Origin of the sequence: Nocardioides sp. cx-173 (assembly GCF_021117365.1) — a bacterium.
Lineage (GTDB): Bacteria > Actinomycetota > Actinomycetes > Propionibacteriales > Nocardioidaceae > Nocardioides.
In genome coordinates, this window is record NZ_CP088262.1 from 2,629,633 (window position 1) to 2,742,752 (window position 113,120).

Annotated in this window: 108 protein-coding genes and 1 other RNA gene (2 of these 109 only partly in view); 40 read left to right on the forward strand and 69 right to left on the reverse strand. The window is 70.8% G+C overall.

Annotated elements, in window-relative coordinates; genetic code table 11:
* From LQ940_RS12705 to LQ940_RS12715, 3 genes are all read left to right on the forward strand, one after another.
* A protein-coding gene (locus LQ940_RS12705; protein ID WP_231242559.1) for a transposase crosses the window boundary here: on the forward strand, positions 1–239 show its 3' portion. 49 nt of this gene lie to the left of the window's left edge; 239 of the gene's 288 nt are visible here — the last part of the coding sequence; the start codon falls outside the window, past its left edge; the stop codon is at positions 237–239.
* A 47-nt stretch (positions 240–286) separates the two neighbouring features.
* Entirely contained in the window at positions 287–1,138 is an 852-nt protein-coding gene (locus LQ940_RS12710; RefSeq protein ID WP_231242558.1) for an IS3 family transposase, read from the forward strand.
* Positions 1,139–1,265: 127 nt separating this feature from the next.
* The gene (locus LQ940_RS12715; protein WP_231242557.1) at positions 1,266–2,489 is read left to right on the forward strand and encodes a nitric oxide synthase oxygenase; all 1,224 of its coding nucleotides are present in this window, start codon (positions 1,266–1,268) and stop codon (positions 2,487–2,489) included.
* A gap of 36 nt (positions 2,490–2,525) precedes the next feature.
* On the opposite strand, the gene LQ940_RS12720 is transcribed toward LQ940_RS12715, so the two are convergent.
* The 16 genes from LQ940_RS12720 to LQ940_RS12795 form a co-directional block, all read right to left on the reverse strand.
* Complete coding sequence (locus tag LQ940_RS12720; RefSeq protein WP_231242556.1) at positions 2,526–2,879, reverse strand: hypothetical protein; 354 nt, start codon at positions 2,877–2,879, stop codon at positions 2,526–2,528.
* A gap of 47 nt (positions 2,880–2,926) precedes the next feature.
* Positions 2,927–4,066, reverse strand: a complete 1,140-nt coding sequence (locus LQ940_RS12725; RefSeq protein WP_231242555.1) for an insulinase family protein — start codon at positions 4,064–4,066, stop codon at positions 2,927–2,929.
* A 26-nt stretch (positions 4,067–4,092) separates the two neighbouring features.
* Positions 4,093–5,334, reverse strand: a complete 1,242-nt coding sequence (locus LQ940_RS12730; protein WP_231242554.1) for a M16 family metallopeptidase — start codon at positions 5,332–5,334, stop codon at positions 4,093–4,095.
* Positions 5,331–6,599 (reverse strand): MFS transporter, encoded by a 1,269-nt coding sequence (locus tag LQ940_RS12735; RefSeq protein ID WP_231242553.1) that lies wholly within the window; start codon positions 6,597–6,599, stop codon positions 5,331–5,333. The genes LQ940_RS12730 and LQ940_RS12735 overlap by 4 nt, the downstream gene beginning before the upstream one ends.
* On the reverse strand, positions 6,596–7,324 hold the full coding sequence (locus tag LQ940_RS12740; protein ID WP_231242552.1) for a putative 2OG-Fe(II) oxygenase: 729 nt from the start codon (positions 7,322–7,324) through the stop codon (positions 6,596–6,598). The genes LQ940_RS12735 and LQ940_RS12740 overlap by 4 nt, the downstream gene beginning before the upstream one ends.
* Positions 7,314–8,099: an SDR family oxidoreductase gene (locus LQ940_RS12745; RefSeq protein WP_231242551.1), complete on the reverse strand. Its 786-nt coding sequence runs from the start codon at positions 8,097–8,099 to the stop codon at positions 7,314–7,316. The genes LQ940_RS12740 and LQ940_RS12745 overlap by 11 nt, the downstream gene beginning before the upstream one ends.
* Positions 8,092–8,574, reverse strand: a complete 483-nt coding sequence (locus tag LQ940_RS12750) for an aromatase/cyclase (protein ID WP_231242550.1) — start codon at positions 8,572–8,574, stop codon at positions 8,092–8,094. The genes LQ940_RS12745 and LQ940_RS12750 overlap by 8 nt, the downstream gene beginning before the upstream one ends.
* Positions 8,561–9,385 carry a hypothetical protein gene (locus LQ940_RS12755; protein ID WP_231242549.1) on the reverse strand — a complete coding sequence of 275 codons (825 nt, stop codon included), beginning with the start codon at positions 9,383–9,385 and terminating at the stop codon, positions 8,561–8,563. The genes LQ940_RS12750 and LQ940_RS12755 overlap by 14 nt, the downstream gene beginning before the upstream one ends.
* Positions 9,382–10,554 (reverse strand): beta-ketoacyl-[acyl-carrier-protein] synthase family protein, encoded by a 1,173-nt coding sequence (locus LQ940_RS12760; RefSeq protein WP_231242548.1) that lies wholly within the window; start codon positions 10,552–10,554, stop codon positions 9,382–9,384. The genes LQ940_RS12755 and LQ940_RS12760 overlap by 4 nt, the downstream gene beginning before the upstream one ends.
* Positions 10,555–10,581: 27 nt before the next feature.
* Positions 10,582–11,067: a hypothetical protein gene (locus LQ940_RS12765; protein WP_231365026.1), complete on the reverse strand. Its 486-nt coding sequence runs from the start codon at positions 11,065–11,067 to the stop codon at positions 10,582–10,584.
* A gap of 14 nt (positions 11,068–11,081) precedes the next feature.
* Positions 11,082–11,504, reverse strand: a complete 423-nt coding sequence (locus tag LQ940_RS12770) for a hypothetical protein (protein ID WP_231242546.1) — start codon at positions 11,502–11,504, stop codon at positions 11,082–11,084.
* 27 nt (positions 11,505–11,531) lie between these two features.
* Entirely contained in the window at positions 11,532–13,556 is a 2,025-nt protein-coding gene (locus LQ940_RS12775) for a radical SAM protein (RefSeq protein ID WP_231242545.1), read from the reverse strand.
* Between the two features lie 650 nt (positions 13,557–14,206).
* Entirely contained in the window at positions 14,207–14,662 is a 456-nt protein-coding gene (locus LQ940_RS12780; protein WP_231242544.1) for a Rieske (2Fe-2S) protein, read from the reverse strand.
* 95 nt (positions 14,663–14,757) lie between these two features.
* The gene (locus LQ940_RS12785; RefSeq protein WP_231242543.1) at positions 14,758–16,206 is read right to left on the reverse strand and encodes a sensor histidine kinase; all 1,449 of its coding nucleotides are present in this window, start codon (positions 16,204–16,206) and stop codon (positions 14,758–14,760) included.
* A complete protein-coding gene (locus tag LQ940_RS12790) occupies positions 16,203–16,934 on the reverse strand; it encodes a response regulator transcription factor (protein ID WP_231242542.1) in 732 nt (243 codons plus the stop codon). The genes LQ940_RS12785 and LQ940_RS12790 overlap by 4 nt, the downstream gene beginning before the upstream one ends.
* Before the next feature lie 57 nt (positions 16,935–16,991).
* On the reverse strand, positions 16,992–18,221 hold the full coding sequence (locus LQ940_RS12795; RefSeq protein ID WP_231365027.1) for a monooxygenase: 1,230 nt from the start codon (positions 18,219–18,221) through the stop codon (positions 16,992–16,994).
* 199 nt (positions 18,222–18,420) lie between these two features.
* On the opposite strand from LQ940_RS12795, the gene LQ940_RS12800 reads away from it, so the two are divergent.
* Positions 18,421–18,843, forward strand: a complete 423-nt coding sequence (locus LQ940_RS12800; RefSeq protein WP_231365028.1) for a hypothetical protein — start codon at positions 18,421–18,423, stop codon at positions 18,841–18,843.
* Positions 18,844–18,924: 81 nt separating this feature from the next.
* The gene (locus LQ940_RS12805; RefSeq protein ID WP_231242539.1) at positions 18,925–19,314 is read left to right on the forward strand and encodes a hypothetical protein; all 390 of its coding nucleotides are present in this window, start codon (positions 18,925–18,927) and stop codon (positions 19,312–19,314) included.
* 25 nt (positions 19,315–19,339) lie between these two features.
* Here LQ940_RS12805 and LQ940_RS12810 read toward each other — a convergent pair whose 3' ends face one another.
* The 8 genes from LQ940_RS12810 to LQ940_RS12845 form a co-directional block, all read right to left on the reverse strand.
* Positions 19,340–20,272 carry a pirin family protein gene (locus tag LQ940_RS12810; RefSeq protein WP_231242538.1) on the reverse strand — a complete coding sequence of 311 codons (933 nt, stop codon included), beginning with the start codon at positions 20,270–20,272 and terminating at the stop codon, positions 19,340–19,342.
* 25 nt (positions 20,273–20,297) lie between these two features.
* Positions 20,298–21,656: a glutaminase gene (locus tag LQ940_RS12815; RefSeq protein ID WP_231242537.1), complete on the reverse strand. Its 1,359-nt coding sequence runs from the start codon at positions 21,654–21,656 to the stop codon at positions 20,298–20,300.
* A 12-nt stretch (positions 21,657–21,668) separates the two neighbouring features.
* Positions 21,669–22,061 carry a GNAT family N-acetyltransferase gene (locus tag LQ940_RS12820; RefSeq protein ID WP_231242536.1) on the reverse strand — a complete coding sequence of 131 codons (393 nt, stop codon included), beginning with the start codon at positions 22,059–22,061 and terminating at the stop codon, positions 21,669–21,671.
* An 88-nt stretch (positions 22,062–22,149) separates the two neighbouring features.
* Complete coding sequence (locus LQ940_RS12825) at positions 22,150–22,410, reverse strand: GNAT family N-acetyltransferase (RefSeq protein WP_231242535.1); 261 nt, start codon at positions 22,408–22,410, stop codon at positions 22,150–22,152.
* A 16-nt stretch (positions 22,411–22,426) separates the two neighbouring features.
* Positions 22,427–23,266, reverse strand: a complete 840-nt coding sequence (locus tag LQ940_RS12830) for an alpha/beta fold hydrolase (protein WP_231242534.1) — start codon at positions 23,264–23,266, stop codon at positions 22,427–22,429.
* A gap of 43 nt (positions 23,267–23,309) precedes the next feature.
* The gene (locus tag LQ940_RS12835; protein WP_231242533.1) at positions 23,310–24,209 is read right to left on the reverse strand and encodes a protein kinase domain-containing protein; all 900 of its coding nucleotides are present in this window, start codon (positions 24,207–24,209) and stop codon (positions 23,310–23,312) included.
* Positions 24,206–24,925, reverse strand: coding sequence for an ABC transporter permease (locus LQ940_RS12840; protein ID WP_231242532.1), 720 nt, complete (start codon positions 24,923–24,925; stop codon positions 24,206–24,208). The genes LQ940_RS12835 and LQ940_RS12840 overlap by 4 nt, the downstream gene beginning before the upstream one ends.
* A 53-nt stretch (positions 24,926–24,978) precedes the next feature.
* Positions 24,979–25,857 (reverse strand): ABC transporter ATP-binding protein, encoded by an 879-nt coding sequence (locus LQ940_RS12845; RefSeq protein WP_231242531.1) that lies wholly within the window; start codon positions 25,855–25,857, stop codon positions 24,979–24,981.
* A 254-nt stretch (positions 25,858–26,111) separates the two neighbouring features.
* Between LQ940_RS12845 and LQ940_RS12850 the strand changes: the two genes are divergently transcribed.
* The gene (locus LQ940_RS12850) at positions 26,112–28,868 is read left to right on the forward strand and encodes an AAA family ATPase (protein ID WP_269214618.1); all 2,757 of its coding nucleotides are present in this window, start codon (positions 26,112–26,114) and stop codon (positions 28,866–28,868) included.
* A gap of 113 nt (positions 28,869–28,981) precedes the next feature.
* Here the strand turns inward: LQ940_RS12850 and LQ940_RS12855 are convergent, their stop codons facing one another.
* The 3 genes from LQ940_RS12855 to LQ940_RS12865 form a co-directional block, all read right to left on the reverse strand.
* Positions 28,982–29,716: an alpha/beta fold hydrolase gene (locus LQ940_RS12855; protein ID WP_231242529.1), complete on the reverse strand. Its 735-nt coding sequence runs from the start codon at positions 29,714–29,716 to the stop codon at positions 28,982–28,984.
* An 11-nt stretch (positions 29,717–29,727) separates the two neighbouring features.
* Positions 29,728–30,024 (reverse strand): hypothetical protein, encoded by a 297-nt coding sequence (locus LQ940_RS12860; protein ID WP_231242528.1) that lies wholly within the window; start codon positions 30,022–30,024, stop codon positions 29,728–29,730.
* A 125-nt stretch (positions 30,025–30,149) separates the two neighbouring features.
* Complete coding sequence (locus LQ940_RS12865; protein ID WP_231242527.1) at positions 30,150–30,845, reverse strand: GntR family transcriptional regulator; 696 nt, start codon at positions 30,843–30,845, stop codon at positions 30,150–30,152.
* Between the two features lie 237 nt (positions 30,846–31,082).
* Here LQ940_RS12865 and LQ940_RS12870 point away from each other — a divergent pair, with 237 nt between their 5' ends.
* The 5 genes from LQ940_RS12870 (at position 31,083) to LQ940_RS12890 (ending at position 35,879) form a co-directional block, all read left to right on the forward strand.
* Positions 31,083–32,018: a VOC family protein gene (locus LQ940_RS12870; RefSeq protein WP_231242526.1), complete on the forward strand. Its 936-nt coding sequence runs from the start codon at positions 31,083–31,085 to the stop codon at positions 32,016–32,018.
* Positions 32,019–32,269: 251 nt separating this feature from the next.
* Positions 32,270–33,364 (forward strand): FecCD family ABC transporter permease, encoded by a 1,095-nt coding sequence (locus tag LQ940_RS12875; protein WP_231242525.1) that lies wholly within the window; start codon positions 32,270–32,272, stop codon positions 33,362–33,364.
* A gap of 141 nt (positions 33,365–33,505) precedes the next feature.
* Complete coding sequence (locus tag LQ940_RS12880) at positions 33,506–34,372, forward strand: ABC transporter substrate-binding protein (RefSeq protein ID WP_231242524.1); 867 nt, start codon at positions 33,506–33,508, stop codon at positions 34,370–34,372.
* Positions 34,369–35,169 carry an ABC transporter ATP-binding protein gene (locus LQ940_RS21755; protein WP_269214607.1) on the forward strand — a complete coding sequence of 267 codons (801 nt, stop codon included), beginning with the start codon at positions 34,369–34,371 and terminating at the stop codon, positions 35,167–35,169. The genes LQ940_RS12880 and LQ940_RS21755 overlap by 4 nt, the downstream gene beginning before the upstream one ends.
* The gene (locus LQ940_RS12890; RefSeq protein ID WP_231242523.1) at positions 35,166–35,879 is read left to right on the forward strand and encodes a class I SAM-dependent methyltransferase; all 714 of its coding nucleotides are present in this window, start codon (positions 35,166–35,168) and stop codon (positions 35,877–35,879) included. The genes LQ940_RS21755 and LQ940_RS12890 overlap by 4 nt, the downstream gene beginning before the upstream one ends.
* 69 nt (positions 35,880–35,948) lie before the next feature.
* Here the strand turns inward: LQ940_RS12890 and LQ940_RS12895 are convergent, their stop codons facing one another.
* Positions 35,949–36,701, reverse strand: coding sequence for a GAF and ANTAR domain-containing protein (locus LQ940_RS12895; protein WP_231242522.1), 753 nt, complete (start codon positions 36,699–36,701; stop codon positions 35,949–35,951).
* Positions 36,698–37,468, reverse strand: coding sequence for an ANTAR domain-containing protein (locus LQ940_RS12900; RefSeq protein WP_231242521.1), 771 nt, complete (start codon positions 37,466–37,468; stop codon positions 36,698–36,700). The genes LQ940_RS12895 and LQ940_RS12900 overlap by 4 nt, the downstream gene beginning before the upstream one ends.
* 358 nt (positions 37,469–37,826) lie before the next feature.
* Here LQ940_RS12900 and LQ940_RS12905 point away from each other — a divergent pair, with 358 nt between their 5' ends.
* Together LQ940_RS12905 and LQ940_RS12910 are read left to right on the forward strand one after the other, a co-directional pair.
* Positions 37,827–38,543 carry an ANTAR domain-containing protein gene (locus tag LQ940_RS12905; RefSeq protein WP_231242520.1) on the forward strand — a complete coding sequence of 239 codons (717 nt, stop codon included), beginning with the start codon at positions 37,827–37,829 and terminating at the stop codon, positions 38,541–38,543.
* Positions 38,544–38,774: 231 nt separating this feature from the next.
* Positions 38,775–39,506, forward strand: a complete 732-nt coding sequence (locus tag LQ940_RS12910; protein ID WP_231242519.1) for a helix-turn-helix transcriptional regulator — start codon at positions 38,775–38,777, stop codon at positions 39,504–39,506.
* A 119-nt stretch (positions 39,507–39,625) separates the two neighbouring features.
* Here the strand turns inward: LQ940_RS12910 and LQ940_RS12915 are convergent, their stop codons facing one another.
* Both LQ940_RS12915 and LQ940_RS12920 read right to left on the reverse strand, forming a co-directional pair.
* Positions 39,626–40,348 carry a GAF domain-containing protein gene (locus tag LQ940_RS12915; protein ID WP_231242518.1) on the reverse strand — a complete coding sequence of 241 codons (723 nt, stop codon included), beginning with the start codon at positions 40,346–40,348 and terminating at the stop codon, positions 39,626–39,628.
* A 161-nt stretch (positions 40,349–40,509) separates the two neighbouring features.
* A complete protein-coding gene (locus LQ940_RS12920; RefSeq protein ID WP_231242517.1) occupies positions 40,510–41,307 on the reverse strand; it encodes an AfsR/SARP family transcriptional regulator in 798 nt (265 codons plus the stop codon).
* 273 nt (positions 41,308–41,580) lie between these two features.
* Between LQ940_RS12920 and LQ940_RS12925 the strand changes: the two genes are divergently transcribed.
* Genes LQ940_RS12925 through LQ940_RS12935 form a run of 3 tightly spaced genes read left to right on the forward strand, consistent with a single transcriptional unit; the run spans position 41,581 to position 44,000 of the window.
* Positions 41,581–42,480 (forward strand): manganese catalase family protein, encoded by a 900-nt coding sequence (locus LQ940_RS12925; RefSeq protein ID WP_231242516.1) that lies wholly within the window; start codon positions 41,581–41,583, stop codon positions 42,478–42,480.
* A 43-nt stretch (positions 42,481–42,523) separates the two neighbouring features.
* The gene (locus LQ940_RS12930) at positions 42,524–43,609 is read left to right on the forward strand and encodes a putative manganese transporter (protein ID WP_231242515.1); all 1,086 of its coding nucleotides are present in this window, start codon (positions 42,524–42,526) and stop codon (positions 43,607–43,609) included.
* A 28-nt stretch (positions 43,610–43,637) separates the two neighbouring features.
* Complete coding sequence (locus LQ940_RS12935; RefSeq protein ID WP_231242514.1) at positions 43,638–44,000, forward strand: hypothetical protein; 363 nt, start codon at positions 43,638–43,640, stop codon at positions 43,998–44,000.
* Positions 44,001–44,329: 329 nt separating this feature from the next.
* On the opposite strand, the gene LQ940_RS12940 is transcribed toward LQ940_RS12935, so the two are convergent.
* Entirely contained in the window at positions 44,330–44,998 is a 669-nt protein-coding gene (locus LQ940_RS12940; protein WP_231242513.1) for a LuxR C-terminal-related transcriptional regulator, read from the reverse strand.
* Between the two features lie 304 nt (positions 44,999–45,302).
* Here LQ940_RS12940 and LQ940_RS12945 point away from each other — a divergent pair, with 304 nt between their 5' ends.
* Complete coding sequence (locus tag LQ940_RS12945) at positions 45,303–46,022, forward strand: hypothetical protein (protein ID WP_231242512.1); 720 nt, start codon at positions 45,303–45,305, stop codon at positions 46,020–46,022.
* A gap of 29 nt (positions 46,023–46,051) precedes the next feature.
* On the opposite strand, the gene LQ940_RS12950 is transcribed toward LQ940_RS12945, so the two are convergent.
* A complete protein-coding gene (locus LQ940_RS12950; RefSeq protein ID WP_231242511.1) occupies positions 46,052–46,321 on the reverse strand; it encodes a metal-sensitive transcriptional regulator in 270 nt (89 codons plus the stop codon).
* On the reverse strand, positions 46,321–46,443 hold the full coding sequence (locus tag LQ940_RS21760; RefSeq protein ID WP_269214605.1) for a hypothetical protein: 123 nt from the start codon (positions 46,441–46,443) through the stop codon (positions 46,321–46,323). The genes LQ940_RS12950 and LQ940_RS21760 overlap by 1 nt, the downstream gene beginning before the upstream one ends.
* Before the next feature lie 136 nt (positions 46,444–46,579).
* Here LQ940_RS21760 and LQ940_RS12955 point away from each other — a divergent pair, with 136 nt between their 5' ends.
* From LQ940_RS12955 to LQ940_RS12970, 4 genes are all read left to right on the forward strand, one after another.
* Positions 46,580–46,768: a hypothetical protein gene (locus LQ940_RS12955; RefSeq protein ID WP_231242510.1), complete on the forward strand. Its 189-nt coding sequence runs from the start codon at positions 46,580–46,582 to the stop codon at positions 46,766–46,768.
* The gene (locus LQ940_RS12960; protein WP_231242509.1) at positions 46,765–48,147 is read left to right on the forward strand and encodes an MBL fold metallo-hydrolase; all 1,383 of its coding nucleotides are present in this window, start codon (positions 46,765–46,767) and stop codon (positions 48,145–48,147) included. The genes LQ940_RS12955 and LQ940_RS12960 overlap by 4 nt, the downstream gene beginning before the upstream one ends.
* Positions 48,144–48,965, forward strand: a complete 822-nt coding sequence (locus tag LQ940_RS12965) for a sulfite exporter TauE/SafE family protein (RefSeq protein WP_231242508.1) — start codon at positions 48,144–48,146, stop codon at positions 48,963–48,965. Before LQ940_RS12960 ends, LQ940_RS12965 begins: the two co-directional genes overlap by 4 nt.
* A 75-nt stretch (positions 48,966–49,040) precedes the next feature.
* Complete coding sequence (locus tag LQ940_RS12970) at positions 49,041–49,205, forward strand: hypothetical protein (RefSeq protein WP_231242507.1); 165 nt, start codon at positions 49,041–49,043, stop codon at positions 49,203–49,205.
* Positions 49,206–49,238: 33 nt separating this feature from the next.
* Here the strand turns inward: LQ940_RS12970 and LQ940_RS12975 are convergent, their stop codons facing one another.
* The 7 genes from LQ940_RS12975 to LQ940_RS13005 all read right to left on the reverse strand — a co-directional run bounded on the left by LQ940_RS12975 (position 49,239) and on the right by LQ940_RS13005 (position 57,698).
* On the reverse strand, positions 49,239–50,258 hold the full coding sequence (locus tag LQ940_RS12975) for a LacI family DNA-binding transcriptional regulator (protein WP_231242506.1): 1,020 nt from the start codon (positions 50,256–50,258) through the stop codon (positions 49,239–49,241).
* 5 nt (positions 50,259–50,263) lie between these two features.
* Positions 50,264–51,703 (reverse strand): glycoside hydrolase family 1 protein, encoded by a 1,440-nt coding sequence (locus LQ940_RS12980; protein WP_231242505.1) that lies wholly within the window; start codon positions 51,701–51,703, stop codon positions 50,264–50,266.
* Positions 51,700–52,530 (reverse strand): carbohydrate ABC transporter permease, encoded by an 831-nt coding sequence (locus LQ940_RS12985; protein WP_231242504.1) that lies wholly within the window; start codon positions 52,528–52,530, stop codon positions 51,700–51,702. Before LQ940_RS12985 ends, LQ940_RS12980 begins: the two co-directional genes overlap by 4 nt.
* Positions 52,527–53,513, reverse strand: coding sequence for a carbohydrate ABC transporter permease (locus tag LQ940_RS12990; protein ID WP_231242503.1), 987 nt, complete (start codon positions 53,511–53,513; stop codon positions 52,527–52,529). The genes LQ940_RS12985 and LQ940_RS12990 overlap by 4 nt, the downstream gene beginning before the upstream one ends.
* Before the next feature lie 93 nt (positions 53,514–53,606).
* On the reverse strand, positions 53,607–54,890 hold the full coding sequence (locus LQ940_RS12995) for an ABC transporter substrate-binding protein (protein WP_231242502.1): 1,284 nt from the start codon (positions 54,888–54,890) through the stop codon (positions 53,607–53,609).
* Between the two features lie 249 nt (positions 54,891–55,139).
* Positions 55,140–56,105: a Gfo/Idh/MocA family oxidoreductase gene (locus tag LQ940_RS13000; RefSeq protein ID WP_231242501.1), complete on the reverse strand. Its 966-nt coding sequence runs from the start codon at positions 56,103–56,105 to the stop codon at positions 55,140–55,142.
* Between the two features lie 84 nt (positions 56,106–56,189).
* Positions 56,190–57,698, reverse strand: coding sequence for an aldehyde dehydrogenase family protein (locus tag LQ940_RS13005; RefSeq protein WP_231242500.1), 1,509 nt, complete (start codon positions 57,696–57,698; stop codon positions 56,190–56,192).
* Positions 57,699–57,830: 132 nt separating this feature from the next.
* Here LQ940_RS13005 and LQ940_RS13010 point away from each other — a divergent pair, with 132 nt between their 5' ends.
* On the forward strand, positions 57,831–58,520 hold the full coding sequence (locus LQ940_RS13010) for a DsbA family oxidoreductase (protein ID WP_231242499.1): 690 nt from the start codon (positions 57,831–57,833) through the stop codon (positions 58,518–58,520).
* A 21-nt stretch (positions 58,521–58,541) separates the two neighbouring features.
* Here the strand turns inward: LQ940_RS13010 and LQ940_RS13015 are convergent, their stop codons facing one another.
* Together LQ940_RS13015 and LQ940_RS13020 are read right to left on the reverse strand one after the other, a co-directional pair.
* The gene (locus LQ940_RS13015; protein WP_231242498.1) at positions 58,542–60,215 is read right to left on the reverse strand and encodes a long-chain-fatty-acid--CoA ligase; all 1,674 of its coding nucleotides are present in this window, start codon (positions 60,213–60,215) and stop codon (positions 58,542–58,544) included.
* A 95-nt stretch (positions 60,216–60,310) separates the two neighbouring features.
* A complete protein-coding gene (locus tag LQ940_RS13020; protein WP_231242497.1) occupies positions 60,311–61,213 on the reverse strand; it encodes a universal stress protein in 903 nt (300 codons plus the stop codon).
* Positions 61,214–61,339: 126 nt separating this feature from the next.
* On the opposite strand from LQ940_RS13020, the gene LQ940_RS13025 reads away from it, so the two are divergent.
* A complete protein-coding gene (locus tag LQ940_RS13025; protein ID WP_231242496.1) occupies positions 61,340–62,563 on the forward strand; it encodes an acetate/propionate family kinase in 1,224 nt (407 codons plus the stop codon).
* Here LQ940_RS13025 and LQ940_RS13030 read toward each other — a convergent pair.
* From LQ940_RS13030 to LQ940_RS13040, 3 genes are all read right to left on the reverse strand, one after another.
* The gene (locus LQ940_RS13030; protein ID WP_231242495.1) at positions 62,534–64,942 is read right to left on the reverse strand and encodes a phosphoketolase family protein; all 2,409 of its coding nucleotides are present in this window, start codon (positions 64,940–64,942) and stop codon (positions 62,534–62,536) included. The two genes, LQ940_RS13025 and LQ940_RS13030, sit on opposite strands and share 30 nt — an antisense overlap.
* Positions 64,939–67,470, reverse strand: a complete 2,532-nt coding sequence (locus tag LQ940_RS13035) for a cation-translocating P-type ATPase (protein ID WP_231242494.1) — start codon at positions 67,468–67,470, stop codon at positions 64,939–64,941. The genes LQ940_RS13030 and LQ940_RS13035 overlap by 4 nt, the downstream gene beginning before the upstream one ends.
* A gap of 129 nt (positions 67,471–67,599) precedes the next feature.
* The gene (locus tag LQ940_RS13040; protein WP_231242493.1) at positions 67,600–70,275 is read right to left on the reverse strand and encodes a bifunctional acetate--CoA ligase family protein/GNAT family N-acetyltransferase; all 2,676 of its coding nucleotides are present in this window, start codon (positions 70,273–70,275) and stop codon (positions 67,600–67,602) included.
* A gap of 186 nt (positions 70,276–70,461) precedes the next feature.
* Between LQ940_RS13040 and adhP the strand changes: the two genes are divergently transcribed.
* From adhP to LQ940_RS13055, 3 genes are all read left to right on the forward strand, one after another.
* Positions 70,462–71,478 (forward strand): alcohol dehydrogenase AdhP, encoded by a 1,017-nt coding sequence (gene adhP / locus LQ940_RS13045; protein WP_231242492.1) that lies wholly within the window; start codon positions 70,462–70,464, stop codon positions 71,476–71,478.
* Positions 71,479–71,629: 151 nt separating this feature from the next.
* The gene (locus LQ940_RS13050) at positions 71,630–72,229 is read left to right on the forward strand and encodes a CBS domain-containing protein (RefSeq protein ID WP_231242491.1); all 600 of its coding nucleotides are present in this window, start codon (positions 71,630–71,632) and stop codon (positions 72,227–72,229) included.
* A gap of 35 nt (positions 72,230–72,264) precedes the next feature.
* The gene (locus LQ940_RS13055) at positions 72,265–73,314 is read left to right on the forward strand and encodes a 5'-3' exonuclease (protein WP_231242490.1); all 1,050 of its coding nucleotides are present in this window, start codon (positions 72,265–72,267) and stop codon (positions 73,312–73,314) included.
* Here LQ940_RS13055 and LQ940_RS21765 read toward each other — a convergent pair whose 3' ends face one another.
* A complete protein-coding gene (locus LQ940_RS21765) occupies positions 73,315–74,229 on the reverse strand; it encodes a DUF2510 domain-containing protein (protein ID WP_269214603.1) in 915 nt (304 codons plus the stop codon).
* 105 nt (positions 74,230–74,334) lie between these two features.
* A complete protein-coding gene (locus LQ940_RS13065) occupies positions 74,335–74,799 on the reverse strand; it encodes a hypothetical protein (protein WP_231242489.1) in 465 nt (154 codons plus the stop codon).
* A 133-nt stretch (positions 74,800–74,932) separates the two neighbouring features.
* On the opposite strand from LQ940_RS13065, the gene LQ940_RS13070 reads away from it, so the two are divergent.
* Complete coding sequence (locus tag LQ940_RS13070; protein ID WP_231242488.1) at positions 74,933–75,661, forward strand: response regulator transcription factor; 729 nt, start codon at positions 74,933–74,935, stop codon at positions 75,659–75,661.
* Positions 75,662–76,017: 356 nt separating this feature from the next.
* Here the strand turns inward: LQ940_RS13070 and LQ940_RS13075 are convergent, their stop codons facing one another.
* From LQ940_RS13075 to LQ940_RS13110, 8 genes are all read right to left on the reverse strand, one after another.
* On the reverse strand, positions 76,018–76,722 hold the full coding sequence (locus tag LQ940_RS13075) for a signal peptidase I (protein ID WP_231242487.1): 705 nt from the start codon (positions 76,720–76,722) through the stop codon (positions 76,018–76,020).
* Positions 76,723–76,795: 73 nt separating this feature from the next.
* Positions 76,796–77,416, reverse strand: coding sequence for a TasA family protein (locus LQ940_RS13080; protein ID WP_231242486.1), 621 nt, complete (start codon positions 77,414–77,416; stop codon positions 76,796–76,798).
* Positions 77,417–77,700: 284 nt separating this feature from the next.
* Positions 77,701–80,700, reverse strand: coding sequence for a bifunctional [glutamine synthetase] adenylyltransferase/[glutamine synthetase]-adenylyl-L-tyrosine phosphorylase (locus LQ940_RS13085; RefSeq protein ID WP_308217425.1), 3,000 nt, complete (start codon positions 80,698–80,700; stop codon positions 77,701–77,703).
* On the reverse strand, positions 80,673–81,401 hold the full coding sequence (locus tag LQ940_RS13090; RefSeq protein ID WP_231242485.1) for a type 1 glutamine amidotransferase: 729 nt from the start codon (positions 81,399–81,401) through the stop codon (positions 80,673–80,675). Before LQ940_RS13090 ends, LQ940_RS13085 begins: the two co-directional genes overlap by 28 nt.
* A 9-nt stretch (positions 81,402–81,410) precedes the next feature.
* On the reverse strand, positions 81,411–82,751 hold the full coding sequence (locus tag LQ940_RS13095; protein ID WP_231242484.1) for a glutamine synthetase family protein: 1,341 nt from the start codon (positions 82,749–82,751) through the stop codon (positions 81,411–81,413).
* Between the two features lie 80 nt (positions 82,752–82,831).
* Positions 82,832–83,215: a hypothetical protein gene (locus LQ940_RS13100; protein WP_231242483.1), complete on the reverse strand. Its 384-nt coding sequence runs from the start codon at positions 83,213–83,215 to the stop codon at positions 82,832–82,834.
* 90 nt (positions 83,216–83,305) lie between these two features.
* Positions 83,306–83,956 carry a hypothetical protein gene (locus tag LQ940_RS13105; protein ID WP_231242482.1) on the reverse strand — a complete coding sequence of 217 codons (651 nt, stop codon included), beginning with the start codon at positions 83,954–83,956 and terminating at the stop codon, positions 83,306–83,308.
* A gap of 73 nt (positions 83,957–84,029) precedes the next feature.
* Positions 84,030–86,069 (reverse strand): NAD(+) synthase, encoded by a 2,040-nt coding sequence (locus LQ940_RS13110; RefSeq protein WP_231242481.1) that lies wholly within the window; start codon positions 86,067–86,069, stop codon positions 84,030–84,032.
* A gap of 2,261 nt (positions 86,070–88,330) precedes the next feature.
* Between LQ940_RS13110 and LQ940_RS13115 the strand changes: the two genes are divergently transcribed.
* From LQ940_RS13115 to LQ940_RS13130, 4 genes are all read left to right on the forward strand, one after another.
* Positions 88,331–89,623 carry an HNH endonuclease signature motif containing protein gene (locus tag LQ940_RS13115; protein WP_231365029.1) on the forward strand — a complete coding sequence of 431 codons (1,293 nt, stop codon included), beginning with the start codon at positions 88,331–88,333 and terminating at the stop codon, positions 89,621–89,623.
* A gap of 136 nt (positions 89,624–89,759) precedes the next feature.
* Positions 89,760–90,221, forward strand: a complete 462-nt coding sequence (locus LQ940_RS13120) for a VOC family protein (protein WP_231245199.1) — start codon at positions 89,760–89,762, stop codon at positions 90,219–90,221.
* Positions 90,222–90,320: 99 nt separating this feature from the next.
* A complete protein-coding gene (panB, locus tag LQ940_RS13125) occupies positions 90,321–91,193 on the forward strand; it encodes a 3-methyl-2-oxobutanoate hydroxymethyltransferase (protein ID WP_269215182.1) in 873 nt (290 codons plus the stop codon).
* Positions 91,194–91,241: 48 nt separating this feature from the next.
* On the forward strand, positions 91,242–92,402 hold the full coding sequence (locus tag LQ940_RS13130; RefSeq protein ID WP_231245200.1) for a PQQ-dependent sugar dehydrogenase: 1,161 nt from the start codon (positions 91,242–91,244) through the stop codon (positions 92,400–92,402).
* A 5-nt stretch (positions 92,403–92,407) separates the two neighbouring features.
* Here the strand turns inward: LQ940_RS13130 and LQ940_RS13135 are convergent, their stop codons facing one another.
* Together LQ940_RS13135 and LQ940_RS13140 are read right to left on the reverse strand one after the other, a co-directional pair.
* Positions 92,408–92,623 carry a hypothetical protein gene (locus LQ940_RS13135; protein ID WP_231245201.1) on the reverse strand — a complete coding sequence of 72 codons (216 nt, stop codon included), beginning with the start codon at positions 92,621–92,623 and terminating at the stop codon, positions 92,408–92,410.
* Between the two features lie 80 nt (positions 92,624–92,703).
* On the reverse strand, positions 92,704–92,889 hold the full coding sequence (locus LQ940_RS13140) for a hypothetical protein (RefSeq protein ID WP_231245202.1): 186 nt from the start codon (positions 92,887–92,889) through the stop codon (positions 92,704–92,706).
* On the opposite strand from LQ940_RS13140, the gene map reads away from it, so the two are divergent.
* From map to LQ940_RS13170, 6 genes are all read left to right on the forward strand, one after another.
* Positions 92,888–93,784 (forward strand): type I methionyl aminopeptidase, encoded by an 897-nt coding sequence (gene map / locus LQ940_RS13145; protein ID WP_231245203.1) that lies wholly within the window; start codon positions 92,888–92,890, stop codon positions 93,782–93,784. The genes LQ940_RS13140 and map overlap by 2 nt on opposite strands.
* Before the next feature lie 63 nt (positions 93,785–93,847).
* Positions 93,848–95,425 (forward strand): circularly permuted type 2 ATP-grasp protein, encoded by a 1,578-nt coding sequence (locus LQ940_RS13150; RefSeq protein ID WP_231245204.1) that lies wholly within the window; start codon positions 93,848–93,850, stop codon positions 95,423–95,425.
* A complete protein-coding gene (locus tag LQ940_RS13155) occupies positions 95,419–96,342 on the forward strand; it encodes an alpha-E domain-containing protein (RefSeq protein WP_231245205.1) in 924 nt (307 codons plus the stop codon). The genes LQ940_RS13150 and LQ940_RS13155 overlap by 7 nt, the downstream gene beginning before the upstream one ends.
* Entirely contained in the window at positions 96,342–97,181 is an 840-nt protein-coding gene (locus LQ940_RS13160) for a transglutaminase family protein (protein ID WP_231245206.1), read from the forward strand. The genes LQ940_RS13155 and LQ940_RS13160 overlap by 1 nt, the downstream gene beginning before the upstream one ends.
* Before the next feature lie 140 nt (positions 97,182–97,321).
* A complete protein-coding gene (locus tag LQ940_RS13165) occupies positions 97,322–97,990 on the forward strand; it encodes a hypothetical protein (protein WP_231245207.1) in 669 nt (222 codons plus the stop codon).
* A gap of 41 nt (positions 97,991–98,031) precedes the next feature.
* On the forward strand, positions 98,032–101,835 hold the full coding sequence (locus LQ940_RS13170; protein ID WP_231245208.1) for a PKD domain-containing protein: 3,804 nt from the start codon (positions 98,032–98,034) through the stop codon (positions 101,833–101,835).
* 21 nt (positions 101,836–101,856) lie between these two features.
* Here LQ940_RS13170 and LQ940_RS13175 read toward each other — a convergent pair whose 3' ends face one another.
* Positions 101,857–102,297 carry a tetratricopeptide repeat protein gene (locus tag LQ940_RS13175; RefSeq protein WP_231245209.1) on the reverse strand — a complete coding sequence of 147 codons (441 nt, stop codon included), beginning with the start codon at positions 102,295–102,297 and terminating at the stop codon, positions 101,857–101,859.
* A 93-nt stretch (positions 102,298–102,390) separates the two neighbouring features.
* Between LQ940_RS13175 and rnpB the strand changes: the two genes are divergently transcribed.
* Positions 102,391–102,760, forward strand: an RNA gene (rnpB, locus tag LQ940_RS13180) — RNase P RNA component class A.
* A gap of 210 nt (positions 102,761–102,970) precedes the next feature.
* Here rnpB and LQ940_RS13185 read toward each other — a convergent pair.
* Positions 102,971–104,209, reverse strand: coding sequence for an IS256 family transposase (locus LQ940_RS13185; protein ID WP_231245225.1), 1,239 nt, complete (start codon positions 104,207–104,209; stop codon positions 102,971–102,973).
* A 289-nt stretch (positions 104,210–104,498) separates the two neighbouring features.
* On the opposite strand from LQ940_RS13185, the gene LQ940_RS13190 reads away from it, so the two are divergent.
* Positions 104,499–105,305: an SCO6745 family protein gene (locus LQ940_RS13190; protein ID WP_231245012.1), complete on the forward strand. Its 807-nt coding sequence runs from the start codon at positions 104,499–104,501 to the stop codon at positions 105,303–105,305.
* Positions 105,306–105,513: 208 nt separating this feature from the next.
* Here the strand turns inward: LQ940_RS13190 and LQ940_RS13195 are convergent, their stop codons facing one another.
* The 9 genes from LQ940_RS13195 to LQ940_RS13235 all read right to left on the reverse strand — a co-directional run bounded on the left by LQ940_RS13195 (position 105,514) and on the right by LQ940_RS13235 (position 112,494).
* Positions 105,514–105,867: a DUF1801 domain-containing protein gene (locus tag LQ940_RS13195; protein WP_231245011.1), complete on the reverse strand. Its 354-nt coding sequence runs from the start codon at positions 105,865–105,867 to the stop codon at positions 105,514–105,516.
* Positions 105,868–106,278: 411 nt separating this feature from the next.
* A complete protein-coding gene (locus LQ940_RS13200; protein WP_231245010.1) occupies positions 106,279–107,010 on the reverse strand; it encodes a hypothetical protein in 732 nt (243 codons plus the stop codon).
* Entirely contained in the window at positions 107,007–107,213 is a 207-nt protein-coding gene (locus tag LQ940_RS13205; protein WP_231245009.1) for a sigma factor-like helix-turn-helix DNA-binding protein, read from the reverse strand. The genes LQ940_RS13200 and LQ940_RS13205 overlap by 4 nt, the downstream gene beginning before the upstream one ends.
* Positions 107,214–107,221: 8 nt before the next feature.
* Positions 107,222–107,542, reverse strand: coding sequence for a sigma-70 family RNA polymerase sigma factor (locus LQ940_RS13210; protein ID WP_231245008.1), 321 nt, complete (start codon positions 107,540–107,542; stop codon positions 107,222–107,224).
* Positions 107,543–107,773: 231 nt separating this feature from the next.
* On the reverse strand, positions 107,774–108,997 hold the full coding sequence (locus LQ940_RS13215) for a hypothetical protein (RefSeq protein WP_231245007.1): 1,224 nt from the start codon (positions 108,995–108,997) through the stop codon (positions 107,774–107,776).
* Positions 108,990–109,487 (reverse strand): SigE family RNA polymerase sigma factor, encoded by a 498-nt coding sequence (locus LQ940_RS13220; protein ID WP_231245006.1) that lies wholly within the window; start codon positions 109,485–109,487, stop codon positions 108,990–108,992. The genes LQ940_RS13215 and LQ940_RS13220 overlap by 8 nt, the downstream gene beginning before the upstream one ends.
* Positions 109,488–109,585: 98 nt before the next feature.
* Positions 109,586–110,755 carry a PP2C family protein-serine/threonine phosphatase gene (locus LQ940_RS13225; protein WP_231245005.1) on the reverse strand — a complete coding sequence of 390 codons (1,170 nt, stop codon included), beginning with the start codon at positions 110,753–110,755 and terminating at the stop codon, positions 109,586–109,588.
* Between the two features lie 69 nt (positions 110,756–110,824).
* Entirely contained in the window at positions 110,825–111,736 is a 912-nt protein-coding gene (locus tag LQ940_RS13230) for an SDR family oxidoreductase (protein ID WP_231245004.1), read from the reverse strand.
* On the reverse strand, positions 111,736–112,494 hold the full coding sequence (locus tag LQ940_RS13235) for an SDR family oxidoreductase (RefSeq protein WP_231245003.1): 759 nt from the start codon (positions 112,492–112,494) through the stop codon (positions 111,736–111,738). Before LQ940_RS13235 ends, LQ940_RS13230 begins: the two co-directional genes overlap by 1 nt.
* 87 nt (positions 112,495–112,581) lie before the next feature.
* Between LQ940_RS13235 and LQ940_RS13240 the strand changes: the two genes are divergently transcribed.
* Positions 112,582–113,120, forward strand: the 5' portion of a protein-coding gene (locus tag LQ940_RS13240) for an MmyB family transcriptional regulator (protein ID WP_231245002.1). Its footprint extends 319 nt past the window's final position; the window shows 539 of its 858 coding nt (coding positions 1–539); its start codon is at positions 112,582–112,584; its stop codon lies off the right edge, out of view.

Genomic DNA, 113,120 nt, shown 5'->3' on the forward strand with positions numbered 1-113,120 from the left:
CCCGTCAGCCAGGAGCGTCGGTCGCTCAGGTCGCGAAGGACCTGGGGATCAGCGAGTCCGGTCTACGCCGTTGGATGAGCCAGGACGACGTCGACACCGGCCGCAAGGAAGGGCTGTCGACCAGCGAGCGCGAAGAGCTGGTCAGGCTGCGCCGGGAGAACCGTCGTCAGCAGATGGAGATCGAGATTCTTAAACGCGCTTCGGCCTATTTCGCACAGGAGAACGTGCTCCCAAAATAGGGTTCCGGCTGGTCCAGGAGCTCGCCGCGGACGGCTTCGACGTCGCGGTGGCCTGCCGGGTCTTGAAGGTCTCACGCTCCGGCTACTACGAGTGGCGCGACCGGCCACCCTCAGCCCGCGACCTCGAGGATGCCTATCTGGCGAACACGATCTACGACATCCACGCCATGTCACGGCGCTCCTACGGTGCCCCACGGGTGCACGCCGAGCTCCGGCTCGGGATGGGGGTCCGGGTCGGCCGGAAACGGGTCGCGCGGCTGCTGCGGATGACCGGCCGGCGCGCGATCCGCCATCGCCACAAGCGTCGGCACTGCCCGGCTGAGGCGGTCCACCAGGACCTCGTGCAACGAAAGTTCACCGCTTCTGGCCCGGACCTGTTGTGGTGCACCGACATCACCGAGCACCCCACCAGGGGCGGGAAGGTCTACTGCGCCGCGGTCCTCGACGTGTTCACCCGACAGGTCGTGGGCTGGTCGATCGCGGACCACATGCGCTCAGAACTGGTCGTCGACGCACTGCAGATGGCGACCTGGCGTCGCCGCCCGCAGGCCGGCACGGTCGTCCATTCCGACCGTGGCAGCCAGTACACGTCCTGGGTCTTCGGCCACCGGCTCCGCGACGCCGGCCTGCTCGGATCCATGGGCCGAGTCGCCTCGTCGGTGGACAACTCGATGATCGAGTCGTTCTGGTCGACCATGCAACGCGAGCTCCTCGACACCCGGACCTGGGACACCCCAGAGCAGCTCGGCTCGGCGATCTTCGAGTGGATCGAAGCTTGGTACAACCCCCGCCGCCGGCACACCGCGATCGGAATGCTCAGCCCGATCGACTACGAGCACCACTGGCAGCAGCAACAAGCCTCCGCCGCTCTTCACACCGCCGCCCACGGCGCGGCATGATCACCACACCACCGTGTCCGGAGAACCGGGTCAGGCTCCATATGCGCAAAGCAGTTGTTATGGGGTCTGCCAGCGTCTTGGAGCGCCGACTCTGTCGGCGCAGCCCCCATCGGGCTAGCATCGTCAGATGGGGAGGCACGACGCGGCCGGGCCGAGCGCCGAGTTCCAGGTCGGTCATCATGTCTCCCCACCGGGCCTAGCCCGCATCTTCGATGAGGAGGTGCTGCGAGACGAGGCCATCTCGTTCGTCGAGCACTTCTACGACGAGAACAAGTCCCCCATCCCGCTGCGTGACCGACTCGCGGCGGTCGAACAACAGATTGCCGAGACCGGTACCTATACCCACACCAAGTCGGAGCTCGTATGGGGAGCGCGCGTCGCCTGGCGCAACAGTGCGCGATGCATCGGGCGCCTGTACTGGAACGGCCTTCGGGTGCGCGACTTGCGCGCGGTCCAGACGGTGGACGCGATGGCGTACCACTGCGTCGAGCACATCAGAGTCAGCCTGAACCGCGGGAACATCCGCCCTGTCATGAGCGTGTTCGCGCCCGAGACGCCGGCAAGCCCGGGAATGCGCCTGCTCAACCCGCAGTTGCTGGGATACGCGGGATACGACCGCGGCGGTGGGGATCGGCTGGGGGATCGCAACAACCGCGATGTGACCATGACCGCTCTGCGGTCCGGGTGGTCGGCTCCGCGCCCTCCGTCGCCGTTCGACGTGCTGCCAATGCTGATCCGCGACTTCGACGGGCACGTGCACGTGCGACGGCTCCCGCCAGAGGCGACGCCGGAGGTCCGACTGCGGCACCCCGATCTCGACTGGCTGGAGGGGCTGGGACTGCGCTGGTTCGCGCTCCCCGTCGTCTCGGACATGGCGCTCTACATCGGGGGCATCAACTATCCCGCTGTTCCGTTCAGCGGCTGGTTCATGAGCTCCGAGATTGCGGTCCGAGATCTTGCCGACCGCGACCGCTACGACGTGCTCCCCTTTCTGGCCAGACGGATGGGCCTGGACCCGGGAAACCCCACCGACTTCGCCGTCGACCGGGCCGCTCTGGAGCTGTTGCGAGCGGTGCACTTCTCGTTCGACGCCGAGAAGGTGCGTATCACCGAACACCACACGGAGTCGTCGCGCTTTCTCCTCCACCGCGACCGAGAACAGGCCGCAGGTCGTTCCTGTCCGGCCGACTGGAGCTGGATCGTCCCTCCGGTCTCCTCCGCATTGACCCCCGTCTTCCATCAGTACTACGACTTCCTACCAGCCAAGGGCCCGCAGCTTTATCACCCCTATACGACGACCTATCGGGCGCACCGCGACCGCGACGAAGGACGGCGACGGGCCGAGCGCTGACGCCGGTGGCGGCGGAGGCTCGTCGTCGGAACCACCTCAGTACGCCGCCGCGCGGCATATTGCTCGCGACATCTCGGAGGGCTGAACACCATCCACTGCCCAGTGCCACGCCCAGTTGAGCACCCCGTCGTTGAAGGAGGCATGGATCTCCATCGCATAGGAGCCTGGAGTCGTGCACACGAAGATCCCGTCGGCGCTCATCTCGAACACGCTGACGCCGGGTGATTCCGAGAACGCGACGAAGAGCCCGTCAGGTGCCACCACGGTGTGCTCACGGTGCTGGAGGCCCTCGCGTTCGGACGTCGCCTCGTAGTCGATCGTAAGGCAACCCCCTGGTGCTTGACGCACCTCGATGCGGGCCGAGCACTCGCCGCTCTCCAGCCCTGTCACCAACCCTCTGTAGAGGCCGGGTGTCGTCCCAAGCAGCCCGTTCGAGCTCACGTGCGCTCCATTCCACGAAGGCGGTCACTGTCTGGACTCAGACTCGCATGGTCCGGTGCAGCGAAGTCCAGGTTCACCGACTCGATCGACTCCGGCGCCGCCACGACGACGAGGTCCATCTCGGCGACGTCGAGGAAGGCTCGCCACATGTGGTGGGCGAGCTCGGGGTCGACCGCGCGCAGGGCTGAGAGGTCGTCTGCGTGCGGGGCGCCGACCAAGGCCCGGTCGACCAGACGTCGCATGGTTGCCTCGTGGTTCAGGCGGCTCATAGCGGAGGCGTTCTCGTACGCGCCGACGGCCTGCTCCCAGCCCCTGGCGTCCCTAGGAGCCGCATCGGCACCCTCCAGTACGGCGCGTCGCAGCGCAGCCACGGCCGTCTCGACGGTTCCCGGGGAACAGGAGAAGGACACCGTCCACCGAGTGAACGGCGATAGGAGGATACCGGCGTACGGCGCGTAGGCGAGTCCGGAGGCGCGCACCGCGGTGAATAGGCGCGATGAGGGCGTGGCACCCCAGAGGTGGGTGCAAACGCGGATGATGGCGAGCTCCGGCTCTGTCCACGACGGGGCGAGACGGGTCAGCCGAACGGTGACCTGCCTCGCGCTGGCGACCGAGCGCGTGTGGACCCGGAACCCGCGTGGGCGGAGTCGCTGGACCGCGGCGGGTGGGGCGACCGGGGCCACCGGCCACGACCACCGGGCGGACATCTCGACCGGCGCGGTGACCAGGACGAACGGCTGGGGCACCGTCTCGATCCGACACCCGGGAGCCGCATCGAGTACCTGGCACGCCACGTAGTCGGCCAGTTCGTTAGGTCCCTCGACACCCGGCTCCGACTCTTCCTGTGTGGGAAGAGGTTTCTCCAGGTACAGGGTGAGCACTTCGACCACGTGCTGGACGTTGCCGACCTCGGTGGTCACCGAAAGCCCGTAGAACTGTGGGTGGGCATACACCCGAGTGTCGGCAACGATGGTCTGCCCGACGGTCGAAGCGAGCTCCTCGAGGTACCGACGAGCCGGCGTAGCGGCGGAGACGACTGCCGGTCCCCTCCTGTGTGGCACCACGACGTGCACGTCGGCAAGCAATGCCTCGGGAAGGCGCACGCCCCGCACAGCGACGCCGTCGAGCGCGGACATCGAGCGGCCACGATCGATTTGCCCCGTCACGGTCTCACCTCCACGAGCCCCGCCTCAGCCGTCGAGAGACGCTGGAGCGCAGCGCGAATGCCGTGCGGGGAGGCGTGCTCTAAGCGATCCCAGATCAGGTCGAGGCCGCTTGGGTCGCCGGTCAGCAGGGCTGCGCTGGCTTCGGTCATCGCGCGGCCGCCCCACCACTGCCACGAGCGTGCGATGTCGAGCCGACCGCGTGCTACGAGACGGAGGAGCTCGCCGTCGTCGAGCGAGGCGACTTCGGCACAAAGTCCACTCAGCGTCTTGGCACCCTCGCCCGCGGTGCCGTCGAGCTCGATAACCAGCACGTTGGGGTCGCGCACGGCCAGGCCGTCAGCGTTCATGAGCCCGGTGTAGGCGCGAGGAGTGAACCCGCGGGCGGATCTGCTACTCAAGAGCGCGTTCATCGCGCCGGCGAGTGCAACCTCCGAGACAAATTCCGCCGACGCGTACGGCGAGGTGAGGTAGCCGAATGCCACGGCGGGTCGTTGGATCAACGGATCAGGGTAGGAACCAGCAGAGGCGACCGGAGTTGCCATGTAGCGGCCAGGCTGGCGCACGAGAGGGGCTACCGGCAAGGGAATGTCGCGGAAGATGTCCCTGGCGAGGGCGAGCAAGTCGTTCGTACTCTTGTCACCTGCGACGTAGATGAGTGCGTTATCTGGGCGGTAGTAGCGGGCATGGAACTGCGCGGCCGTCTCCACATCGACGGCGTCGAGATCGTCGAAGGTGCCGTCGTCGTTATGCGCGTGCACCCAGTCACCGAAGCAGTGCTGTGCCAGTTGAGACCACGGGAACGACCCATAGGGCAGGTTCCCCATCCGGTCCGAGACCTCGTTGCGCACCACGTCGCGTTCGCGGTCGAGATGCGCCTGGTCGAGGCACGGTCCAACCATGCGGCTCCGCTCGAGGCGTAGCACTTGACGAAGCCTGCCCCGAGGTGTCGCATTCACGAAAACGGTGTGGTCCAGCCGGGTCATCGCGTTCGCCATCCCACCCAGCGCGGTGACCGCCTGGAGATGGGTCTCGCCATCCTTGCTCTGGTCGAACATTAGATGCTCGCAGAGATGGGCGAGACCCCGTTGCCCCGGCTCCTCGTCGCGGATCCCGACCTCGTAGTCCACCACCACCACGTCGACGCTCGTCGACTCAACGCACCGGGCAACAATGCGAATGCCGCTGTTGAGCACCTCGCCGGCGATCGATCCGCTGCGGACCTCGGCACTCCTGGTCACGGGAACATCGTCTCGACGCCTGCGGACTCCGCGGGGCTCCGACCGTGTCGGCGAAGTGCGCCCGCCATCGCGATCACCGCCACGAGGTTGGCCACGACTGCAATGGTGAGCGCAGTACGTGGTCCCGTGGCGATTGCCAGGACTGCGCCGGCCACCGCCCCGATGGCGCGCATGCCGTACTGCGCAGCCCCGATAGCCGCCTCGAGGTACGCGTGTGCCCATGTGCTCACCGACCGCTGGCGTAGGTCGATCGACGTGACCCGGCTGACCGAGCCCGCGACGTTGGCGACGAACTGCGCACCCGCCAAGGCGAGAAACCCCGCGAGCCCGGGCGCTGCGAGAGGCATTGCGGCCGATGCGGCCGCGCCAACGACGCTGGCGCCGATGAACACGCGCCCGACATGTGCGTCTCCGACCCAACGGCTGACCACCGCGCCGAGCAGGGCACCGCACCCAGCGACTGTGAAAACGGACCCCAGTGCGACCGCCTCGAGACCCAGGACACGGTTGGCGAAGACGATGAGGACGACGTATCCAGCCGAAGCAGCGGTCGTCATCGCGGCCGTGCCAAGGATAATGATCGACGCGATGCGGCTCCGCCGGACTTCGGCCATGCACTCCCGCAAAGGGATCCGTTCGAGGGCTTGCGGAGCAACCCGCCCGATCGCGACCGCGAGTGACAATCGCTGCCGTAGCAGTCGGGCGCCACGCAGGACGAGGATGCCCGACAGCAGGAAGGTCAGGGCATCGACGGCGATGGCGCCCCGCGGATGCATCAACTCGACCAGTGCCCCGGCGAGCAGCGGCCCCAGCAGCATGGCAAGCGTCTGCGCGACCTCGAAGCGGGCGTAAGTCCGGACGGCACGCTCGCCCAGAGCCCCGCTCAGAATCGGCTGCAAGGACCGGTACGCCGCACCGTCGCAGGCGGAGGCCGACCCCGCCAACGCCGACGCGACGAGGACCGCCCAGAACGTGATCGCGCCGCTGGTAAGGGGCGCAGTCACCAGCAGGCCGAAGACACCGAAGCGGGCCAGGTCAGCAAGGACCATGGTGCGCACGATGCCCAGCCGCGCCACCACGCTCCCGGCGTGGAAGCCGAGCAGCAGGAACGGGAGGTACTCGGCTGCGTAGACGAAACCGATGGCACCATCGGAACCGGACTCGGCCAGAAGCAGGAAGGGCACGGCCAAGACCGACAGCTCGTTGCCGAGCTGACTGGCGAACCGGGCGGACCAGATGAGGTCCCCGCCTCGTCGCACGCTCACGCCTGCGTCGTCTCCCGGTAGACGAGGTTGTAGGAGACAGCGATCCGACGCTGGTCGACTTCGTGCACGGGGACGCTGTGCTGGAGCCAGCCCGGGAACATGACCAGGCTTCCCTGGCGCACCGGGAGCTCGACGCCGATGCCTTCGTCGGCGAAAGTGACACCGGGGTTGAAGTAGTCGAGATTGCTGCGCGGATCGTGGACGACCACCGCCCTGCTCCCAGCCGGGAACGCGGCGTAGTAGATCGCAGCCACCGGCGTGTTGGGATGGAAGTGGCGCTCGTGGGCATCGGCACGGTCGTAGACGCTGGCCCATGAGCGTCCGACCGCGATCGACGGCCGAGGAGCTTCCCGCCGCGCCTCACGCTCGTTGAATGCGGCGCCGCGCAGTCCATGCGTCGCGTTCCAGGCTGACTGCAGGGTTTGCCCGAGACAGACCTCGACGTACTGCGTCGCCATGCCTAGGACCCAGGTCGTCAGCGCGGTGGCCGCTGGGTGGTCCCACGAGTCGAAGTCGTCGAAGGTCTCCGACTTGCCGACCACCTGCTGCGGGGTGTCATCGACGGCGCGGGACACTAGCTCGCCCAGCGCGGCGTCGAGCGTCTCGGCGAAGGGACACGGGACGATGATGACCGGGGTGGCGAAGAGTCGCAGGAGCTGCACGCTGTCCACCGTTTCATCCGTCGCCGACGGCTGTCCGGTTGTCGTCGTCTCGTCAGTAGACACTCAAACCTCCACAGATATTGATCGCCTGACCTGTGTACGCACCCGCGTTCGGCGCGGCGATGAAGCGGACCAGGTTCGCCACCTCGTCGACTTGCACGTATCGCCCGATCGGTATGCGGGCCAGCTGCCGACGCTTCACCTCCTCGATCTCAATGTGGTCCGCAGCGGCGTACCGCGCTCGCGATTGAGCGCTCAGCTCCGTATCGACGAAGCCAGGACACACCGCATTGACGGTGACCCCGCATCCCGCGAACTCCCACGCGAGAGCCTTGGTCATGGCAATCACGCCTGCCTTCGACGCCGAGTACGCCGGGGCGAGGCGGACGCCCTGCTTGCCGCCGGTGGACGCGATGGTGATGATGCGTCCGAATCCGCGCTCCGCCATCCCTCCCCGCGCAAGGGCGTGCTGCGCCAGGAGGAAGGCGCCGTTGAGGTTCACGTCGATGATCTCCTTCCACCGGGCGTACGGGAACTGGACCGTCGGCCCCCCGCCGCCGATGCCCGCACTGTTGACCAGTACGTCGATTCGGTGGTGGCGTTCGACCACGCCGTCCACGAGCGCAGCCACCTCGTCCTCGACGGTCACATCCGCTGGTATGCCCTCCAGACCCAGGACGGGGTCCGCGTCTCGAAGGGCGCGGGCGATGGAGGCGGGGTGCTTGCTCGAGATCACGACCGCGGCGCCTGCCCCCGCCAGTGCTGTCGCGCAAGCCAGGCCGATGCCGCGGCTGCCTCCCGCGACAACGGCGACCAGGCCCTTGAGATCATCACTCACGACGCGCCTCCGCGAACCAGTCGCGCATCCCCGACAGGTCCCTGGTCGCGTTCGATCGGATCGCACGAGTGAAGAAGTCGGCGGCCCCGGCATTCGTGGCCACGAAGCGATGCCGCAGGGTGACCAGGGCGGTCCCCTCCGAGTCACCCGGCGTGAACTCCCAGGCACCGTTCATCCGGAGCAGGGGTGCCACCGGGTCTAGCCGAGCGAAGGTGACACTGAGCTTGCTGTCGTCCAGCCGTCTCGCCGACCTCCAGGTGTGCACGGCGTCGTTGGCCTCGGCGGTCAGCTCGATCTCCTCAATCGAGTCCGGTCCGCGAGGCACGACGACCGTTGCGTCGGTGACGGCCGGCATGAACTGCGGCCACAACGCCAGGTCGCAGCACAAGGCGTATGCGGCCTCAGGCGTCGCGGCGACGACGATGGTGTGCTTCTCGCGGCCTCGGACCGCGTCCTGCGACTCAAGCTGCTTCACGGGCACTTCCTCCGGACATAGGCACGAGCGCGTATCCGTCACCGAGTTCGATCGGGCAGGAATGAGGACTGTCGTCGAGAGCGCAGCCGAGGTGGCTGGCTCGCGCCAGCGGGTCGCCGGCACCATCGTGAAGCCCTCGCCACACGACTGACAGTGGGCTGCCCGTGTGGGCCACCGCCGCCTCGATCAGAACGGCGACCGCGCCCTCCGCCAGCACCGGCGGCTCGCCGATGTCGCGGCACGGTGACGAGGCCAGCATGCTGAACGACGACACGCGCGACTCGGCGACGACCACGACGGCCCGGTCGACGGCACCGGCCTCGATCGCGTCCTGCGCCGCCCACCAAACCTGCCCGAGCCCCCCGGAGTATCCGGCCACGGACTTCGCCTCACCGAGGATGCCGTAACGGATCGTCACCTCACCCTGCGCGGCCGCGGGGAACCACGCGGTCGCCTGGTAGGGCTGCATGCTGCGGACCCCGCGCGTAACGAGCGTCTCGAGCTGCTCTTCTCCGTACGCCCACCCTGCGGACGAGTTGAGCACGAAGACTCCGAGCCGTTCCGGGTCCTCCGTCGGGAAGCTCCGCACCAACCGGGACACCACCGTCACGGCGAGCGCGCTGAACCGGTCGATACGTCGTCCCAATGTCCGCGGAACCTCCGCGTCGTACCGCGGATCGTCGGCGAAGGCCCGCACCGCGTGATCGACCCCGCAGTGCTTGCAACCGATCGGCACGACCTCGTCAGCACCCGGCAGTAGCGTGACGTGTCCCAGGACGGCGAGACCCCCGGCCGTCGGCGCGCCGCTCATGCTGCGCTCATCACGATGGCGGTGTGAATCCCGGAGAAGCCACTGCTCAGCTTGACGATTGTCCGCACCTGCCGCTGCTCGGCGCTTCCCAGGACGAGCCGCAGTGGCACCGTCGGGTCTGTCGTGTTAGCGATCGGCGGTGCGGCGGACTCCTGGAACATGGCACCGCACCCGACGATCTCAAGCAGGTTCGACGCACCGAGCGCGTGCCCGTTGACGCCCTTCTGGGCGGTGATGGCCACACCCGCCGATGCCTCCCCGCACACCGTCCTGATGGCGGCGGACTCGCTGGCGTCGTTGAGCGGAGTCGACGTGCCGTGCGAGTCGATGACGTCGATCTCGGACGGCGACGCGCCGGCGTCCTTGAGGGCAGCGATCAGCGCACGGGCGATGTCGGAACCGTCCTCTCGGAGCGCTGTCATGTGGAGCGCACTGGAGACCGACGCCCAGCCCCGGATCTCGAAGGCCCCATGTCCTCCGCGCCTTACGAGCGACTCCTCCGACTCCAGCACCACGCACGCAGCTCCTTCACCGAGGGCGAACCCATCGCGCCCGGCGTCGAACGGTCGCGACGCTGTTTCTGGGCTGCCGTGCCGTCTGGTCAAGGCGCCGATCTTGTCGAACGCCGCCACGACGATCGGCGAGATGGTCGCGTCCGATGCGCACACGACCGCGATGTCGTCCCGCCCGCTACGGACGGCACGGAAAGCGGAGCCCAACGCGTCGAGACCGGCTGTGCAGCCGGTCGACATGACGAGGCCGCGACCATCCGCACGAAGTTCGCGGCGAAGTCCGCGTTCGAGAGACTCGAAGCGCAGGTCCTCCGCCGACGGCGCCGTGCCGTCCCGGTAGACCCGCTCCAGCTCACAGGTGGCGCCGATCGCGGTGGCCGTCGTGATCGACGTCGTCGCGAGCTTCAAGGCAGACAGGCCGCTCTGTGCGACTGCCTCACGGGCGGCGAGGACGCCCATCGCCTCATAGCGAGGGACGTCGCCGGGGAGGTCCTCCCCTACGCGCGCGGCCACCGCTTGAAGTCCGTCAATGTGCTCGGGTGGGAGTGCCCGGACGAGCGACTTTCCCGCGAACTGCGCTTCCGAATAGGCTCGACAACCCACCCCTGCGGGGGAGACCGCGCCGAGGCCGGTAACGAAAACCCTGCGTCTTCTCATCCGGGCACCCCCGTCCGGGCCCGGGAGTCAGGACTCTCGGTCCGGGTCGAACGGACGGAGCTCGTTTCGAGCCGTCGCCGCACGCTCGACCTCGGCCATCGTCTCCATCTGGGTGATCAGCGCTGCCAGCTCCTCACGACCGGAGCTCCAGTTGTTCAATGGGATGACCTCACGGTCCTGAGCGGACATCCGCGCGTGCGCGACGTTGGTCCGGAAGTGTCGCTGCAGCTCCTCGTGGTCGTCGACAGCGACGATGGACGCCATCCCCGCATACGAGACAGCCTTGTGCAGCTGCGCGACGATGGCCTGTGAGTAGGCCTTCTCGGCGTACTCGATCGAGTCCATCGAGCGTCGCAGTGACTGAGCCTGCTCGCGATAGTCCGCTGCGTTGTCGAGGCCGCCCCAACGTTCGAGCACCAGGAACTGCTGCTTCGACTCGTCGGCCAGGCCTTCTTCGTTGATCAACATGTTTCTCCTCGTGGTTGTTGACTGCCAGTGACGATCGATCGCCATTGGTTTGTGTTCCGTCAGTCGGTACGTCCCATCTCGAAGGGCCTCACCCGCCCCTCCGCGGCGTAGCGCTCTTCCTCGCGGGCCAGGTTCTCGACGTTCTCGATGAGCTTTCCGAAGGTCTCGCGGCCGTCGTCCCACTCCCCCATCGGGACCACCGTGCGGTCAGCAGGAGCCATCCGGGCGTTGGCGGGATTGGCCTTGATGTAGTCACCGAGTTGCTCGTGCGAGTCCACGGCGAGCAGCACCGCCGTGCCGCCGTGTCCCGAGAGGTGGTGGGCGATGATCACTTGGCCCTTGCGATAGGCGGCCTCGACGTACTCGATGGCATCCATGTAACGGCGCAGCGCTCGGGCCTGCTGGGCGTAGTCGGCTCGGGCGTCGATGCCGCCCCACTTCTCGATGACCAGGTAGTGCAGCTTGCCGGGTGTCTTGGCCAATTCTCGGTTGTACAGCACAGTCTTCCCCTACTCGAAGTTGTCTGAGATGAGCAGTTCGCATCGGACGTCGAGCGAACGTTGAAGGTGGCGGAACGGAGTACCGCGGATGTCCCGGAGCCAACCCCCGTAGTTGAACGAGGCGCTGGGGACGACTACCAGATCGGGTTTGCCCTCGCGGTCGATGTAGTCCTCGATCGACGAGACGATGTCGTCGACGGTGAACAAGTCACCGAGGACGATGTTGCCGCCGTAGTAACGGTTCTCGGGCACGAGGCTCTCAATCCGCGTCGGCTGCGCACGACACAGGAAGCTCCACGCTCGAAGCATCGCCTCGAAGTGTGGGCGGACGACCTGGGACGTCACGACCACGACGTGATCGGCGTCAGCGTGGTTGATCATGCGGAAGAGGTGGCGCATAGCGGAGACCGTGATGCCGCTGGCCTCGAGGAACACGCCGAAACGGTCGTTCACCGGCGGGCCGTACAGGTAGTCCTCCGAAGCCGCCTCGTGCCCCAGCTCAATGGTCACCGGCCGCCCGCCCTCCCGACGAACGTCGAGCACGCAGACCGCACGCTCGTCGTCGCGGGCGGTGCCGAGCAGGGAGAGGCAGTGCGGTCGAGACATCACCGGCACGCCGTTGACCTGCTCGATGAGATCACCGACCGCGAGCCCGCCCTCGGCCGCTGGTGACATGGGGGAGACTCCCGCCACATAGGCGCCGTTGAGGTCGTCTGGGTGGAGCAGCGACTGCGTGAACATTCCGGGCTGGATGATCAGCGGGTGTTGGAGCCGAGGCCGCAATGGCGTGAGCTCTCGGACGGCGCTTGCCCAGTAGTCATCGGGATCGAACACCGGTGGGTTCGGGAACAGCCGGGTGTAGCCGCCGAGGATCACGTCGATGATGCGGACGTTGAGCTGGTCGACGAGCTCGATGGTCTTGACCAGCTCGCCGATCGGCACCTCTGGCCAGGCGACCAACGTGGCCGTGAACCGAAGCCCACGCTCGTGCAGCCGCCGTATTCCGTTGATCCCCAGCTCGGCGCGTCCTCCCATGACGCGCTGGCGCGCAGCGGGCGTCGAGGCGTTCACACTGACGGTCAGCTCGACCGGGTCGAGAGCCACCAACCGCTCGACCGTCGAGTCGTCGAGCGTGTAGCCGTTGGTCGTCAGCGAGATCAGGTCGTTGGGCGAGACGGCTCGCAAGGACTCGAGCACGTCGAGTGACCCCGGGTGCACGAGGATCTCTTCCAGGTCGTACGTCGGGGGAAGGAGTGTCTTGCCCTGGCCGTAGTACTGCAGGCGGACGTCTGCCTCGTGCCGCGACTTCTCGACGCTGAACGAGTTGAGCCGGATGGACGCGTCCTTCGGATTGCCGTGGACGTAGCAGAAGATGCAGCGGGCGTTGCAGTTTCGCGACAGGCTCGCGATCACCTCGTACGGATCGCCCTGGCTCGGACGCACCCACTGATCGAGGTCGCGCAAGCCAAAGGCGGCGACCTTCCCGTCCTCTGTCTCCGCTCGCGCCACGCGGTTCAGTGCCTGGAAGGCCCGCTGGATGAACTGAACCCTCGGCTCGGTCCGCACCAGCACCAGCGGGTCATAGAACTCGTCGTTTCCTTCCTGCCCGCCGCGCAGGTCGGCCTCGACCTTGTTGCTCACGCTCGTCGTGATCGAGACGTCCGGCTTGGGGTCGCGAATCGGCTTGAGATGAGGCTCCTTGTCGCTCATCTCATTGTGGAACAAGAAGCTCGCGACATCGACGCGCTGGCCGTCGCTGTCGAAGAGCTCAACGACGTCGAGCATGTTGCCGAGGAAACTCCGAAAGAGCGCCTCCATTTCGTTCTCAGGGTGCAGCGGCTGAGCGTCTGGGACGACGGGGAACCGGAAGAGCTGTCCGTCGTCGCTCTCGACTGCGACTGATGCGTCGGCCGCGTCCAGCCCTTCGACCGGATGGGACGAACAGTGCCCGCCCGCGCCGTCGTCCTGAAGATCGAGGAACCAACGGTGATTGGACAGCTGAGCGGACGCACGTGGTGGATCGTCGGTAGCCACGAGACTGAACCCCCAAACCGCGCTCCGAGTGTGCTGCGGACGCCTGTCAGACCCAACTCCGCACATTCGCGGCGGCGGGCTTGCAATCTGGAGTCGTCTTAACCCAGACTGCGCTGCTGCCGGCTAAGGGGGCGGTAGCTGTTTGGGAGGCTAGGTGGGATCAGAACGGGCGTCAAGGTATCGAGAACGTCCCGATTGACCTTCCTACATACCCCTGCGTTCACCGGGCGGCCGGAACGACGAACCCGAGCCAGGTGTACGTGCGAGGCCGGTTACGGGTAGCCCGGCACCTTGAAGAGGTCCCGGTCGAGGGGCGCTAGCCGATGCTAGGAGCTGACTTCCACCATCGAGGATCGCGCGAGCACCCCGCGTCCCGCGGGGCGGAGCGTCGAGGCACCGACCTCGCCCCGACGTCGAACGGTCAGCAGTCGCTCCACCGAGGTCTCGTCGACCACTCCCCTGGCCAGCGACCGCAGCTCACCGCGCGCGACCAGGTGCTGCACCTGCCGCCTCGAAACACCGAGCCGCTCAGCGGCCTCGGATGCGGCGAGCAATGACATGACAGACAAGTTCGCTTAAGCGAAGTTGTCCAGACGTCGCCGACCTCGAAAGAGGCCTGCCACCGCAAGACCCGGGAAGGAAAGTCCGAGTCAGGCGGTGGTGACGTTCTCCCCGTCGACGGTGACCCTCGTCTCGGGCAGCGGTGCGTTCGCCGGTCCGGACTGTGGTGAGCCGTCGGAGAGGGAGAACCTGCTGTGGTGGCAGGCACAGTCGATGGTCTCGGTCACCTTCGTCACCTCGCAGCCCTGGTGGGTGCACGTGGAGCTGAACGCCTTAAACGTCCCCTCCTCGGGCTGGGTCACGACCAGACCGTCGTCGACCAGGATGATGCCGCCGCCGACCGGCACTTCGGCGGTGGTGGTGAGCACGGTGCCGGCCCCGGGCGCCTGGACGCCACTGTCGCCGCCGTCGTCGGAGCCGCACGCGGCCAGCAGCGGGAGGCCGACGCCGAGCGCTGCGGCGCCTCCCAGCACGGTGCGGCGGGGTACCCCGGGGGCGGGATCGGACGCGGGTGTCGCTCTGCCCGGCGCTGCTTCGACTGCCATCGCTGGCCTCCTACCTACGGGTTACATCGCTCATCTGACGGCTCCTTCGTAGCGAGCGAACCTGAGGCGAGTGTTAATGCGCGCCGCCGGGCGGGTCAGCGCACCGCGGTGTCCTCCCCGGTGGCGAGCCGGGCGATCGGGGCGGGCGGGGCGGCGGCCGGAAGGTCGACCCGAAGCAGCGCGCCACCGCGTGCGGAGCGGGCGACGGTGGCGCGGCCGCCGTGGGCGTCGACGACCCGCTGCACGATCGACAGACCCAGACCGGATCCCGGCAACGCCCGGGCGCTGTCGGCACGGTAGAACCGGTCGAAGACCCGCGGTACGTCGGCGGCGTCGATGCCCGGCCCGGCGTCGTCGATCTCGAGCACCGCCGACCTGCCCTCGGCATGGAGCCGGACCTGGACCGGCTGGTCCGCGGGGGACCATTTGCCGGCGTTGTCGACGAGGTTGAGCACCGCCCGCTGGAGCGCGGCGGGACGGCCGCTCACCCACACCGACGTCACGTCGAGCGCGATCTCGATGTCGGGCACGCGGGAGCGCGCCCGGGTCGCGGCGGCCACCACCACGTCGGCGAGGTCGAGCAGCTCGGCGCTCTCGTCGCCGATGTCACCACGCGCCAGCTCGGTCAGCTCGGCGGCAAGGGTGCTCAGCTCGGCCACCTGGGCACCCAGGTCGTTGAGCAGCCGGGTCCGGCTCTCCGCCGGAAGTGCGGTGTCCAAGGTGCCGCGCCGATCGAGCCGGATCAGCAACTCGACGTTGAGGCGCAGGCTGGTGAGCGGGGTCTTGAGCTCGTGGGCGGCGTCCTCGGCGAGCAGCCGCTGGGCCCCACGAGAGTCCCGGAGCGCGGCGAGCATGGCGTTGATCGACCGGATCAGCCGCCGGATCTCCCCGCCGCCCTCATCCGGGATGTCGGCGTCGAGGTCCCTGGTGTCCGCGACACGTACCGCGGCGGCGGTCAGCCGGTCGATCGGCGCCAGCCCGGTCCGCGCCACGGTCCGCCCGACAAGGGCGCCGCCGACCACGCAGAGCAGCCCGATCAGCAGCATGCCGAACCCGAACCGGTTGACCGGGCTGTCGTCGGCGGCGTGGGCCAGCTGGACCGCGCCGTCGCCCGTCCCCAGCGTGTAGATGAAGTAGCCCTCTTCGCTGTCGTTCGACTCCATCAGGTCGGCCGACGCGCCCCTCGCCACGCGCCCGGCGCCCTCGCTGAGCGGGGGCAGCGCCGGTTGGCCGGCCGGGGTCCTGGTCGAGCCGTCGGGCAGGATGACCCGCACCAGCCGACCGTCTCCGGGATACGGCGGTAGCTCCACCTGCGTCAGACCGGCACGCTCCGCCTTCGTCGCCAGGACGCGGGAGTCGGCGCGCAGCTGGTCCTCGGCAGTGTCCCGTAGCTCCCGGTCCAGCAGCTCGCTGGCCAGCTGGAAGGCCACGAACACGCTGACCGCGATGGCCGTCGCCGCGATCACCGTCAGCCTGGTGCGCAGGGACCACCCGCGCCACCATCGGGTCAGCCGGCGCGGCTCCCGGCCGGTGGACCTGCTCACGGAGGAGTCTCGCGCAACGTGTATCCCAGCCCGCGCCGCGTGTAGATCAGTCGCGGCTCACCCTCGGCCTCCATCTTGCGGCGCAGGTAGCTCACGTACACCTGGAGGTTGTTGGCGGTGGCGCTCATGTCGAAGCCCCAGATCGCCTCGAACAGCATGTCGCGGGTCAAGACCCGGGTCGCGTTGCCCATGAGGACCTGCAGGAGGGAGAACTCGGTCCGGGTGAGGCGCAGCTGTCGCTCGCCCCGCCACGCCTCGAACCTGTCGGGATCGAGCCGGACGTCGGCGAACGACAGGATCTGCGCCTCCTCGTCCGCCGGCGTGCGCCGGCGCAGCAGGGCTCGCACTCGGGCCAGCAGCTCCTCGGTGGCGAACGGCTTGGGCAGGTAGTCGTCGGCGCCCGCGTCGAGCCCCGCGACCCGGTCGGAGACCTGGTCACGGGCGGTCAGCATCAGCACCGGCAGATCCCGATCCGCGGCCCGCAACCGCCGGCAGGTCTCCAACCCGCCCAGGCGGGGCATCATCACGTCGAGGATCAGCAGATCCAGCGTGTCACCGCCGGCCCCACCGACGCCCTCGAGCACGGCGAGGCCGTTGGCGACGGTGCTGGTGTCGTAACCCTCCACCTGGAGCACCCGCTCCAGCGACTCCCGGATGGCCGCGTCATCATCGGCGATCATGATCCGCACGCCGGCCCGCCCCCCTCCAGTCGCTGCTGTGCCGCTCATTGTCCTCGATCATGAGGCCAGGATCGGCGCGCACGGGCGCATTTCAGCCGACGCCTCTCAGGGCTCGCGGGGAGAGACCGTCATGATGCCGATGCACATCTCGTCGCCGGTGCCGTCGCCCCACACCACATACCGCGGCGGCAGCTTGCTCAGCTGCCCCACCTGCTTGCGCAGCCCCACGTCGTGCGTGCACGTCACCCGCAGAATGTCCCCCGGATCGACCTCCACCGGCTCCGGCAGCTTCGCCATCCGCTGGTTGTCGAAGTCGAACTGCGGCACGTCCAGCAGGACCTTGGCGTCCGGCGTGCCCGGGTTGAGCTCGACCTTCAGGGACCGCCCGAGCATGTGCATGTGACCGAACCCGGCGAACACCGTCACCGGCTCCTCCACCTCGTGGTCGCAGGTCTGGGTGTCGCCGGGCAACGGCTCGCCGCCCTCGTTGCACTCCTCCACCTGCTCGTCCGCGAACTCGCCGACCTCCGGCCCGAACCGCTTCGTCACGTCCGCGATCGAGGCCGTCCGGTCGCAGAGCGGGCCCGACTCGTCGGCGGCACAGGGCAGGTCGGTCGGCGCGTCGAGCGACCAGGTCTCGAGCTCCCGGGTCTGCGGCGTGCCGTCCGTCAGCCGCAGCCGCACCCCCGAGCGGTCCGACCCGCCCGGCTCGCCGTCGGTCGCGAGCAGGTTGTAGTGCATCTGGAAGACGATCAGGCTGCCCGGCTCCAGCTTGTAGCCGGCGTCCTGGTCGAGCAGCGTCTCCGCGGCGCCCGGCGCCCATGTGTCCACCCACGCCGCGCCAGGGTCGGAGCCCTCGTCGTCGTCCTCCACATCGGCGCCCTCCACTCCGGTCCCGCCGAAGCACCGCCAGCCGAGGCCGGGAGTCTTCGCGTCCTGCTCGCGCACCGCGGCGGCGTCGCCCGGCGGCACCGCGTAGACGATGCCGTGGTGCGCGATGGCGAGGTTCTCCGGCATGACCTGGGTCCCGGTGAGGAACGCCACCTCGGTCAGGTCCGGATCGAGCACCTGGCACCGGTACTCGTCGATAGCGCCCTCCGGCGGCGCGGGCGTGTAGGCCTCGGCCATCTTCAGCTCGACGAACCGCTCGCCGGCGCGCAGCGGCTGCGGTGGAGCCGGCGCCTCGCCCCCGTGCGCGCTGTGCGAGCCGGGCGGCGCGGCGGGCTGGACGGGCTGGGCACTGTTGTCGCCGTCCGAGCTGCAGGCGGCGACAGCGAACACCGTCGCCAGCGCCATCGCGGCCGCCCCGAGCTTCCGCCGTAAGTCGGACCTCACTGCGTTGATTGCCATTACTAGCCTCCTGCATACGAGTTGCATCGCTTGTCTGAGGCCTCCTTCGTACCGAGCGAAACTTAGACACCTGTTAGAGCGATACTCAGGCCGGTTGACCGAATCAGGTGCCCAGCGCACGTACAGTCGGGACGACGGGACTGACGCGTCACAGGCGCACGGGAGGACACGAGGTCACGTGCACATGATTCAGAGCCCGCAGGCGATTCAGGTGCTCCGCGACGGCATCACGCTCGACGCGACGGTGGCCTGGCGCCAAGAACGGGAGTCCTGGGCGTGGGTGGTCGAGATCGGCTGCACCGACTTCGATCTGGTCGAAGCGCAGGCGCACGACGCGTTCGAGGCGCTCTGCCTCGCACGGGAGCAGCTCGAGCCACGCGGGTGGCGCATCGGGGTCGCCGGCGCCCAGGCGGATGTCTGGCCCAGTGGCATGGCCCGCGAGCAAGGCGGCGGGCTGCGCGCCTATCGGATGAGCGGAGATCGGGTCGGCGACCTCGTCGACGTCTTCGAGCCCGTGGACCCGGCCACGGTGACCACGGTCGCCGAGCAGCGCGCCGAGACCGAGCGCCGGTACGACGAGATCCGGCGCAGCGCCCAGAACAGGTGACACGACGCGGGAGACCCGACCGCGATCGCCCCACTTCGCCCCGGCGGGCGGACGCGATGATCAGACTCGAGAGGAACCGTGATGGCAGCCGACGTCGCAGCCGATCTCATCCGCGCTCTCATCGACACGATGGGGGCCCCCGGCGTCGATGGGGACGGCTGGGAGTCGCTGGCGATCATCTTGGAGTTCCCGGGCGGGGAGTTCAACGAGGCGCACGGTTACCTCTACCGGCCTGACGGCGTGGTGGCGGCCATGGCGTCAGACCCTTCGGCCGTCGGGCCCGCGGTGACGGCGTACACCGACAGCCACTACCGGTTGGGCGAGGTACTGCCGCGCAAGATCCTGGTGCAGTTCGACCGGACCACCGGCAGGTACGACATCGCCTTCGAGGAGGCCGACGAGGCGCGGTGGAAGGTGACCCCGCGGAACTTCAGAGAGCTCCGGGAGGAGCTGCGTCCGAAGTTCAACTGACGCGACCGAGCGGCGAGGGCACCCGTCAGTGACGTGGCTGCAGCGCTGCGTTCGGGAGGACCGGCGCAGGCAGGGGGTCACCGTCGTATCCGCGGACGACGCCGAATCGGCCCGCCGGGTCGCCCGCTGCGATGACCTCGGCCTGCCACTCCTGGCGGAAGCCGACGATCTCGTCGTGGCTGCGGCCGACGAAGTTCCACCACATGACGATCTCCTCGCCCAGTGGCTCCCCGCCGATCAGCAGCCCGCGTACGGCGGCGTCACCCGCGCGGATGACGAGCTCGTCGGATCCCTTGGGGACGTAGCACAGCTGGTCGGCAGCGACCACGACCCCGTTCAGCGCCGGCTCACCGGCGTCGATGAGCAGGCCGTGCTCGAAGGCAGGGTCCACCGGAAGTCGCACCTCGCCTCCGGCAGGTAGGTCGATCTGCGCCCCCACGAGCGGACTGAACGTCGTCAGGGGGGCCGACAGCCCCAGGAGCTCACCGAGGAAGACCCGGACGGTGGCGTCACCGTGCGTGAGCGGATGCGGCACGTAGTGCTCGAACAGCGGCTCGGTCCCGCGGCTCGCATCAGGCAACGCGACCCACAGCTGCACACCGTGCAAGCCGCGGGCATCCTCGGTCGAGACCTCTGAGTGCTGGATGCCCCGCCCTGCGGTCATCAGGTTCACCTGGCCGGGAACGATGTAGGCCAGGCTGCCCAGGGAGTCGCGGTGCTCGACCTTGCCTGCGTACAGCCAGCTGACGGTCTGCAGCCCGGTGTGCGGATGCGGACGGGTGTCCATGGTCCGCGCCGAGGCTGCCGGAGTGGGACCGAAGGAGTCCGCGAAGCACCATGCGCCGATGAGGCTGCGCGCGCGCTGCGGCAGGGTGCGCCGGACCATCAGCGCTCGCTGTCCTCCCAGCGGGACCTCACGCGGCTGCAGCAGCTCAGGACCAACAGCAGGCTCGGTCACGCTCACCTCTTCCTCAGGGTGCTGTTCACGGTTGCTCACGCGGAACCTCCCGACCCTCGTCACCCGGCGAGCCAGGAGCCGGCTCGTGGCCGGTGGAGCGAGCGGTGACGCTGCGGACCGCTTGCTCGAGGTCCTCGACGACGGTGACTCGTCCCCCGTCGCCGGGCTCGGGGTCCGGTACGAGCGCCTCCGGGTCGATGAGAAACACCTCGTGGTGATCCACCGTGAGTCGACGCGCGACCTCCAGCAGCATGCGTCGTGCCACGTCGTCGATCGAGTAGACCATGGTGAGATCCAGAGCCACCGCGACCTCGGGGGGTGCTGTGTCCAGGACCTCTCGCACGATCCGTTCGGCTCCGGCAAAGCGAATCCCACCCTGCAGCTGGAAGACCCGGACGGCATGTGGTCCGCCGCCCACCACGTGGTTGGAACGTACGACCGCGCGCGCGGAGGGCGGCACCTCCATCACGTGCAGACCCATGTCGGAGGAGAACCGCTCGAACAGCGTCACCCCGCGAACGCTGTTGCCGTGGGCGTCCAGCCGTGCCGAGAGGGTGGCGATCCCGATCTGGCCGGGCAGGGCGCCGATCAGGCCGCCGGAGACCCCGCTCTTCGCCGGAATGCCGACCTGCGTCGCCCAGTCACCGGCCGAGTCGTACATCCCGCAGGTGGCCATGACGCTCAGCACCTGACGCACCACCCGCTCGCCGACCACCTGCTCGCCCGAGACGGGGTTCACCCCTCGGTTGGCCAAGGTCGCGGCCATCATCGCCAGATCCCGCACGGTGACGAGCACGGAGCACTGGCGGGTGTAGCCGTCGACGACGGCCTGCGGGTCCTCGGTGAGGACGTCGTAGCTGCGGAGCATGTGCGCGATGGCCAGATTTCGATGGGCATGCTCCATCTCGGAGGCGTACACCCTCTCGTCGATGCTCAGCTGCCGGCCAGCGAAGGCGGACAGGCCGTCGATCACCCGCTCCACACGTCCCGCCGGGTCCCACTCCCTCGAGCCCGCCAGCGAGTGCGCGGTGAGGGCACCGGCGTTGATCATGGGATTGAGGGGGCGCCCGCTCCCACTCTCGAGGGAGATCTCGTTGAACGCCTCGCCCGAGGGTTCCACGCCGATCTTGGCGAGCACGGGGTCGAAGCCGCGATCTGCCAGGGCCAGCGCGTAGGCGAACGGTTTGGAGATCGACTGGATCGTGAACTCGGCATCCACGTCGCCGGCGCCGTAGATCTTGCCGTCGAGGGTGGCGAAGACGACGCCGAGACGACCCGGATCGGCCGCCGCGAGCTCGGGGATGTACCCCGCCAGCTGCCCGGAGACGTCGGGCGCGACCTCTGCCAGCGCCTCGGTCAGGTAGTCAGGAATGACTGATCGCATCGATCCGCTCCTTCATGCTCCGCCTCGTGCGGCCCGGGTGGCGAGGGCGATGTCCGCCGGGGTCGGCCGGCGGAACACGCCGCCCCGGGCGATGAACTCACCACCGTGCACCTTCAGGTGCCGGGCGAACACTGGGCACACCGGCACGACGGTGAGGTTCCTGCGAATGCTGTCGTCGAGCGCCTCGCGGACCAGCAGTCCCGCGAGACCGCGCCCACCGAACTCCTCGACCACCTCGGTGTGGAAGAAGATCCGGTCGTTGCCCGCGTCCGGAGCGTCGACGAAGACGGCACGCCCCACGGTCGTCTCTCCGTCCAGGCTCAGGGTGTAGGCGCTGACATGGCTGCCGGTCTCGAGCTTGACCTGCACGGTCGCACCCGACTTGTCGGTGAGTGTCTTGGTCATGTGGTGGTCCTCTCGTGTGGCGTCGCGTTGCGTGGCACGTCAGTCCTTGGCCGTCGACTCAGGCACGCCGTAGACCAGCGGCACGTACTCACGATGCCGTCCGATCCAGCCCTTGATGAACGGACACAGCGGCATGACCTTGCGTCGGCCTGCTGCGCGGACGTCGTCCAGCGAATCGGGCGAGGGCCGAGCCGACGCCCTTGCCCTCGAACCGGCGCTCGACGTCGGTGTGGGTGAAGACGATCAGCTCGTCGGTGAGGAGGTACTCAGCGAAGCCGGCGGCTTCGCCGCCGATGCTCGCTCGGTAGCGCAGGCGGTCGGGGTCATGGACCACGTGGATGTCTGTCATTTCGGTCCTCCGGCGCTCAGTCGAGGAAGGACAGCAACGCGGAGTTGACGTCGTCCGCGTGCGTCCAGAGCAGCCCGTGCGGAGCGCCTTCGATCTCGACGTACTCGGCGTCCGGGAGGAGGTGGCGGAAGCGTCGGGCCGTGGCATCGATCGGCAGGATGCGGTCCGCGGTCCCATGCAGGATCAGGGCCGGCTTGCCGCTGGCCCGGACCGCCTCGACATCGCCGCGGAAGTCCTCGATCCATGAGGAGACGACGGCGTAGGCCGCCGCTGGAGCACTGGAGACCGCGACGTTCCAGCTGCCGGTGACGGCCTCCTGGCCGATCCGGCTGCCGAGGTTCTCCTCGAGGTTGTAGAAGTCGGCGAAGAACCGGGTGAACCATGCGTAGCGGTCCTGCCACGCGGCGGCCTCGATCCCCTCGAAGACCTCTCTCGGCAACCCCTCCGGGTTGTCCTCCGTGGCGAGGAGGAACGGCTCCAGCGAGGCGAGGAACGCGAGCTTCGCGATCCGCTGGTGGCCGTACCGCGAGACGTAGCGAGCAAGCTCCCCCGTGCCCATGGAGAAGCCGACCAGCACGACCTCGTCGAGGTCGAGGGTCTCCAGCAGGGTGGACAGATCGGCGGCGAACGTGTCGTAGTCGTAGCCGGAGCCGGGCTTGGAGGACTGACCGAAACCACGGCGGTCGTAGGTGATGACGCGGTATCCGGCGGCGAGCAGCGCGCGCGCCTGGCGCTCCCAGCTGTGACCGTCCAAGGGGTATCCGTGGATGAGGACCACAGGCTGTCCTGCACCCTGGTCCTCGTAGTAGAGCTCGATGGCGGTGCTGTTCTCGTTTCCGACGGTGATGTATCCCATGAGGTGGTTCCTTTCCGTTGCTGGGTGTCAGTGGTGGGGTCGGCTAGCAGCGGGTGAGCGCCCTCGACCGCGAGGCGCTTGCGGCACTCGCCAGGCCGAGGGGGGCGGTGTCCCGCATCGCGCACAGGAGCGCCTCCCTGAAGGAGCGAGCGTCCTGGAAGCGGTCCTCCCGCCTCTTGGCGAGCGCCTTCGCGAGTACGGCGTCGAGTGCCGGGAGCCCCGTCGGGACCTGCGCGGGCTCCTCGTGGACGTGCTGGTAGGCGACAGCCACGGGGTCGTCGCCCACGAAGGGTGGGCGCCCGGTCAGGAGCTCGTGGAGCACGCAGCCTGCGGAGTAGAGGTCGCTGCGGGCGTCGGCGGTCTGTCCCCGTGCCTGCTCCGGAGAGAGGTACGAGGGAGTTCCGAGGAACACCTGGGCCTGGGTGAGCGTCGCGGCCGGGCCCTGGGCACTCGAGATGCCGAAGTCCACGAGCTTGACCGCATCCTCGGGCGTGATCATCACGTTCGCCGGTTTGATGTCGCGATGGACGACGCCCGCACGGTGACTGACGTCGAGCGCCGCGAGGATCCCGACCTGGTAGTGGATGGCCTCGTCGCGGGTCAGTGGGCGCATCCTGAGCAGGTCGCGCAACGACCGCCCCGCGACGTACTCCATGACGATGAACGGCACCCGGACCGTGCCCGCCGAGCCGTCGTCGACCTCCTCGTGCCCGGTGTCGTAGACCGCGACGATCGCGGGATGACTGAGACCAGCCACGGTCATCGCTTCGCGCCGGAGGCGGGACCGGAACAGAGGATCTCGTGCCAGGTCCTTGCGCAGCATCTTGATGGCCACCGCGCGGCCCGAGCGGGTGTCGCGACCTCGATGGACCTCGGCCGTGGCGCCGAAGCCGATGACCTCACCCAGCTCGTACCGACCGGCGATCACTCGATCGGTGCTCATCGACGTGGCTCCCAGCGGAAGAGCCGGCTGGCCAGTGCCACGGCGACGAACACCCAGGCCAGCGTGGGCACCACGAGGGGCAGCGAGTCCGTGAGAGGGACGCCGCCGTCCCAGGCGTTGACGACCAGCTCGGTGGCTGACCCGCCGGGTAGGAGCCGCTTGAGGTAGGCAAGGTCCTCCGTGCCGCTGATCCCCACCCAGCTGGCCACGGCGATCACCGCCAGGCTGACCGGCAGGGTGGTCACCTGGGCGTGCTCGGGTGAGTTCGTGAGCCCTGCCGTCGCCAACGCGAGAGCCACCATCATGGCCGTCGTCGCCAGGATCGCCACCACCAACAGCGGGATCTCGGCCGGGGGTTCGGTGACCACGCCGAACACCGTCAGGATGGCCACCACCTGGACGAGAGCGATGAGGGTGATGGGGAGGACCAGCCCGGTGAGGATGCTCGGGTCGCTCGCGGCCGTGGACCGCAGCCGCTTGAGGAACAGGTCCTGCCGGCGCGCGGCCAGGGTGGTCACCGCTGTGGTGTAGAGCCCGAAGGCCATCACGGTGAACATCACGATCGCTGCGACGTAGCCCAGGCTGCCGAGGTCGGAGAACACCTCGTGCTGACGCACGAAGTAGCCGCCGACCGCGACGGGGATGACCAGGCCGGTAACGAGGACCAGTCGGTTACGGAACATCTGGACCAGCTCGCTGCGAGCGATCTCGACCATGGCGGTGCCTCGCTTCCCCGTGAAGCGTCGTGGCTCCGGAGGCCTCGTGGGCTTCATGCGGCGTCCAGGGCACGGAAGACGTCGTCGAGACGCGTGGGGCCGGCGGTGAGCTCCACCAGCTCCACACCCGCGTCGTGCGCCCAGCCCAGCAGCCGGTAGAGGTCCTCCTGCAGGTTGAACGTCTCGAGGTGGAATGCGCCGTTGAGTGCACCCACGATCGGCGGCTCGGGCGCCCCGGGTGGCAGGGCGAAGCTGATCACCGACGGCAAGCTCTGAGTCAGCTCCACGACCGTGCCCTCGCGCCTCAGCGTGCCCTCGTGCATGAGGCCGATCCGGTCGGCACGCTGCTGGGCCTCCTCCAGGTAGTGGGTGGTGAGCACGACCGTGGAACCTTCCTCGCGCAGTCGATCCACGGCGGACCAGAGCGCGTCGCGGGACTGGATGTCCAGTCCGGTCGTGGGCTCGTCCAGGATGACCAGCTCCGGGCCCCCGTAGACGGCCGTGGCGAAGTCCAGGCGGCGCTTCTCGCCGCCGGACAGCTGGGAGACCCGAGTGTTCGCCTTCCGGGTGAGACCGGCGACGCCGAGGACCCGGTCCACGTCGTCGCGCCTGCCACTGAGCGAGCCGATCAGACCGACCGACTCCCGCACCGTCAGGTCGGGCGAGAAGCCACTCTCCTGCAGCATGATGCCCATCCGCGGCCGCACCGCGCGCCGGTCCTGCGGGTTCTCACCGAAGATCCGCACCGTCCCGGAGGCGGCCCCCCGATGCCCCTCGACCACCTCCAGGGTGGAGGTCTTGCCGGCTCCGTTCGTGCCCAGCAGGGCGTAGAGCTCGCCGCGCTGGACCTGCAAGGAGAGGTCACGGACCGCGGCGAAGTCGCCGTAGGTGACGTTCAGGTGTTCGACGTCGATGACGGGAGAGACGGGCATGGAGGTTCCTTTCAGGTGCCGCGAGGCGGTGGCCTCGCAGGTCCGGCCCGTGCTCCGGGCCCACGGTCCGGCTGATCCGGACCGTGTCGATTCGTGTCGTGGCACCAGACTCGCCCTCAGCGGAGTGCCGTCGCGTCGGTGAAAACCTCGGTGCCTTTGCGCGCACCACGCCCGCAGGCGAGCCGGTTCTGGCAGGCTGAGCGCTCGCATCGGTGAGAATCACCTAGCCTGGCCGACTCGAGGAGGATCGGGAGCTGACGGACCTCGTAGGCCGTCGCGCGGAGTGCGCGAGGGTGGAAGAGCTGCTCACGCAGGCGCAGACAGGGCGCAGCGGAGCTCTGGTGGTGCGCGGCGAAGCAGGCATAGGCAAGACCGCACTGGTGGAGCAGGCATGCAACACCGCGACGTCATCGGGGTTCCTGGTGAAGTCCTCGGTGGGCGTGGAGGCTGAGACACAGTTCGCGTTCGCCGGGCTGTACCAGTTGTGCGGTCCGCTGCTGGACCGCGTCGGTGCGCTCCCGGACCCACAGCGGGATGCGCTGGGGGTGGCGTTCGGACTGCGAGCCGGCCCCGCGCCGGACCGCTTCCTGGTCGGTCTGGCGACCCTCAACCTGCTGGCCGAGGTCGCCGAGGAGGCACCGCTGCTGTGCCTCGTCGACGATGCGCAGTGGCTGGACGAGGCGTCCGCGCAGGTCCTGGCGTTCGTTGCGCGGCGGGTGTCGGTCGAGCGGGTGGCCCTGCTGTTCGTGCTGCGCGACTCCAGCGCAGGCGACGACCACCCGCTGGCCGGGTTGCCCGAGCTGCGCCTGGAAGGGCTCGGGGCGGCCGAGGCACAGGCGCTGCTGGCCGCCTCCCTGCCGAGGCGGCTCGACGACGCCGTGCGGGACCGGATCGTCGCCGAGGCGCGCGGCAATCCGCTGGCCCTGCTGGAGCTGTCGCACAGCACGCAGTCCGCGCAGCTGGCCGGGGGGTTCGAGCTGCCCGACTCGCTGAGCGTCCCCCGCCGCATCGAGGACGGCTACCGACGGCGTTCGGCCACCCTTCCGGCCGAGACCCAGCTGCTGCTGTTGGTGGCCGCAGCAGACCCCACCGGCGATGCCGCGCTGCTGTGGCGCGCGACCTCGCACCTGGGCATCACTCCGGAGGCGGCCGCTCCTGCCGAAGCCAGCGGCCTGCTGGAGATGGACACTCAGGTGCGGTTCCGTCATCCGCTGGTCCGCTCGGCCGTCTACCAGGCGGCCACCCCGCCGGACCAGCGTCGGGCCCACGCCGCGCTGGCCTTCGCCACCGACCCGACGGTCGACCCGGACCGGCGTGCCTGGCACCGCGCGCGAGCGGTGCAGGGCACCGACGAGGAGGCCGCCGCGGAGCTCGAGAGCGCGGCCGGGCGGGCCCGTGCTCGCGGCGGGGTGGCCGCTGCGGCCGCGTTCCTGCAGCACGCGGCTGAGCTGACCCCCGAGCCGAGCACCCGTGCGACGCGGATGCTCGACGCCGCGCAGGCCAAACACGACGCCGGCGCGTCGGAGGCCGCCTTGGAGCTGCTAGCCGGCGCCGCGACCGGGCCGTTGGACGCTCTGCAACGCGCGCGTCTCGGGCTGCTGCGCGCCCAGATCGCGTTCCACCTGACCCGAGGCAGCGACGTCTCGGGCATGCTGCTGGACGCCGCCAGGGCACTCGCCCCTCTGGACGCCTCACTGTCCCGCGAGACCTACCTCCACGCGCTCGATGCGGCCATCATCACCGGCGGCCTCGAGCACCGGCGGGGCATGGTGGAGGCGACCGAGGCCGCCCGTTCCGCTCCCCCGCCGCCAGGCCCGCCGGGGGCGGCCGATCTGCTGCTCGACGGGCTGGTGACCACCTACACGGACGGCTACGCGGCCGGCGTGCCGCAGCTGCGCCTGGCGCTCGAGGCCTTCTGCGCCGACGATCCGGCCGCCGAGGCTGCCGGGGGCGGCGACACCCGCCGCTGGCACTGGCTGGCCAGCCGTACGGCGCTGACGCTGTTCGACGACGACCTGCTTCACACACTGGCGCACCGCAACGTACGGCTCGCCCGGGAGGCAGGCGCGCTGAACACGCTCCCGGCCTCGCTGCTGTTCCTGGCAGCCGTGTCAGTGCTCTTCGGCCAGCCCGCGCGGGCCACCGACCTGATCGCCGAGGAGACCGCGATCACCCAGGCGACCGGCGGTGTCTCACTGCGCTTCGGTCAGCTCCTGCTGGCCGCCTGGCGCGGACAGCAGACCGAGACCGTCCAGATCCACGCCGCGGCCGTCGAGGAGGCTGCCGTCCGCGGGAACGACGCTGAGGTCTCCTTGGCGCAGGTCGCGATGGCGGTGCTCCACAACGGCCTGGGCAACTACGCAGCCGCGTTCGACGCCGCGCTGCGGGCCTGCGAGTCACTGGAGCCACCCCACATCAACCTGGCACTCCCCGAGCTCATCGAGGCGGCCACCCGTGCTGGCGAACCGGTCCACGCGGCCGTCGCGTTGGATCAGCTCGACTCCCGGGCCGCCGCCAGCGGCACCCCGTGGGCGCTCGGAATGGCGGCGCACTCGCGGGCGCTCACCAGCACCGGGCCGGGCGCCGAGCAACACCACCGCCAGGCGATCGAGCTGCTGCAAGGCTCGCGGATGGGCGCCTACCTGGCCCGAGCGCATCTGGTCTTCGGTGAGTGGCTGCGCCGCGAGGGCCGTCGCCAGGACGCCCGTGAACAGCTCCGCACCGCCCACGAGCTGCTGTCCGACATGGGCGCGAGGGCGTTCGCCGAGCGCGCCGCTCGCGAGCTGCGCGCCACCGGCGAGCACCCCCGCAAACGAACCGCCCAGCCGACCGACTCCCTCACCGCCCAGGAGGTGCACATCGCGCGGCTCGTGGCGACCGGGGCCACCTCCCGCGAGGTGGCTGGGCAGCTGTTCCTCAGCCCACGCACGATCGAGGCCCATCTGCGCAGCATCTTCCGCAAGCTGGGCATCACCTCCCGCCGGCAGCTCAGAGAGCTGCCGCTCTCCTGAACCCGTGTCGGCCGGGCGGAGGGAGGAGCGCGCACGGTCGTCGGGCCGACTCCCACCTCGCCGGGTGAGGGCGCAGGCGAACTCTCACCTCTCGGCGAGCTCGCCCCGGAACATCACGCTCCCGCGGAGGGGCGGTCACCTAGGACGGCGCCCACCGAGGCAGCCAGCTCGGCCGGGTGGGTCATGGGCACCATGTGGGCTCCGACAGCCAGCTCGATCACCGTCCGGTTCGGGGCGCTGCCGCCCAGCGACCGCAGCCAGTCGCTGCGAGCGATGCGGTCGTGCGCCCCGCGGACGAGAACCATCGCGCAGTGGACCTCGGACAGCGTCGCGCCGAGGTCGTCACGGCGCGACTGGTCCATGGTGCGAAGCATCGATCCGAGCGTGGTGCGCCGGTACTGGCGCAGCAACGACGGGAGCTGACGCGGATCCTCGTGGCCGGCGGTTCGAAGCCACAAGGTCGCCAGTGCCCACCACGACGCCGCACGCGGATCAGTCGTCGGCCCGACCAGCACCAGCCCGTCGACCAGGTCCGGCCGTAGGCGTGCCGCATGCGCCACCACCTGGCAGCTCGACGAGTGACCCAGCAGGGTCGTCGGCCCGTTCAGCGCGCCACTCAGCTGGACCGCGACGTCCACAGGCGCACACGGGGCGCGGCGGGAGAGCGGGACGCCGTACCCCGGCAGCACCAGCACGTTGCCGTCTCCGGCTCCCCAGTAAGACAGGGTCGGGCGCCAGGCCTCGACGCCCAGTCCGAGTCCGGGCACCGCGACGAGCCGCGAGTTCTCCAGCGGCAGGCCGATCGGCCGTGGGTTGCCCGCGTAGTCGTGGGCGCGACGTCGTCGCACGTATGCCGCCGTCAGGGCCGGGGGTCGTGGCGCGTCCAGGGCCGGTCGTCGCGGCGGTGCCCGGTGCCGGCGAGGCACCTGCGGCACACCGACGTCACCCGGTCGGCATCGCGCCCGGTGGCCGGCTGCACGTCCAGCCAGTCGATGTGGGAGAAGCGGCCCAGTCCGGCCCTCTTCACCGGGAGGCCACAGATCGTCTGGTTGGTACCGGGCAGCCAGGCGTGCACCTCCCCCGCCGGCGTCCGAAACCCGTCCGGGTCGATCCAGGAGCTGGTCGCGGCAACCGCCGCCCGCGTGGATGTGGCCATGCGCGCCGGTACCCGGGTTGTTGCCTGTCGGACGGCGCCGACCCGGTCGGATCTCCGGAGGACCGGCCTCGGAGCCGCCACCCGCCGGACACCCGAGAGATCCACGACGCGACGTGGGATTCGAGTCAGGCCGAGGCCACCGCTTGGCCGTCCCGGGCCTCGGCGTAGCGGACCAGTGCGACCGTCGTGCGCTCGATGTGCTGCGCGAGCGCGTCGGCTGCACGGTCCGCGTCGCGCGCGAGGGTCAGCTCGGCGATCTCCTGGTGCTCGGCCGCGACGTCCCTGAGGTCGTCGCGCGCGAGCTCGCGCGACCAGTGGATGTAGAGGGTGGAGCAGTCGCGCAGACCGTTAGCGATATCCGTCAGGCGAGCGCTCCTGCCCCCGGCGAGCAGCACGTGGTGAAAGTCCCGGTGGGCCTGCACCCACAGCGCCGCCGCGTGTCCGTCGTCGTTGGTCATCGGAGTGCGTTGGAGCCGGTGGTGGGCGGCCAGGACGCTCGACTCCCACGCCAGGTCACCGTCGGCGATCGACTCGCGCAGCGCCATCACCTCGACAAGCCGGCGCGCCCGGGTGAGGTCCTCGAGGTCGGCCACCGACAGCTCCATGACCGCAAACCCCCGCTGCGGCATCGCCACGATGAGGCCCTGCTCGGCCAGCCGGGTGAGCGCCTCACGCAGCACGCTGGGACTGACCCGGTAGCGACCGGCGATCTCGGTGATGCGCAGCTTCGCCCCCGGGGCCAGGTCCCCCTGCAGCAGCTCCTGCCGCAGACGGTCGTAGACCTCCTGCGTCAGCGTCGACTTCTCGGTGCTCCGGGCCATGCCGCGAGTCTAGGCTCGCACTCGAATCGAAGACGATAATAGAGAAAATCTTTTTTCCTCTTGCTAGTGGGACCGTGCCCACGCCAGACTGTGACTGGCGCCACGCCATGAACTGGATCCAAGGACGAGGCGAGCGGCGCCCGCGGCGCGCTCCCGGAGTCCCGCACACGGCATCCGTCGCCGCACCCTGACCGAGGTTCGCACATGACGAAACGACAAAACCACAAGGAGCCTGCCATGGCCCTGCACCGCCTCACCTCGATCACCGTCGGGGTCCCCAACGTCGCGGAGACCGCGGCGTACTACGCCGACTTCGGCCTCGAGCCGCTCGGTGGCAACGTGTTCGCCACCGCCGACGGGGGCGAGCAGTTCCGCCTCGTCCACGCCGACCGGCGCCGCCTGGTCGAGATCGGCATCGGCGCCGAGGACCCCGACGACCTGGCCCGCATCGAACGACAGCTGCGCGGCCTCGACCTCGGCGTCGAGCGCACCGGTGCCGGCTCCGGCGCGCGGCTGGTCGCCGAGGAGCCGATCGCCGGCTTCCGTGCGGTGATCTCGGTGGCACCCCGCATCGACCAGCAGCGGATCGAGCCCACGCGCTACAACGGCCCAGGTCGCGTCGATCGCGCCAACACCCGCGCGCGGGGCATCCTGCGCGAGGGCGCGGTCACTCCGCGCAAGCTAGGACACGTCGTCATCGGATCCACCGACCAGGCCGCGACCCAACGCTTCTTCACCGAGGGCATCGGGTTCAAGGTGAGTGACGTCGTCCCCTCGATCGCCTCGTTCATGCGCTGCTCGACCGACCACCACAACGTGCTGGTCCAGCAGGCACCGGTCAACTTCCTGCACCACACCTCCTGGCAGGTCGAGGATGTCGATGAGGTCGGCCGGGGAGCGATGTCGATGCTGGAGGGGAACCCCGAACGCCACGTGTGGGGTCTGGGCCGCCACCACGTGGGGTCGAACTTCTTCTGGTACCTCAAGGACCCTGCCGGCAACTTCTCCGAGTACTACTCCGACATCGACTGCATCGTCGACGACGCGCTGTGGGAGCCCGGCACCTGGGAGGGCGCCAAGGGTCTCTTCAGTTGGGGTCCGCCGCCGCCGCCCTCGTTCGTCATGCCCGAGGACGTCGCGGCGATGATGACCGGAGCCCACAGCGCCGGATGAGGCACCGGGCACGGCCACCCGGCGGTGGCCTTGCGCACCGAGCGGCTGTCGCCCCCACCGAGGTGAACCGGCCCGAGCGCGTGTACCGCAGTTGGTATCGGCTGCAGGCCGCCGGTCGGCTGGCCGGTTCGTTTGGGGGTGCTCGCAGGTGGCGCGCAGCTCGCGAGCGACGACCCCCCCGGCGGTGGATACTGCGCACGGTTGGTTAGCATCATTCGCTCTTGCAAATTATTTGCATTAAGGAGCGTGGGTTGCCCGCCCATACCGCACTGGAGGCGCCCTCCGCCGTCAGAGCCGACCCGCTCGGGCGCAGGAGGCGTCGCCGGCGCAACGCCGCGATCGTCGCGGCGCTGGTGATGGGGATGCTCGGCTCGGCGGTACTCGGCATCGGGATCGGGCCGATCATGATCTCGCCGCCCGACGTGCTGGAGGTGCTGTGGGCGCGCCTTCAGTCATCGCTCCCCGAGGGCGTGAGCGACACCTCCGAGGCGATCGTGTGGGACGTGCGCCTGCCGCGCGTGATCATGGCGGTCGGGGTGGGCGCCGGGCTGGCCGTGTGCGGCGCCGCCCTGCAGGCGATGGTCCGCAACCTCCTCGCGGACCCATACCTGCTGGGCATCAACTCCGGCGCCTCCAGCGGCGCGGCCGCCACGATCCTCTTCGGGGTGACACTGGGCGTCGGCGAGCACAGCCTGTCGGCCAGCGCCTTTCTCGGAGCCCTGGCCGCCTCGCTGCTGGTCTTCGTGGTCGCCCGCGCGGCCGGTCGCATCACGTCGGTGCGCCTGCTGCTCGCCGGCGTCGCCGTGGGCTACGCGCTGTCCGCGCTGACGAGCTTCCTGATCTTCGCCTCGGGCTCCGCCGAGGGCGCGCGCTCGGTCATGTTCTGGCTACTCGGCTCGTTGGCGCTCGCGCAATGGGGCGCGCCCCTGATCGCCCTGACCCTGGTGGTCGTGGGTACGACGACCGTGCTCGCCCTGTGGGGGCGCCGGCTCGACGCACTCGCGATCGGAGACGAGACCGCGCTCGTGCTCGGTGTCTCACCGACCCGCTTCCGCACCCAGCTGCTCGTCATCGTCTCGCTGTGCATCGGGTTCGTGGTCGCGGCGGCGGGCTCCATCGGATTCGTCGGGTTGGTCGTCCCACACCTGGCCCGCCGACTGGTCGGTGCGGCCCATGCGTGGTCGATTCCCACGGCCGCGATGCTCGGCGCGATCTTCTTGATCTGGGCCGACCTGTTCTCCCGCATGCTCCTGCAGCCGCGCGAGCTGCCCATCGGCATCGTCACCGCGATGGTCGGCGCGCCGTTCCTGTTCTACCTCATCCGCCGCCTGCACTCCGCGGCCTGACACCGCCTCCGACGAAGGGTTCCCGTGTCCGTTCCACGCCTCACCGCTCTCGCGACCGCCGCCGTCCTGATCGCAACCCTTGCCGCCTGCAGCACCGAATCCCGTGACGACGCCGGCTCAGGTGGCGCCGCCCCTGTCACCGTGCAGAACTGCGGAGTCGAGGTGGTGCTCGACAAGACCCCCCAGAGGGCGGTGCTGCTCAAGCCTGCGGCCGCCACGTACCTCCACGAGCTCGGCATCCTCTCCGACGTGGTTGTCGCCCGCGCCGGGGCGTACCCCCGGGGCTACTACGACGACGCGACCTGGGCCGAGCTCGAGACGATACCGATGCTGTCGGACGACCTCGACGCCTCCGGCCACCTGGAGATCTCCAAGGAGGTGGTCCTCGCCCAGCGGCCCGACCTCGTCCTCGGCGAGGCCGACAACCTCACCCGGGACGCGCTCACCGCCGTCGACATCCCCCTGGTCGAGGAGCCCGGCCTGTGCCCCGAGCCACCGAGTGACCCGTCCTTCGCCGACATCGAGGAGCAGCTGCGCACCTACGGCCGCATCTTCGACAAGGACCACGAGGCCGAGAAGGCCGTCGGGCGCCTACAGAGGCACCTCGACGAGGTCCTCGCGCAGGTCGACCCGGACGAGGAGCGCACCGCTGCCGTGCTCTACCCCACCGTCGGTGGCGGCACGCCCTTCGCCTACGGCGCCTCCTCGATGGTCCAGGCCCAGCTGGAGGCCGCCGGGTTCCGCAACGTCTTCGACGACACCAGCGACCGGGTCTTCGAAGTGACCCTCGAGGAGCTCATCGGGCGCAACCCCGACGTACTGATCCTCCTCCACTCCGACGGCGACCCCGCCGACGTGGAGGCCGCCATCACCGAGATGAACGGCGCGCAGGCCCTGGCCGCGGTCGAGAACGACGCCATCCTGACGCAGCTCTTCAACTTCTCCGAGCCGCCCTCGCCGCTGGCCATCGATGGGCTGGAGAACATCGTGCGGCACTTCCAGCGATGATCTCGGCGAGCGGGATCAGGTTCTCCTACGGCCAGCACGAGATCCTCGATGCCGTCGACCTTGACGCGCCTCACGGCCAAGTGCTCGGTCTGGTCGGTCCCAACGGGTCTGGAAAGACCACGCTTCTCCGCACGCTCCACGCCTCGCTGAAGCCGCGCGCGGGCGCCGTCCTCATCGACGGCGAGCAACTGAGCAGCCTCTCGGCCCGCGAGGTCGCACGGCGGGTGGCCGTCGTCGTGCAGGAGAGCACCGGCGATCTCCCCCTCCTGGTCTCCGACATGGTGCTGCTCGGCCGTACGCCACACAGGTCGGGCTTCGGCCGCCACGGCACGGACGACGAGCGCATCGCCGCGGACGCACTGGACCGGGTGGGCGCGCTTCACCTGGCCGACAAGCCGTTCGACGGACTCTCGGGCGGCGAACGCCAACGGGTGCTCATCGCCCGAGCCCTGGCCCAGGAGTCGACCCACCTGCTGCTCGACGAGCCGACCAACCACCTCGACGTGCGCTACCAACACGAGGTGCTCGACCTGGCCCGCAGGCTGGCGGTCGAGGGCGGACACACGGTCGTCGTCATCCTTCACGACCTCAACCTCGCCGCGACGTACTGCGACCGGGTCCTGCTCCTGCACCGCGGCGCAGTGGTCGCCGCAGGTTCCCCCGACCACGTCCTCACCACCGAGCACCTGGAGCCGGTCTACGAGGTGGCGGTGCGCCGCCTCGACCTCGACGACGGCTTCCACCTCGCCTTCCGCCCCCTGTCCCCCACCCGCTCACCCGAAAGGATGCACCGATGACCCGGAGCACCGACGTCCAGACAGCGCTGAACGAGTACTGGACCCAGCGATCCGTGCCGTACGACGAGTACCAGCAGCGGCCGGACCGCAAGGACCTCGACCTCGCCGCCTGGAAGCAGGTCTTCGCCGATGCCCTCGGCACCGCGCCGCTCGACGTCCTCGACGTCGGAACCGGATCGGGCTACGTCGCCTGCACCGTCGCCGAGCTGGGCCACAGGGTCACCGGCATCGACCTGGCTGACGGCATGCTGGGGCGCGCCCGGCGGCACGCCGACGCCATGACCACCCCACCGACCTTCCTGCGCGGCGACGCGGTCGCACCCGACTTCCCCGCCAACTCCTTCGACGCCGTCGTCAACCGCTACGTCACCTGGACGCTGCGCGAGCCCGACACCGCATTGGCCAACTGGCTCCGGCTGCTGCGCCCGGGCGGCACCCTCGCGGTCGTCGACTCCACCTGGTTCGCCCGAGGCCTCCACGAGGGCGCCAGCGACCAGTTCAAGTCCTTCTACGACGAGGACGTGCGCCAGGCGCTCCCGCTCGCGGAGTCGACCACCATCGAGCCGTTCGTTGACCGGATCCGCGCCGCCGGCTTCGTCGACGTCGAGGCAGTCGCGCTCACCCGACTGCACGAACTCGATCTCGAGTACGGCGTCGCGCCGAACCACGAGGTGCTGACGCAGTACCTCATCCGCGGCACCCGTCCTTGACCCCACCCGATGCCAAGGGCTCACAGCCTGCCGTTGCCCTGACCGGTGCGAAGGCGTGAGGCAGGCGGCTCAGGGCAGAACGGCAGCGGATCGTGCGTGCTGGATGACTGTCTGGTGCTGAAGCTCCCGGTCGACGACCTGACTTGCAATCACACTGAGCTTGGTTCCGTGGTCACGGGCGTAGCGACGCAAGCCCGCGAACGCGTCGTCCATGCTCAATCCGCTGGCTTGGGCCAGGACACCCTTGGCCTGCTCCACGATAATCCGGCTGGTCAGCGCTCGCTGGAGTTGTGAGTTGACCGTGGCGCGGTCGATAGCAGAGCGCTCATTGACGATGGCGACGGTCGCCACATGCAGGAGCGCCTGGGCGAAAGCGAGATCCTCGTCATTGAGGACACCGGGCGTCTCTCCGAACAGCCCCAGCGCCCCGAGAACATGACCGGTCAGCCTCATCGGCAGCGCATGGACCGACCTGAAACCGGAGTCCCGCGCCGCGCGAGAGAACTGCGGCCATCGTTGCTCCTCGTCCGCCAGGTCACGGACCAGCACCGCCTCGCCACCCTGGAAACAGTCCAAGCACGGACCCTCGTCGCGCTGAAGCTGGAAGACCTCCAGATGATGGACCCGCTCTGAGGACGAAGCGGCGAGGTGCAGGACACCGCGCCCATCGGCAAGAAGCAGACCTGCGGACGCCACGTCGAGCAGCCCAGCGCAATGGCCCGTGAGCTGTGCGAGCACGTCCACCACGTCGTAGTCGTCAACAAGCTCGTTGGACATCTCCACGAACGCACGGATGATGCGGTGTTCCCGTGTCTCCGTCATGGTGAGCCTTCCCTCGCGCCGGCCCGGCCGTCGGTCTCCAGCATGAGCCTGCGCTCGACGATGGCCCTGGCAACCTGGCTCGCTGTCTGCCCCGTGGTGATGGCATGGGCCCGAAGGCGCACCAGTGCCTCGGTTGCGTCGACATCCAGTGCCGCGATCAGCATCCCAGTCGCCTGGTGGACCTCCACCCGGTCCAACTCCGCCGCGTGCTCGGGTCCAGATGCCACACTCTCGAACAGGTCCTCGCCATGGGCACCGACCCCTACCGCGTCGGCGATCAGGTCGAGCAGCGGAGCAGTAGCCAGCTCCGCGGCCAGCAAGGCCACTGCCAAGTCGTCGCCTTCCAAAGGCCCTGGTGCTGAACGAAAGAGATCCAGGGCGCCGACGCACACCGACGTGACCATGACGGGGAGGGCGAAAACTCCTCGGACCCCATCGTCGAGGAGCGCACCCCTCAGGAGCGGCCACCGTCGTTCACGCGGTGAGTCGAGGTTCGGAACCAATACCGCCTCGCGCGTGGCCACTGCATCCAAACAGGGACCCTCACCAAAGGTGAACTGATATTCATCGAGACGGCGGCTGGCTTCGCTGCTCGACCCGAAGGTGCCCCTCGAGGCACCCCGATAGACGACCGAGAGCGCGGCCCCGTCGACGCCGGCCAGACCTACACACGTGGCACACAGCTCGTCCGTTGCCGCGAGACCGGGGGTGTTGTTGGACATCGCGGCGATCAGCTCAGCCCTGATGTCGCTCAGTGACGAGGCCACGCGACTACCTCCCCTGTTCTGCGCTGCCCCATCTAGGCAGTTCGATTTGCAGCCTAGCGCCACCCTCGGCCAGCGGCATGGCACAAACCCGTGGCGGCTTCCCCACCCGCTGCCGCCACTGGCCTGAGCAGGCCCGACCCTCTGCTCCGCTGGATTCGAGCTCGAGGCAGTGTGTCGTCGCGGGCGCAGCGAGTGTTCTGCGCCGCGAGAGTCGGACCCCGGACGTGAGCAGAGGCGGCGACTGGAGCCGGGTGTACGGTCGACGAGTAGAGCATCGTTCTCGTCCCGGACCTCGTCGCGGCCGATGTGCGCGAATCGCCACCGCGACTCGACGGCACACCCAGACACGAGCGAGGCCATGCAGCCCATCCCTGAATCACTCGAGGCGATCAAGCAGCTCGACGCCTACGAGGACGACCAGCATCTGCTTGAGGACATCCTTGCCATCGCGGGGAAGGTCGGGGGCGTCGTGCCCGACTGCCTAGGACTGACCCTGGCCTTCGTCCACGAGGGGATTTCGTTGACCCTCGTAGCCTCGGACGCGCAGTTCGCCGTTCTGGACGCAATCCAGTACTTGGGCGGTGAGTTGGGCGGGGGTCCCTGCCTCGACGCCGTAGCCAGCGAACAAGTCCTGGACTGCACCGCCAGTGACCTCGACGAGAACGGTTGGCAACTGTTCTCCCAGGCCACTGCCGCTGCGGGAGTCAAGAGCACCCTGACCCTCCCGATCATCACAGAGGGGCGCGTTACCGGGAGCGTCAACCTGTACGCCGGGTCGGATCGGGCATTTGCCGGCCATCACGAGGTGCTCGCCGACATCCTGGGCGCATGGGCCGCCGCGGCAGTCACCAACGCCGACCTCGGATTCACCACTCGCGCCCACTCCCAACAGGCGCCGCGGGTGCTACGAGAGGCCGCCGTGATCGACAATGCCGTCGGCTTGCTGATGGCCGCCGACGGGCTCGAGCCCGAAGCCGCACGCCTACGCCTGGAGGGTGCCGCGCTCCGAGCCGGGGTCACGGTCCTACACGTCGCCGAAACGATGCTCGACGACAACAACGACTTCCACGACTAAGCGAGTTGCTCGACTGGCCTGCCACCCAGACAATCCTCGATGTCTGCGGCTCGGCAAGGACGACGGCCTTTACTTATGTGTCGGGCTCCCGTAGTTTCGACGTCATCGCTTCATGCAGAATCCACCCCGGTCCCGGTGGCGTCCATCGCCCTCGCGTTGACATCACCGTCGTCCGGGGCCGCGCACCGGGCCATGCTCGTGCGTTGCCCCGGTTCGCCACCGGAGGTTCTCATGTCCATCTCGGTCCTCGACCGCCCCGCCCATGCACCTGACGCGCTGCCTGCGCCTCCTGGCGAACCCCTTGGTCGCGCCGTGGCCCTCAGCCCGTACGAGCTCATCCAGGCGGGTCTCGAGTCCGTGCTGGACGGCGTCCCCGGCCTCCTTCTGGGCGCCGCGAAACCGGCGAGCCCAGGCGATGCTCTGAGGCCTCGAGGCCTGAGTCGCTGCGACTTCGCCTTCGTTGACTCAGCGTGTGTTGACACACCGCTGGCCGATCAACTGATGTGGGCCATCGGGCAGCCGGAACTCGTCGTGGTGATCCTGGCGCGCGAGCACGATCCCGCCCTCACCGACCGCGCCCTCGACCTCGGCGCAGACGGATGTCTCTCACTGACGGCGACCCGGACGGAGATCGGCCTCGCGGTCATGGCGCTGAGGCGCAGGCAACTCCACGCGGATGGTTCTGCATTCGACGTGGTTTACCGGTTGAACCCATACGCAGCGCCCGCGGACCGCGTCACTGACTCGCTCTCGCCTCGCGAGCTGCAGGTCCTGGCGTCCATCGCTCTGGGGCTGTCGAACCGAGAGATCGCGGATCGCATGTTCGTGTCGATCAATACCGTCAAGACCTACATTCGTACGGCATACGCCAAGCTCCGGGTCTACAGCCGCGCCCAGGCAACACTGTGGGGTGTCGAACACCGTGTGAGCGACCTCGAACGACGCGCACGCCTAGGCAGCTGATATCGACCGATCTCGTGTCAAGAGCAGTGTGAGGCGCCCGGTGTGATCACTCGCGGCGGGCGCCTCTGCTGGGTCGACGTGATCGGGTGCCGGTCGATGAGGACGAGCGCCTGGGGAGCTCAGCAATCACCACCCGGCCCCTGGGACCTGTGGATCTCGATGATGGTCCTCGCCAGCTGCAGCTCGGTGACCCCAGCGCGCAGCGCGGCGTTCTGCATCCGTCGACGGGCCGAGTCCAGATCGATGCCCTCGCGGCTGGCGACCATGCCGCTGGCGACGGTGAGGTCGAGCTCCTCACGCAGGAGGCCGGGGGCCGCCTCGGCCAGCTCCCGGGTCGTGAACGACATGTCCGCGTTGGTGACCGCACCCTCTGCCCAGGCGCCGAAGATCCCGGCCACCTCTTCGTGGTGCCCGTGGAAGGCGTCGGGCGTCGCGGCGTAGAGGTTGACGCTGCCGATGACCTGCTCCTCCTCGAGGATGGGCAGAGTCAGGGTGCTTGCCACCGACGCGGCCGCACTGGCCCCGGCGAACAGCTGCCATCCCTGTTCGTCCAGCACCTCTTCGCGCTCGAACCCCAGGATCTCTCGGTCCCTGACCGCCCGCAGGCACGGACCATCGGCCACGTACTGCACCGCGTCCAGCATCGCCAGCTCCTGCGCGGTCGCGACGACGGTGAACGTGACCTCGTCCTCGTTGGAGGCCAGGCTGAGACCAAGGCACTGCGGGACCACGTCCCGCACCTCATCGGCCTTCACGAGCAGCTCGACCAACAGGTCCTCGGTCTCGATCACGAAAGGACCGAACTGCTCGATGGCCTGAACTGTCTCCGGAATCGGCTCCACGTGGTCCCCTTACCCTCGTCGTCGTGATGGCCCCTGGGGGCCTTGGCCTTGGTCCGGAAACGTCCGTGGGTGGTCGACAGCGAGCCCGGCTCCAGCGCCCAGAGGGTGGCCTGGATCTCGTAGCCGTTGAGGATCGCGATTCAGGCGTGGGGAATGGGTGTTCACGCATCGCCTGATCGGATTGTGGTTGCGGTCAATGGCGATTGCGGGTGGTGGTTCCCACGAGTCGGAAGGTCCACAGGACGCCCCAGCAAAGGGGCCATCAGGCGGCGGATCGCGGGCGAGGGCGGGAGTCCGAGCTCGTCGGCAAGGAGGCGCCGGTACCCGTGGTATTGACGCAGCGCCTCCGCATGATTGCCCTCGGCGAGATGCACCTCGATCACGCTGCGGTGTGCGCTCTCCCGCAGCGGCTCGCCGCGGACGGCCCCGAGACCCGCGCAGAGAGCGTCGCTGAAGTGGCCCTGCGCCCGTAGGCCCCAGGCCGAGCGTTCCAGGGCGTGCAGACGCGTCTGGCGAAAGGTCTCCTGCTCGACCTGGATCCAGTCCTCGTGCCAGCCGGGCAAGAGATCCCGGGTGAGTGGAGTCAGATCGGCCAGCGCATCGGGCGTTGGCAGGTCTGATCCGCACAGGCGCCTTGCTCGCTCCTCGGCGTCCCAGAGGTCGACTCGCACGTCCTCGGACAGGCGCACTGTGGTGGTGGTGCACGTCACTAGGGTCCGGCCCCGGGGGCGCGGCAGGCGCCACAGGACCGACCGGAGACTGGCGGCCGCACGAGGCGGCGGCGTCTCGGGCCAGAGACGCTCGGCCAGCGTGGTGCGTTCTACGGGGCGACCACGCTGCACCACCGCGAGCTGAGCCAGAAGTCGCTGGGCGGGGACGGAGATCCGGAGCACCTCCTCCGCGAACGACACTTCGAAGGACTCGAGCAGCGCCAGGCGTACGAACGGATGCTCTGTCACCGCTGTCGCGCCTCCCGCCCGCCGTGCTCCCCCGAGTCCACGTTGTGACTGCAGGTGCCCGCCAGGCCCGCGAGCGCTCTCACCCCGTGGGGTGATTCGCAAGATCGGTGACGGCCTGGGGACGCGTCGCACACGAACGTCCCACGAGGGGTCGTACGTGGTAGCGCATGGGCGACACCACGACCCGGACACGGGCGCGGAGAGCGTTGTCGGCATCGGGAGCGACCGGCGCTCCCACTCCGGAAGACCACCCATGCTCCGCCACAGCATCGAGTGCAGAACGACGTCAAGCCCGAGCGCCCCGACGCTCTCTTCGCCGCCAAGATCCAGGAGCTGGTCGGTGGCCAGTTCGGCGAAATGACCGTGATGATGCAGTACCTCTGGCAGGGCTGGAACTGCCGTATCCCCGGCAAGTACAAGGACATGCTGCTCGACATCGGCACCGAGGAGATCGGCCACGTCGAGATGCTCGTGACCCTGATGGCTCGGTTGCTCGAGGGCGCGCCCTCGGAGACCCAGGCCGAGGCCGCCGCCGCCAACCCGGCCCTCGCCGCCGTACTCGGCGGTCAGAACGTCCAGCACGCGATCGTCACCGGCGGGGCGGCCATGCCGACCAACAGCCAAGGCGTCCCGTGGAACGGCGGCTACATCGTCGCCAGCGGCAACCTGCTGGCCGACTTCCGCAGCAACGTCGCCGCCGAGGCACAGAGCCGGCTCCAGACCGCGCGCGTCTACAACATGACCGATGACCACGGCGTCAAGGAGACGCGGAAGTTCAACCTCGGTCGCGACACCTTCCATCAGCAGCAGTGGTTGCTCGGCATCGAGCAGCTCATCGAGGACGGCTACACCGACGGTCTCGAGGACTCGCTCAAGGAGGAGGAGGACAAGGAGGCCGCCCGCACGTTCTACAGCTTCCACGACGGCAGCACCGCCCACGAGGGCCGCTGGGCGCAGGGCAACACGCTGATCGGAGATGAGGAGATCCGTTTCGAGCAAGGTCGGCCGCTCTCGGACGACATCAACGACGTCCCGGCGCCCGATCCGCTGCTGTTCGCTACGTACGACGGCCACAAGGGTCCCGGCAAGCCGGGCACCGCTGGGGGCGCCTACCTCCAGGGCGCAGAGAACCTGATCTCCAAGGCCAAGGACGCGCTGACTCCGGGCGACTGACCTGCCGGCAACATCCACCCCCGTCGGCTCGGAGGAATCCGCCATGACCGAAAGCCTGGTCGAGATCCTGTTGCGACCCCTCGCGGACGCGTTCATGCAGGTGGGGGTGCTCGTGGCGCTGCTCGTCGCCCCCTTCGGCTGGGCCCGGTTGCGATGGGGCCACCGCCTCGACGACGCGCTCGTGCGGCACCGCCAGCTCGGCCCCCTCGTGGCCGCGTTGCTGACGGTGCCGCCCGGGTGCGGCGGGGCCATCATCGTCATGGCGGTCTACGCCCGAGGCGCTGTGTCGTACGGCGCCGCGATCGCCGCACTGGTGGCCACGATGGGGGACGCCTCGTGGGTCCTGCTCGCCGCAGACCCGGTGTTGACCTTGCAGCTGAAAGTGCTTCTCATCGTCGTGGGCGCGCTGTCGGGCTACGTCGTCGACGCGCTGGGCATCGCGCCGCGACGACGCGCCGACCTGCTCCCTGCCGCCCGCCGGAGCCCGGCGCCCAGCCCTCCCGTGAGGGTCGCGGCGATGCGACTACCCGCACCCACCGGGCTGCACGACCTGGGGGTGCTGCCGGCGCTGTTGTGGCTCAGCCTCGGGACCGGCGCGACGATCAGCGTCCCGGTGACGTTCCAGCTGCTCCGGCCGGACACCCTCTACCTCGCCCTCGGCGTAGCCGGGACCGCCGTGGCCGCGGTCGTCTTCATCCGCGGGGGGTGCCAGCTCGCCGACGACGACGACGAGACCGCCCATCCGACGTCCATGACGCAGGTGCTCCGTCACGGCGGCCGCGAGATCGCTTTCGTGACCGTCTGGGTGGCCGCCGCCTACGTGGCCTGGTCGCTCGTCACCCATGTCACCGGCTTCGACGGCTCACAGCTGCCACTCTTCGGCGTCGTGGGCGTCGTCGTGGGCGCGCTTGTCGGTTTGATCCCCGGCTGCGCGGTTCAGATCGTGTTCGCCGGTCTCTTCCTCGCCGGGGGCATGCCACTGCCGACTCTGGTGGCCAACATGGTGAGCCAAGACGGCGACGCGCTGCTCCCTCTACTCGCGCTGGAGCACCGATCGGCGCTACTGGCGACCGTCCTCACGACCGTCCCGGCACTGCTCGTCGGCTCGGCCATGCTCATCCTCACCTGACACGACTCACTCACCATCGGAGGTCGCCATGAACACCATCGGCACGACCCGTCTTCACCTCATGCTCGCCGTGCTCGCCCTGCTGACCGGAACGTCGACCGGCCTGACAGTCGCAGCGATCGTGCTCCTCGTCCTGGGGCTGCGGACGATCACCCGCCAACGGCTGGCGCAAGGCCGGTCAGTCGCGGTGGGTCGAGGCGGGTTCGCGCCGGCGGAGCACCCCGTTCTGTTGCAGGTGGCCCGCCCCGCGCGCCAGCGTCTGGCTGATTGCCCGGCAGCCGTACGGCGCCGACCGGCGTGCCACGGGGCGGCGGCGTCCCACACGTCCCTGCTCCGATCGATCAAAGTCAGCGGAAGCGCAGCGAGGGCGTTGCCGGAGCACCTCGACTAGCCGCTCGACCGCGACGCGACGGTCAGCCGGACCAGGCAGCCGACGGCAAGACCTCCGCCCGGTACGGAGCCCGGACGGAGGTCCGCGCTGAGACCCGCCGGATCAAGTGAAGACCATCACCCGGGACGGCCAGAGCCACAGCCACCGAGCTCTGCGCGTGGCTCGACGTGATCAAGCGTAGCAAGAGGCGTGGTGAGGCCAGACTCCTCGATCCCGATTCGCCGCGGGCCCCAAGCCAAGGTCCCATTGGCGCTCGGCCGACACCGCACGCCGGGTCCTCGCTCTTGGCTGCTGGCGCGAAAGCTAGGTGCCAGGGCAGCGACGGAACGCTAGTGCGGCCGACGAAGGACCAAGGCCGGGTCGATGCTGCGCAGGGTGTCGGGCTGGAAGCCGTTGTTGAGCGCCCAGATGACTGCCTGAGACCGGGAGGCGACCCCGATCTTGCGGTACGCCGTGCGCACGTAGGTCTTGATGGAGTTGATGCTCAAGAACGCCCGGGCGGCGATCTCCTGGTTGCTCAGTCCTTGCGCGATCAGGGCGATGACCTCCGCCTCACGCGGAGACAACCCGATCGACCGCCCCGGCCAGTCGCCTTCCCCACCCACACTCGTCTCGTCATCCCCCGTCAGGATCACGACCTCACCGGCAACGACTCGCCTGAGCGCCGCGACAACCTGAGGGCCGGTGAGCACCTTCGACAAGTAGCCCCGGGCTCCACCAGCGACTGCCTGCTCGACCATCTGGGGCTGGACGTTCCAGCTGTACACCACGACTTTCGCGCTGCAGTCCCGGACAAAGTCCTGCAGGTCGATGCCTTGTCCTTGCACCTGACCGAACGTGTCGTACAGGACGACGTCGACGTCACTGAGCACAGGCTGCGAAGCCCCGGTCTCAACGACGTCGATGGCCTCGGCAGCGAGGAGTGACGCCACCCCGGCAACGACGACGGCGTAGTCATCAACGATGGCCAAGCGCAGAGGAGGGGGTGTCGAAGTCACCCTCCTGACAATAGCGGGCAACGCTCGTCCACCCGCATCGCGAGCCGACCCAGGTGCCCGAGGGGCCGGGCAGGGCCATCTCGGGCTGCCAAGCCGTCGGGTGGGCACACGAGGACGGCTTCGCACCCGTCGCCCAGCGAACGATGCCCTCCGGTCCTGCCGCTGAACAACGCTGACGTCGCGATGCAGGGGCTGGAACTCCTCCCCCAGGTGGGAGACCTAGGTGCGCGCTCCCAGCAGGTCGGCAGGGTGGGATGACGAGCCGAGCGGGTGCGGTCCCGCGCTGATCCGCGACACTCTGGGCATGAGGAAGCTGCTCCGCGGATGCGCGTTCGTGGCCCTGGGGGCCGCCGTCGTGCTCGCCTGCGTGTATCTCGTCCACGGCCTCCTAGGCCAGGCCGCGTTGTCGAAGGCCAGAGACCGGGCCAGCGCGGACATCGCCGAGAAGCTGCCCGCCGCCCGCGAGGTCGCCGCGCAGGACCGGGAGCGGGTCCGCTCCCGGCTCGGCACGTTGACCGCCGGCCGCCCGAACCAGCCGGCGCACTCGTGGACGGAGCTGGTGTGCGACATCAGCAGCGTGGACGCCGGCTGGGTGGTCCAGAGCTACTCCCAGGAGTGTCGCCTGCGCACCGTCGACGCCATCCCACTCGAGGGACCGGCCGACGACGGAGCGACCCCCGGAGGAGCCGAGAGCTCGGCGGACCGCGAATGCGTCTCCACGCCCCCCGGGCCGGGCGCGGTGGACGTGACCTCCCGCGTGTCCATCCACCGCGGACCGGCCACGGCGTATGACGCCGACGACCCGTACCGCGAAGGCTGCCCCGACGACATCTTCACGCCCGCGGACCGCGAGACGACCAGGCCCCTGGACGGCACTCGCCCGGCGGGGACCGAGGACGCCCGCTCGTGGCTGGTCCTCACGATCGAGACCCCCGTCTCGCACATCGACCTCGGCTGCGACCCATGGGTGCCGCTGCTGTGCGCCTCGCCCCTCGACGCTCCCGTCCTGGGCGACGGCGACTGAGCAGGACGGGCGGTCGCTCTCGGCGGGGCCTAGGCCAACGCCAGGAACAGCTTCTCCATCTTCTTGACGTCGACCCCCTCGAGGCCGCCGGCGTCGGCATCGGTCAGGCAGGTCTGCAGGCCCGTGGCGACGATGGCGTAGCCGGCGCGCGAGAGTGCCTTGTTGACCGCGGCCAGCTGGGTGAGGACGTCCTCGCAGGAGGAGCCGTCCTCCATCATCCGGATGACGCTGGCCAGGTGGCCGTTGGCGCGCTTCATGCGCGTGATGATCGGCTTGATGTCGGTGGGCTCGAGGTCCATCAGGCCTGCCCTCCCTGGCCGGCGATCTGCCCGGTGACCTGCGGGAGGACCGGCACGCACGCGGCGGTCATCTTTGTCTCGGTGCGGCGCTCGGCAGAGCCCGACTGCGTGTCGTGAGCCATCGCTCGTGTCCTTTCGACGTCGTCGGGCCGTCGGCCCCGGGACCGCCAACTGTATAACCCCCCAGGGGGATGCGCTACCGTGGATCTGGATCCCCCTGGGGGGATCGTCATGCAGTCACACCAAGGAAGTGCGCCCATGCGTGAGATCGACGTCGACCAGCTCGCCGCAGCCCTCCCCGGAGGGGCCCTGGTGATCGACGTGCGCGAGCCCGACGTCCTCCTCGCCCAGGGCGTCGACGCCGTCAACGTCACGGGTGGCACCAGCGCCTGGGTGCGCTCCGGGCGTCCCGTCGCCCGCGGCGCCGAGGCGGGAGCGGCGCGATGACCGCGCCGAGCGCCCTCACCGTGCTGCTCATCGAGACCCCGACCCTCGGGGACCGCAGCTACCTCGTCCACGACGGCGAGATCGCGTTCGTGGTCGACCCCCAGCGCGACATCGACCGCGTAATGGCGCTTCTCCAGGAGCACGGCGTCCGGGCCACCCACGTCCTCGAGACACATATCCACAACGACTACGTCACCGGGGGTCTCGCCCTGGCCGCGGCGACCGGGGCGGCGTACCTCGTCAACGCCGCCGACGATGTCGCCTTCGAACGCACCCCCGTGCACGACGGCCAGGAGATCCTCGTGGGCTCGCGCATGCGCCTCACCGCGCTGGCGACCCCCGGCCACACCTTCACCCACCTCTCCTACGCGCTGCGCGACACCGAGAGCGGCTCGGATCTCGGCGTCTTCTCCGGTGGCTCGCTGCTGTACGGCGCCACGGGTCGGCCCGACCTGCTGGGCGCCGACCACACCGACGCCCTCGTCCGCCACCAGCACGCCTCAGCGCACCGGCTGGCCGACCTGCTGCCCGACGAGGCCGAGGTCTTCCCCACCCACGGGTTCGGCTCGTTCTGCTCCGCCACCCAGACCGCCGCCGCCTCGTCGACGATCGGTCTCGAGCGGCGCCGCAACCCGGTCCTGACCCAGGACGCGGAGACCTACGTCCGCGAGCTGCTGGCCGGCCTCGGCCCCTGGCCGGCCTACTACGCCCACATGGCGCCGGCCAACGCCGACGGTCCGGCCGCGCCCGACCTGAGCCCTCCGGAGCGGGCCGACGCCGCCGAGCTGCGCCGCCGCATCGAGGCCGGCGAGTGGGTCGTCGACCTGCGCCACCGCACCGCCTTCGCCGCGGGCCACGCGCCCGGAACGCTCAACCTGGGGCTGGACGGCGGCTTCGCGACGTACGTCGGGTGGCTGATCCCGTGGGGCACCCCGATCACCCTGCTGGGCGAGAGCGTGGAGGACGTCGCCGAGGCGCAGCGCGAGCTGGTCCGCATCGGCATCGACCGACCCGCGGCCCACGCCACCGGCACTCCGCACGACTGGACCGAGGGTGGGCTGGCGAGCTTCGCGACCGCGACCTTCGGCGACCTCGCCCACGTCCGCCACCACCGAGAGGTGGTGATCCTGGACGTGCGCCGTCGCGACGAGCACCACGCGACCGCCATCGCCGGCGCCGTGAACATCCCGCTCCACGAGCTGTTGAGCCGGCTCGGCGAGGTGCCGGCCGGCGAGGTCTGGGTGCACTGCGCGGGCGGCTACCGCGCCTCGATCGCCGCCTCCATGCTGGATGGGCACGGTCGGACCGTGGTGGCCGTCGACGACGTCATGGACAACGCCGGGACGGCCGGCCTGCCGCTCATGGGCCCGTCGGCGTGACCCTCGCCCTGGCGATCGCCGCCGGCGCGCTCATCGGGCTCAGCCTCGGTGCGCTGGGAGGCGGCGGCTCGATCCTGGCCGTGCCGGTGCTGGTCTACGTGCTCGACCAGTCACCCGCCCAGGCGACGACCGGCTCCCTGGTCGTCGTCGGCGTGACGTCGCTGATCGGCGCCATCGCGGCTCGGCGGTCCGGCCACGTCCTGCTCGCCCGCGGCGTTGCCTTCGGCCTGGTCGCCGTCGGCGGCGCGGTCCTCGGCGCCAAGGCCTCGGCCCACGTCGCCGAGGAGGTCCTGCTCGTCGCCTTCGCCGGCCTGATGCTGCTCGTCGGCGCGCTGATGGCGTCGCGGCTGCGGCGCCCTCACGCCGACGGCCACGCGCACGTCCGGCGCCCTGCGCTCGACGACCCCATCATCACGTTCAGCCCGACGTTCGCCTGCGCGTGCCCGCGCGCCCTGAAGGTGCTCGTCACCGCGACGCTCGTCGGGCTCCTCACCGGCTTCCTCGGCGTGGGCGGCGGGTTCGTCGTCGTTCCCGCGCTGCTGGTCGCCCTCGCGCTGCCCCTTCAGTACGCCGCCGGCACCTCGCTCGTCGTCATCACGATCACCAGCGCGGCCGCCCTGGCGACCCGCGCCGGAGTCGGTGCGGCCCCCGACTGGGGCATGGTCGTGGTCCTGACGCTCGCCTCGGCGCTCACCGCGGTCGCCGGGGCTCGCCTTGCCGACCGCGTCGACACCCGCCGCCTCACCGCTGCATTCACCGGCCTGGTGCTCGCCGTCGCCGCCTACACCGCGGTCCGCGCCGTCCCAGCCCTCATGTGACGCCGCCCGAGGCGGCGCACCTCGACCGCACGACCCTTCCTGCACCACCTCACCACCACCTCAAGGAGCCCCACCATGTGCCGAGCAGTCACCTGCAAGAAGTGCGGCAAGACCACCTGGGCCGGCTGCGGCCAGCACGTCGACCAGGTCTTGGCCCGCGTCCCCCGCGCCGACCGGTGCGACGGCCACCCGCAGGAGCCCCGCACCGGCCTGTGGGCCCGGCTGTTCGGGAGGAGCTGACGAGCCCGGCCACGTGCGCCGAACGCCGAGGGCTCACACCGAGTCGCGGCGTACCAGCTCGGGCACGAAGACCACCCGGCGCGGGACGCCCTGGCCGCCCTCGTCGATGGCCTCGGTGAGCAACCGGACCGCCTCGGCGACCATCTGGGCGATCGGGTTGTGCAGCGTGGTCAGGGGTGGGCGGGTGCGCTCGGCGACGCCGAGGTCGTCGTAGCCCACGATCGCGACGTCCTCGGGGACGCGGATGCCGCGGCTGGCGAGCTCACGCACGGCGCCTTGGGCCATGAGATCGGAGGCGGCGAAGATGCCGTCGATGTCGGCCCCGGCGTCGAGCAGCGAGGCGCAGGCCTCGGCCCCGCTCTCCTCGGTGAAGTCGCCGTAGGCGACCAGGTCGCTCGGCACCCCGTGGGTCGCCAGCTCGCGACGCCAGCCCAGGAGTCGGTCATGGCCCGCGCGCATGTCGGGGGGCCCGGCGATGGTGGCGATCTTGCACCGTCCCGCCTCGAGCAGGACCCGCACCGCCTGGCCGGCGGCACCGGCGTTGTCGCTGTCGACGAACGAGACGCGCTCCGAGCCGATCCACGGACGCCCGATGAACACGCACGGCAGACCGATCTCGGAGAGGTGCTCGGCGAGACGGTCGTCGCGGTGGTGCGAGGCGACGATCGCGCCGTCGACGTAGCGACCGCGCAGGTAGAGCAGCAGGCGCTCCTCCTCGTCGCCCGGCTGGGCGAGCAGCAGCACCAGTTGGAGGTCGTGCTCGCGAAGGGAGCGGGCGACCAGGTGCAGCATCCTCGCGAAGAACGGGTCGGAGAAGATCCGCTCGTCGGACTCGGGGAGGATCACCGCCACGGATCCGGTGCGCTGGGTGACCAGCGACCGCGCGGCCCCGTTGGGCGTGTAGCCCAGCTCGCGCACCGCGTCGAAGACCGCCGTCTGCGCCTTGGCGCTGACCTTCGACCTGCCGTTGATCGCCCGCGACGCCGTGGCCTTGCTGACCCCTGCGAGCTCGGCCACCTCGCCCAGCGTGGACGCCCGCCCGTTGTGAGCCACCCGCGTCACGCTACTGGCAGACGGTTCTGGGCGGCGAGCCGGGAGAACCACAGCGCGCTGTCCTTGGGCGTGCGCACCTGGGTGTCGTAGTCGACGTGGACGAGACCGAAGCGGTGGGCGAAGCCGTAGCTCCACTCGAAGTTGTCCATGAGCGACCACACGAAGTAGCCGCGCACGTCCACCCCCCTGTCCATCGCGTCCAGCATCGCATGCAGGTGCTGCTCGATGAATCGCTGCCGCGACGTGTCGTGGACCGCGCCGTCCTCGACGACGTCACAGGCCATGACGCCGTTCTCGGTGATGTAGACCGGCGGCGCGTCGTAGACGTCCTTGAGCCGCACGAGCACTCGGGTGAAAGCGACGGGGTCGATCTCCCAGTCCCGCTCGGTGGTCGGCCTGCCCGTGCGCGGGAACACCATGCCGCCTCCGGGGTACGGCGACTGGCGCGGGCGCGAGGAGTGCTCGATGCGGCTGCCCAGCAGCTCACCGGGCTGCGCGTCGTAGGGCAGCGCGGCGGGGACGTCGCCGTGGTAGAAGTTCACGCCCAGGAAGTCCAACGGCCGGCTGATCAGCTCCAGGTCGCCGTCGAGGACGAAGTCCTGCCAGGGCTTGGCGTCGAAGAGCATGCCGTCGGTGTCGCGGCCCAGGTCGTCGGGGTACTTCCCGTGGAACAGCGGATCGAGGAAGAGGCGGTTGTGGAAGCCGTCGAGGCGGCGAGCCGCCTCGACATCCTCCTCGCGCGAGGGGTCGAACGGGTCCGCCACGGTGGGGTTGAGGGTGATGCCCACGGTCTTGCCCCGGTCGGCCGTGCCGCCCTGCCCTCGGAACGCGTCGACGAACAGTCCGTGGCCCAGGAGCAGGTGGTGCGCCGCAACGACGCCGGCGACGCCCTCCTGCCGTCCCGGCGCGTGACCGCCGCCGGTGTAGCCCATGAACGCCGAGCACCAGGGCTCGTTGAGGGTCGTCCAGCTGTCGATGCGGTCGCCGAGCGCGTCGTGGACAGCCATCGCGTAGTCGAGGAACCGGTAGGCCGTGTCCCGGTCGGTCCAGCCGCCGCGGTCCTCCAGCGCCTGCGGCAGGTCCCAGTGGTAGAGCGTCGGAAAAGGCGTGATCCCGGCGTCGAGCAGCTCGTCGGTGAGCCTGCAGTAGAAGTCCAGACCGGCCGGGTTGAGGGCACCGCCGTCGGGACACACACGCGGCCACGCCACGGAGAAGCGGTACGACGCGAGCCCCAGGCGCTTCATTAGGGCGACGTCCTGTGGCATCCGCTCGTAGTGCTCGCACGCGACGTCCGCGGTGTCGCCGTGCAGGATCGCGCCGGGCACCGTGACGAAGGCGTCCCAGATCGACGGCGTGCGCCCATCGGCGTGGACCGCCCCCTCGATCTGGTACGCCGCGGCCGCGGCGCCCCACAGGAAGCCCGGGGGGAACTCTCGGATCGTCATCCCTTGACGGCTCCTTGCATGATGCCCGCCACGAGCTGGCGGCCGGTGGCGATGAACAGCAGCAGCAGCGGGATCGTGGCCAGCAGCGTGCCCGCCTGGAGCAGCGCGATGTCCGAGATCCCCCCGGCGGGCGCGATCTTGAGCTGGTCGAGCGCCGTCTGCAGGGTCTGGACGTCGGAGCCCTGCAAGATCAGCAGCGGCCACATGAAGTCGGTCCAGGTGTGCATGAAGGTGAACAGTGCGAGGATCGCCATCGCCGGGCGCGCGGCCGGCACGGCGACGGTCCAGAACGTGCGGATCTGCGAGCAGCCGTCGACCCGGGCCGCCTCGATCAGCTCGTCCGGGATCGCGTCGACGAGGTACTGGCGCATGAAGAAGACGCCGAACGCCGTGACCAGCCACGGCAGCACCACCGCGGTGCGGGTGCCGGCCAGGCCCAGGTTGCTGAACTCCTTGAGCAGCGGCATCAACGCCAGCTGGGTCGGCACCGCCATCGTGGCGATGACGAAGCCCATGCCGACGGTGCTCCCGCGGAACCTGAGCTTGGCGAACGAGTAGCCGGCCAGGGTGGAGAAGAACACCACCGAGACGGCCGAGACGCCGGAGATGATCACGGAGTTGGCGAGCGCGGACCAGAAGTCAATCTGGTCGAAGACCCGGCGGGCGTTGTCGAGGAAGTGGCCACCCGGGAAGAGCGGCGGCGGACTGTGGATCGCCCGCTCCTTGGTCACCGAGCCGATGACGAAGGACCAGTAGAGCGGGAAGGCCGAGCCCAGCACGAAGGCGGCGAGCAGGCCGTAGACGAGTGCTCCTGGACGGCGGTTCATCGCTCCGACCTCCTCTGGACCAGCCGGGTGACGCCGAAGTTGAGCAGGGCGATCACGACGATGATCAGCACGATGATCCAGGTGGCGGCGGCCGCACGTGGATAGGGATCGGTGGCGCTGTTGGCGGTGTTGAAGACGTACATCGTCAGTGTCTGGTACTGGTAGTCCGCACCCCCTTGGAACTGCAGGTTGGTGTCGAACAGCCGCGGCTCGGTGAAGATCTGCAGGCCCCCGATGGTCGAGGTGATGATGACGAAGACCATGGTCGGGCTGATCGAGGGCAGCGTGACGTGGAAGAACTGCCGCACCCGGCTGGCACCGTCGATCGACGCCGCCTCGTAGAGCTGGCGGGGCACCGCCTGCAGGGCGGCGAGGATGATCAGGGTGTTGTAGCCGGTCCAGCGGTAGTTGACCATCGACGCGATGGCCGTCCAGCTGGCGAACCGGTCGGTGTGCCAGCCGACCTTCGGCAGGCCCAGCCCCTGGATGATCTCGTTCACCAGGCCGGTCTTGTCGGCGAAGAGGCTGCCGAAGATCAGTGCTGTCGCGGCCGGCGCGACGACGAAGGGCAGCAGCACGCTCATCCGCCACCAGGTGCGACCGCGCAGGTGGGTGTCCAGCATCGCCGCGATCACCGTCGCGATGACGACCTGCGGACCCGAGGAGAGCACGAAGATGCCGATGGTGTTCCAGAAAGCCTTGTGGAACACCGGGTCCTGCAGCACGTGGACGTAGTTGGCCCACCCGACACCCTCGCCGTGGGTCGGGCCGAAGCGCGGCCAGGAGAAGAACGAGAGGTAGCCCGAGTAGACCATCGGGTAGACCCCGATGAGCAGGAACACCAGGAAGAACGGCACCACGTAGAGGTACGGCGAGAAGTGGAAGTCCCATCGCGAGAGCCGCTGGCGCCGCGTCAGCCTCGGGGGCGGCGTGCCCGTCTGCTTGCCGGCGTCACCGGTCCTGGTGGCCTCGATGGTCGTCATGTCGCTCTTCCTCTCGTCGATCGGGCCCGCCCCACGCCGGGGAGGTCGCACGGACCTCCCCGGCGGAGCCGGGATGCCGACCACGGACAGCGGTCAGGAGAGGCTCTCGACGGCCTGGACGAACGTCTGCCAGGAGTCGTCGGGTGAGCCGCCCTCGTCGACGCGCTGGATGGCGGTCTGGAAGAGCCCGAGGATGTCGGAGTACTTGTCGCCCTTGTACGGCCGACCCGGCGTCACCGCGGCGGCACGAGTCGCGAGGATCTCCGCCGTGGGCGCGTCGTTGAAGTAGGGGTCGGTGACCTTCTGGGCGGCCAGCTCCTCCTGCGCCTCGACGTTGGCCGGGTAGTTGCCGGCCGCCTCGAAGGCGGCGAGCTCCTGGTCCTTGTCGGTCAGCCAGGCGGCGAGCTGCTTGGCCTCCTCCTGGTGCTCGGACTGCATGGGCACGGCGAGGTAGGAGCCGCCCCAGTTGCCCCCGCCGCCCGGGAAGGCGTCGACGATGTCCCAGCCCTTGACGTCCGGGGCCGACGACTTGATGTTGGAGAACATCCAGCCGGGGCACGGCATGGTCGCGAAGCCGTTGTTGGTGAAGCCGGCGGTCCAGTCCTCGCCCCACTGCACGACGCGGGGCGACAGGGTCGGGGTGTACCTGGTGACGGTGTCCCAGACCAGCTTCACCTCGTCGTTCTCCAGGTTGACCTCGTTGTCCTCGGTCTGGAAGGGGAACTCGGCCTGGTTGAGCATGGCCTGGGCGATCGAGCCGCTGGAGTCGTACCACTTGGTCTTCGGCATCTTCTTCACGAAGTCCTCGCCGGCGGCGAAGTAGCTGTCCCAGCTCTCGAAGATCGCCTTGACCTCCTCGCGGTCGGTGGGCAGTCCAGCCTCGGCGAAGAGGTCGGCGCGGTAGCAGAACGCCTCCGGGCCGGCATCGGTCGGGTAGCCGATCTGCTTGCCGTCCGCGGTCTGCCCGGCCTGGTAGGCGTACTCGACCCAGCGGTCCTCGATCGAGGAGTCCGACAGGTCGGCGAACTGGTCGGAGGCCCCGTCGGCGAGGAACTGCGGCATCGAGTCACCCTCGACCGCGATGACGTCGGTCAGCCCGTGACCGGCCTGCAGGTCCTGGGTGAGCGTCTTCTTCCACGGGTCCCAGTCGGCGATCTTTGTCGCCTTGACGGTGAACGGGCGCTCGGGGTCGGCGTTCCACTCCTCGATCAGCTTGTCGTAGCCGAAGTCGCTGAACGTGGTGATGGTCAGGACGTCGTCCTTTCCGAGCTTGCTCTGGCTGGCATCGGAGTCGCCGCCGCAGGCGGCGGTCAATCCGGCGACGAGGACTGCGGCGCCGGCGAGCGCCACCCCTCGTCGGATGGTGGGCTGGCGCATCGCTGAACGCTCCTGACGGTCGTACGCAGATAGTGGAAACGGTTCCACTCCGGTTGCCACGAAACTATGAGGGACGTCACATCCGACTGTCAATAGCCCCACCGGGACGGGAGAGTCCCGCGGGTGAGATCGGTGAAATCGTTTCCACCGAACAGCCGGTCCCCGCGCGCGCACCGACACCACGAGAGCGCGCCGGATCGGGGCATCGGCGATCGCGCTGCGAGGGGGGTCGTGGTGGGTGGTGCCGGATCAGCCCGCAGCCTGGAGGCTCTTCTCCAGCTCGGCGAGAGTGCGGTAGCAGGCCATGACCTGACGGATCGAGGCGTTGGGCTCGCGCCCCTCTCGGATCGCGGCCACGAACTCGCGGTCCTGCAGCTCGATCCCGTCCATCGACACATCGACGCCGCTGACGTCGATCGGCTCCTCCCAGCCGTCCATCAGGTCGTCATAGCGAGCGAGGTAGGTGCCGGTGTCGCCGATGTAGCGGAAGGTGGCCCCGAACGGCCCGTCGTTGTTGAAGGACAGCGACAGGGTGCAGATCGCGCCGTTCTCGGCGCGGAGCTGGATCGACATGTCCATGGCGATCCCGAGCTCGCGATGGAGGGGGCCCTGCACGGCGTTCGCCTGCACCACGGGAGACCCCGTCTGGTAGGCGAACAGATCCACCGTGTGCGCGGCGTGGTGCCACAACAGGTGGTCGGTCCACGAGCGCGGCTGCCCCAATGCGTTGAGGTTCTCGCGTCGCAGGAAGTAGGTCTGGACGTCCAGCTGCTGGATGCAGAGCTCGCCGGCGGCCACCCGCTGATGCACCCACTGATGACTCGGGTTGAACCGCCGCGTGTGCCCGACCATCGCCACCAGGCCGGTGCGCTCCTGCTCGACCAGGCACGCCTGCGCGTCTGCCAGCGAGTCGGCGAGCGGGATCTCGACCTGCACGTGCTTGCCGGCGCGCAAGCAGGCCAGGGTCTGCTCGGCGTGCAACGGGGTCGGCGTGGCGAGGACGACCGCGTCCACGTCACGGTCGGCCAGCACCTCGTCGAGCGTGGCAACCCCGCGCCCGACGCCCTGCTCGGCGGCGAACCGCCGGGCGGCCTCGAGGTCGGAGCTCACGACGGCGACGACCTCCACCCCCTCGATCCGCTTGAGCGCCGCGGCGTGCTTGGCGCCGAACGCGCCGCCGCCGGCGAGGGCGATCCGCAGGGTCTGGTCGGTCATGCCACTCCTTCGCGTCGAGGTCCGCGTCGCACGGCAGCGTAGTGCCGGGGCGGTCGCATGACGGACCAGGTCCGCTCCCCTGGCTCAGTCGTCCCCGATCGACCACGTCACCGTGTGCGCCTCGGTGAACTCGAGCAGACCCTCCACCCCCAGCTCGCGGCCGATGCCGCTGCGCCGGAAGCCGCCGAACGGCGCCCGGTCGTCCTGGGCGACGGCGTTGTGGTTGTTGACCCAGGTCGTCCCGGTCCGCAGCCGGCGCGCGAGGTGGGCGGCGCGGTCGCGGTCGGCGGTCCACACCGACGAGCAGAGGCCGGCCCACTCGTCGTTGAGCCGGTCGACCACCTGCTCCGCGTCGTCGAACGGCAGGACCGGCAGGGCCGGCCCGAACTGCTCCTCGGTGACGATGCGTGCCTCCGGCCGCGGGTCCAGCACGAGCCGGGCCGGGAGGAAGAACCCGCCCTGCTCCACCGCGAGGGCGTCGATCGTGCCGAGGTCGCGCACCTCGGTCCCGGAGCCGCGCGCCTCGCCGACCATCTCCTCGACGATGTCTCGTTGCTTGGCGTTGTTGAGCGGCCCCATGGTGACGCCCTCCTCGAGGCCGTGCCCGATGCGGTAGTGCGCGAGGAGGTCGCTCATGCCGGTGACGACCTCGTCGTAGCGGCTGCGGTGCACGTAGAGCCGCTTCATGCCCATGCAGACCTGACCGGTCGTGAGGAAGGCCGCCGCCACCAGCCGGCGCAGGGCGGCGTCGTCGAGCTCGGCGTCCTCGAGGACCAGGGCCGGGTCGTTGCCGCCGAGCTCGAGGGTCACGCGGGTCATGTTCCGGGCGGCCGTCTGCATCATGAACTGCCCGGCCGGAGTGCTGCCGGTGAAGACGATGCGGGTGATGCGCGGGTCCTCGATGACCGGGGCCACCGCCTCGTTGTCACCGGTCACGACGTTCACCACGCCGGGCGGCAGAGCTCGAGCGAGGATCTCGAGCGTGGCGACCACCGCCAGCGGGCACGTCGGCGGCGGCTTGACCACCACCGGGCAGCCGGCGACCAGGGCGTAGGGCAGGCTCGCGGCAAGGATCGCGACCGGCCAGTTGTACGGGACGATGATCGTCACCGGACCTATCGGGAGCGACATCACCTCCGAGCGGAACGGCGGCAGCACCAGGTCCTCGCGTCCGGCGTGGCCCTCCGCCGGCTCGGGGCGACCGAGGTGCCGCACCCCGCCCAGCTCACCGGCGAGCGAGGCGGCCAGGCGGCACCGGGTCTCGAAGACCTGCAGCTCGACGCGGGCCTCGGCCAGCACCTTGCCGTTCTCGCGCACCAACAGCCGAGCCCGCTCCTCGCGCCCGTCGGCCAGACCCTCCAGGGCACGCACGAGCCGGTCGGCGCGCTCGGTCGGCTCCAGGGCGCTCCACTCCGGCCAGGCGTCGACGGCGGCCTGCACCGCCCGCTCGGCGTCCCCGCGCGTGGCTGCTGCGGCGTACCCCGCGGCCTGGTCCGGTGCGGCCGGGTCCAGCACCCGGCTCCTCCCACCGGTCGAGACGCTCTCGCCTGCGATCACCAGGCCGAGCGAGGGGGTGTCTGCGGTGGTCGTCATCGAGGGGCTCCTTGCGGCGGGTCCGAGGGGCCGTGCTGGTACCCCGCCGGTGCTCACCTACACGGCCGCGCACCGGCGCTGGCTCGACGGCGGGACCGGCGCATGTCCCGGCGATCGGGGTACCGGCGCCGCATGGCCGGGCCGAACGTCAGACCGGGGCAGATCGTGGTCTTCACCGACGTGATGTGCGGCTGGGCCACGATCGCCCTCCACTTCCTCTACCGCGCCCGGGAGCGCGCCGGGCTCGAGGACCGGGTCTCGGTCGACCATCGGCTCTTCCTCCTCGAGGACGTCAACGAGATGGCGCTGAACACGCGGACCATCGAGGGCGAGAAGCCGGTCGTCGGGCAGCTGGCCGAGGAGCTGGAGTTCAAGCCGTGGCAGCGCGACCCCTCCGAGTACCCCGTGACCAGCGCCCTGGCGAACGAGGCGGTGCACGCCGCGAAGGAGCAGTCGGCCCGGGCCGCCGAGCAGCTGGACATGGCGCTGCGTCTGGGCTTCTGGCGTGACAGCAGGTGCCTGAGCATGCGCCACGAGATCCTGGACATCGCCGCCGGCTGCCCGGACGTCGACCCGGACGTGCTGGCGGTCGCCCTGGACGACGGGCGCGCCCGTGGTCAGTTGATGCTCACCTACTTCGAGCACCGCGACGCCGTTCAGGGCAGCCCGCACTTCTTCCTCGCCGACGGCTACGACGTGCACAACCCAGGGGTGCAGATGCACCAGGCCGGGGAGGCCGGGCGGGGCTTCCTAGTGCTGGACTCCCACGACCCGTCGGTCTACGACGACCTGGTACGGCGCGCGGCCGCGACGGCGCCCTGAGGGCCGGTCAGCCGAGCGCCGTCAGCTGAGCAGACGCGCCACCTCGCGGCGCAGCACCTTGCCCATCGGGTTGGTCGGGAGCTCGTCGACGAAGACCACCCGCCGCGGCACCTTGTACGGCGTGAGGTCGCCGCGCGAGTGCGTGCGCAGCTCCTCCGGCAGCACCGGGACCCCCTCGACGAGGACCACCGCGGCCACGACCTCCTCGCCGCCGTCCTCGTGCGGGAGCCCCACCACGGCGACGTCGAGGACGCCGCCATGGGTGCGGATGACGGCCTCCACCTCCGAGGGGTAGACGTTGAACCCGCCGGTGATGATGATCTCCTTCACCCGGTCGACGATGGTCAGGAAGCCGTCGGGCGCCATGGTGACGATGTCCCCGGTGCGGAACCAGCCGTCGTGGAAGGCGGCCTCGGTCTCCTCCGGGGCGTTGCGGTAGCCCGAGAACACCTGCGGGCCGCGGACCAGCAGCTCGCCGCGCTCCCCCTGTGCCACGTCGCGGTCCAGGTCCTCGGCGTCGGCGATGCGGATCTCCACGTCGGGGAACGGCACGCCGATCGAGCCGGGCCGCCGTGCCTCCGTCATCGGGTTCCCCACGATCACCGGTGAGGTCTCGGTCAGTCCGTAGCCCTCGACGAGCAGGCCGCCGGTGGCGCTCTCCCAGCGCTCCACCAGCGAGCCCGGCAGTGGCATCGCCCCCGAGAGTCCGTAGCGGATGCCCCGGATCGAGACGCCCCGGCGCTCGGCCTCGTCGACGATCCGGTGGTACAGCGGCGGCACGGCGGGCACGAAGCTCGGCACCTGTCGCTTGATCGCGTCCATGATCAGCCCGACGTCGGGCTTGGGCAGCAGCACCAGCTTGGCCGCCAGTGCGACGCCCAGCAGCACGCTGACCGTCACGCCGTAGGCGTGGAAGAGCGGCAGGGCGACCAGGAACGACTCCTCGCCCTCCTTCAGCCCCGAGACCCAGACCCGGCCCTGGAGCACGTTGGCGACCAGGTTGCGATGGCGCAGCGGCACGCCCTTGGGGACCCCCGTGGTGCCGGAGGTGTAGAGCAGCAGCGCGACGTCGTCCTTGCCGGGGCGCGGGTGCGCGGCGTCCAGCGGAGGGGCCGAGGCCAGCTCGGTCCACGGCGTCGCGCCGGGCGCCGGCGAGGTGAGCTGGTCTCGCGACTCCCGCGCCTTCGCGATGGGCAGGCGCAGGGCCAGCCGCTTGGCCCACGGCAGCCGGGTGGTGAGGTCGACGGCGACGACGTGCTCCAGGGCGGAGCCGGCGCGCAGCTCCTCGACCACCGGCACGACCTTGTCCCACACGATCGCCACGCGGGCGCCGTGGTCGGCGAACGGCACGCGCAGCTCGGCGGCGGTGTAGAGCGGGTTGTGCTCCACCACGGTGGCGCCCAGCCGCAGCACCGCGAAGAACGCGATCACGTTCTGCGGGCAGTTGGGCATCACCAGGGCGACGTTGTCGCCAGCGCGCACCCCGAGCCGGTGCAGGCCGCCGGCGACCCGACGTACCTCGTCGTCGACCTCGGCGTAGGTCGAGCTGCGCCCCAGGAAGTCGAGGGCCGGACGGTCGGCGTAGGCCTGCACCGAGCGCTCCCACAGGTCCCACACGGTGGTGTCGCCGTACTCGAGGTGCAACGGCACACCGGGTCCGTAGGCGTCGGCCCACACGGGCTCCTGAGCTGGCACGGCTTCCCTCGTCTTCCCCGCCCCGGACGTCGTGAGCGGGGCGACCTCTTAACCTAATCGGCCCTCGGGCCGGTCACGCACGCACCCCGCTGCGGTCAGGCCGGGGCCGCCTCCAGCGTGCTGGTGGTCTCGACGAGCACCACCGGGCACACCGTCGTACGGAGCATCGCACGGGCCACCGCACCGACGTGCGAGCCGACCGGCAGCGCCCAGTGACGGCGACCGACGACGACGAGGTCGGACTCGACCGCCCCCTCGACCAGGCCGACGGCCGGCGGTGCGTGGACGACGACGATCTCCACGTCGACGTCGGGGAACTCGCGCTGCAGCGGCTCGAGGTGCGGCGCGATCTCGGAGCGGAAGTGCCGGTCGAAGTCGCGGCGCATCTCGTCGTCCACGACCACGACGTCGTACCCGCTGGCGAGCCACCACGCGTGCAGGACGCGCAGCCGCGCGCCCCGGCCCTGGGCGAGGTCGAACGCCGTGCGGAGCACCGCGTCGGCGCGCTCGGGGCTGCTGACGCCCACCGTCACCCGGCCGTGGGGCGGCTCGGCCGGCTGCCAGCCCTGCGGCACCGACGCGACCGGCGGGTGCGCGCGGGCGGCCACGCCGAGGGTGGTCGAGGTGGTGGTGAAGCGTTGCAGGCCCTCGAGGTGGCGGTGCTGCAGCACGACGAGGCGGGCCTCGCGCGAGCGGACGGCGAGGTCGGAGACCGCGCTGCCGCTGCGCTCGACCAGCTCGGTCGTGACCGCGACGCGTCCGGCGACCAGCTCGGTCGCCACCTTCTCGGCGTGCTCCAGCAGCGTGACGGCGTACTGCCTGGCGCTCGTGTAGGCGATCGAGTAGGTCTCGGGCAGCATCACCCCGGGCAGGTACAGGACGTGGACGAGATGCAGGTCGGACCCGGTGCGGAGGGCCTCGTCGACTGCGAAGGTCATCATCGCCTCGACATCCTCGCTGGCGACGGCGACGATGATGCGGTTGCCGGACATGTTCATCGGTGGTGCCTCCCTGTCGGTGTCACCTCCACTCAACTCCTGGTCGGCGGCCGACCGCAGGGCCCAACGGCCACAGGCACCGGGACCTTCGGCCGGCGCTTCCTCCCGACGACGAAAGGCGCCACCGTGACCGACTCGGCCAAGCTCCTGGTGCTCAACTGCGGCTCGTCCTCGCTCAAGTACGACCTGTTCGCGCCGTGGGCCGGCGACGCCGAGCCGGTCCGCGTGGCGACGGGCTTCATCGAGGGCGTCGGCCCGGGGACCGCCAGGCTGCGCCACGACCCGCCCCTGACCGGGCATCGCGGTCCGGTGCAGGAGGTCGAGGCCCGCGACCACGAGGCCGCGCTGCACGTCGTACTCGACGTCCTGCGCGACGACTGGGCGGGGCTGGAGACGCTGGGCGCGGTCGCCCACCGCGTCGTCCACGGCGGTCCCGACCTGAGCCGCCCCGCCGTCGTCGACGACGCGGTGCTCGAGGCGATCGAGAGCGCCGCCGTGCTCGCCCCGTTGCACAATCCCGCGGCCCTGGCCGGGATCCGAGCCGTGGAGTCCCTGTGGCCGGGTCTCCCCCAGGTGGTGGTGTTCGACACGGCCTTCCACGCCACGCTGCCCGCCGCCGCCTCGACGTACGCCATCCCGCAGGAGCTGGCGCGCCGCCACCATCTGCGCCGCTGGGGCTTCCACGGGATCAGCCACCAGTACGTCTCAGCCCGTACGGCGGACGTCCTCGGCGTCCCGGCCGACCGGGTCAGCCTCGTCTCCTGCCACATCGGCAACGGCGTGTCCGTGACCGCGGTGCGCGAGGGCCGCAGCATCGACACCTCGATGGGTTTCACGCCCATGGACGGCGCGGTGATGGGCACCCGCAGCGGCAGCATCGACCCGGGGGCCGTGCTCCACCTGGGCCGCACCGGCCTCTCCCCCGACGAGGTCGAGGACCTGCTGCAGCACCGCAGCGGGATGCTCGGCCTGTGCGGCGACTCCGACATGCGGCGCGTGCGCGAGCGGGCCGACGCCGGCGACGCCGAGACGGTGCTCGCCCTGGAGGTCTACTCCCACCGCCTGCGCTCACTGGTCTCCTCCTACCTCGGCCAGCTGCCCGACCTGCACGCCGTCGTGTTCACCGCCGGGGTCGGCGAGCACGATCCGGCGCTGCGCGCCGAGGTCATCGCGCCGCTGGCGCACCTCGGGCTCCAGCTGGACCCGGACGCCAACGCGGCCGCGGTCGGCGGCGACCGTCCGGCCCGGATCGACGCCGGAGGCACCCCGGTCCTCGTCGTCCCCACCGACGAGGGGGCCCAGGTCGCTCGCGAGGCGCACTCAGCCCTTTTCGGCCCAGTCCCCCAGTGACCAGTCGCGCACCGCAGGCAGGTCCTCGAGGTGCTCGACGACGTAGGCATCGTGAAGAGCCAGCTGCTCACGGCACCAGTCCTTGAGCTCCGCGGCGCCGGCCGGCGTGCGGTTGGCGTTGTTGATGGCGTCCATCACCAGGTGGAACCGTGAGGCGCGGTTGCGCACCACCATGTCGAACGGCGTCGTGGTCGTGCCCTCCTCGATGAACCCACGCACGTGGAAACGGTCCACGTCGGGCCGGCCGTGCACGAGCTGGTGCACCGCGCCCGGGTAGCCGTGGAACGCGAACACCACGTCGACGTGGTCGGTGAAGAGCTCGCGGAAGAGGGTGTTGCCCATGCCGTGTGGGTGGTCATTGGGTCGCGGCAGGGTCATCAGGTCCACGACGTTGACGACGCGGACCTTGAGCTGCGGCAGCCGCTCACGCAGGATCGCCGCAGCGGCGACGGTCTCCATCGTCACCACGTCGCCGGCGCAGGCGAGCACGACATCGGGATCGCTCTCGCCGTCGTCGGTGCCGGCCCACTCCCAGATGCCGGCGCCGCGGGCGCAGTGCTCGATCGCCTCGTCGATCGAGAGCCACTGCAGCTGGGGCTGCTTGTCGATGACGATCAGGTTGACGTAGGAGCGCGAGCGCAGGGCGTGGTCGGCCACCGAGAGCAGGCAGTTGGCGTCCGGCGGCAGGTAGACGCGCGACACCGAGCCACGCTGGGTGATGACGTTCTGAATGAGCCCCGGGCCCTGGTGGGAGAAGCCGTTGTGGTCGTTGCGCCAGGCCGTCGACGTCAGCAGCACGTTCAGGCTGGGCGCCGGTCGCCGCCAGGAGAGATGCGCCCCCTCCTCGAGCCACTTGCTGTGCTGGATCGTCTGCGAGGCGCTGACCATCGCGAAGGCCTCGTACGTCGCGAACAGGCCGTGCCGCCCGGTGAGGGTGTACCCCTCGAGCCAACCGTGGCAGTTGTGCTCGCTGAGCACCTCCATGACGCGCCCGTCCCGGGAGAGCGCGACGTCGTCGGGCAGGACGGTCTCGGCGAAGCACCGGTCGGAGACCTCGAACACCGCGCCGAGGCGGTTGCTGTTGGTCTCGTCGGGACAGAACAGCCGAAAGTCGTGGGGGTTGAGCCGGTAGACGTCGGCGAGCATCGCGCCGAGCCGCCGCGTCGACTCCGCACGAAGCGTGGCCGGCTTCGTCACGTCGATGGCGTAGTCGCGGAAGGGGGGCAGGACCAGCTCTCCCGAGCCGCTGCCGGCGTTGGCGTGCGGGCTGGCGCTCATGCGGAGCCGCCCCTCGGGGTTGGCCGCCCGGACCTGGTCGCTCGGAGCGCCTGCGGCGTCGAACAGATCCTCGGGGCGGTAGGAGCGCAGCCACTCCTCCAGCAGCGCGAGGTGCTCGGGGTTGTCGCGCACACCCGAGAGCGGCACCTGGTGGGAGCGCCAGGTACCGGCGACCTGGACCCCGTCGACCTGGTCGGGCCCGGTCCAGCCCTTGGGGCTGCGCAGGACGATCAGGGGCCAGCGCGGCCGGCGGCCGTCCCAGTCGCCGGAGCGGGCGGACTCCTGGATCGAGCGGATGCTCCCCAGCGCCCAGGACATCGCGGCCGCGACGCGGTGGTGCATCCCCGGCAGGTCGTCGCCCTCCACCTCGACCACCTCGTAGCCGTGGCCCTCGAGGAGGCTGCGGACCTCGGCGGGGTCCTTTCGTGCCAGGACGGTGGGCCCGGCGATCTTGGCGCCGTTGAGGTGCAGCACCGGCAGCACCGCGCCGTCCCGGGTCGGGTTGAGGAAGGAGATGCCCTTCCACGAGCCCTCCAAGGGCCCGGTCTCCGCCTCGCCGTCGCCGACCACGGCGAGCGCGACCAGGTCGGGGTTGTCCATGACCGCCCCGAACGCGTGGACCAGCACGTAGCCCAGCTCTCCGCCCTCGTGGATGGAGCCGGGCGTGGTGACCGACACGTGGCTCGGGATGCCGCCGGGCGAGCTGAACTGGCGGAAGAGCCGGCGTAGGCCCTCCTCGTCCTGCGTGATGTGGGGGTAGACCTCGCTGTAGGTGCCCTCGAGGTAGCCGGCGGCCACCAGCGCCGGGCCGCCGTGGCCGGGACCGGCGAGGTAGATCATCTGTTGGCCGGTACGCCGGATCAGCCGGGAGGCGTGCGCGTAGAGCATCGCCAGTCCGGGGCTGGTGCCCCAGTGGCCCAGCAGTCGGGGCTTGATGTGCTCGGGGCGCAGGGGCTCGCGCAGCAGCGGGTTGGCCTGCAGGTAGATCTGCCCGACCGTGAGGTAGTTGTTGGCCCGCCACCAGGCGTCCACGGAGGCCAGCTCGTCCTCCGAGAGCCGCGCGAGCTCCTCCACGACGGCGGCGGTGTCGGCTTCGCTCATGCGCTTCCTCCTGAGGCGAGGGACGTCGGTGCCAGGCGGCGCCGCGAGTGCCGGTGCCGCTGGGTGGCGAGCACGGCGCCGGGCACCACGCTCAGTAGCAGCACGGTAGCCGCATCCGGCCACGAGAGGGTGTCCGTGCCGAGCAGGCTGCGCAGGGGCGACCACGTGACCGCGAGGACCTGGAGCACCGCGGCGAGCGCGACCGCGGCCTCGAGACCACGCCCTCGCCAGCTCACGCCCGCGCGGGGCGCACGGATCGCAAGCCCCACGCCCAGCTGGGCCAGGCCGAGGGTCACGAACACCCAGGTCTGCACCCGTGCCTCGGGAGCCAGCAGGCCAGCGGCGAGCGAGACGACGCTGATCAGGGCTCCGGCCAGGAGGATCTGCCCGAACAGGCCCTGCCCGAGGACCGACTCCTGCGGCGGCGGAGACGGGCGGCGCATCGCCTGGGGGTCCAGCGGCTCGCCACCGAACGCGACGCCCGGCACGCCGTGGGTGAGCATGTTGATCCACAGGATCTGCCCGGGCCCGAGCGGCACGGGCAGGCCGAGGAAGGGCCCGAGCAGGATCACGACGACCTCGGCGAGCCCGCCCGCCAGGGCGTAGCGCAGGAACATCCGGATGTTGGCATAGATCCGGCGCCCCTCCCCCACGGCGACGACCACGGTGCGCAGGTTGTCGTCGGCCAGCACCAGGTCGGCGGCCTGGCGCGCGACCTCGGTGCCGCGCTCGCCCATCGCGACGCCGATGTCGGCCCGGCGCAGCGCCGGTGCGTCGTTGACCCCGTCGCCGGTCATCGCGACGACCTCGCCGCGGTCCTGCCAGGCCGCCACGATGTCGACCTTCTGCTCGGGATGGGTGCGGGCGTACACGCCGATCTCCTCCACGGCCGCCACGTGCTCGCCGCGCTTGACCATGTCGCCGTCGGCCACCTCCGGCGTCGCGCTGCGGATGCCGAGCTCGTCGGCGATCGCGCGCGCCGTGGCCGGGTGGTCCCCGGTGATCAGGACGGTCCGGATCCCCGCGTCCGCACACGCGCGTACGACGTCGGCCGCGTCGGCCCGGGGCGGGTCGGAGATGGCCACCAGCCCCCGGAGCACGAGCCCGTCGTCGAGCTCGGACCGGGCCGGCTGCGAGGCGGGCGCGGCATCGGCGACGGCCAGCACCCGGAAGCCCCTGCCGGCGAACTCCTCGGCCGCCGCCCGGGCGCGCTGCCCGACGTCGGTGTCGGCCAGCAGGTCCAGCACCACCTCGGGTGCGCCCTTGCAGATCGTCAGCCAGGCGCCGTCGCGGTGGTGCACCGTGATCATGCGCTGCAAGGTGGCGTCGAACGGCACCTCGTCCATCCGTGACCACAGCGAGCCGAGCCGCAGCAGGTCGGCGTCGTGCTTGGCCGCCGCGATCAGCAGGGCCGCCTCCATGGGGTCGCCGACGATCCCCCACTCCCCGTCCTCCGCGGTCGTGAGGCGGGCGTCGTTGCACAGGACCACGTCGCGCAGCAGCAGCGCGAGCGACTCCGGCTCGTCGTCACCGACCACCTCCCCGGCGACGTCGTACCCGTGGCCGGTGACCCGGGACGCGCCGGTGGGGGTCCACAGCTGCTGGACGACCATGCGGCCCTCGGTGAGGGTGCCGGTCTTGTCCGAGGCCAGCACGGTGACCGACCCCAGCGTCTCGACGGCCGGGAGCCAGCGGACGAGGGCCGAGCGGCGCGCCATGCGGTAGGCCCCGAGCGCCAGCGCGACCGAGACCACCGCCGGGAGCGACTCCGGGATGGCCGCCACCGCGAGGCTGACGGCCAGGACCACCATCTCGGCGGCGTCCTCTCCCCTGAGCAGGCCGAGGACGAACACCAGCGCCGCCAGCGCCAGCGTCAGCGCGACGAGCTGGCGCGAGAGGGTCGACAGCCGCTGCTGCAGCGGGGTCGGCCGGATCCCCGCCGAGGCGATGGCGGTGGCGATGCGCCCCAGGGCGCTGTCGGCGCCGGTGCTGGTCACCTCGGCCAGCCCGCGCCCGCGGGTCACGACGGTGCCGGACAGGAGCGGCTCGTCCACGCCCCGGGCGACCGGCACCGACTCGCCGGTCATCGCGGCCTCGTCGACCTGCAGCGCCGCCGCCTCCAGCAGCGACCCGTCCGCCGGGACCACGTCGCCGGCCTCCAGCCGGACCACGTCGCCCGGCACCAGGTCCGCGCTGTCGACGCGCACCGGCTCGCCGTCACGCAGCACGGTGGCGTGGGGGGCGGAGAGCCGCTCGAGGGACGCGATCGCGTTGGCGGCCCGCACCTCCTGCACCACCCCGATGGCGGTGTTGAGCACGATCACGGCGGCGATGATGATGGCGTCGGCGACGTCGCCGAGGGCCGCGACGACGACCAGGGCGCCGATCAGCAGCAGGATCATCGGGTCGCGCAGCTGCCCGCCCACCCGGGAGAGCAGGCTGGGCGGCTTGGGGCGGGGCGCCCGGTTCGGTCCGAAGGTCGCCAGGCGCTCCGCCGCCTCCACGCTCGACAGACCGGTGATCGTCACGACGCGCCTCCCTCCCTCGCCTGGACCGGCCCCTCCACCAAACGGCCCTGGACGGTCGCCCAGACGTGCCGTTCGACCCCGAGGCTGCGGGCCTTTCGCCTCTCGGCACGGACGGGGACCTGGGCAGTCCTAGGGGCCAGCCGGACGACCCCGCAGCTGTCGCGGGATCCCGGAGTCCACACGGGCGGCGGGCTCGAGGCGCACCTTCACGTCCACGAGCGCGCAGCCCTCCTCGCCGACCATGACCGGGTTGAGGTCCATCTCGGCGAGGTAGGGCAGGTCCTCGGCCAGGCGGCCCAGGCGCACCAGCAGGTCCACGAGCCCGTCCACGTCGCCCTGCAGCAGGGAGCTCACGCGCAGCATCGACACCGCCCGTGCGGCGTCACCGGCGCTCACGGGTGGCAGCAGGAACACGCGGTCCGCCCACACCTCCGTCGCGACCCCGCCGGCGGCCACCATCACCAGTGGTCCGAACGCCGGGTCGCGCACCGCGCCGAGCGCCACCTCGACTCCCTTCGATAGGGCCTGCACGAGCAGCGTCGAGCTGCGGTGTCCCAGCTCCCGCTCGAAGTCCCGGACCGCCGCACGGAGCTCCTGGGCCGTCGTGATGCCCACCCGCACCAGCCCGCGCGCGGTCTTGTGGACGACGTCGCGGTCGGCGACCTTGAGCACCACGGGGTAGCCCACCTCGCGGGCGGCGCGCTCGGCGGAGCGCATCCCGTGAGCCACCCGGCCCGTGGGAGCCAACCCGTAGTCCGAGAGCAGGACCCCGAGCTCCTCCGCATCGAGCCAGTGGCCGCCCTCGCCCCTGGCGGTCAGGATCTCCTGCGCCGTACGCCGGGCGCGCTCCGCCCGGGCGGCGTCCACGGGCGGAGCCTGGTCCCGCGGGGCCCGGCGCCACTCGGCGTAACGGACGGCGCGCCCCAACGCCTCCGCCGCGGCCCGGATGCTGGGCAGCACGGTCACGCCGGGCAGGCCGGCGGGCACCTCGAGCCCGCCCATGGGGACCAGCACCAGCGGCCGGTCCGGATGCCCGGCACGGGCCTGGGCCACGGCCCGCAGCGCGGCGTCGGCGTCGCCGACGCCCGTGGCGACCAGCACCACCAGCACCACGTCCACCTCGTCCTCGGCGCGCAGCAGCTCCTCCGCGAGCGCGCCGAGCGCGGCGGCGGTCGCGGCCGCGCCGGCGTCCACCGGGTTGGCCGCGTCGGCGGCCCCCTGGACGTGGCGCGCCAGACGGCGACGCAGGCGGGCGCCCGCCTGGGCAACGACCAGGCCGCAGCCCTCCGCCGCCTCCGCGGCCAGGGCCCCCAGTCCCCCGCCGTTGCTGAGCACCGCCACGCGGCTTCCGGACGGCAGCGGCTGCTGGGTCAGGACCAGGGCCGCCTCGGCCATGTCCTCCGCGCCGGTGCAGTTCACGACGCCGGCCTGGGCGAAGAGCGCGGAGACGGCCACGGCCGGCGTGGCCGCCGCGGCGGTGTGCGACCCCCCGGTCCGCCGCTCGCCGCCGGACCGGCCGCCCACGACGGCCAGGAGGGGCTTGGCCTCCGAGAAGCGGCGCGCGAACCGTGCGAACTTCAGCGGGTTGCCGAACGACTCGAGGTACAGCGCCGCGGCGCTCACCCGCGGGTCGTCGCGCCAGGCCGCGAGGAGGTCGTTGCCGGAGACGTCGGCCTTGTCGCCGAGCGAGACGAAGGTGCCGACCCCGAGCCCGAGCCGGCGCGCCACGTCGGTCAGGACGATGCCCACGCCCCCGGACTGCGAGGCCACGGCGAGTCCGCCCGGGGGCGGGACGACGCCGCTGAAGGTCGCGTGCAGTCGAAGGTCGGCGTGGTTCACCAGGATGCCCAGGCAGTCGGGCCCCACGATCCGGATGCTGCTGCGGCGAGCCATGGCCAGCATCTGCCCCTCGGCCCGTGCGCCGTCCGGGCCCTCGAATCCGGACGAGACCACCACCGCGCTCGGGACACCGGCAGCGGCGGCGTCCTCCAGCGCCGCGACCACACCCGCCGCCGGGACGGCGACGACGAGCAGGTCCACGCCGCCGGGTACGTCGACGACGCGCGGGTGGGCGGGGACGCCCTCGATCTCGTGCGCCTGGGGGTGTACGGCGTGCACCGGACCCGAGAAGCCGCCCGCGACGATCGACCTGATGATGGCCGAGCCCACGCCCGTGCCGTCGCGACGGGCGCCGACGACCGCCACGCTGCGGGGGTACAGCAGCGGGTGCAGCGACCGCGCCTCCGCCTCGGTCTCGCGCTCGTCGGCGGCCTCCACGGCGGCCGCGGAGGCGGTGGTGTCCATCTCCACGTGGGCGACACCGGACTCGAACTCGCGCCTCGCGGTGAAGCCGGCGTCGACGAAGACCCGCAGCATCGCGGTGTTGTCGCCCAGGACCTCCGCGACGAAGCGGCGCGTCCCGCGGTCCCGGCACGCCGCGGCCAGGTGCTCCAGGAGCAGGCTGCCCAGGCCCAGGCCGTGGAACTCCTCGGCGACCAGGAAGGCCACCTCGGCCACCTCCGGCTCGATCTGCTCGGCCGTGGCCAGGGCCGCCAGGCGCCCCTTCCGCTCCGCGACCAGCGCGAAGCAGGCGGGGTCCTCCAGCACGTGTGCGACGTACAGCTGTCCGGCCTTGCGGCCGGTCGAGAAGAAGCGGAACCGGAAGCTGGTGTCGGAGACGCCGTCGTGCAGGGCCCTCAGGGCGTCACGGTCCTCGGCGGCGGCGCGACGGATGACGGCGACGCTCCCGTCGCGGAGCAGCACGTCCGCGGGCGCCGGACCGTCACCGACAGCATCGACGCTCATGGGTCCTCCTCCTGCACGCTCCATCGCACTCTGGCACGGCCGCGGGCCGGATGGCGGTCCGGGGGACCAAGGACCCGGGTCCTCCGAGCCGGGCGAGGGGCGGGTCCTACGGCCCTGCCGGGTGTCCGGACCCGGCACCAGACTGGAGTGCCCGAAGCAGCACTCCCCCGCGCAGGAGGCACCGCCATGAAGGCCGCCGTCGTCACCAGCTTCACCGAGCCGCTCGAGATCCAGGACGTGCCGGTCCCCACTCCCGGCCCAGGACAGGTCCTGGTCCGCATCGAGGCCTCGGGTCTCTGCCACACCGACATCCACGCCGCCCACGGCGACTGGCCGGTGAAGCCGACCCCACCGTTCGTCCCCGGGCACGAGGGCGTCGGGATCGTCGAGGCCCTCGGCGAGGGCGTCACGAACCGGGCCGTGGGCGACCGCGTGGCGCTGCCCTGGCTCGGCCACGCCTGCGGGCACTGCCACTACTGCGTGAGCGGGTGGGAGACGCTGTGCGAGGAGCAGCTCAACACCGGGTACTCCATCGACGGCGGGTTCGCGGAGTACGCCGTGGCCGACGCCGCGTACGCCGTGGCGGTGCCGGACGGCATCACGCCGCAAGACGCCGCGCCGCTCACCTGCGCCGGCGTGACGACGTACAAGGCGATCAAGGTCGCGCACATCCAGCCCACCGAGCGGGTCGCGATCTTCGGCATCGGCGGGCTGGGCCACCTGGCGCTGCAGTACGCCAGGATCGTGGGAGGGACGGTCATCGCCGTCGACGTCGAGCAGTCCAAGCTCGACCTCGCCCGCGAGCTGGGCGCCGACTACGTCGTCAACGCGGCCGAGACCGACCCGGTCGCCGCCATCGAGGAGCTCGGCGGCGCCGATGTCGCGGTTGTGCTCGCGGTGATCCCCCGGGTCTTCGAGCAGGCCTTCGAGTCGCTCAGGCGCGGCGGACGCCTGGTGTGCGTGGGTCTCCCGCCCGAGTCCGACGGCCCGATGGCGCTGCCGATCTTTCCGACCGTCCTCAAGGGCATCTCGGTGATCGGCTCCATCGTGGGCACCCGGCAGGACCTCGCCGAGGTCTTCGACCTGCACGCGCTGGGGCGCACCCGGGTGATCGCGGAGAGCCGCCGCCTCGACGAGGTGAACGAGTGCGTGGCGGAGGTGCTCGCGGGCCGCGCACCCGCCCGGTTGGTGTTCGAGCTGTGACGCCCCTGGGGGCGGTGACCTGAGGCCGTGCCCCTGAGGACCTTGGTCCCTGTCCCGGCCACGGCGCGCGCACGAGGCTGGAGGCACGAAGAGTGTGGCTCCGCCACCGGCCGACGGCCGGATCGAGCGGCCACCGGGACGGAGAGCCGCCATGTTGGTCCAGGACGTCATGACCCCCGAGCCGGTCACCGTGCGCATCGACAGCACCGTGAAGGGCGCGCTGATCCTGCTCGCCGACCACGGTGTCACCTCGCTGCCCGTGGTGGACGCAGCCGGCCGGATCCGCGGCGTGGTCAGCGAGGCGGACCTGATCCGCGAGGCCGTGGCCCGCGACCCCCGGCTCCGCGAGACCCCGCTGCCCCGCGACCGTACCGACGCCCCCGACTCGGTCGCCGACGTCTACACGCCGCACGCCGTGTCCGTGCGCGGCCGCGACGACCTCGCCGACGCCGTGGAGCTCATGACCTCGACCAGCGTCAAGAGCCTGCCGGTCGTCGACGCCGACGATCGGGTCGTGGGCATCGTCAGCCGCAGCGACGTCGTCCGCCTGCTCGCCCGGGCCGACAGCGCCATCGGGGCCGAGGTCGCCGACCTGCTGCGCTCTCTGGGCCACGACAGCTGGCTGGTCGAGGTGCAGGACGGGGTCGTGGAGCTGAGCGGCCCCCGCGGGCACAGCGAGGCCGCCATCGCCCGGGTCACCGCCGGCAGCGTCGGGGGCGTCATCGAGGTCCGGGTGGACCAGCAGCCCTGAGCGGCGGGCGGCGCCTCTAGGCTGGCCGTACCGCCATGCCGACCTCCGACCCTCCCGCCCCCGCGCCGCGGCTGCTGCTCGCCGTCGACGCCCCCTCCCTGCTCCACCGCAACCACCACGCCCGCGTGGCGAGCGGGCTGCGCGACCGGGGCGGCCGGCCCGCGTGGGCGCTGCACGGGATGGTGCGGCAGATCCTGGAGGTGATCGACCAGTTCGCCCCCGACGCGGTGGTCTTCGGCTTCGACGACCGAACCGCCTCGGTGCGGACCGAGACCTACCCGGCGTACAAGGCGGGCCGCCGCGTGAAGGACCCCGCCCTGGTGGACCAGCTCCAGCGCTCCGCCGCCCTCCTGGACGCGCTCGGCCTGCACACCGTCACACCGGCCGGCCTGGAGGCCGACGACGTCAGCGCCACCGCGGCGACCTGGGCCGAGGCCGCCGGCTGGGGCTGCGTGATCGTGACCTCCGACCGCGACTCCTTCGCCCACATCAGCGCGCGCACCCGCGTGCTGCGCCTGATCGACGGCGGCGTGAACGCCTCCCCGCTGCTCAACCCGGCCCGGCTGCGCACGCTGTACGGCATCGCGGCCGAGCACTACCTGGAGTACGCCGCCCTGCGCGGCGACACCAGCGACAACCTGCCCGGCGTGCCGGGGATCGGCGAGAAGACCGCCCCGGTCCTGCTCAGCCAGATGGGCTCGATGCGATCGGTATGGGCCGACATCGACCACTGCGCGGGCGCCAACCTCGTCGCCGCGCTCGACTCCTACTGCGAGGAGGAGGGCCTGCGGCGCATCGGTCCCGGGCTGCTCAAGCGGCTCACCGCGCCCGGGGCCCGGGAGCGCTTCGACTTCAACCTGTCGATCATGTCCGGGCGCACCGACCTCGACCTCGGCCTGACCCCCGACGTCCCCGGCACCCCCGGTCTGCTGCCGCTCGACCCCGACCGTGTCTCCCAGGTCGTGGGCTACCTCGGGGTCCCCTCGACCACGGACCTCGCGCTGCGCGTTCTCACCGAGCCTCCGGCCTCCTACGACGACGGCCCCCGGAGTGCTCCGGAGGCCGTCGTCGTACAGGAGAGGTGACTAGCTGTCCTTTGAGACCAGCCAGTCGCCGTCCTCCTTGACCAGGGTCAGCGTGCCCTTCTCGGTGTTCTTGAGCTCGTCGGATCCGATGAGCTCCTTGAACTTCTCCTCGTCGTCTCCGGTGTACTCCAGGGTGGCGGTGTAGTCGACCGTCGCCTTGTCCCCGTCCTCCTTGGCGTCCTCGATCTCGAAGTCCGCGTCGATGTCCTCGAGGACCGCACGGAAGTCCCCGAAGTCCTCACCCTCCTCGATCTTCTTCGCGAGATCACCACAGTTGTCGACCTCGTAGAGCTCGAAGGTGCTCTCCATCAGGTCCTTGGTGCTGAGCTCGCAGACCTTCTGCTGGTCTCCGTCCGCCTGCGCGTTGAGGTAGTCCTCCGCCGCGCCCTGGGCACCGCTGCTGCCACCCAGGACGAGGAACAGCACCAGGCCGAGCACGACCACCAGTGCCACGCCACCGCCGATCAGGGCGATCAGCTTGCCCTTGCCCTTGCCGCCGCCGCCGGAGCCGCCCTGCGGCTGCGACTGCCAGGGCTGCTGGCTCGGGTAGCCCTGCTGCGGGTAACCCTGCTGGGGATAGCCCTGCTGGGCGTAGTCGGGCTGCTGAGGCGTCTGCCAACCCTGGGTCGGCGGCGCGGAGGGCGGCGGGCCGGACGGGGGCGGGCTGGAAGGCGGGCTGGAAGGCGGGGGGCCCGAGGGCGCACCCGCGGGCGGGGTGGCGGGCTCGGGGTCACGCGGCGAGGCGACGACCGTCGCGCCCGGGTCCGGCTGCTGCGGGGGCGCGGACGCCGGCGGGGTCGCGTCCGGTGCCGGCATCGTGTGCTCGGTCCACCCGGTCCCGTCCCACCACCGTTGGTTGCCGTGGCCGTCGGGATACCACCCGGCCGGAGTGCTGGGCTGGTTCGGGTCGCTCATGGGCTTCTCCTCGACGGGCGGGACGACGACAGTGAGGCGCATCATCACATGCCCGGTGCGGTATCGCACCGGTGGGCCGGACGCCGGTGTGTCTCCGCGGGCAGGTCAGAGGGCGCCGCTGGCGGGCAGCCAGGTGCCGCAGCTGATCGTCTTGGAGTACTCCTCGGCGGTCCAGCCGCCGAGCTTGGTCACGATCGTGAGCCGGTACGTCGTGGCGCCGGCGTCGATGAGCTGCAGCCCGGTGCTGAGCGAGACCCGCTTGGTGGTCTCGGTGGCGACCGCCCGCTGGGTGTTGCCGCGGTACAGCGTGGACACGAAGGACACGCCCGCCGGCTGCCCCGGGTCGGCGAAGCCGGTGACGTTGACGTCCACGCCCTCGGTGAAGAACCCGATCCGGCAGGTGTAGGTGCCGGTCACGGCGGAGGGCTTCACCAGCTTGGCGGCGCCCACCGTCATCACCGGCGCGCTGCTGTCGGTGAAGCGGGCGAACGCCAGCTGGGGGACGACGAGCAGGCAGAGGACCGCCAGGGTCAGCGACACTGCGCGGCGCAGGGTGTCGGACCGGGTCATGGGTGAGCTCCAGGTGGATTCGGCAGGTCGTGCGGAGGTGCGGTGGTGGTGTTGGCTCTAGTCTGGCGAGCGATGCTCAAGAGGCCCTGGGGCCCACCTCAAGGAGTCCTCAAGGTCTGGCATAGTCCCGCCCATGGATGACGCTCGGGGAGGCGAACGCAGGGCAGTCGTGGTCGAGGACGACGAGGACATCCGCTCGTTGATCGAGTTCACCTTGACCAGTCAGGGCTTCGAGGTGAGGTCCGTCGCCACCGGTCTCGACGGCGTCGAGGCCGTGCGTACCTTCGACCCCGACCTGGTCACGCTGGACCTCGGCCTGCCCGGCATCGACGGCATCGAGACCTGTCGCCGGATCCGCGAGACCAGCGACGTCTACATCGTCATGATCACCGCCCGCGACGAGGAGATCGACCGGCTGATCGGGCTCGAGACGGGAGCCGACGACTTCCTGTCCAAGCCGTTCAGTCCGCGCGAGCTCCAGGCCCGGGTCAACGCTCTCTTCCGTCGGCCCCGGCGTAGGACCGCGGCTTCCGAGCCCACCGGCCAGGTACTGCCCGGCCCGGACAACGAGGTGCTCGGCCACGGTCCCCTCCGGGTCGACGTCGACGGCCGTCGTGCCTTCCACGGCGAGGCCGAGCTGCCGCTGACCCGCACCGAGTTCGACCTGCTCACCGAGCTGATGCGGACACCGGCCCGGGTCTGGACCCGCGAGGCCCTGCTGCGCTCAGTCTGGGGCACCGACTGGGCGACCGACACCCACCTCGTGGAGGTGCATGTCGGCAACCTGCGGCGCAAGCTCGGCGAGGCCGCCACGCTGGTCCGCACCGTCCGCGGCGTCGGCTACCGCATGGACACGCTGTAGGCGAGACGTCGTCACCGGCCCGCCCAGGTACGACGACAGGGCCAGCTCGGTGCGATCGGCGGTGGGCGGGATGAGCCGGGCGCGGGCGGCGGCGCCGACTAGGTCGCCCGTGCGGAGCCGGCCGGCGACGTGGGAGGCCAGGTCGAACAGCTCCTGCGCCCCGACGATGCCGGAGGAGACGCGCAGGCTCAGGGCCGCGTCGTGCGCCCCCTCGAGGTCTCCCTCGGCGATCGCGGCCACGAGCCGCCCCACGCGCTGCGGCAGGAGCCGGCGGTAGGTGTGCGCGAACCGCTCCATGAAGGGATGGTCCGCCACGTCCACCGCGAGCCGGTTGAGCGCGCTCGGGTCGAAGCCGCTCATGCGCCGACCGTCTCGTCCTTGTCGTCGGTGTCGTCGGTGTCGTCGTTGCGGCGACCCCAGATGCTGGTCAGGCCGAGGAGGATCAGGCCGCCGACGGCGACCCACTTCACGACATGGTGGACGACCGGTGACCGCATGGCGCGGATGACATGGCCGACCTCGGGCACCACCGCCTGGAGCTCCCACACCGTGTCCTCCTCCAGGACTGCGGTCCAGGGGTCGACGTTCGGGTTGGCATCGCCCTTGGTGCGGATGGAGATGGTGCCGTCGGCGGCGCGGTCGACCTCGGTGATGCGGTGGGTCTCGACGCGGTGGTCCTCGATCGGGATCTGGTAGGAGATCACGTCGCCGACCTTGATGTCCGCGGCGGGGCGGGGCGCGGTCACCACGACGTCACCCGGCGAGATGCCGGGTTCCATGGAGCCGGTGAGCATCGTCGACGTGCGGTAGCCGAGCACGTGCGGCCCGATGGCCAGGAACAGGAACGCGACCAAGCTGACGACCATCAGCAGGCTGAGCAGCAGGCTCACCAGCCGGCGCAGCAGGCCCCGCCGGCGTGGGGGTTGGCTGCCCGCCCCCGACCCGTCCGATGACAGGGCCGAGGACGGGGGCTTGGGGACCGGGCGGGTGAACGGAGTGACGGCCGAGCGGGTGGTCGGGACCGCGCGGTGGCGGCCGCCGGCGGCGAGGGCGTGGCTCATGGTCTGCTCCTTCTCGGTCGGGCTCGGTCAGGCACTGTCAGGCCCTGTCAGGCCCGGTCGGTGGTGGGGCCGGTCACTTGTTGGCAGCGGCCCGCTGGGTCGCGTCGAAGGTGAAGGTGATGGCGTTGCTGAGGCCCTGGAAGGTGTTGTCCGCCGCGGTGGGCAGCGACAGCGTGATCCGCAGGTTCGCGGCCCGGCCGGCGGCGTTGAGAGCCGTGGTGGCCGCGCCGAGGTCGAGGTTGGTGCCGACCACGGGGCGGGCGGCGACGACGCTGCTGACGGTGCCGGTGCAGGTGAGCTCGTTGCTCGAGGGCGCCTTGACCCAGCCGGTGCCGCACAGGTCGACGGCGAGCTGCAGGCCGTTGGCCTGGTCGCTGCTGAGCTTGTTGGCGGTGCCGGCGGTGGTGGTGAGCTTGACCGAGCCGAAGGCCTCGGTGTCGCTGGAGCGGTTCAGGACGACGGCGCGCTGGACGGTGTCGCCGGGGACCAGCTCGTTGGCGGCGACCGTGGTGCCGAGGGCGCTGTGCTGGGTGAGGTCGATATTGACGTTGCCGGTGGCGACCGACTGGTTGGCCGTGGTCGTGTCGGTGAAGCCACCGAAGGTGCCCATGCCGGCGACGGAGGCGGCGCCGGCGACGAGGACGACGGAGGCGAGGACCTTGGCGGAGGTGCCGTGGAGGGCGGGGGTGAACATGAGGTGCTCCTTGGGGTTCTGGGTTGTGAGGGGGTTTCCCTGATGACCAGAACTCTGCCGGGACCAGATCAAGGCTCCCGATGGCGAACTCCTCAGGTTTCCTCAAGCAACCCGCAAGGATCCCGGCCCCGCTCGTGAGCCAGGCCACAGGCCGTCGGCGCCCGGGCGCCGTGTGGGCAAGGCCCAGACGCAAGCGAACCAGGACGCGACCCCTGGGGGGCAGTCGGCCGCGTCCTGGCTCTGAGCCGATTCTCTCACAGGTCGCGTCCAGAAGCCCGATGTGCTCAGCTCCAGAAGACCCGCTCGACCACCCCACTCGCGCGGCGCATGCGGCGCAGGTAGTCGTTGACCATCTCGTCCGTCGCCCCGGCCGGGTAGCCGAGCACCCGTGCGACGGCCGCCCGCTGCCGCGGGTCGCGGGGCAGCTCGTCTCCCGGCTTGCCGCGGACCAGCGTGACGGCGTTGCGCACCCGGCTCACCGAGCGCCAGCCCTCGGCGAGCACCGCGGCGTCCTCCTCGGAGATCAGCCCGGCCTCGCTCGCCCCCGCCAGCGCGCCGAGCGTCTGCGGCGTACGCAGCCCGGGGACCCGGCCGGCGTGCTGCATCTGCAGCAGCTGGACGGTCCACTCGATGTCGGCGAGGCCGCCGCGGCCCAGCTTGAGGTGGAGCTTCGGATCGGCGCCGCGCGGAAGCCGCTCGTGGTCGATGCGGGCCTTGATCCGGCGCACCTCGACGACGTCGTCCTGCGAGATGCCCTCGGCAGGGAACCGCAGCGGGTCGATGAGCTCGGTGAAGCGCCGGCGCACGTCGGCGTCGCCCACGACCGCGTCGGCGCGCAGGAGCGCCTGCGCCTCCCACACCTTCGACCACTTCGCGTAGTAGGCGGCATAGGAGTCCAGCGTGCGCACCAGCGCACCCTGCTTGCCCTCGGGCCGCAGGTCGGCGTCGACCTGCAGCGGTGGGTCGCCGCCGGGAAGCGCGAGAAGGCGGCGGATCTCGTGGGCGACCGCCTGCGCGTACGACGTCGCCTGCTGCAGGTCGGCGCCCGGCACCGGCTCGTGCACGAACAGCACGTCGGCGTCGCTGGAGTAGGAGAGCTCGAAGCCGCCGTAGCGGCCCATCGCGATGATGGCGATCCGCGTGGGGCTCTCCGCGAGCCCGCGCTGCTCGCGCACGGTGCGCGCGGCGACGTGCAGCGTCGCCTCGAGCGTGGCGTCGGTCAGCCGCGAGAGCCCCTGTCCCACGTCGGCGACGTCGGTGAGGCCCAGCGCGTCGCCCGCCGCGATCCGGTAGAGCTCGCGGCGGCGTACGGCGCGGATGGCGCGCACCGCCTTCTCGAGGTCCTCGTGGCGCCCCGCGGCGGCCAGCATCTCCTGCGCGACCGGGTCCGCCGCCCGCGGGCTCAGGTCCTCCCCGAGCATCTGCACGCCGAGAGGCTCGCGCTCCAGCAGGCTGGTCACGTAGCGCGACGAGGACAGCAGGTGCGCCAGCCGCTCGGCCACCTGGCCCTCGTCGCGCAGGGTCTTGAGGTACCACGGGGTGCGGCCGAGGGCCTCGCTGATCCGCCGGAAGCCGAACAGGCCGGCGTCCGGGTCGGGTCCCTCGGCGAACCAGTCCAGCATCGCCGGCAGCAGCGCCCGCTGGATCGTGGCCGTCCGCGACACCCCGCTGGTGAGCGCCTCCAGGTGCCGCAGGGCCGCCTTGGGGTCGTCGTAGCCCAGCGCCGCGAGGCGCGCCCCGGCCGCCTCGGAGGACAGTCGCGCCTCGGGACCCGGGATGCTGGCGACCGCGGTGAGCAGCGGGCGGTAGAACAGCTTCTCGTGCAGGCGCCGCACCTCGCGGCGGTGGTGCTCCCAGGCGCGGTCGAGCGACTGGACCGGCTCCTTGAGGAAGCCCATGCTGCGCCCGAGCCGCCGCAGCGAGCGCTCGTCGGAGGGCACGACGTGGATGCGCCGCAGCTGGAAGAGCTGGATGCGGTGCTCGAGGGTCCGCAGGAACGAGTACGCCTCGTGCAGCGCCTCCCCGTCCTCGCGCCCGACGTACCCGCGCTCGGTCAGCGTCGCCAGGGCGCTGAGGGTCGTCGGCCGCCGGATCTCCTCGTCCATGCGGCCGTGCACGAGCTGCAGCAGCTGGACCGCGAACTCCACGTCGCGCAGCCCGCCGGAGCCGAGCTTGAGCTGGCGGTCGGCCTCGCGGGCCGGGATGTGCTCGACGACGCGGCGCCGCATCGCCTGCGCGTCGGCGACGAAGCCCTCCCGCTCGGCGGCACGCCAGACCATCGGCGAGACCATCTCGACGTACTCCCGACCCAGGGCCAGGTCGCCGGCGACCGGGCGGGCCTTGAGCAGCGCCTGGAACTCCCAGGTCTTGGCCCACCGCTCGTAGTAGCCCCGGTGGCTCGCCAGGGTCCGCACCAGCGGGCCGGCCTTGCCCTCGGGGCGCAGGGCGGCGTCGACCGGCCAGATCGTCCCCTCGCCGGTGTGGTCGGAGCAGACCCGGATCAGCTGGCTGGCCAGCTGGGTGGCGGCGCGCAACGCGGCCTGCTCGTCGGCGCCGTCGACCGGCTCGTAGACGAAGATGACGTCCACGTCGGAGACGTAGTTGAGCTCGTGGCCGCCCAGCTTGCCCATGGCGATGACGCCCAGGCGCGCGAGGGCGCTCGTCTCCCCCACGCGCTGCCGGGCGATCGCCAGCGCCGCCTCGAGGGTGGCGGCGGCCAGGTCGGAGAGCTCGGCGGCCGCGTCGTCGATGCCGACGTCGTGGGCCAGGTCGCGCGCCGCGAGCCGCAGGAGCACCCGGCGGTACTCCACGCGCAGGGCGTCGACCCCTTCTCCGTCGGGCAGCGTGGCCGTGGGCTGCTCGTCGCCCGGGTCCGCGCCGACGGCCGCCAGCAGCTGCTCCCGTACGGCGAACGCCGGCGGGCGGGTGGACCCCAGGAGGGGGTCGGTGAGCTCGCGCCACTGCTCCGGGTGTCGCACCAGGTGGTCGGCCAGCGCGGTGCTGGCCCCGAGCACCGAGAGCAGCCGCATGGCGGTGCCCTCGTCGTCGACGAGCGCCTCGAGCAGCTGGTCGGGGTCGTCGACGCTCTCGTGCAGCCTGACGAGCTCGTGCAGCGCGATGTCGGGGTCGGCCGTGCGGCCCATCAGCGCCAGGAGCGGGTCCGCCGCGCCACCGAGCACGGCAAGGTGGGCCAGCGCGGCGTCGGTGTCGATGAACCCGAGCCGCAGCAGGCTGCCCTTGGTCGTGCTCGCGCGGATCACGCGCCACCGGACCGAGGGGCCCACGGAGCAACGATCTCGGCCCACGCGAAGGCCAGCGGACGCCAGGCCTGCGTGAGCTCGTCGGCGGCCGCCTCGACGGCGGACAGCAGTGCCTCCTGGTCCACGCCGCGCAGGACGTGGGCCTCGCGCTCGTCCTCGGCCCACGGGCGCAGGGTTTGCGCGTCGACCTCGGGGTGCAGCTGGAGGCCCCACATGCGGGGGCCGAACCGCGCCGCCTGGAGCTCACCGGCGGGGGTCTCGGCCAGGACGGCGGCGCCGTCGGGCAGCCGGGTGACCACGTCGTCGTTCCAGTGCACGCCCCGGCGCCACGAGGCGACGGGCGCCGTGAGCTCGTCGGCGGCCGCCTCGCGGGTCCAGCCGACCTCGAGCAGGCCCAGCTGCTGCCCTCGGGGGTTGCGCTCGACCCGGCCACCCAGGGCGGAGGCCACCAGCTGGTGGCCCAGACAGATCCCCAGGGTCGGCAGGCCCGTCTCTCGCGCCTCGCGCAGCCGCTCCTTGAGCGGAGCGAACCACGGCACCGAGTCGTCCTCAGCGGACTGCGGCCCGCCGAGGACCAGCAGCGCGTCGTACCCGGCCGGATCGGGCAGGGGCTCACCGGCGTAGGGCCGCGCGACCTCCAGGCTGCAGCCGGCCTCACGCAGCCAGTCGCCGACGAGCGCGGGCGGGCACTCGTCCTCGTGCTGGACGACCAGGACCGACGGCATGGCGACCGGTCAGATCACCGGCAGCATCTGGTCGCGCTCGAAGGTGGAGACCTGGCCGCGGTACTCGTCCCACTCGGCGCGCTTGTTGCGCAGGAAGAAGTCGAAGACATGCTCCCCCAGGGTCTCCGCCAGCAGCTCGGAATCCTCGGCGATCGCGATGGCGTTCTGCAGGCTCGTGGGCAGCGGCTCGATGCCGAGGCTGGTGCGCTCACGCTCCGTCAGCGACCAGACGTCGTCCTCGGCCTCACGCGGCAGCTCGTAGCCCTCCTCGATCCCCTTCATCCCGGCCGCGAGCACGGCGGCGTAGGCCAGGTAGGGGTTGCAGGCGGCGTCGAGGGTGCGCAGCTCGATCCGCGTCGACTGGCCCTTGAGGGGCTTGTACATCGGGACCCGGATCATCGCGGAGCGGTTGTTGTGGCCCCAGCAGATGTAGGACGGAGCCTCGCTGCCGAACATCATCCGCTTGTAGCTGTTGACCCACTGGTTGGTGACGACGCTGATCTCGCGCGCGTGGGTGAGGATGCCGGCGATGAACTGCCGGCCGATCTTGGAGAGCTGGTACTCCGCGCCGGGCTCGTAGAAGGCGTTCTCGTCGCCCTCGAAGAGCGAGACGTGGGTGTGCATGCCGGAGCCGGGGTGGGTCGTGAACGGCTTGGGCATGAACGTCGCCCAGACGCCCTGGCTCAGGGCGACCTCACGGATGACGGTGCGGAAGGTCATCACGTTGTCGGCCGTGGTGAGCGCGTCGGCGTAGCGCAGGTCGATCTCCTGCTGGCCCGGGCCGTGCTCGTGGTGGCTGAACTCCACGGAGATGCCCATCGACTCCAGCATGCTGATCGCCTCGCGGCGGAAGTCGGCCCCACGCGACTGGGCGGTGTGGTCGAAGTAGCCGCTGCGGTCGACCGGCACCGGCTCGGCGCCGGGCACCGGGCTGTCCTTGAACAGGTAGAACTCGATCTCGGGGTGGGTGTAGAAGGTGAACCCCTTGTCGGCGGCCTTGCTCAGGGTGCGCTTGAGGACGTTGCGCGGGTCGGCGTACGACGGGGCGCCGTCGGGCATCACGATGTCGCAGAACATCCGCGCGGTCGACGGGCCGTCACCCTCGCGCCACGGCAGGATCTGGAAGGTCGAGGGGTCCGGCTTGGCCAGCATGTCGGACTCGTAGACCCGCGCGAAGCCCTCGATCGAGGAGCCGTCGAAGCCGATCCCCTCGGAGAAGGCGCCCTCGAGCTCGGCCGGCGCGATCGCGACCGACTTCAGGGAGCCCAACACGTCGGTGAACCACAGCCGCACGAAGCGGACGTCACGCTCCTCGAGAGCGCGGAGTACGAAGTCCTCTTGCTTGCCCATGTGGCCAGCCTAGGGCCAGGCGCACCCGACCGGTGGCCAGGTGGGCCCTTGCGGACGCCGCCCCTCGTGGGGCCGGTGTGTCAACGAGTCAGTCTCGCGACGCAGACCTCTCCGCTGGCCGGCGTGGCGGTCACGATGAAGGTGTCGCTGCCGTTCTCGTCCCCGGCCACGTCGACGTCGAGCTCGGCGTCGGAGTCGGTACGTCGCTCGCCCTCGAGCAGGACGGCGTCCCCCTGCTCCACGACGATCCGCCAGGTCTCGTCCGGGGACTCGCTCGTCAGCTCGTAGGAGACCTCGAGTTGGCCGTCGTCCTTCTCCACGCTCAGCTCGTAGGAGACCGGTCCGCAGTCGCCGCGCTCGCGGGTGGTGCCGCCCGCGTCGTCGCGCAGGATCAACCAGCCGCCGATCACCACCGCCGCCACCACCACGACCACGCCGATCGCGATCAGGACCGTCCGATTCATGCCGTCACCTCCGTCGCCCTTTCATAGTGACACAGGGTGACCAAGGTCACTCGCGGGCACGGGCCCGCCGGTGCCCCGGGAGCGCTCGGCTCAGCGGCGACCGCAGACGTTGACGTCCTGCGAGCCCAGCACGCCGTTGTGGGCGCGGCGCATCGGCGCCATCGCCCGCTGCGTCGTGCGGACGAACGCCAGGGTCCCGGCGGTCGGTCCGTGCACGCCCGGCACGGTCACCTTGCGGGTGATCACGCGCAGCGTCGTACGGCGGTCCTCGGTGCCGGCCCAGCACGCCGAGGCCCACTGCTTGCGGCGCGCCTGAGCGACGGTGACCGCCTCCCCCACCGGCGCCTTGCGGTAGCGGAACGCCACGTGGGTGACGTAGTTGGTGCGTCCCTCCCACGGCGCGGCGACCGAGACCGAGAGGCCGCGCGTGCGCCCCTCGGGCACCCGGAAGCTCACCCGGCCGTCGACGACCCTCTTCGCCTTCGACGTCCAGACGTCCGGCTCACCGTCCTCGTCGAACACCGCGCTGTAGACGCGCAGCCGGCATCCCTCACAGGCCGGGGCCCGCAACGTCACCCGCTGGGTCGCGGCGTGCTCGGTGCTCACACCGGCGGCCTCCGCCGGCGCCATCCCCTGCGCCGAGCCCGTTGCCGGGCCGATCAGACCCACGGCCAGCACGAGCGGCAGTGCCGCCATCGCGCCCAGGGTGGCCAGTCGTCGTACCCACGTCAGCCGAGTCATCGTGTCGTCTCCTTGGTCGGAAGGTGTTGTCCTCAGGGAGACGCCGCGTGCGAGGGAGAAGTTGTGGCCGAGATCAGTCGGGGATGCTGCGCTCGATCTCGGCGAGCCAGCTGTCCGGCTTGGCGTCCGACGGCATCCGCCAGTCGCCGCGGGGTGACATGGTGCCCCCCGCGCTGACCTTGGGGCCGTTGGGCAGCGCCGAGCGCTTGAACTGGCTCATGAAGAACCGCTTGGTGAAGACCACCAGCCACTGCTTGACCGTGGCCAGGTCGTAGGCGGCCCGGCGCTCCTCGGGGAAGCCGGGGGGCCACTCCCCCTTCGCGGCGTCTCGCCAGGCGTGCCAGGCCAGGAAGGCGATCTTGCTCGGCCGCTGGCCGTAGCGGATCGTGTGGAAGAGCGTGAAGTCCTGCAGCGAGTAGGGGCCGACGGTGTCCTCGGTGGCCTGGGGCTTCTTGCCCTCCTCGGTCGGCACCAGCTCGGGAGTGATCTCCTGCTCCAGGATGCCGCGCAGCAGCTCGTTGGTCTCCTCGTCGAACTGCCCCGAGTCGGCCACCCAGCGGATCAGGTGCTGCACGAGGGTCTTGGGCACGCCGACGTTGACGTTGTAGTGCGACATCTGGTCGCCCACGCCGTAGGTGCACCAGCCGAGCGCCAGCTCGGACAGGTCCCCGGTGCCGACCACGATCCCCTTGCGGTGGTTGGCGATGCGGAAGAGGTAGTCGTAGCGCAGGCCGGCCTGAACGTTCTCGAACGTCACGTCGTAGACGGGCTCGCCCCCGGCGAAGGGGTGGTCGATGTCGGCCAGCATCTGCGTGGCCGCGGGGCGGATGTCGAGCTCCTCGAACGTCACGCCGAGGCTCTTGGCCAGCCGAGTGGCGTAGGACTTCGTGACGTCGCCGGTCGCGAAGCCCGGCATCGTGATCGCCTGGATGTCGCTGCGGGGGCGCCCGAGGCGGTCCATCGCCCGGGCGATGACGATCAGGGCGTGGGTGGAGTCCAGGCCGCCGCTGACGCCGATGACCGGCTTGGGGTTCCCGATCGCCTGGATCCGCTGCTCCAGGCCGGAGACCTGGATGTTGTAGGCCTCGTAGCAGTCCAAGGCGAGGCGGGCGGGGTCGTCGGGCACGAACGGGAAGCGGTCGACCTTGCGCCGCAGCCCGAGGTCACCGGCCGGCGGCTGGAGCTCGAAGGTGATCCGGCGGAACTCCGCGACGCGACCGGCCAGCGTGCGCCGGTTGTCGTCGACGGTGCCCTGCCGCATCCGCTCCTGGCGGATCCGGTCCAGGTCGACGTCGGCGACCGAGCGCCGCGCCTCGTCGGGGAACCGCTCGCTCTCGGCGAGCAGGTCGCCGCACTCGTAGATCATCGTCTGCCCGTCCCACGACAGGTCGGTGGTGGACTCGCCCTGTCCCGCGGCGGCGTAGAGGTAGGCCGCGGAGCACCGCGAGCTCTGGCTGCGCACGAGCAACCGTCGGTCCTCGGCGCGCGCGACGGTGATCGGGCTGCCCGAGAGGTTGGCGAGCACGGTCGCCCCGGCCAGCGAGGCCTCGGCACTCGGCGGCACCGGGACCCACAGGTCCTCGCAGATCTCGACGTGCAGCTCGAGGCCGCGCACATCGGTCGCGGAGAAGATCAGGTCCGGTCCGAACGGCACCCTCTCCCCGTTGAGCACGGTCGTGGAGCCGCGGGTGTCGTCGCCCGGCGCGAACCAGCGGCGCTCGTAGAACTCCCGGTACGTCGGCAGGTAGCTCTTCGGAGCGACCCCCAGGACCCGGCCGCGGTGGATGACGACGGCGCAGTTCATGACCCGCGACCCGTGCACCAGCGGCGCCCCCACCACGATCACCGGCAGCAGGTCGCGCGACTCCCCGACGATCGTGGCGATCGCCGCCTCGGTCGCCTCGAGCAGCGTGTCCTGCAGGAACAGGTCGTCGACGGAGTACCCCGTCAGCCCCAGCTCGGGGAACAGCGCCACCGCCACGCCCTCGTCGTGGCACAGCCGCGCCTGTTCCAGCACCCGCCGGGCATTGGTGGCGGGGTCCACGATCGCCACGGGCAGCGTGCACGCCGCCACCCGCGCGAAGCCATGTGCGTACGCCGAGTAGAAGTCCACGCCCGCGAGTCTAGGGATCCCCGCCCGTCGAGGCGCAAAGACCGTGAGCGCCCTCCAGTGGTCCAGGCGCGAGGAGCCCCAGTGCCTCTCGGTGGTCGAGGTGCGAGGAGCCCGCGCAGCCGTCTCGGTGGTCGAGGCGCGAGGAGCGCCAGGGCCTCTCGGTGGTCGAGGTGCGAGGAGCGCCAGCGACGAGCCTCGAGACCCAGCGAGCCGACAAGCAGCCCCGGGGTACGACGGTCAGGCCGCGGAGGTCTCGACGCTCAGGCGCTGCACGCCTTCACACCTCGACCACCGAAGCCTTCCGGTGGTCCAGGCGCGAGGAGCGCCAGCGACAAGCCTCGAGACCCAGCGAGCCGACAAGCAGCCCCGGGGTACGACGGTCAGGCCGCGGAGGTCTCGACGCTCAGGCGCTGCACGCCTTCACACCTCGACCACCGAAGCCTTCCGGTGGTCCAGGCGCGAGGAGCGCCAGCGACAAGCCTCGAGACCCAGCGAGCCGACAAGCAGCCCCGGGGTACGACGGTCAGGCCGCGGAGGTCTCGAGGCTCAGGCGCTGCACGCCTTCACACCTCGACCACCGAAGCCTTCCGGTGGTCCAGGCGCGAGGAGCGCCAGCGACAAGCCTCGAGACCCAGCGAGCCGACAAGCAGCCCCGGGGTACGACGGTCAGGCCACGGAGGTCTCGAGGCTCAGGCGCTGCACGCCTTCACACCTCGACCACCGAAGCCCCTCCGGTGGTCGAGGTGCGAGGAGCGCCAGCGACGAGCCTCGAGACCCCGTGAGCCGAGAAGCAGCGTGGGGTACGGCGGTCAGGCCGCGGGGGTCTCGAGGCTCAGGCGCTGCACGCCTTCACACCTCGACCACCGAAGCCCCTCCGGTGGTCGAGGCGCGAGGAGCGCCAGCGACAAGCCTCGAGACCCCGGTGAGCCAACAAGCAGCCCCGGGGTACGGCGATCAGGCCACGGAGGTCTCGAGGCTCAGGCGCTGCACGCCTTCACACCTCGACCACCGAAGCCCCTCCGGTGGTCGAGGCGCGAGGAGCGCCAGCGACAAGCCTCGAGACCCCGGTGAGCCAACAAGCAGCCCCGGGGTACGGCGATCAGGTCACCGGGGTCTCGAGGCTCAGGCGCTGCACGCCTTCACACCTCGACCACCGAAGCCTTCGGGTGGTCGAGGCGCGAGGAGCGCCAGCGACAAGCCTCGAGACCCCGGTGAGCCAACAAGCAGCCCCGGGGTACGGCGGTCAGGTCACCGGGGTCTCGAGGCTCAGGCGCTGCACGCCTTCGCACCTCGACGACCGAAGCCTTCCGGTGGTCGAGGTGCGAGGAGCGCCAGCGACGAGCCTCGAGACCCAGTGAGCCAACAAGCAGCCCCGGGGTACGGCGGTCAGGCCGCGGGGGGTCTCGAGGCTCAGGCGCTGCACGCCTTCGCACCTCGACCACCGAACGGGGCGCGGTCCTCTCGGTGGTCGAGGCGCGAGGAGCGCCAGCGACAAGCCTCGAGACCCCGGTGAGCCAACAAGCAGCCCCGGGGTACGGCGATCAGGTCACCGGGGTCTCGAGGCTCAGGCGCTGCACGCCTTCACACCTCGACCACCGAAGCCTTCCGGTGGTCGAGGCGCGAGGAGCGCCAGCGACAAGCCTCGAGACCCCGGTGAGCCAACAAGCAGCCCCGGGGGTACGGCGGTCAGGCCGCGGAGGTCTCGAGGCTCAGGCGCTGCACGCCTTCACACCTCGACCACCGAAGCCTTCCGGTGGTCGAGGTGCGAGGAGCGCCAGCGACGAGCCTCGAGACCCCGGTGAGCCAACAAGCAGCCCCGGGGGTACGGCGGTCAGGCCGCGGAGGTCTCGAGGCTCAGGCGCTGCACGCCTTCACACCTCGACCACCGAAGCCTTCCGGTGGTCGAGGTGCGAGGAGCGCCAGCGACGAGCCTCGAGACCAGCGAGCCGAGAAGCAGCGTGGGGTACGGCGGTCAGGCCGCGGGGGTCTCGAGGCTCAGGCGCCAGGGCGCCTTCACACCTCGACCACCGAAGCCTTCCGGTGGTCGAGGTGCGAGGAGCGCCAGCGACGAGCCTCGAGACCCCGGTGAGCCAACAAGCAGCCCCGGGGGTACGGCTGTCAGGCCGCGGGGGGTCTCGAGGCTCAGGCGCTGCACGCCTTCGCACCTCGACCACCGAAGGGGTCGAGAAGTGCTCAGAGCCCTGTGGACAAAGGGGATTCTCGGGCCCTCGACTGTCGGTGGCGGGTGCTTGAGTGGACCCATGAGCGCCCCCGGACCCGACCAGAGCTGGCAGCTGCTCGACGGTGTCCGCGCCGAGACCCGAGCAGCCACCGACGCCGAGCTGCGACGCCTCCACCTCGTCCACGACTGGTGCTCACTGCACGAGACCCACGACGAAGACGACGCCGCGTTCGGCGACCACGGCATCCCGCTCGCCGGACCCGGGGCACCCATGGTCAGCGAGTTCGCGGTCATGGAGCTCGGCGCCGCCCTGGGCATGTCGACCGACTCCGCCAAGCGGTACATCGGCGCCGCCCTCGAGATCAAGTACCGCCTGCCCAGGATCTGGGCAAGGGTCGAAGCCGGTCAGCTCGGGTTCTGGAAAGCCCGGTGGATCGCCGAGCACACCATGTGCCTACCCCTGGCCGGCGCGGCGTTCGTCGACGCCCGGGTCGCCTACTGCGCGCACAAGGTCTCCTACGCCGAGGTCGAACGACAGATCACCACCGCGATCGCCCGGTTCGACCCCGAGCAGGCCGAGAAGCTACGCCGCCAAGCCGCCGACGGACGCAAGCTCGACATCCACACCGAGGCCATGTCCCTCGAAGGCACGATCGAGGTATCCGGGACTCTGGATGCGCAGGACGCCCTCGACCTCGATGCCGCGATCAACCGGCTCGCCGCCGACCGCAAGGCCGCCGGCTCCACCGAGTCACTGGATGTGCGACGCGCCCAGGCCGCCGGTGACCTCGCGCGTGGGCAGGACACGCTCCCGTTCGACGGAGCCAAGGGTGGTTTCGAGACAGGACTTCGTCCTTCCTCAACCACCGAGAAGAGCATCAAGATCACCCGGGTCATCGACCTGCACGTCCACGAGGCCGGCGTGTTCGGCGACCCGAACGCCACCGTCGGCAGAAGCGGCCGCAAGCCGGTGCTCGTCGAGACCATCCGCGAGTGGTGCGGCGCACCCGACACCGTCATCAACCTCAAGCCCGTGCGGGACCTCGCCGACCACGTCCACGTCGCCGGCTACGAGCACCCCGACCGGCTCATCGAGCAGGACGACCTCGTCGACCACCACTGCGTGTTCCCCTGGTGCACCCGCCCAGCCGAACGCTGCGACCACGACCACGTCACCCCCTACAACAAGGGCGGACCAACGTGCTCGTGCAACTCCGCACCACTGTGTCGCGGGCACCATCGCTTGAAGACCCACGGCCGCTGGTCCTATGACGTCCTGGACCGCGGCACCTACCTGTGGCACTCACCCCACGCCCACACCTACCGCCGCGACCACACCGGCACCGAGCCCGTCCTACGCCAGAGACCCTGAGCGCCCCACACCCCGCCACCGCGGGGCCACCGGCACGCGCCGACCGCTACTCCGGACGCGCGGCGGCCCACGGTCGATGAGTCCGGACGACCGGGCCGGTCTCCACGTCACAGCACCCACCCCGAGGGAGACCACCATGACCACCATCTCGCCCTGCCTGTGGTTCGACGACAACCTCGAGGAGGCCGCGACGTTCTACACGGGGATCTTCCCCAACTCCTCCGTGGGACGCCTCGCCCGCCTGCCCAGCGGGGATGCGATGGCGGGCGAGTTCGACCTGGACGGGTTGACGTTCCGCGGGATCAACGGGGGGCCGATGCACGCGCACTTCACCGAGGCGGTGTCGTTCAGCGTGACCTGCCGCGACCAGGCCGAGGTCGACCACTACTGGGACTCCCTGTGCGACGGCGGCGAGGAGTCGATGTGCGGCTGGCTCAAGGACCGGTTCGGGCTGTCCTGGCAGATCGTCCCGACCCGGCTCTACGAGCTCCTCTCCGACCCTGACCCCGCGCGCGCACATGCGGCCTCGGAGGCCATGCTGGGCATGCAGAGGATCGTGGTCGCCGACCTCGAGGCGGCGGCGGACGCCGTCGGGTGAGCGGCCACCCAGCGCGCCCGACCGGGGCCCGGGCTAGCCTGGCTCACGGTCCGTGGACTCCATCAGGGAGCCCTTCGAGATGACGCAAGGAGCTCGACGATGAGCACTCCCACCCCGGAGGAGACCGCGCCCTACGGCAGCGGTCCGACCAAGCCCGGTGCGCAGGCGGCCACCACGATCAAGCGGGTGCGCACCCACCACCTGCGCGAGCTCAAGGAGCGCGGTGAGCGATTCTCGATGCTGACCGCCTACGAGCAGTACGCCGCCCAGACCTTTGACGAGGCCGGCATCGAGGTGCTGCTCGTCGGCGACTCCGCCAGCAACAACGTCTACGGCAACGAGACCTCGCTCCCGGTCACGGTCGACGAGATGATCCCCCTGACCCGCGCCGTGACCCGCTCGGTTCACCGGGCGCTCGTGGTCGGCGATCTCCCCTTCGGCAGCTACCAGGCCTCCCCCGAGCAGGCCTACCTGACCGCCGTCCGGTTCATGAAGGAGGGCGGCGCCCACGCGGTCAAGCTCGAGGGCGGCGTCGAGATGGTGCCGCAGATCGAGCGGCTCACCCGGGGCGGCGTCCCGGTGATGGCCCACATCGGCTTCACCCCCCAGTCCGAGCACGCCCTCGGCGGCTACCGCGTCCAGGGCCGCGGCGACACCGGCTCCCGCGTACTCGCCGACGCGCTCGCCGTCCAGGAGGCCGGGGCCTTCGCGGTCGTCATGGAGATGGTGCCCGGCGACGTCGCCGGCCAGGTCACCAAGGAGCTGTCGATCCCCACGATCGGCATCGGCGCCGGCGCCGACTGCGACGCCCAGGTCCTCGTCTGGCAGGACGCGTTCGGCCTGCGCACCGGTCGAATGGCGAAGTTCGTGAAGCAGTACGCCGACCTGCACGGCGTCATGCTCGAGGCGGCGCGTGCGTACGACGCGGACGTCAAGGCGGGCACGTTCCCGGGGCCCGAGCACACGTTCTGACAGGCGAGACCTGCCAATGAGCCGGCGCCGACCGGTTACCTTCTGCCCATGCGCCTGACCACTCTCGGAGTCCTGCTCAGCCTCCTGCTCGCGGGTGCTCCCGCCCTGGCCGCCCCCGCGCCTGACGACACCGGGAGCGCCGCGTCCGAGCGGCGCGCAGTGCCCCGCCTCGTCGTGACCAAGCGCGTGGTCGGGCTCAACAAGCCCTGGGACGTGAAGGTCCTGCCCGGCGGCGAGCTCCTCATCAGCGAGCGCAACACGGCCCGCATCATCGTCACGGGCAAGGGCGGCAAGCGGGTCGTGCGGTTCCCCTCGCGCCAGGTCTGGCGCTCGAACGAGACCGGCCTGTCCTCCCTCGAGGTCGACCCGGGCTTCGCCAAGAACCGGCGCTTCTACACCTGCTCCGGCGGCTTCCTCAAGGGCGGCGGTCACGACGTACGGGTCAACGTCTGGACGCTGAACAAGCAGCTGACGCGGGCGCGGTTCGTGCGCAAGCTGATCGGCGGCTTCCCGACCTCGACCGGCCGCCACGGCGGGTGCCGGCTGCTGATCACCGAGGACGGCTCGATGCTGATCGGCACCGGCGACGCCGCGGTCGGCACCCACCCGCGCAACCTCGACTCCCTCGGCGGCAAGACCCTGCGCGTCGACCGCTTCTCCGGCAAGCCCTGGCCCACGAACCCGTTCGCCGGCGCCGACACCCGCCGCCGGTTCGTCCACACGTTCGGCCACCGCAACGTCCAGGGCCTGGCCCAGCGCCGCGACGGCAGCCTGTGGTCGGTGGAGCACGGCTCCACCCGCGACGACGAGGTCAACAAGCTCGTCAACGGCGGCGACTACGGCTGGCACCCGGTCCCCGGCTACAACGAGTCGGTGCCCATGACCGACCAGAGCCTCCCCGGCCACCAGGTCGCCGCAAAGTGGCGCTCGGGCAGCCCGACCGTGGCCACCTCCGGGGCCGCGTTCGTGTACGGCGAGAAGTGGGGGGCGCTCAACGGCACCCTCGCCGTGGCGACGCTCAAGGCCTCCCGCGTGCTGTTCCTGACCTTTGACGCGACGGGCAAGCTCGTGCGCAAGCGCGTCCCCGCCGCCCTCACCCGCTTCGGCCGGCTGCGCTCGGTCACCGTCGCCCCCAACGGCGACCTGCTCATCACCACCGACGCCGACCGCGGGAAGGGCGCCGTCCTGCGCGTCCGTCCGGCGTCGTAGGTCGGCTAGGCGGTCCAGCCGAGGAACGCTCCCCCGGCGTTGAGCGCGGCGAACCAGAGCACCACCGAGAGCAGCCCCACCCACGGCAGGCGCTGCGGGTGCGGCGTCCACCACGCGAAGCAGACCAGCAGGAGCACCAGCCACACGAGCAGCAGCACGGCCACCCCCCACGGCGGCGCGAGCATCCCGCTGGCCGCGTACAGGAAGAACGACGCGGCCATGAGGCCCATCCCGACGAACGGCCACGGAGACACGGCCCGCGGCGGGGTCGAGCGTCGGCGGCGGGTGAACACCCGGATCGTCAGTCCTCGACCTTGTCGTCGTTCCACTCGGGGTCGTTGTCCCACTGCTCGGTGCGCTCGGCGGCCTTGTCCAGCGCCCGCGAGGCGTCGGCCTCGGTCTCGTAGGGACCGAGGCGGTCCTTGTTGGGACAGCCGTCCTCACCCTCGACGCGGCTGTGCTTGAGGCAGTACCAGAACTCGCTCATGCGGCTGAAACTACACTCGTCGCCCGTGACCACCTCCGACCTCGGCCACCTCCGCGTTGCGCCGGGCGCGGTCTCGCCGCGCCGGCCCGTGCCGGCGCACATCGCGCGACCCGAGTACGTCGACCGGCCGGCGCCGACGGCGTTCACCGGCTCGGAGGTCAAGGACGCCGACACCATCGAGCGGATGCGCGCGGCCGGCCGGCTCGCCGCCCAGGCCCGCGACCTCGTGGGTGCCCACGTCGAGCCCGGCGTCACCACCGACGAGCTGGACCGGATCGGGCACGAGTTCCTGTGCGACCACGGGGCCTACCCCTCGACCCTGGGCTACCGGGGCTTCCCCAAGTCGCTGTGCTCGAGCGTCAACGAGGTCGTGTGCCACGGGATCCCCGACGACCGGCGGGTGGCGGACGGCGACATCGTCAACATCGACGTCACCGCCTACCTCGACGGCGTCCACGGTGACACCAACGCGACCTTCCTCGCCGGCGACGTCGCCGAGGAGACCAGGTTGCTGGTGGAGCGGACCCGCGAGGCCCTCGACCGAGGCATCCGCGCGGTGCGGCCGGGCCGGCGGATCAACGTCATCGGGCGGGTGATCGAGTCCTTCGCCCGGCGCCACGGCTACGGCGTGGTCCGCGAGTTCACCGGCCACGGCATCGGCACCGCCTTCCACAGCGGGCTGGTGGTCCCCCACTTCGACACCGACGCCTACGACGAGGTGATCGAGGTCGGGATGACGTTCACGATCGAGCCGATGCTCAACCTCGGCACCCACGAGTGGGAGATGTGGGACGACGGTTGGACGGTCGTCACCCGCGACCGGCGCCCCTCGGCGCAGTTCGAGCACACGCTGCTGGTGACCCCGACGGGCGCCGAAGTTCTGACGCTTCCCTGACCGGTGACGGCAAGCCGCGCGCCGCGACATCCCAGCGACACATGGTCTTTGTAGGTTGAGCCCATGAACGCGATGTTCCAGGGGTACGGCTCGGGCGGGCCCGCGTACGACGAGATGTTCGACGGCGACGCCCTCCGCCCGCCGTACCTCCGGCTGCGCGAGTCGCTGCAGACCATGTCCACCCCGGACCTGGTCGCGCGCGTCGAGGCGCTGCAGGCCAGCTACCTCGACCAGGGCGTCACCTTCGACATCGGCGGGGAGGAGCGGGCCTTCCCGCTCGACATCCTGCCGCGCGTGATCGAGATGGACACCTGGACCACCATCGAGAGCGGCGTGCAGCAGCGGGTGCGCTGCCTGGAGGCGTTCCTCGCCGACGTCTACGACGCCGGGCAGGTCTTCGACGACGGCGTCATCCCGCGCCAGGTCATCGCCACGTCGTCGCACTACCACCGCGAGGCCGCCGGCGTACGCCCGGCCAACGGCGTGCGCGTGCACGTCTCCGGCATCGACCTGATCCGCGACAACGAGGGCGAGTTCCGCGTGCTCGAGGACAACGTGCGGGTCCCCTCGGGGGTCTCGTACGTGATGACCAACCGTCGCGCGATCTCCGCCGCGCTGCCTGAGACGATCACGGAGCACCGCATCCGGCCGGTCGCGGCGTACCCGCAGCGGCTGCTGGCCGCGCTGCGCGCCGCCGCTCCCGCCGGCGTCACCGATCCGACCGTCGTCGTTCTGACGCCCGGCGTCTACAACGGCGCCTACTTCGAGCACGCGCTGCTGGCGCGGACCATGGGCGTCGAGCTCGTCGAAGGTCGCGACCTGGAGTGCCAGCGCGGCCGTGTGATGATGCGGACCACCAAGGGCCCCGAGCCGGTGCACGTGATCTACCGCCGGGTCGACGACGAGTTCCTGGACCCGGTGCACTTCCGCGCCGACTCGATGCTCGGCTGCCCGGGCATGATCGACGCCGCTCGCGCCGGCAACGTCACGCTGGCCAACGCCGTCGGCAACGGCGTGGCCGACGACAAGCTCGTCTACACCTACCTGCCGGACCTGATCCGCTACTACCTCGGCGAGGAGCCGGTGCTCAAGAACGTCGACACCTGGCGCCTGGGTGACGCCGAGGCCCGCGAGGAGGTGCTCGACCGGCTCGACGAGCTCGTCTGCAAGCCCGTCGACGGCTCTGGCGGCAAGGGCATCGTGATCGGGCCGGCCGCGACCCGCGCGGAGCTCGACGAGCTGCGCGCCAAGGTGCTGGAGGACCCGCGCTCCTGGATCGCGCAGCCGGTGGTCCAGCTCTCGACGGTGCCGACGTTCGTCGACGGCAAGCTGGGGCCGCGCCACGTGGACCTGCGCCCGTTCGCCGTCAACGACGGCCACCGGGTCTGGGTGCTCCCGGGAGGCCTGACCCGGGTGGCGCTCGCGGAGGGCGAGCTGATCGTCAACTCCTCGCGCGGCGGTGGCTCCAAGGACACCTGGGTGCTGGCCGGACCCAAGGCCCCCGCGCCGCCGGCTCCGGCGGCCGACGAGGCCAGAGCACCGAGCCCGCCACCCTCGACCCCCTCCGACGAGGGCCCGGCGATGGTGGATCTCAAGAACCAGGCCGAGCAGCAGCAGCAGGGACGGGAGGCGTCGTGCTGAGCCGGATCGCGGAGTCGATGTTCTGGATCGGGCGGTACGTCGAGCGCGCGGAGGACACCGCCCGGATCCTCGACGTGCAGACCCAGCTGCTGCTGGAGGACAACTCCCTCGACGAGGACGCCACCTGCCGAGGGCTGCTCTCGATCATGGGCGTCGATGACGAGCCCACCAGCGCCGTCGGGGTGACCCTGGTCCTGGACCAGCTGGCCTACAGCCCCTCCTCCCCCGTCTCGATCGCCTCCGCGCTGGCCGCGGCCCGCGAGAGCGCGCGTCGGGCGCGCGAGACCCTGTCGGTGCCGATGTGGGAGGCCATCAACACGACGTACCGGGCGATCCCCAGCGGCCAGTTCCACGCCCTGCGCCCGCCCGGCATCTTCCAGTGGGTGCGCGAGCGGGCGGCGCTGATCAACGGCACCGCCGACGCCACGATGACCCGCGACGAGGGCTGGCACTTCCTGATGCTCGGGCGCTGCGTCGAGCGCGCCGACATGACGTCGCGGCTGATCGCCACGGCCTCGCTCTCGCACGGGGCCCCGTGGGCGTCGACGCTGCGGGCCTGCGGGGCCTACGAGGCGTTCCTGCGGACCTACCGAGGCATGGAGACCGACCGCGGGGCGGCGGAGTTCCTGCTGCTGGACCGGCTGTTCCCGCGCTCGGTGGTGTTCTCGCTCAACCGGGCCGAGCAGTGCCTGGACAACCTGGAGTCCGCCGGCCCGCGAGCCGGCTTCCAGAACGAGGCGCAGCGGCTGCTCGGCCGCATGCGCGCGGAGCTGGAGTACCGCTCCCTCTCCGACGTGCTGCACGACCTGCCCACCGAGATGGAGCGGCTCCAGCGCGCGTGCGCGCTCGCCACCGAGGCCGTCACCCGTCGCTACTTCGCCGGCGCCGAGGCACTGACCTGGCAGGGAGTCGTCTGATGCAGATCCGGATCGCGCACACCACCACCTTCGAGTACGACGGCAAGGCGGTCGCCTCCTACAACCAGGCCCGCCTCACGCCGCTGACCACGCCGGAGCAGATCGCGCTCCACACCCGGCTCGAGGTGTCGCCGAGCCCGTGGACCTACCAGTACCGCGACTACTTCGGCACGCTGGTCACCTCCTTCGAGGTGGTCGACCCGCACGACGCGATGACCGTCACCGCGACCTCGACCGTGCAGACCCAGCGACCGGTCCCGCCACCCCCCTCCCTCTCGTGGGCGGCACTCGGGGAGCGGGAGGTGGCCGACCGCTGGACCGAGTACCTCACGCTGCCCGACATCGTCGAGCCGCCGGCCGACTTCGCCCAGCGGGCCAAGCAGATCGCCGCCGACCACGAGCTGCCCGGCGAGGCCGCGCGCGACCTGTGCGCGATGGTGCACGACGAGGTGGAGTACCTGCCGGGCGCGACCGACGTACAGACCCACGCGGCGACCGCCTGGCAGCAGCGCGCCGGCGTCTGCCAAGACATGGTGCACCTGGTCATCGGCGGGCTGCGCTCGGTCGGCATCCCGGCGCGCTACGTCTCCGGCTACTTCCACCCGATCGACGAGCCCGTCGTCGGCGACCACGTCACCGGCGAGTCGCACGCCTGGGTGGAGTGGTGGGACGACGGCTGGCATGCCTTCGACCCGACCAACGACACCACGCCCGGCAACCGGTACGTCGTCGTCGCCACCGGCCGCGACTACCGCGACGTCAAGCCGCTCAGCGGCATCTACTCCGGGGCGCAGACCTCGCGCATGACCGTCGAGGTGGACCTGACCCGGCTGGCCTGACCGGTCGGTGGTCTCGCGCCTGCCCTCCCCAATCGTGGGGATAACGGGCGGGAACCTCCGGCACGGGACCGAGTCGAGACGTGCCCTGGGTGGGCGACCGCGTGCCACGCGGTCTTTCGCCCACTCGGAGGAGTCTCGCGATGCGCACCACCGGTCCTGGTCCCCGGCCCCCGCGGGCCCTGCTCGGAGCTGCGCTGACCGCGCTGACGGCGCTGGTCGTCGGAGTCGTCTGGACGCTGTGGCCGCACTCGGCCTCCGCCCCGGAGCGCCGCGAGTCGGCTTCGTCGGCTACGTCCGGGGGCACCTCGTCGGAGGCTCCCGACCCCGCGACCCCCTCCACGCCCATGTCCCCGGCGCCGGACCCCGATCCCTCCTCGGGCTCCCTGGACCCGGTCCCCTATGAGGAGGTCACCCCAGAGCCGGCGCTCCCGCTGTCGGCCACCGCCGACTTCGGCACCGGCCTGACCCTGGCGGTCCTCGAGTCCGAGGCGGTGCGCAGCAAGGCCAGCGGCCCCGGTGAGATCTCCGCCCCCGCGCTACGGCTGACCATGCGCCTGCGCAACGCCTCGGGCGAGCCGATCGACATCGAGGGGATGGTCGTGAGCCTCGAGTACGGCACCGCCCGCACCCCGGCGGTCGATGTGCACCAGCCCGGTGGCGCGCCGTTCGGCGGGGTGCTGGCGCCCGGAGCGACGACCCGCGGCGTCTACGTCTTCAACGTCCCCGTGAGCGAGCGCGACCAGGTCCGGGTCACCACCAGCTACACCGGCACGGCACCCACCGTGGTGCTCGCCGGCTCCCTGTCATGACCACGAAGGTCGTCCGAGAACCGAATCAGAAGGATGAGCCGATGACGCTGACTGCACTCGATCGCCGAGGGAGCCGTCGACCCGGGCTTCGGGTCCGACTCCTCGCCGCCGGTCTGGCGAGCGCGCTGGGCACCGCCGGACTCGGCGGTCTCGTCGGCCCGGCCGGTGCGGACTGGTCGCCGCAGGACCCCACCGACCCCGCCACCCCGACCACCGTCACCGCGGACGCGCTGCCGACCGTGCAGATCGACGGGGTCGTCTGGTCCCAGGCGATCGGCGGTGACGTCGTCTACGCGGGTGGCGACTTCGAGAACGCGCGCCCCGCGGGCAGCGGCGTGGAGGCCAACGTCCCCCGGGCGAACCTGGTCGCCTACGACGTGGCGACCGGCGAGATGACGGACTTCGCGCCCACCTTCAACCAGCAGATCCGCGCCGTGGCCGTCGCCGGCGACCGGCTGTACGTCGGCGGCGAGTTCACCTCCGTCGACGGCGAGCCGCGCGGCCGGCTGGCCGCCTTCGACCTCACCACCGGCGACCTGGTCGAGGGCTTCGCCCCGCAGGTCAACGGTGCCGTCCAAGCGCTCACGGTGACCGACGACGCGGTCTACGTCGGAGGCGCCTTCGGGGGCGTCGGCAACCAGGACCGGGGCAACCTCGCGGCCTTCGACCTCGACGGCGAGCTCCTCGCGTGGGCGCCCACGGTCGGGGGCGGTGCCGTCACCGCGATCACCGCGAACCCCGACGGCAGCTCGGTCGCCGTGGGCGGCACGTTCCTCACCGTCAACGGCGACCCCGGGCAGGACGACGTCCCGGGGGCCGCCGAGCCCGGCGATGGCCTGGCGCTGCTGGACGCGACCACCGGGGCCGCGCGGCCGCTGCCGGCAGGCCTGCACGTCTACAACGGCAACGGCGAGGCCGACGCCGACGGCGGCATCACCTCCCTGGCCGCGGACTCCGAGGCGTTCTACGGTGCCGGCTACACCTTCTCCAGCATCGACGCCGGCACCATCGAGGGGGTCTTCGCCGTGAGCTGGGACGACGGCTCCCTCAAGTGGGTGGCGGACTGCCACGGGGACAGCTACTCGGTCCACCCGCAGGGGGATCTCGTCTACGCCGCCAACCACAGCCACTACTGCGAGAACATCGGTGGCGTCACGCAGGGGGCGGGCGGGGTCGGCGACTATCCGTACTACCGCGCCGTGGCCTTCGGCAAGCAGGCCACCGGGACGGTGACGTGGGAGCCGGACGGACGGCGCTACTACAACTTCGAGGGGCAGCCGGCGCCGTCCCTGCAGACTTGGTTCCCCTCGATCAACGTCGGCACGTTCACCGGGCAGAGCCAGGGCTCGTGGAGCGTGACCGGCAACGAGGACTACGTCGTCATGGGCGGTGAGTTCACCCGGGTCAACGGGCAGGAGCAGCAGGGCCTGGTCCGGTTCGCGCGGGCCGACCTCGCCCCGAAGCAGGAGGGCCCGACCCTCTTCGCCGACGCCTACCCCCTGAAGGTGGCCTCGACCGAGCCCCGCAAGGTTCGGATCAGCTGGGCCTCGAACCGCGACATCGACAACGGCTACCTCGAGTACCGCCTCTCCCGCCGGCTCCCCGGGGCGACGGCGGCCACCCTGGTCCACTCCCGCCGGGTCCGTGCCAACTTCTGGAACCCGCTCGGGATGACCTTCACCGACGCCGGGGTGACTCCCGGCGACTACGAGTACCGGCTGCAGGCCAGGGACGCCGGCGGGCTGACCGCCAACTCGCCGTGGACCCCCGTCACCGTGAGCTCCTCGGGTGCCGAGAGCGACTACCTCGAGGCCGTGCACGGTGACGAGCCGACGCACTGGTGGCGGTTCGGTGAGCCGGCCGGCTCGGCCGACCCCGGCGCCGACTCCGTGGGCTTCAACCCGCTGACGGTCGGGACCGGCGTGGCGCGGGGCACCTCCGGCGCCGTGCCCTCCGACTCGACCAACCTCGGCGCCACCTTCACCGGGGTCGGGGCCGCCAGCCTCGCCACCTCGACCGTGCAGGACAGTCCGCCCGACCAGATGACGGTCGAGGCGTGGTTCCGCACCACGTCCACCGCGGGCGGCCGCATCGTCGGCCGCGACACCGCAGGGGCCCGTGGCGCCAAGGTAGACCGGCTGCTCTACCTGGACGCGGCCGGTCATGTGAGCTTCGGCGTCAAGCCGAACGCCACCCTGGCCACCCTGGCCAGCCCGGCGACGTACAACGACGGCGGGTGGCACCACGCCGCCGGCGTCCTGTCCCCCGCGGGCATGCAGCTGTACGTCGACGGCGAGCTCTCCGGAGCGAACCCCGACGTGACCGTGGGCGAGCACCTGGCCCTCGGCTACTGGCGGGTCGGTGGCGGCAGCGCCGTCGCCGGGCTGCCCGGCGACCTCGCGGGCTCCATCGACGAGGTGGCGGTCTACAAGCGGGCGCTGGCTCCGGCCGAGATCGCCGAGCACGTCGCCGCCGCCGGTCACGGGACCGCCACGCCGAACGTCGCGCCGACGGCGTCGTTCACGCAGTCGACCACCGCGCTGGCCGCCGCGTTCACGTCCACCTCGACGGACACCGACGGCACCATCGGCTCCTACCTGTGGCAGTTCGGCGACGGCACGACGGCCAGCGAGGCGAGCCCGTCCCACGTCTACGCGAACGCCGGCACCTATGAGGTCACCCTCACGGTGATCGACGATGACGGAGGCCAGAGCACGGTCACCGCCTCGGTGAGCGTCACCGACCCGACAAACGCGGCCCCGACTGCGGCGTTCGCGCTGCTGGCGCCGCTCGAGGTCGGGCTGCGGCCACGGTTCGACGCGAGCACCTCGACCGACGCCGACGGCACCGTCACGGGCTGGTCGTGGGACTTCGGCAACGGGCGCACCAGCACCCAGGCCGCGGGCCGCGGCGACTACCGGACCTCCGGGCCGGGGACCTACCTGGTGACCCTCACCGTGACCGACAACGACGGCGCCATGCACAAGGTCGCCCGCAACGTCACCGTCTCGGAGGCGGCCGTGCCCGTCCTCAGCGCGCCGGTGAACGCGCCGCCGACGCCGAGCTTCCAGGCCAGCCCCCGCGGTCTGACGGTCGACTTCACGTCGACCGCCACGGACACCGACGGCACCATCGACACCTACCTGTGGCAGTTCGGGGACGGGACGACGGCACGCGAGGCGAACCCCTCTCACGCCTACGCCGACGCCGGCACGTACGAGGTCGCCCTCACCGTGACCGACGACGCCGGGGCCCAGGGCACGACCACCGGCACGGTGACCGTCACCGGCCCGAACCAGCCGCCCAGGGCGAGCTTCCAGGCCAGCTCGCGCGGCCTGACAGTCGACTTCATGTCGACCTCCACGGACCCCGACGGCACCATCAGCAACGTGACCTGGAGCTTCGGCGACGGGCGGGTCGCGACCGGCACCGCGGCTCGACACGCCTACGCGAAGGCCGGCCGGTACTCGGTCGGCATGACCGTGACCGACGACGGCGGCACCAGCCAGAGCACCACGCGGGTGGTGACGGTCAACCGCGCGGTCAGCCGGACGTCGCTCACGGTCAGCAAGAGGGTCCGCCAGGGGCGGCCGGTGCGACTGGCCATGACGGTGCGACCGGCGCTGGCGCTGCCCGTCACCGGCACCGTCCGCGTTTTCGACAAGGGCCGGGCGATCCGCACCCTCCGCCTTGTCGGTGCCAAGCCCGGGCCGCGCACGCTGCGGGTGGCGCTGCGCGGGATGTCCGTGGGCACGCACCGGCTGCGGGTCGTCTACTCGGGATCGACGACCGTCTCCGGCTCCACCTCCGGCGTCGTGGTCGTCCGGGTGGTCAGGCGGCGGTGACGCGGGGCGCCGTACGACGGCTCAGCCGAGCTCGTCCCACGACAGCTCGCCGCGCTCGGCGAGCATCCGCTCGACGCGGAGGACGGCGAGCTCGTGCTCGGGGTCGCCGCTCATCACGGCGGCGAGCCGCAGGTGTGGCAGGGCCTCGGACAGGCGCGACTGACGCTCCAGGCTGCGCCCGAGCGCGTGGCGCGCCCACACGTCGTCCGGGTAGCGCTCGACCACCGCGAGCAGCTCCTGCTCGGCCTGGCGCAGCTGGGCGCGCAGCAGGTAGGCCCAGGCGCGCAGCAGCCGCAGCCCGGTGTTGTCCGGCTCGACCTCCAGGGCCGGCTCCAGGATCTCGAGCGCCTCACGCGGTGCGCGCCGCGACAGCAGGTCGTACGCCGTGCGGTAGGCCGACTCGTGACCCCGCTGACCCGGGAACACGACCGGAGGAGCCTTGAGCATGCTGTCCTCGTTCATGACTCCTCAACACTCGCACGGCACCCGCCATTCCGGGAGGAACCGGGCTCCGGGCGCGCCGGACGGCCTCAGGCCCTAGGCTGTCCCTGCGAACGGGCTGGCCGGGCGACCGCGTGGAGGAGACTCCCCGAGGAAGGTCCGGGCTCCGTAGAGCGAGGTGGTGGGTAACACCCACCCGGGGCAACCCGCGGGAAAGTGCCACAGAGAACAGACCGCCGGCCCTCTCCTGAAGGGAGAGAGTCGGTAAGGGTGAAACGGTGGAGTAAGAGACCACCAGCGACCCGGGCGACCGGGCCGGCTCGGCAAACCCCACCTGGAGCAAGATCAGACAGTGCACGTCCGAGGGCTGCTCGCCCGAGTGCACGGGTAGATCGCTGGAGGCTGTCGGCAACGGCAGTCGTAGATGGATGGTCGCCCCTCGGTCCGCCGAGGACAGAACCCGGCCTACAGGCCAGCCCGTTCGCAATATCGGCCTCACCTGCGGAACCGTGATCACGGCACCGCCAGCGACTTCAGTGGGGCGGAGCTCGGTGGTTGAGGTGCGAGCGAAGCGAGCCTCGAAACCACCACTGCGGGTGCCGGGGCGACCTGGTGCACATCGCCGCGTTACGCGCTGGCTACGAGGCGAGACAGAGCCCCGCGGGGTGGTGGGCTTTGAGGTGATCCTCAGTGCCTACACGTCGCTGCTCTCGATGGCGGCGACGGAGTCAGTATCGCTGGTGTCGTAGAGCTTGGCCATAGACCCCTCGGACAGGTAGCGGCGGTCGCCGGCGATCCACTCGTCGTGCATGTCGATCAGCACCGCCCCGACAAGGCGGATGACCGCGGCGGCGTTGGGGAAGATGCCCACGACCCGGGAGCGGCGCTTGATCTCCTTGTTGACCCGCTCGAGGGGGTTGGTGGACCAGATCTTGCGCCAGTGCTCGCGCGGGAACGCAGTGAACGCGAGCACCTCGGCCTTCGCGTCGTCCATCAGGGGCCCGAGCTTGGGAAACCGGGCGGCGAGCTCGTCGCGGGTCTTGTCCCACGCCGCGTGGACGTCCTCGGCGGTGGGTTGGGCAAAGATCATCCGGAACGCAGTCGCCACCAGCTCGGCCTGGCCCTTGGGCACGTGCGCGAGCAGGTTGCGGGCGAAGTGGACCCGACACCTCTGGTGCGCGACACCCTGGAAGGCCCGCTTCAACGCCTTGACCAGGCCGGAGTGCTGGTCGCTGATCACCAGCCGCACCCCGGCCAGGCCGCGTTGCTTGAGGCTGAGCAGGAAGCTGCGCCAGAAGATCTCGTCCTCGCTGTCACCGACGTCCAGGCCGAGGATCTCTCGCTCGCCGGTCGCGGTGACGCCAGTGGCGACGATGACGGCCATCGACACGACCTGGCCGCCCTTGCCCGGGGCGTTGCGGACGTGGAGGTAGGTCGCATCCAGGTAGATGTAGGGGAACTCGACGTGATCCAGAGTCCGGGTGCGGAACGCGCCGACGGTCTCGTCCAGGCCGGCGCAGATCCGCGAGACCTCGGACTTGCTGATCCCGGCCCCGCCCATCGCTTCGACCAGGTCGTCGACGCTGCGGGTGCTGATGCCGTGGACGTAGGCCTCCATCACCACCGCGTACAACGCTTGGTCGATGCGGCGGCGGGGCTCGAGGATGATCGGGAAGAACGACCCCTTGCGCAGCTTCGGGATCCGCAGCTCGACGTCGCCGGCCTTGGTGGTCAGCATCCGCGGCCGGTGGCCGTTGCGCTCAGTGACGCGGCCATCGGTGCGCTCATACGGTGCGGCACCGATCCGTTCGGCGGCTTCGAGCTCAATCAACTCCTGAAGCGCGACCCGGACCGAGTCGCGGACCAGATCGGCGCCATCACCGGCACGGAACGCCTCGAGGAGTTCGGACAGGGCAGACTGTGGCAAGGCCATCGGTGGCTCTCCTTCAATGTGTCTCTTGGTCGATACACACCGAAGATCCCGCCGATGGCCGTCTACGTCTTCACGCCTCGCCGCCAGCCCTCAAACCCCACCACTCCCCGGGACTCTCCTCGAGGCGACCCACAATGAATCGGGACAATTCGATGAGTGCCCTGCGCCTCACTGGTCGATACGCGGAACCCGATCTCGGACCGAAGGAGCACACCGTGGAGCAAGCCATCTCCAAGCCATCGCGCACAGGCCACCGTCGTTGAGCGCCGGGAGCTCGCTGGCTCGCAGAATGTTCGACCTCGTCGAGCCGATCGGGGTCATCCCTTACTCGGCTGACGAGCCCCACGAGGCGATGTTCGCCCTGGGTTTCACCAACTACTGGGACACCTACTTCGCCGGCCGAGCGGCACCGCTCGGCAGCTCTGTGCCAGCTGAGGTCATCCACGCACTCTTCTACAACTTCGCCTCCGGGGAGGTAGCCCGCCACATCCCCAGCGTCTGGAGCACGACCACACCGGAGGCGGCGATCGCGGCCCGCCAGCAGGGCTGCGTCAACGCGCTGCGCCGGATCCTCGGCGAGCTCCTCGACACGTCGAGCTTCCCGCGCGCGGTCGGGCTGCTCACCAAGGCAGCGACCAGCGCCCCGCTCGAGGGCCGTCCCATGTACGCCGCGCTGCGCACGCTCCCCCTCCCGGAGGAGCCGTTGGCCCGGCTGTTTCACGCCGCATCGCTGCTGCGCGAGCACCGCGGCGACGGACACATCGCGGCCCTCATGACTGAAGGCATCGGCGGGCTCGAGGCCCACGTGCTGCTCGCCCTCGACATGGGGATCCCGGCCACGAAGTTCGGCCGGATCCATCATCTCCCCACTCCACAGTTGACCGGCCTGATTGAGAGCATGAAAGCTCGCGGACTCATCGAGGACGAGGAGACGTTCACCCCTGCCGGCCGGCAGACCAAGGACCGTGTCGAGGCGCTGACTGACGACCTCGCCGTCGTGCCGTACGAGGTCCTGGAGCCAGGCGAGCTCGATGAGCTCATCGCTGCCCTCACACCGCTCGCAGAGAAGCTGGTCGCCGCTCAGGACCGGGGCTGAGCCGCGTGCTGGAAGATGTGCAGGCGGTGCCGCGCTCACACGGCCCCCTGCGTCATAGACGGGGGCCCGCGCGACCAGTTCTGTGACCAACAGACACGGTGGCGACTTCCGCCGCCCGTCTGCCGAGATGAGCGCAGCTTCTGCCATGTCTCGCCCCGCTCCGGGACGAGGCGCAATCCACCTCATCCCGGAGCGGGCGCGAACATCCTCAGTCGACTACCGAGCGGACGATCTCGGCGATGCGCTTCTCAGTGACGGCGTCCACCGTCTCGAGATACCACGCGGCCGGCATCAGCCCTCCGTCCACGCCGCCTGCCGCGCGGAAGGCTGCCTTCTCGGTGATCGCGAGATTCACTCGTTCGTCGTTGCGCAGCGTGACGAGCGCGGGCGTGCTCGCCGACTCCGCGTAGGCGGGCATCCCGTACCAGATTCGCGGCTTCAGGGTGGGGGCCGCAGCCATGATGACGTCGTGCACCTGCTGCATGGTCGAACGCTGCGGCTCTTCCATCTTCGAGATCTTCTCGGTCACCTGCGTCAGGTTCTTCTCGTCCTTCGACGACATGTCGTGTCCTTTCGCCTGCCGATGTCGGGCCACCGGCGGATTGAAGTCGGCGCAAGAGCGCCGCACCCCATCCGGACATGTCCTGAGCTGCTCAGGCCTCTCCGCGATGATTCACGTGGTCTGTCACGTGGAAGCGCAGTCGGTGGCGTGTACCACCGCACTCAGACTAACGGATCTGCCGCGACGGGGTCGTCCGCATTGCCGCGCTACGTGCGATCGGGAGTGACCCATTCCGCGGCTAGGTGTAGGCATGCTTCTCATCTCAGTCACTTAGCCGCGCGAGCCGATAATGAGAAACACCGTCGAGATCCAGCCACGTGAAAACTGGATCTTCACAGATGAGGGGTGTGGATCTGCGATCACCACCCGGTAGACCCTGGGACGGTCACCCTGGCGGTCTGGTCAGCCGGGTCAGTTACCTGCATTCCCGGTGGTGGGTCGCATACTCGGGCGCTGTGCCCCGTCGGGTACCGGATACTCCTCCTGGCCGCCACCGCCGTAGTTGGCGCCGTTGCCGACGTGGACGCTGGCAGTGAAGGCGATCATCGTGTCCTCGGTCCAGCCCGTGTCGTTGGGATACTGGAGCCGCACCGCGCCCTCGGGCTCACCTGCCGTCGTCCACGTGGAGATCGTGGTGTAACCGGAGTCGCCGGTGATCCACAACCTGCGACCGTCCACCTCTACCTCCCGCCCGCCGGGCGGGCGGGACTCGAACATGATCACCAGCTTGCCCTCGAAGTCGTCGCGGTAGCCGGTGGTCGAGCCGTCGGGCGCGATCGTCACGAGAGAGGCGTTCTGCCCCTGGACCGACCATCCCTGTGGCGTCAGGTCGAAGGTGTACGGCGACGCGTCGAGCGTCGCTGCGACGAGCCGCACGCCGTTCACCGTGTCCGACCCGGGCGGCGCGGGGTTGGCGCCGCTGCCTGCCGAGGGCTGCGCCGGGGCGTCCTGCCCGGTGACGACGACGGTCGCCCCGACCCCGACGACGGCTGTCATGGCCAGGCTGGAGATCCCGATGCGGACCCGCTGACGGGTGCGGACGGTGCGCGCCGTACGGGCCCGGGCGAGGTCGTCGGCCGGGTCGGGCGCGGGTCGTTCGGACGCCGCGAGGCTCAAGGCGTACTTCAGGTCAGGTTCGGTCACGGGGTGTCCTCCAGGATCAGGTGATAGTTGGTGGTGTCGAGGTGGGCCCTGAGGTGACTCAGGCCCCGCGCGTTCTGGGACTTCACGGTGCCGGTGCTGCAGCCGAGGATTCGAGCGGTCTCTGCGACGTCGAGATCGAGCCAGTGCCGCAGCACCACGACCGCGCGCTGCCGTGGGCCGAGCGACGACAGCGCCGCTAGCATCACCTCTCTCAGTCGAGGTCGGTGCCGACGGACACCGGATCGCTCGTCAGGGCCCTTTCAGGCTCCGCAGAGGTGGATTCGCGTCGTCGGTGTGCTCGCCGGGTCTCGTCGATGAAGAGGTGGGTGAGGCTCCTGCGCGCATAGGCCAGCGGGCTGTCGGCGCGTCGCACCTGTGACCACGCCAGGTAGAGCTTGGTCAGCGTCGTCTGCACCAGGTCCTCGGCGTGGGCCTCGTCGCCAGCACACAGCAGTGAGGCCGTCCGCATCAGGTCCCGCCGATGAGCACGGATGAACTCCACGAACTCGGCCGACTGGTCGTCGTCTCTCACGTTGACTCCTTTCACCCACCTGACCGGTGCGGGCACCGGTGAGGTTGCATGTGACCTGAGGATCGTCCGCGCTCCGAGGATCAGGGGTTCAGACGAGCACGTCGCCAGTTCACTGCTCGAGTGCGAAGGTTTCAGACCGCGCCCACACCCTGGATCGCGAAGAGCCCAGCCACGTGAAAACTGGGCCCGACCTACACGCCAGCCCGTTCCCCTCGGCCCTGTGGCCGACCCTCAGCCGGGTCCGATCTCGCGCAGGAACCCCGGCGCGAACACCACCGACGACTCGACCGGGAGGTGAGTGGCGCTGACGACCGACAGCTCACCGGTGGTGGGCTCCCACGCCACCAGACGGAACCCGTCGACCCGGCGGGCGATGGCCGCGACCCGGAGCAGGACCGTGCCGTCGTCGGCGATCGCGACAGTTCCGAGGCCCCAGTTGCTGTAGTTGCCCTCGAAGTCGAGCACGGGCAGGCGGTACCGCGGGGTGAGCGTCCGACGGTCGGCGACCACGACCTGGAACGGCCGGCGGTCGTACGACGTGCCGACGACGGTGTCGGCGTCGGCCTGAATCCCCAACAGGCGACCGGTCCGCACCATGCTGACCTCACGCGGCGTCCCGCCGGCGTAGTCGGTGAGCACGTTCGGCTCGGTCCAGTCCGCGCTGACGAGCCAGCCACCCTCTGGGTCGCTCGTCTTCGAGATCCCGGCCGGCACAGTCATCTGCTCCGTCTCGCCCGAGCCGATCACGACCTCGTAGGCCTGGGGACCGCTGGTGAACAGCAGCGTCTCCTCGTCGAGGAACGACCAGCCCGCGCTGTCCCATGGCTCGAAGCCCGCGGGTGGGTCGAGCTGGGATGTCTCGCCCGTCGCGAGGTGGTGCAGGGCCACGCCGTAGTCGTGCGGGAGATCCCTGGTGTCGTAGTCGTAGAAGACCGCGAGCCGGGTGCCGTCCGGGCTGAGCGAGACGATGGGATACCTGCCGTCGAGCGGCACGGTGCGCCACTCGCCGTCCGTGCCGAGCACCTGCGCGACGCCGGACTGCTCCACGGCGAGGACCGCCGCCTCGACCGGGTCATCGGACAGGAGCGGTGACGTGTCCGGCGGGTCGATGACGTCCGGCAGGGCCGGCGCAAACCTGGCCGGGGCGGCGGGCAGGCCGTCGACCTTGCGTGGATCCCAGCGCGGCCACACTTTCACTGTGGCCTCCGGCGGGGCGCTGGTCGGGGGTGCGGCGGGCGTCTCGCTCGGCCCGGCCGGCGGAAGGCCACCGGTGCGGTCGCCACCCACCTGGGTGCCGACGACGACGGCCACCACGAGCGCCGACGCCACCACCGCGGCCGCCGCGCCCCGGCTGGCGGTCCGGCGGCGCCGCGCGGTCTGCAGCGCCACCTGCTCCAGCCGGGGGCTCTCGATGCCGTCGGTGGCCCGGTCCAACAGGTCGTGGAGCTCAGTCATGGGGTCCTCCGATGAGGTCGAGCAGCTCGGGCGCGCCGGTGCGGAGCCGGGCGAGGGCGGCGGCGTTCTGGCTCTTGACCGTCCCGATGCTCACACCGAGCACCTCGGCGGTCTCGCGCTCGGACAGGTCGTCGAAGTGCCGCAGCACCAGCACCGAGCGCTGCGCCGGCGTCAGGCGCATCAGGGCGCGGCGTACTACCAGCGCCGTCACGGGGTCGCTGCTGAGCCCTTCCGGAACCGAGTCATCCGACTCCACACCGGGCGTCTCCCGGCGACGTCGCCACCAGCTCACGTTGTCGTTGACGACGACCCTGCGGGCGTACGCCGTGGGGTTGCCCTCGCGCAGCCGCGACCAGCGCAGCGCCACCTTGACCAGCGCCTCCTGGACCAGGTCCTGGGCGCGGTGCAGGTCTCCGGTCAGCAGGTACGCCGAGCGCAGCAAGGATCGCTGGCACCCGGCCGCCCAGTCGGTGAACTCCTGCTCATCCACGCGGGGTCCTCATCGTCGGGAGATGGTCTCACCCAGGGAACGCCTGCGGCACCTGCGCAGGTTGGCACGACTTGCGCGGACGCCGACCGCGAGCGACGTCAGGCGGACTGCTCGGGCGGGCGCCGCACCACGAGCAGGGCCACGTCGTCCTCGACGCTGTCGTCGCCGAGGCCCTCGGCGATGATCCGGCTGCACGCCGTTTCGGCGTTGTCGCCGGCCCGGAACGCGCGGCGTACGAGCTCCAGCCGGTCGACGGAGTGGTCCAGGTGAGCGGCGGGTCCGCCGCGGCGCTCGACCAGGCCGTCGGTGTAGAAGGCCAGGGCGTCGCCCGGGGCGAGTGCGATCGTCTCGCTCTGGCGTCGGTGCTCGGCGTCGACGCCGAGCAGCAGGCCGGCCGAGAGGCCGACCACCTCGGCGAAGGGCTGGGAGGACCGGGCGACCAGCGGGGCCGGGTGACCGGCGCGGCAGACCGTGACGACGTCGAAGGGCGGCTCGCTGACGGCGTAGACGACGGTGGCGCAGATGTCGCTCTCGAAGTAGCAGAGCTTGCGGTCGAGCCGGTGCAGCACCTCCTCGGGGTCCTCGTAGTCGAGGGCATAGGCGCGCAGGGCGCTGCGCAGACGGCCCATGGCGATCGCCGAGCGCAGGCCATGTCCCTCCACGTCGCCCATCACCAGCCCGACCATCCCGCTGGGCAGCGTGAAGATGTCGTACCAGTCGCCGCCGAGGTCTCCCTCCGCGGGCAGGTAGCGCACCGCGAGGTCGAGCCCGTCGATCGCCGGAGGCGCGGCCGGCAGCAGGCTGCGCTGCAGCGCGAGGGCCGCGAGGTGGGCGTCGTCCTCGGCCCGCTCGGAGAGGCGCCAGGCGATCTCCGCGGCGGCGCCCTCGAGGCGCTCGACGTCCTGAGCGGTGAACGTGCGCCGCATCAGGCAGCCGACGTGCAGCACCCCGAGCAGGCCGGCGGTCCCGACCACGGGCACGCCCAGGAGTGCCTGCACGCCGAAGTCCCGCAGGATCGGGTTCAGGACCGAGACCTCGTTGATCTCGTCGAGCATGACCGGTGACCGCTCCGCGGCCACGCGTCCGGCGAAGCCGGACCCGACCGGCACGTGCGTCGCTCCGCGCCACCGGCGGCCGAGGCCGGAGGAGGCGGCGGGCTCCAGGACGGTGCCCGTCTCGTCCAGCAGCAGCAGGGTGGCGGTGTCCGAGCCCATGACCACCCGCACGCTGTCGAGCATGCCCTGCACCGATCCCACGTCGGCGATCACGGTCGTCCTCCCTGCTCCGGCACGGCCCAGAGCCTAGAGGGCGAGCCCGCCCCGCGAGCCTCCGACCGGTCAAACGCTGGCCAGCGCCGGCAGGAGGTCGGTCATCCCCATGCGGCGGAAGAACTCCACGCGCAGTCGGTCGTAGACCGCCGAGACCACCTCGCTGCCGTCCTGGCTGGGGTCGACGTGGGTGCGGAACGGCCGCTGCCCGGCAGGGAGCCCGACGACGCGGGCGATCTCGTCGGCGACCGACTGGGCGTCCGCGTCGGGCGGCGTGAGGGCGCTCAGCCGGCTCGGCAGGTCCTCGCGCAGCTCGCCGTACTCCGCGTCGTAGGCGCGCTCCACCTCGGTGTCGGAGGGGCTCCCCGAGTGCGCGAAGTGGTTGGTCCCCGAGGTGAAGGCCCCCGGCGCGACGATGGTGGTGTCGATGCCGAACCTGATCAGCTCGGCCGCGTAGCTCTCCGCGAGCGCGTCCATCCCCGCCTTGGCCGCGAAGTACGGCGCGAGGAACGGCGGGTGCCCGCCCCGGGTCGACGACGAGCCGACCCAGACCAGCAGGCCGGAGCGCCGCTCCCGCAGGTGCGGCAGCGCGGCCCGGTTGACCCGCTGGGTGCTCAGCACGTTGACGTCGTACTGCTCGGCGAGCTGCTCGGGGGTGAAGGCCTCCGTGGGCCCGAGCACCATGTGGCCGGCGTTGTGTACGACGACGTCGAGGTGCCCGTGGCGCGCGATGACGTCCGCGACCCCGGCGGTGACCGAGCCGTCGTCCTGGACGTCGAGCTCGACGGCCCCGAGGGCGATGCCCTCGGCCGCGGCCAGCTCGGCGAGCGCCGTGACGTGGGTGGCGTTGCGCCCCTCGGTCTCCCGCATGCCGGCGACCACCGTGTGGCCGGACCGGGCGAGGGTCTCGGCAGTCAGCCGGCCGAAGCCGCTGGAGGCACCGGTGACGAGGACGACCTGAGGGCTCGTGGCGATCGACATCAGATCATCCCTCCGTTCGCACGCAGGACCTGGCCGTTGACCCAGTGGCCGGAGGGGCTCGCGAGGAAGGCGACCACGCCGGCGATGTCGTCGGGCGTGCCGAGCCGCTCCAGCGGCGGCACCTTGGCCAGGCGCTCGATCTCCTCGTCGGTCTTGCCGTCGAGGAACAGTGCGGTGCCCGTGGGGCCGGGCGCGACCGCGTTGACGCTGATGTCGCGCCCGCGCAGCTCGCGGGCCAGGATCATGGTCATGCCCTCGACGGCGGCCTTGCTGGCGGCGTAGGGGCCGTAGGTGGGGAACGCCGTGCCGACGACCGAGGTCGAGAACCCCACGAACGAGCCGCCGTCGCGCAGGCGGCGGGCGGCCTGCTGCGCGACGACGAAGCTGCCGCGGATGTTCGTGCGGTGCAGCGCGTCGAGGTCGGCCAGGTCGACGTCGGCGATCGGGGCGAGGACCATGCGCCCGGCCGCGTTGACGACCACGTCGACGCCGCCCAGCTCGGACTCGGCTCTGTCGAAGAGCGCGGCGACCGCGTCCTCGTCGGCGACGTCGGCCTGCACGGCGATGGCCGTGCCGCCGGCCGAGGTGATGGAGTCGACGGTCTCATCGGCGGCTGCGGTGCCGCCGGCGTAGTTGACGACGACGCAGAAGTCGTCGCCGGCGAGCCTCTGGGCGACGGCGCGGCCGATGCCGCCCGAGCCGCCGGTCACGATGGCGACGCGTCCGGTCGCCCTGGCAGTGGTGGGTGTGGTGGTCATGTCATCGACCATCCACGAGGTGCCTGCGCTCAGCCAGGGGATGTCATCCCCTGGGTCCCGACCCCCTGCTGCCGCAGACTGGTGGCCATGAGCTCCCAGAGGTACGCCGAGCTGGCCGCGTTCCTGCGCTCGCGGCGCGACCGCATCCGACCCGAGGACGTGGGGCTGGTCCGGGGACCGCGGCGCCGGGTGCCGGGGCTGCGCCGCGACGAGGTCGCCCTGCTCGCGGGCGCCTCGGTCGACTACTACAACGAGCTCGAGCGCGGCGCCGGCTCGCAGCCCTCGGAGCAGATGCTGGCCGCGCTGGCGCGGGCGCTGCGGCTCTCGCGTGACGAGCGCGACCACCTCTTCCACCTGGCCGAGCGCCCGGTGCCCCGCGACGTGGGGGCCGCCTCCCACGTCCATCCCGGGATGCTCGATCTCCTGATGCGGCTGACCTCGACACCCGCGCAGGTGATCACCGACCTGCACGTCACCCTGGTCCAGAACCCGCTCGCCGTGGCCCTGGTCGGCGACGAGACCCGCTACAGCGGGCCTGACGCGAGCCTCGTCCATCGGTGGTTCACCGACCCCGATGCCCGCGGGCACTACCCCGAGGAGGACCACGCGGGGCAGACGCGGGCGCT

What these genes read in the sequence shown, in the direction of transcription:
- LQ940_RS13165 (WP_231245207.1), top strand. Translation starts at nt 97,322, where the DNA reads ATGCGCACCACCGGTCCTGGTCCCCGGCCCCCGCGGGCCCTGCTCGGA.
- LQ940_RS12800 (WP_231365028.1), top strand. Translation starts at nt 18,421, where the DNA reads ATGATTCAGAGCCCGCAGGCGATTCAGGTGCTCCGCGACGGCATCACG.
- adhP (WP_231242492.1), top strand. Translation starts at nt 70,462, where the DNA reads ATGAAGGCCGCCGTCGTCACCAGCTTCACCGAGCCGCTCGAGATCCAG.
- LQ940_RS13175 (WP_231245209.1), bottom strand. Translation starts at nt 102,297, where the DNA reads ATGAACGAGGACAGCATGCTCAAGGCTCCTCCGGTCGTGTTCCCGGGT.
- LQ940_RS13170 (WP_231245208.1), top strand. Translation starts at nt 98,032, where the DNA reads ATGACGCTGACTGCACTCGATCGCCGAGGGAGCCGTCGACCCGGGCTT.
- LQ940_RS12765 (WP_231365026.1), bottom strand. Translation starts at nt 11,067, where the DNA reads ATGGCGATCGATCGTCACTGGCAGTCAACAACCACGAGGAGAAACATG.
- LQ940_RS13030 (WP_231242495.1), bottom strand. Translation starts at nt 64,942, where the DNA reads ATGAGCGAAGCCGACACCGCCGCCGTCGTGGAGGAGCTCGCGCGGCTC.
- LQ940_RS12935 (WP_231242514.1), top strand. Translation starts at nt 43,638, where the DNA reads ATGAACACCATCGGCACGACCCGTCTTCACCTCATGCTCGCCGTGCTC.
- LQ940_RS12790 (WP_231242542.1), bottom strand. Translation starts at nt 16,934, where the DNA reads ATGAGCGGCACAGCAGCGACTGGAGGGGGGCGGGCCGGCGTGCGGATC.
- LQ940_RS12995 (WP_231242502.1), bottom strand. Translation starts at nt 54,890, where the DNA reads ATGCGCCAGCCCACCATCCGACGAGGGGTGGCGCTCGCCGGCGCCGCA.
- LQ940_RS12910 (WP_231242519.1), top strand. Translation starts at nt 38,775, where the DNA reads ATGTCCATCTCGGTCCTCGACCGCCCCGCCCATGCACCTGACGCGCTG.
- LQ940_RS12950 (WP_231242511.1), bottom strand. Translation starts at nt 46,321, where the DNA reads ATGGACCTCGAGCCCACCGACATCAAGCCGATCATCACGCGCATGAAG.
- LQ940_RS12715 (WP_231242557.1), top strand. Translation starts at nt 1,266, where the DNA reads ATGGGGAGGCACGACGCGGCCGGGCCGAGCGCCGAGTTCCAGGTCGGT.
- LQ940_RS13055 (WP_231242490.1), top strand. Translation starts at nt 72,265, where the DNA reads ATGCCGACCTCCGACCCTCCCGCCCCCGCGCCGCGGCTGCTGCTCGCC.
- LQ940_RS13040 (WP_231242493.1), bottom strand. Translation starts at nt 70,275, where the DNA reads ATGAGCGTCGATGCTGTCGGTGACGGTCCGGCGCCCGCGGACGTGCTG.
- LQ940_RS12960 (WP_231242509.1), top strand. Translation starts at nt 46,765, where the DNA reads ATGACCGCGCCGAGCGCCCTCACCGTGCTGCTCATCGAGACCCCGACC.
- LQ940_RS13010 (WP_231242499.1), top strand. Translation starts at nt 57,831, where the DNA reads ATGGCCGGGCCGAACGTCAGACCGGGGCAGATCGTGGTCTTCACCGAC.
- LQ940_RS12945 (WP_231242512.1), top strand. Translation starts at nt 45,303, where the DNA reads ATGAGGAAGCTGCTCCGCGGATGCGCGTTCGTGGCCCTGGGGGCCGCC.
- LQ940_RS21765 (WP_269214603.1), bottom strand. Translation starts at nt 74,229, where the DNA reads ATGAGCGACCCGAACCAGCCCAGCACTCCGGCCGGGTGGTATCCCGAC.
- LQ940_RS13230 (WP_231245004.1), bottom strand. Translation starts at nt 111,736, where the DNA reads ATGTCGATCGCCACGAGCCCTCAGGTCGTCCTCGTCACCGGTGCCTCC.
- LQ940_RS12890 (WP_231242523.1), top strand. Translation starts at nt 35,166, where the DNA reads ATGACCCGGAGCACCGACGTCCAGACAGCGCTGAACGAGTACTGGACC.
- LQ940_RS12725 (WP_231242555.1), bottom strand. Translation starts at nt 4,066, where the DNA reads ATGTCCGCGCTCGACGGCGTCGCTGTGCGGGGCGTGCGCCTTCCCGAG.
- LQ940_RS13115 (WP_231365029.1), top strand. Translation starts at nt 88,331, where the DNA reads ATGAGCGCCCCCGGACCCGACCAGAGCTGGCAGCTGCTCGACGGTGTC.
- LQ940_RS13150 (WP_231245204.1), top strand. Translation starts at nt 93,848, where the DNA reads ATGAACGCGATGTTCCAGGGGTACGGCTCGGGCGGGCCCGCGTACGAC.
- LQ940_RS12895 (WP_231242522.1), bottom strand. Translation starts at nt 36,701, where the DNA reads ATGACGGAGACACGGGAACACCGCATCATCCGTGCGTTCGTGGAGATG.
- LQ940_RS12830 (WP_231242534.1), bottom strand. Translation starts at nt 23,266, where the DNA reads ATGGGATACATCACCGTCGGAAACGAGAACAGCACCGCCATCGAGCTC.
- LQ940_RS12970 (WP_231242507.1), top strand. Translation starts at nt 49,041, where the DNA reads ATGTGCCGAGCAGTCACCTGCAAGAAGTGCGGCAAGACCACCTGGGCC.
- LQ940_RS13185 (WP_231245225.1), bottom strand. Translation starts at nt 104,209, where the DNA reads ATGGCCTTGCCACAGTCTGCCCTGTCCGAACTCCTCGAGGCGTTCCGT.
- LQ940_RS12805 (WP_231242539.1), top strand. Translation starts at nt 18,925, where the DNA reads ATGGCAGCCGACGTCGCAGCCGATCTCATCCGCGCTCTCATCGACACG.
- LQ940_RS13070 (WP_231242488.1), top strand. Translation starts at nt 74,933, where the DNA reads ATGGATGACGCTCGGGGAGGCGAACGCAGGGCAGTCGTGGTCGAGGAC.
- LQ940_RS13135 (WP_231245201.1), bottom strand. Translation starts at nt 92,623, where the DNA reads ATGGCCGCGTCGTTCTTCCTGTACGCGGCCAGCGGGATGCTCGCGCCG.
- LQ940_RS13095 (WP_231242484.1), bottom strand. Translation starts at nt 82,751, where the DNA reads ATGGGCAAGCAAGAGGACTTCGTACTCCGCGCTCTCGAGGAGCGTGAC.
- LQ940_RS12930 (WP_231242515.1), top strand. Translation starts at nt 42,524, where the DNA reads ATGACCGAAAGCCTGGTCGAGATCCTGTTGCGACCCCTCGCGGACGCG.
- LQ940_RS12865 (WP_231242527.1), bottom strand. Translation starts at nt 30,845, where the DNA reads ATGGCCCGGAGCACCGAGAAGTCGACGCTGACGCAGGAGGTCTACGAC.
- LQ940_RS12955 (WP_231242510.1), top strand. Translation starts at nt 46,580, where the DNA reads ATGCGTGAGATCGACGTCGACCAGCTCGCCGCAGCCCTCCCCGGAGGG.
- LQ940_RS12980 (WP_231242505.1), bottom strand. Translation starts at nt 51,703, where the DNA reads ATGACGATCCGAGAGTTCCCCCCGGGCTTCCTGTGGGGCGCCGCGGCC.
- LQ940_RS21755 (WP_269214607.1), top strand. Translation starts at nt 34,369, where the DNA reads ATGATCTCGGCGAGCGGGATCAGGTTCTCCTACGGCCAGCACGAGATC.
- LQ940_RS13235 (WP_231245003.1), bottom strand. Translation starts at nt 112,494, where the DNA reads ATGACCACCACACCCACCACTGCCAGGGCGACCGGACGCGTCGCCATC.
- LQ940_RS13190 (WP_231245012.1), top strand. Translation starts at nt 104,499, where the DNA reads ATGTTCGACCTCGTCGAGCCGATCGGGGTCATCCCTTACTCGGCTGAC.
- LQ940_RS13065 (WP_231242489.1), bottom strand. Translation starts at nt 74,799, where the DNA reads ATGACCCGGTCCGACACCCTGCGCCGCGCAGTGTCGCTGACCCTGGCG.
- LQ940_RS12760 (WP_231242548.1), bottom strand. Translation starts at nt 10,554, where the DNA reads ATGAGAAGACGCAGGGTTTTCGTTACCGGCCTCGGCGCGGTCTCCCCC.
- map (WP_231245203.1), top strand. Translation starts at nt 92,888, where the DNA reads ATGCGGCTGAAACTACACTCGTCGCCCGTGACCACCTCCGACCTCGGC.
- panB (WP_269215182.1), top strand. Translation starts at nt 90,321, where the DNA reads ATGAGCACTCCCACCCCGGAGGAGACCGCGCCCTACGGCAGCGGTCCG.
- LQ940_RS12990 (WP_231242503.1), bottom strand. Translation starts at nt 53,513, where the DNA reads ATGACGACCATCGAGGCCACCAGGACCGGTGACGCCGGCAAGCAGACG.
- LQ940_RS12815 (WP_231242537.1), bottom strand. Translation starts at nt 21,656, where the DNA reads ATGCGATCAGTCATTCCTGACTACCTGACCGAGGCGCTGGCAGAGGTC.
- LQ940_RS12825 (WP_231242535.1), bottom strand. Translation starts at nt 22,410, where the DNA reads ATGACAGACATCCACGTGGTCCATGACCCCGACCGCCTGCGCTACCGA.
- LQ940_RS13120 (WP_231245199.1), top strand. Translation starts at nt 89,760, where the DNA reads ATGACCACCATCTCGCCCTGCCTGTGGTTCGACGACAACCTCGAGGAG.
- LQ940_RS12905 (WP_231242520.1), top strand. Translation starts at nt 37,827, where the DNA reads ATGCAGCCCATCCCTGAATCACTCGAGGCGATCAAGCAGCTCGACGCC.
- LQ940_RS12840 (WP_231242532.1), bottom strand. Translation starts at nt 24,925, where the DNA reads ATGGTCGAGATCGCTCGCAGCGAGCTGGTCCAGATGTTCCGTAACCGA.
- LQ940_RS12835 (WP_231242533.1), bottom strand. Translation starts at nt 24,209, where the DNA reads ATGAGCACCGATCGAGTGATCGCCGGTCGGTACGAGCTGGGTGAGGTC.
- LQ940_RS13140 (WP_231245202.1), bottom strand. Translation starts at nt 92,889, where the DNA reads ATGAGCGAGTTCTGGTACTGCCTCAAGCACAGCCGCGTCGAGGGTGAG.
- LQ940_RS13050 (WP_231242491.1), top strand. Translation starts at nt 71,630, where the DNA reads ATGTTGGTCCAGGACGTCATGACCCCCGAGCCGGTCACCGTGCGCATC.
- LQ940_RS13000 (WP_231242501.1), bottom strand. Translation starts at nt 56,105, where the DNA reads ATGACCGACCAGACCCTGCGGATCGCCCTCGCCGGCGGCGGCGCGTTC.
- LQ940_RS13080 (WP_231242486.1), bottom strand. Translation starts at nt 77,416, where the DNA reads ATGTTCACCCCCGCCCTCCACGGCACCTCCGCCAAGGTCCTCGCCTCC.
- LQ940_RS13160 (WP_231245206.1), top strand. Translation starts at nt 96,342, where the DNA reads ATGCAGATCCGGATCGCGCACACCACCACCTTCGAGTACGACGGCAAG.
- LQ940_RS12820 (WP_231242536.1), bottom strand. Translation starts at nt 22,061, where the DNA reads ATGACCAAGACACTCACCGACAAGTCGGGTGCGACCGTGCAGGTCAAG.
- LQ940_RS13130 (WP_231245200.1), top strand. Translation starts at nt 91,242, where the DNA reads ATGCGCCTGACCACTCTCGGAGTCCTGCTCAGCCTCCTGCTCGCGGGT.
- LQ940_RS21760 (WP_269214605.1), bottom strand. Translation starts at nt 46,443, where the DNA reads ATGGCTCACGACACGCAGTCGGGCTCTGCCGAGCGCCGCACCGAGACA.
- LQ940_RS12845 (WP_231242531.1), bottom strand. Translation starts at nt 25,857, where the DNA reads ATGCCCGTCTCTCCCGTCATCGACGTCGAACACCTGAACGTCACCTAC.
- LQ940_RS13075 (WP_231242487.1), bottom strand. Translation starts at nt 76,722, where the DNA reads ATGAGCCACGCCCTCGCCGCCGGCGGCCGCCACCGCGCGGTCCCGACC.
- LQ940_RS13090 (WP_231242485.1), bottom strand. Translation starts at nt 81,401, where the DNA reads ATGCCGTCGGTCCTGGTCGTCCAGCACGAGGACGAGTGCCCGCCCGCG.
- LQ940_RS13020 (WP_231242497.1), bottom strand. Translation starts at nt 61,213, where the DNA reads ATGAACATGTCCGGCAACCGCATCATCGTCGCCGTCGCCAGCGAGGAT.
- LQ940_RS12860 (WP_231242528.1), bottom strand. Translation starts at nt 30,024, where the DNA reads ATGGCCACATCCACGCGGGCGGCGGTTGCCGCGACCAGCTCCTGGATC.
- LQ940_RS13195 (WP_231245011.1), bottom strand. Translation starts at nt 105,867, where the DNA reads ATGTCGTCGAAGGACGAGAAGAACCTGACGCAGGTGACCGAGAAGATC.
- LQ940_RS13205 (WP_231245009.1), bottom strand. Translation starts at nt 107,213, where the DNA reads ATGCTAGCGGCGCTGTCGTCGCTCGGCCCACGGCAGCGCGCGGTCGTG.
- LQ940_RS13005 (WP_231242500.1), bottom strand. Translation starts at nt 57,698, where the DNA reads ATGACGACCACCGCAGACACCCCCTCGCTCGGCCTGGTGATCGCAGGC.
- LQ940_RS12780 (WP_231242544.1), bottom strand. Translation starts at nt 14,662, where the DNA reads ATGGCAGTCGAAGCAGCGCCGGGCAGAGCGACACCCGCGTCCGATCCC.
- LQ940_RS13105 (WP_231242482.1), bottom strand. Translation starts at nt 83,956, where the DNA reads ATGACTCGGCTGACGTGGGTACGACGACTGGCCACCCTGGGCGCGATG.
- LQ940_RS12985 (WP_231242504.1), bottom strand. Translation starts at nt 52,530, where the DNA reads ATGAACCGCCGTCCAGGAGCACTCGTCTACGGCCTGCTCGCCGCCTTC.
- LQ940_RS12870 (WP_231242526.1), top strand. Translation starts at nt 31,083, where the DNA reads ATGGCCCTGCACCGCCTCACCTCGATCACCGTCGGGGTCCCCAACGTC.
- LQ940_RS12755 (WP_231242549.1), bottom strand. Translation starts at nt 9,385, where the DNA reads ATGAGCGGCGCGCCGACGGCCGGGGGTCTCGCCGTCCTGGGACACGTC.
- LQ940_RS13215 (WP_231245007.1), bottom strand. Translation starts at nt 108,997, where the DNA reads ATGACTGAGCTCCACGACCTGTTGGACCGGGCCACCGACGGCATCGAG.
- LQ940_RS13100 (WP_231242483.1), bottom strand. Translation starts at nt 83,215, where the DNA reads ATGAATCGGACGGTCCTGATCGCGATCGGCGTGGTCGTGGTGGTGGCG.